This window comes from Stappia sp. ABD4_338 (genome assembly GCF_056312175.1).
This window is the reverse complement of the sequence record NZ_CM149982.1, coordinates 2,658,414-2,772,631: the sequence shown is the minus strand read 5'-3', so window position 1 is coordinate 2,772,631 and position 114,218 is coordinate 2,658,414. Positions and strand designations below refer to the sequence as shown.

Annotated in this window: 97 protein-coding genes and 3 tRNA genes (2 of these 100 cut by a window edge); 67 read left to right on the top strand and 33 right to left on the bottom strand. The window is 66.4% G+C overall.

Going from position 1 to position 114,218, the window contains the following annotated elements; genetic code table 11:
- Positions 1-6,896 carry the 3' portion of a hypothetical protein gene (locus ACYX4S_RS12535; protein ID WP_476360413.1) on the top strand. 850 nt of this gene lie to the left of the window's left edge, so only the last 6,896 of its 7,746 coding nucleotides appear in the window; its start codon lies beyond the left edge, outside the window; the stop codon is at positions 6,894-6,896.
- Between the two features lie 59 nt (positions 6,897-6,955).
- Here ACYX4S_RS12535 and ACYX4S_RS12530 read toward each other — a convergent pair whose 3' ends face one another.
- The 5 genes from ACYX4S_RS12530 to dctP (ACYX4S_RS12510) form a co-directional block, all read right to left on the bottom strand.
- The gene (locus ACYX4S_RS12530; RefSeq protein ID WP_476360412.1) at positions 6,956-7,849 is read right to left on the bottom strand and encodes a hydroxymethylglutaryl-CoA lyase; all 894 of its coding nucleotides are present in this window, start codon (positions 7,847-7,849) and stop codon (positions 6,956-6,958) included.
- A complete protein-coding gene (locus tag ACYX4S_RS12525) occupies positions 7,846-9,123 on the bottom strand; it encodes a hydroxymethylglutaryl-CoA reductase, degradative (RefSeq protein WP_293718653.1) in 1,278 nt (425 codons plus the stop codon). The genes ACYX4S_RS12530 and ACYX4S_RS12525 overlap by 4 nt, the downstream gene beginning before the upstream one ends.
- Positions 9,124-9,138: 15 nt before the next feature.
- Complete coding sequence (locus tag ACYX4S_RS12520) at positions 9,139-10,452, bottom strand: TRAP transporter large permease (RefSeq protein WP_476360411.1); 1,314 nt, start codon at positions 10,450-10,452, stop codon at positions 9,139-9,141.
- Entirely contained in the window at positions 10,449-10,952 is a 504-nt protein-coding gene (locus ACYX4S_RS12515) for a TRAP transporter small permease subunit (RefSeq protein ID WP_476360410.1), read from the bottom strand. The genes ACYX4S_RS12520 and ACYX4S_RS12515 overlap by 4 nt, the downstream gene beginning before the upstream one ends.
- Positions 10,953-11,034: 82 nt before the next feature.
- Positions 11,035-12,069 (bottom strand): TRAP transporter substrate-binding protein DctP, encoded by a 1,035-nt coding sequence (gene dctP / locus ACYX4S_RS12510; protein WP_476360409.1) that lies wholly within the window; start codon positions 12,067-12,069, stop codon positions 11,035-11,037.
- Positions 12,070-12,219: 150 nt separating this feature from the next.
- On the opposite strand from dctP (ACYX4S_RS12510), the gene ACYX4S_RS12505 reads away from it, so the two are divergent.
- The 9 genes from ACYX4S_RS12505 to cas2e all read left to right on the top strand — a co-directional run bounded on the left by ACYX4S_RS12505 (position 12,220) and on the right by cas2e (position 23,071).
- The gene (locus tag ACYX4S_RS12505; RefSeq protein WP_476360408.1) at positions 12,220-13,590 is read left to right on the top strand and encodes an aminotransferase-like domain-containing protein; all 1,371 of its coding nucleotides are present in this window, start codon (positions 12,220-12,222) and stop codon (positions 13,588-13,590) included.
- A gap of 456 nt (positions 13,591-14,046) precedes the next feature.
- Positions 14,047-16,746 (top strand): CRISPR-associated helicase Cas3', encoded by a 2,700-nt coding sequence (cas3, locus tag ACYX4S_RS12500; RefSeq protein WP_476360407.1) that lies wholly within the window; start codon positions 14,047-14,049, stop codon positions 16,744-16,746.
- 524 nt (positions 16,747-17,270) lie between these two features.
- Positions 17,271-18,914, top strand: coding sequence for a type I-E CRISPR-associated protein Cse1/CasA (casA, locus tag ACYX4S_RS12495; RefSeq protein WP_476360406.1), 1,644 nt, complete (start codon positions 17,271-17,273; stop codon positions 18,912-18,914).
- A gap of 2 nt (positions 18,915-18,916) precedes the next feature.
- Positions 18,917-19,546: a type I-E CRISPR-associated protein Cse2/CasB gene (gene casB / locus ACYX4S_RS12490; protein ID WP_476360405.1), complete on the top strand. Its 630-nt coding sequence runs from the start codon at positions 18,917-18,919 to the stop codon at positions 19,544-19,546.
- Positions 19,543-20,604 (top strand): type I-E CRISPR-associated protein Cas7/Cse4/CasC, encoded by a 1,062-nt coding sequence (cas7e, locus tag ACYX4S_RS12485; RefSeq protein ID WP_476360404.1) that lies wholly within the window; start codon positions 19,543-19,545, stop codon positions 20,602-20,604. The genes casB and cas7e overlap by 4 nt, the downstream gene beginning before the upstream one ends.
- A complete protein-coding gene (gene cas5e, locus ACYX4S_RS12480) occupies positions 20,604-21,356 on the top strand; it encodes a type I-E CRISPR-associated protein Cas5/CasD (RefSeq protein ID WP_476360403.1) in 753 nt (250 codons plus the stop codon). Before cas7e ends, cas5e begins: the two co-directional genes overlap by 1 nt.
- On the top strand, positions 21,353-22,093 hold the full coding sequence (cas6e, locus tag ACYX4S_RS12475) for a type I-E CRISPR-associated protein Cas6/Cse3/CasE (protein WP_476360402.1): 741 nt from the start codon (positions 21,353-21,355) through the stop codon (positions 22,091-22,093). The genes cas5e and cas6e overlap by 4 nt, the downstream gene beginning before the upstream one ends.
- Position 22,094: 1 nt before the next feature.
- The gene (cas1e, locus tag ACYX4S_RS12470) at positions 22,095-22,793 is read left to right on the top strand and encodes a type I-E CRISPR-associated endonuclease Cas1e (RefSeq protein ID WP_476360401.1); all 699 of its coding nucleotides are present in this window, start codon (positions 22,095-22,097) and stop codon (positions 22,791-22,793) included.
- Positions 22,790-23,071 carry a type I-E CRISPR-associated endoribonuclease Cas2e gene (gene cas2e / locus ACYX4S_RS12465; protein WP_476360400.1) on the top strand — a complete coding sequence of 94 codons (282 nt, stop codon included), beginning with the start codon at positions 22,790-22,792 and terminating at the stop codon, positions 23,069-23,071. The genes cas1e and cas2e overlap by 4 nt, the downstream gene beginning before the upstream one ends.
- 320 nt (positions 23,072-23,391) lie before the next feature.
- Here cas2e and ACYX4S_RS12460 read toward each other — a convergent pair whose 3' ends face one another.
- From ACYX4S_RS12460 to ACYX4S_RS12410, 11 genes are all read right to left on the bottom strand, one after another.
- A complete protein-coding gene (locus tag ACYX4S_RS12460; RefSeq protein ID WP_293718663.1) occupies positions 23,392-23,898 on the bottom strand; it encodes an L-2-amino-thiazoline-4-carboxylic acid hydrolase in 507 nt (168 codons plus the stop codon).
- Between the two features lie 82 nt (positions 23,899-23,980).
- Complete coding sequence (locus tag ACYX4S_RS12455) at positions 23,981-24,691, bottom strand: ABC transporter ATP-binding protein (RefSeq protein WP_293718665.1); 711 nt, start codon at positions 24,689-24,691, stop codon at positions 23,981-23,983.
- Complete coding sequence (locus tag ACYX4S_RS12450; protein ID WP_293718667.1) at positions 24,688-25,443, bottom strand: ABC transporter ATP-binding protein; 756 nt, start codon at positions 25,441-25,443, stop codon at positions 24,688-24,690. Before ACYX4S_RS12450 ends, ACYX4S_RS12455 begins: the two co-directional genes overlap by 4 nt.
- Positions 25,440-26,465, bottom strand: coding sequence for a branched-chain amino acid ABC transporter permease (locus ACYX4S_RS12445; RefSeq protein WP_476360399.1), 1,026 nt, complete (start codon positions 26,463-26,465; stop codon positions 25,440-25,442). The genes ACYX4S_RS12450 and ACYX4S_RS12445 overlap by 4 nt, the downstream gene beginning before the upstream one ends.
- Positions 26,458-27,372, bottom strand: a complete 915-nt coding sequence (locus ACYX4S_RS12440; protein WP_293718670.1) for a branched-chain amino acid ABC transporter permease — start codon at positions 27,370-27,372, stop codon at positions 26,458-26,460. The genes ACYX4S_RS12445 and ACYX4S_RS12440 overlap by 8 nt, the downstream gene beginning before the upstream one ends.
- A 97-nt stretch (positions 27,373-27,469) precedes the next feature.
- Entirely contained in the window at positions 27,470-28,594 is a 1,125-nt protein-coding gene (locus tag ACYX4S_RS12435; RefSeq protein ID WP_476360398.1) for an ABC transporter substrate-binding protein, read from the bottom strand.
- Positions 28,595-28,683: 89 nt separating this feature from the next.
- A complete protein-coding gene (locus tag ACYX4S_RS12430; protein ID WP_293718674.1) occupies positions 28,684-29,205 on the bottom strand; it encodes an L-2-amino-thiazoline-4-carboxylic acid hydrolase in 522 nt (173 codons plus the stop codon).
- A gap of 36 nt (positions 29,206-29,241) precedes the next feature.
- Positions 29,242-30,543 carry an NAD(P)/FAD-dependent oxidoreductase gene (locus ACYX4S_RS12425; RefSeq protein WP_476360397.1) on the bottom strand — a complete coding sequence of 434 codons (1,302 nt, stop codon included), beginning with the start codon at positions 30,541-30,543 and terminating at the stop codon, positions 29,242-29,244.
- Between the two features lie 45 nt (positions 30,544-30,588).
- Positions 30,589-31,065 carry an Lrp/AsnC family transcriptional regulator gene (locus tag ACYX4S_RS12420; RefSeq protein WP_476362865.1) on the bottom strand — a complete coding sequence of 159 codons (477 nt, stop codon included), beginning with the start codon at positions 31,063-31,065 and terminating at the stop codon, positions 30,589-30,591.
- Between the two features lie 353 nt (positions 31,066-31,418).
- A complete protein-coding gene (locus tag ACYX4S_RS12415; RefSeq protein ID WP_476360396.1) occupies positions 31,419-31,859 on the bottom strand; it encodes a hypothetical protein in 441 nt (146 codons plus the stop codon).
- A 91-nt stretch (positions 31,860-31,950) separates the two neighbouring features.
- Positions 31,951-32,976: a helix-turn-helix domain-containing protein gene (locus ACYX4S_RS12410; protein WP_422068201.1), complete on the bottom strand. Its 1,026-nt coding sequence runs from the start codon at positions 32,974-32,976 to the stop codon at positions 31,951-31,953.
- 143 nt (positions 32,977-33,119) lie between these two features.
- Here ACYX4S_RS12410 and ACYX4S_RS12405 point away from each other — a divergent pair, with 143 nt between their 5' ends.
- The 10 genes from ACYX4S_RS12405 to ACYX4S_RS12360 all read left to right on the top strand — a co-directional run bounded on the left by ACYX4S_RS12405 (position 33,120) and on the right by ACYX4S_RS12360 (position 44,120).
- Positions 33,120-35,300, top strand: coding sequence for a TonB-dependent siderophore receptor (locus tag ACYX4S_RS12405; protein ID WP_476360395.1), 2,181 nt, complete (start codon positions 33,120-33,122; stop codon positions 35,298-35,300).
- A 130-nt stretch (positions 35,301-35,430) separates the two neighbouring features.
- A complete protein-coding gene (locus ACYX4S_RS12400; RefSeq protein ID WP_293718683.1) occupies positions 35,431-35,724 on the top strand; it encodes a DUF2218 domain-containing protein in 294 nt (97 codons plus the stop codon).
- Positions 35,721-36,728: an alpha/beta hydrolase gene (locus ACYX4S_RS12395; RefSeq protein ID WP_476360394.1), complete on the top strand. Its 1,008-nt coding sequence runs from the start codon at positions 35,721-35,723 to the stop codon at positions 36,726-36,728. Before ACYX4S_RS12400 ends, ACYX4S_RS12395 begins: the two co-directional genes overlap by 4 nt.
- Positions 36,729-36,756: 28 nt before the next feature.
- The gene (locus ACYX4S_RS12390) at positions 36,757-37,704 is read left to right on the top strand and encodes a siderophore ABC transporter substrate-binding protein (protein ID WP_476360393.1); all 948 of its coding nucleotides are present in this window, start codon (positions 36,757-36,759) and stop codon (positions 37,702-37,704) included.
- 59 nt (positions 37,705-37,763) lie between these two features.
- On the top strand, positions 37,764-38,750 hold the full coding sequence (locus ACYX4S_RS12385) for an ABC transporter permease (RefSeq protein WP_476360392.1): 987 nt from the start codon (positions 37,764-37,766) through the stop codon (positions 38,748-38,750).
- 37 nt (positions 38,751-38,787) lie between these two features.
- The gene (locus tag ACYX4S_RS12380) at positions 38,788-39,741 is read left to right on the top strand and encodes an iron chelate uptake ABC transporter family permease subunit (protein WP_476360391.1); all 954 of its coding nucleotides are present in this window, start codon (positions 38,788-38,790) and stop codon (positions 39,739-39,741) included.
- The gene (locus ACYX4S_RS12375) at positions 39,738-40,514 is read left to right on the top strand and encodes an iron ABC transporter ATP-binding protein (protein WP_476360390.1); all 777 of its coding nucleotides are present in this window, start codon (positions 39,738-39,740) and stop codon (positions 40,512-40,514) included. Before ACYX4S_RS12380 ends, ACYX4S_RS12375 begins: the two co-directional genes overlap by 4 nt.
- Positions 40,515-40,762: 248 nt before the next feature.
- Positions 40,763-41,941, top strand: a complete 1,179-nt coding sequence (locus ACYX4S_RS12370) for an acyl-CoA dehydrogenase family protein (RefSeq protein ID WP_476360389.1) — start codon at positions 40,763-40,765, stop codon at positions 41,939-41,941.
- Between the two features lie 23 nt (positions 41,942-41,964).
- Entirely contained in the window at positions 41,965-43,293 is a 1,329-nt protein-coding gene (locus ACYX4S_RS12365) for an MmgE/PrpD family protein (RefSeq protein WP_476360388.1), read from the top strand.
- The gene (locus tag ACYX4S_RS12360) at positions 43,290-44,120 is read left to right on the top strand and encodes an HTD2 family dehydratase (RefSeq protein ID WP_476360387.1); all 831 of its coding nucleotides are present in this window, start codon (positions 43,290-43,292) and stop codon (positions 44,118-44,120) included. The genes ACYX4S_RS12365 and ACYX4S_RS12360 overlap by 4 nt, the downstream gene beginning before the upstream one ends.
- Before the next feature lie 38 nt (positions 44,121-44,158).
- On the opposite strand, the gene ACYX4S_RS12355 is transcribed toward ACYX4S_RS12360, so the two are convergent.
- The gene (locus ACYX4S_RS12355; RefSeq protein WP_422068209.1) at positions 44,159-45,097 is read right to left on the bottom strand and encodes a LysR family transcriptional regulator; all 939 of its coding nucleotides are present in this window, start codon (positions 45,095-45,097) and stop codon (positions 44,159-44,161) included.
- Between the two features lie 29 nt (positions 45,098-45,126).
- Positions 45,127-46,251, bottom strand: coding sequence for a zinc-dependent alcohol dehydrogenase family protein (locus ACYX4S_RS12350; RefSeq protein WP_422068210.1), 1,125 nt, complete (start codon positions 46,249-46,251; stop codon positions 45,127-45,129).
- Positions 46,252-46,462: 211 nt separating this feature from the next.
- On the opposite strand from ACYX4S_RS12350, the gene ACYX4S_RS12345 reads away from it, so the two are divergent.
- The 8 genes from ACYX4S_RS12345 (at position 46,463) to ACYX4S_RS12310 (ending at position 54,423) form a co-directional block, all read left to right on the top strand.
- Positions 46,463-47,425 (top strand): cyclase family protein, encoded by a 963-nt coding sequence (locus ACYX4S_RS12345; protein ID WP_476360386.1) that lies wholly within the window; start codon positions 46,463-46,465, stop codon positions 47,423-47,425.
- Positions 47,426-47,496: 71 nt separating this feature from the next.
- On the top strand, positions 47,497-48,786 hold the full coding sequence (locus ACYX4S_RS12340; protein ID WP_476360385.1) for an ABC transporter substrate-binding protein: 1,290 nt from the start codon (positions 47,497-47,499) through the stop codon (positions 48,784-48,786).
- 126 nt (positions 48,787-48,912) lie between these two features.
- Positions 48,913-49,818 carry a branched-chain amino acid ABC transporter permease gene (locus tag ACYX4S_RS12335; protein ID WP_476360384.1) on the top strand — a complete coding sequence of 302 codons (906 nt, stop codon included), beginning with the start codon at positions 48,913-48,915 and terminating at the stop codon, positions 49,816-49,818.
- Between the two features lie 9 nt (positions 49,819-49,827).
- On the top strand, positions 49,828-50,781 hold the full coding sequence (locus ACYX4S_RS12330) for a branched-chain amino acid ABC transporter permease (protein WP_293718709.1): 954 nt from the start codon (positions 49,828-49,830) through the stop codon (positions 50,779-50,781).
- Positions 50,778-51,527 (top strand): ABC transporter ATP-binding protein, encoded by a 750-nt coding sequence (locus tag ACYX4S_RS12325; RefSeq protein WP_476360383.1) that lies wholly within the window; start codon positions 50,778-50,780, stop codon positions 51,525-51,527. The genes ACYX4S_RS12330 and ACYX4S_RS12325 overlap by 4 nt, the downstream gene beginning before the upstream one ends.
- Positions 51,527-52,201, top strand: coding sequence for an ABC transporter ATP-binding protein (locus tag ACYX4S_RS12320; protein ID WP_476360382.1), 675 nt, complete (start codon positions 51,527-51,529; stop codon positions 52,199-52,201). The genes ACYX4S_RS12325 and ACYX4S_RS12320 overlap by 1 nt, the downstream gene beginning before the upstream one ends.
- A gap of 4 nt (positions 52,202-52,205) precedes the next feature.
- Positions 52,206-53,663 carry an aldehyde dehydrogenase family protein gene (locus ACYX4S_RS12315; RefSeq protein WP_476360381.1) on the top strand — a complete coding sequence of 486 codons (1,458 nt, stop codon included), beginning with the start codon at positions 52,206-52,208 and terminating at the stop codon, positions 53,661-53,663.
- A gap of 10 nt (positions 53,664-53,673) precedes the next feature.
- On the top strand, positions 53,674-54,423 hold the full coding sequence (locus tag ACYX4S_RS12310) for an SDR family oxidoreductase (protein WP_476360380.1): 750 nt from the start codon (positions 53,674-53,676) through the stop codon (positions 54,421-54,423).
- 71 nt (positions 54,424-54,494) lie between these two features.
- Here ACYX4S_RS12310 and ACYX4S_RS12305 read toward each other — a convergent pair whose 3' ends face one another.
- On the bottom strand, positions 54,495-55,334 hold the full coding sequence (locus tag ACYX4S_RS12305) for an HpcH/HpaI aldolase/citrate lyase family protein (protein WP_422068214.1): 840 nt from the start codon (positions 55,332-55,334) through the stop codon (positions 54,495-54,497).
- Between the two features lie 255 nt (positions 55,335-55,589).
- Here ACYX4S_RS12305 and ACYX4S_RS12300 point away from each other — a divergent pair, with 255 nt between their 5' ends.
- The 16 genes from ACYX4S_RS12300 to ACYX4S_RS12225 all read left to right on the top strand — a co-directional run bounded on the left by ACYX4S_RS12300 (position 55,590) and on the right by ACYX4S_RS12225 (position 72,252).
- The gene (locus ACYX4S_RS12300; RefSeq protein WP_476360379.1) at positions 55,590-56,738 is read left to right on the top strand and encodes a CaiB/BaiF CoA transferase family protein; all 1,149 of its coding nucleotides are present in this window, start codon (positions 55,590-55,592) and stop codon (positions 56,736-56,738) included.
- 23 nt (positions 56,739-56,761) lie between these two features.
- Positions 56,762-57,490, top strand: coding sequence for a class I SAM-dependent methyltransferase (locus tag ACYX4S_RS12295; protein ID WP_476360378.1), 729 nt, complete (start codon positions 56,762-56,764; stop codon positions 57,488-57,490).
- A gap of 126 nt (positions 57,491-57,616) precedes the next feature.
- Positions 57,617-58,060, top strand: coding sequence for a DUF2948 family protein (locus ACYX4S_RS12290; protein WP_293718724.1), 444 nt, complete (start codon positions 57,617-57,619; stop codon positions 58,058-58,060).
- Between the two features lie 51 nt (positions 58,061-58,111).
- Positions 58,112-59,407 (top strand): histidinol dehydrogenase, encoded by a 1,296-nt coding sequence (hisD, locus tag ACYX4S_RS12285; protein WP_476360377.1) that lies wholly within the window; start codon positions 58,112-58,114, stop codon positions 59,405-59,407.
- Positions 59,408-59,515: 108 nt separating this feature from the next.
- Entirely contained in the window at positions 59,516-60,013 is a 498-nt protein-coding gene (locus ACYX4S_RS12280) for a UPF0262 family protein (RefSeq protein ID WP_293718727.1), read from the top strand.
- An 8-nt stretch (positions 60,014-60,021) separates the two neighbouring features.
- Positions 60,022-60,471 carry an arsenate-mycothiol transferase ArsC gene (locus ACYX4S_RS12275; RefSeq protein WP_293718729.1) on the top strand — a complete coding sequence of 150 codons (450 nt, stop codon included), beginning with the start codon at positions 60,022-60,024 and terminating at the stop codon, positions 60,469-60,471.
- Between the two features lie 125 nt (positions 60,472-60,596).
- Complete coding sequence (infA, locus tag ACYX4S_RS12270) at positions 60,597-60,815, top strand: translation initiation factor IF-1 (protein ID WP_013653834.1); 219 nt, start codon at positions 60,597-60,599, stop codon at positions 60,813-60,815.
- 55 nt (positions 60,816-60,870) lie between these two features.
- Positions 60,871-61,530, top strand: coding sequence for a Maf family nucleotide pyrophosphatase (locus ACYX4S_RS12265; RefSeq protein ID WP_476360376.1), 660 nt, complete (start codon positions 60,871-60,873; stop codon positions 61,528-61,530).
- A 129-nt stretch (positions 61,531-61,659) separates the two neighbouring features.
- Positions 61,660-62,466 carry an SDR family NAD(P)-dependent oxidoreductase gene (locus tag ACYX4S_RS12260; protein ID WP_476360375.1) on the top strand — a complete coding sequence of 269 codons (807 nt, stop codon included), beginning with the start codon at positions 61,660-61,662 and terminating at the stop codon, positions 62,464-62,466.
- Positions 62,467-62,513: 47 nt separating this feature from the next.
- Positions 62,514-62,750: a DNA gyrase inhibitor YacG gene (gene yacG / locus ACYX4S_RS12255; protein ID WP_476360374.1), complete on the top strand. Its 237-nt coding sequence runs from the start codon at positions 62,514-62,516 to the stop codon at positions 62,748-62,750.
- A 114-nt stretch (positions 62,751-62,864) separates the two neighbouring features.
- Positions 62,865-63,701: a FecR family protein gene (locus tag ACYX4S_RS12250; protein ID WP_476360373.1), complete on the top strand. Its 837-nt coding sequence runs from the start codon at positions 62,865-62,867 to the stop codon at positions 63,699-63,701.
- A gap of 204 nt (positions 63,702-63,905) precedes the next feature.
- Positions 63,906-65,528 carry a bifunctional metallophosphatase/5'-nucleotidase gene (locus ACYX4S_RS12245; RefSeq protein WP_476362864.1) on the top strand — a complete coding sequence of 541 codons (1,623 nt, stop codon included), beginning with the start codon at positions 63,906-63,908 and terminating at the stop codon, positions 65,526-65,528.
- Between the two features lie 233 nt (positions 65,529-65,761).
- Entirely contained in the window at positions 65,762-67,159 is a 1,398-nt protein-coding gene (locus tag ACYX4S_RS12240) for a tetratricopeptide repeat protein (RefSeq protein ID WP_476360372.1), read from the top strand.
- Between the two features lie 63 nt (positions 67,160-67,222).
- A complete protein-coding gene (locus ACYX4S_RS12235; protein WP_476360371.1) occupies positions 67,223-70,018 on the top strand; it encodes a FecR family protein in 2,796 nt (931 codons plus the stop codon).
- A gap of 142 nt (positions 70,019-70,160) precedes the next feature.
- Positions 70,161-70,236: transfer RNA gene (locus ACYX4S_RS12230), tRNA-Phe, on the top strand.
- 150 nt (positions 70,237-70,386) lie between these two features.
- The gene (locus tag ACYX4S_RS12225) at positions 70,387-72,252 is read left to right on the top strand and encodes a glucosamine inositolphosphorylceramide transferase family protein (RefSeq protein WP_476360370.1); all 1,866 of its coding nucleotides are present in this window, start codon (positions 70,387-70,389) and stop codon (positions 72,250-72,252) included.
- Here the strand turns inward: ACYX4S_RS12225 and ACYX4S_RS12220 are convergent.
- Both ACYX4S_RS12220 and ACYX4S_RS12215 read right to left on the bottom strand, forming a co-directional pair.
- Positions 72,143-73,228: a glycosyltransferase family A protein gene (locus ACYX4S_RS12220; protein ID WP_476360369.1), complete on the bottom strand. Its 1,086-nt coding sequence runs from the start codon at positions 73,226-73,228 to the stop codon at positions 72,143-72,145. The genes ACYX4S_RS12225 and ACYX4S_RS12220 overlap by 110 nt on opposite strands.
- A gap of 69 nt (positions 73,229-73,297) precedes the next feature.
- Positions 73,298-73,873, bottom strand: coding sequence for a DUF2585 family protein (locus tag ACYX4S_RS12215; RefSeq protein ID WP_476360368.1), 576 nt, complete (start codon positions 73,871-73,873; stop codon positions 73,298-73,300).
- A 202-nt stretch (positions 73,874-74,075) separates the two neighbouring features.
- Between ACYX4S_RS12215 and ACYX4S_RS12210 the strand changes: the two genes are divergently transcribed.
- The 8 genes from ACYX4S_RS12210 (at position 74,076) to ACYX4S_RS12175 (ending at position 81,194) form a co-directional block, all read left to right on the top strand.
- Positions 74,076-75,704, top strand: coding sequence for a peptide chain release factor 3 (locus ACYX4S_RS12210; protein WP_476360367.1), 1,629 nt, complete (start codon positions 74,076-74,078; stop codon positions 75,702-75,704).
- A gap of 191 nt (positions 75,705-75,895) precedes the next feature.
- A complete protein-coding gene (locus tag ACYX4S_RS12205) occupies positions 75,896-76,405 on the top strand; it encodes an NUDIX hydrolase (RefSeq protein ID WP_476360366.1) in 510 nt (169 codons plus the stop codon).
- A gap of 65 nt (positions 76,406-76,470) precedes the next feature.
- A complete protein-coding gene (locus ACYX4S_RS12200) occupies positions 76,471-77,958 on the top strand; it encodes an inorganic phosphate transporter (RefSeq protein ID WP_476360365.1) in 1,488 nt (495 codons plus the stop codon).
- Positions 77,959-78,007: 49 nt separating this feature from the next.
- A complete protein-coding gene (locus ACYX4S_RS12195) occupies positions 78,008-79,402 on the top strand; it encodes a DUF2157 domain-containing protein (RefSeq protein ID WP_476360364.1) in 1,395 nt (464 codons plus the stop codon).
- Entirely contained in the window at positions 79,402-79,959 is a 558-nt protein-coding gene (locus tag ACYX4S_RS12190) for a GDYXXLXY domain-containing protein (RefSeq protein WP_476360363.1), read from the top strand. The genes ACYX4S_RS12195 and ACYX4S_RS12190 overlap by 1 nt, the downstream gene beginning before the upstream one ends.
- A gap of 115 nt (positions 79,960-80,074) precedes the next feature.
- A complete protein-coding gene (locus ACYX4S_RS12185; protein WP_293722549.1) occupies positions 80,075-80,515 on the top strand; it encodes an RrF2 family transcriptional regulator in 441 nt (146 codons plus the stop codon).
- Complete coding sequence (locus ACYX4S_RS12180) at positions 80,512-80,964, top strand: group III truncated hemoglobin (RefSeq protein ID WP_476360362.1); 453 nt, start codon at positions 80,512-80,514, stop codon at positions 80,962-80,964. Before ACYX4S_RS12185 ends, ACYX4S_RS12180 begins: the two co-directional genes overlap by 4 nt.
- Positions 80,961-81,194, top strand: coding sequence for a hypothetical protein (locus ACYX4S_RS12175; RefSeq protein WP_476360361.1), 234 nt, complete (start codon positions 80,961-80,963; stop codon positions 81,192-81,194). Before ACYX4S_RS12180 ends, ACYX4S_RS12175 begins: the two co-directional genes overlap by 4 nt.
- A gap of 117 nt (positions 81,195-81,311) precedes the next feature.
- Here ACYX4S_RS12175 and ACYX4S_RS12170 read toward each other — a convergent pair whose 3' ends face one another.
- Positions 81,312-83,129, bottom strand: coding sequence for an ABC-F family ATP-binding cassette domain-containing protein (locus ACYX4S_RS12170; RefSeq protein WP_476360360.1), 1,818 nt, complete (start codon positions 83,127-83,129; stop codon positions 81,312-81,314).
- 137 nt (positions 83,130-83,266) lie between these two features.
- Positions 83,267-84,001, bottom strand: coding sequence for a FadR/GntR family transcriptional regulator (locus ACYX4S_RS12165; RefSeq protein WP_476360359.1), 735 nt, complete (start codon positions 83,999-84,001; stop codon positions 83,267-83,269).
- Between the two features lie 203 nt (positions 84,002-84,204).
- Here ACYX4S_RS12165 and ACYX4S_RS12160 point away from each other — a divergent pair, with 203 nt between their 5' ends.
- Entirely contained in the window at positions 84,205-84,933 is a 729-nt protein-coding gene (locus ACYX4S_RS12160; RefSeq protein WP_476360358.1) for a L,D-transpeptidase, read from the top strand.
- Between the two features lie 72 nt (positions 84,934-85,005).
- Here ACYX4S_RS12160 and ACYX4S_RS12155 read toward each other — a convergent pair whose 3' ends face one another.
- Entirely contained in the window at positions 85,006-85,716 is a 711-nt protein-coding gene (locus tag ACYX4S_RS12155) for a GntR family transcriptional regulator (RefSeq protein ID WP_476362863.1), read from the bottom strand.
- A 215-nt stretch (positions 85,717-85,931) separates the two neighbouring features.
- Between ACYX4S_RS12155 and dctP (ACYX4S_RS12150) the strand changes: the two genes are divergently transcribed.
- The 5 genes from dctP (ACYX4S_RS12150) to ACYX4S_RS12130 all read left to right on the top strand — a co-directional run bounded on the left by dctP (ACYX4S_RS12150) (position 85,932) and on the right by ACYX4S_RS12130 (position 91,785).
- Positions 85,932-86,936 carry a TRAP transporter substrate-binding protein DctP gene (gene dctP / locus ACYX4S_RS12150; RefSeq protein WP_476360357.1) on the top strand — a complete coding sequence of 335 codons (1,005 nt, stop codon included), beginning with the start codon at positions 85,932-85,934 and terminating at the stop codon, positions 86,934-86,936.
- A 148-nt stretch (positions 86,937-87,084) separates the two neighbouring features.
- Complete coding sequence (locus ACYX4S_RS12145; RefSeq protein ID WP_293722536.1) at positions 87,085-87,570, top strand: TRAP transporter small permease subunit; 486 nt, start codon at positions 87,085-87,087, stop codon at positions 87,568-87,570.
- Positions 87,567-88,883: a TRAP transporter large permease gene (locus tag ACYX4S_RS12140; protein WP_293722533.1), complete on the top strand. Its 1,317-nt coding sequence runs from the start codon at positions 87,567-87,569 to the stop codon at positions 88,881-88,883. The genes ACYX4S_RS12145 and ACYX4S_RS12140 overlap by 4 nt, the downstream gene beginning before the upstream one ends.
- Entirely contained in the window at positions 88,880-90,271 is a 1,392-nt protein-coding gene (locus ACYX4S_RS12135) for a malonyl-CoA decarboxylase (protein WP_476360356.1), read from the top strand. Before ACYX4S_RS12140 ends, ACYX4S_RS12135 begins: the two co-directional genes overlap by 4 nt.
- Positions 90,268-91,785, top strand: a complete 1,518-nt coding sequence (locus ACYX4S_RS12130; RefSeq protein ID WP_476360355.1) for a malonate--CoA ligase — start codon at positions 90,268-90,270, stop codon at positions 91,783-91,785. Before ACYX4S_RS12135 ends, ACYX4S_RS12130 begins: the two co-directional genes overlap by 4 nt.
- A gap of 99 nt (positions 91,786-91,884) precedes the next feature.
- Here the strand turns inward: ACYX4S_RS12130 and ACYX4S_RS12125 are convergent, their stop codons facing one another.
- Together ACYX4S_RS12125 and ACYX4S_RS12120 are read right to left on the bottom strand one after the other, a co-directional pair.
- Positions 91,885-92,475, bottom strand: a complete 591-nt coding sequence (locus ACYX4S_RS12125) for a rhodanese-like domain-containing protein (protein ID WP_476360354.1) — start codon at positions 92,473-92,475, stop codon at positions 91,885-91,887.
- A 126-nt stretch (positions 92,476-92,601) separates the two neighbouring features.
- Positions 92,602-94,383 (bottom strand): methyl-accepting chemotaxis protein, encoded by a 1,782-nt coding sequence (locus ACYX4S_RS12120; protein WP_476360353.1) that lies wholly within the window; start codon positions 94,381-94,383, stop codon positions 92,602-92,604.
- Between the two features lie 313 nt (positions 94,384-94,696).
- On the opposite strand from ACYX4S_RS12120, the gene ACYX4S_RS12115 reads away from it, so the two are divergent.
- Positions 94,697-96,181: a helicase HerA domain-containing protein gene (locus tag ACYX4S_RS12115; protein ID WP_422068246.1), complete on the top strand. Its 1,485-nt coding sequence runs from the start codon at positions 94,697-94,699 to the stop codon at positions 96,179-96,181.
- Positions 96,182-96,191: 10 nt separating this feature from the next.
- Here the strand turns inward: ACYX4S_RS12115 and ACYX4S_RS12110 are convergent, their stop codons facing one another.
- Positions 96,192-96,392: a hypothetical protein gene (locus tag ACYX4S_RS12110; protein ID WP_476360352.1), complete on the bottom strand. Its 201-nt coding sequence runs from the start codon at positions 96,390-96,392 to the stop codon at positions 96,192-96,194.
- Positions 96,389-96,925, bottom strand: coding sequence for an Lrp/AsnC family transcriptional regulator (locus ACYX4S_RS12105; RefSeq protein WP_422068247.1), 537 nt, complete (start codon positions 96,923-96,925; stop codon positions 96,389-96,391). The genes ACYX4S_RS12110 and ACYX4S_RS12105 overlap by 4 nt, the downstream gene beginning before the upstream one ends.
- A gap of 215 nt (positions 96,926-97,140) precedes the next feature.
- Between ACYX4S_RS12105 and ACYX4S_RS12100 the strand changes: the two genes are divergently transcribed.
- The 3 genes from ACYX4S_RS12100 to ACYX4S_RS12090 all read left to right on the top strand — a co-directional run bounded on the left by ACYX4S_RS12100 (position 97,141) and on the right by ACYX4S_RS12090 (position 100,056).
- Positions 97,141-98,424 carry an APC family permease gene (locus tag ACYX4S_RS12100; RefSeq protein ID WP_476360351.1) on the top strand — a complete coding sequence of 428 codons (1,284 nt, stop codon included), beginning with the start codon at positions 97,141-97,143 and terminating at the stop codon, positions 98,422-98,424.
- Positions 98,425-98,527: 103 nt separating this feature from the next.
- Complete coding sequence (locus ACYX4S_RS12095; RefSeq protein ID WP_476360350.1) at positions 98,528-99,655, top strand: calcium:cation antiporter; 1,128 nt, start codon at positions 98,528-98,530, stop codon at positions 99,653-99,655.
- 68 nt (positions 99,656-99,723) lie between these two features.
- Positions 99,724-100,056: an ArsR/SmtB family transcription factor gene (locus ACYX4S_RS12090; protein WP_293722509.1), complete on the top strand. Its 333-nt coding sequence runs from the start codon at positions 99,724-99,726 to the stop codon at positions 100,054-100,056.
- 281 nt (positions 100,057-100,337) lie between these two features.
- Here the strand turns inward: ACYX4S_RS12090 and ACYX4S_RS12085 are convergent.
- Positions 100,338-100,414 (bottom strand) — tRNA-Pro (locus tag ACYX4S_RS12085).
- Between the two features lie 207 nt (positions 100,415-100,621).
- Between ACYX4S_RS12085 and ACYX4S_RS12080 the strand changes: the two genes are divergently transcribed.
- The 4 genes from ACYX4S_RS12080 (at position 100,622) to ACYX4S_RS12065 (ending at position 107,014) form a co-directional block, all read left to right on the top strand.
- Positions 100,622-100,696, top strand: a tRNA-Gln gene (locus ACYX4S_RS12080).
- A 386-nt stretch (positions 100,697-101,082) separates the two neighbouring features.
- Positions 101,083-102,456, top strand: a complete 1,374-nt coding sequence (locus ACYX4S_RS12075) for a protoglobin domain-containing protein (RefSeq protein ID WP_476360349.1) — start codon at positions 101,083-101,085, stop codon at positions 102,454-102,456.
- A 746-nt stretch (positions 102,457-103,202) separates the two neighbouring features.
- A complete protein-coding gene (locus ACYX4S_RS12070; protein WP_476360348.1) occupies positions 103,203-105,284 on the top strand; it encodes a BTAD domain-containing putative transcriptional regulator in 2,082 nt (693 codons plus the stop codon).
- 260 nt (positions 105,285-105,544) lie between these two features.
- Positions 105,545-107,014, top strand: a complete 1,470-nt coding sequence (locus ACYX4S_RS12065) for a sigma-54-dependent transcriptional regulator (RefSeq protein ID WP_476360347.1) — start codon at positions 105,545-105,547, stop codon at positions 107,012-107,014.
- Between the two features lie 35 nt (positions 107,015-107,049).
- Here the strand turns inward: ACYX4S_RS12065 and ACYX4S_RS12060 are convergent, their stop codons facing one another.
- Complete coding sequence (locus tag ACYX4S_RS12060) at positions 107,050-109,611, bottom strand: cation:proton antiporter (RefSeq protein ID WP_476360346.1); 2,562 nt, start codon at positions 109,609-109,611, stop codon at positions 107,050-107,052.
- A gap of 65 nt (positions 109,612-109,676) precedes the next feature.
- Positions 109,677-110,597, bottom strand: a complete 921-nt coding sequence (locus tag ACYX4S_RS12055) for a DMT family transporter (RefSeq protein WP_476360345.1) — start codon at positions 110,595-110,597, stop codon at positions 109,677-109,679.
- Positions 110,598-110,933: 336 nt separating this feature from the next.
- Here ACYX4S_RS12055 and ACYX4S_RS12050 point away from each other — a divergent pair, with 336 nt between their 5' ends.
- Positions 110,934-113,108, top strand: coding sequence for a malate synthase G (locus ACYX4S_RS12050; protein WP_476360344.1), 2,175 nt, complete (start codon positions 110,934-110,936; stop codon positions 113,106-113,108).
- 79 nt (positions 113,109-113,187) lie between these two features.
- Here the strand turns inward: ACYX4S_RS12050 and ACYX4S_RS12045 are convergent, their stop codons facing one another.
- Both ACYX4S_RS12045 and ACYX4S_RS12040 read right to left on the bottom strand, forming a co-directional pair.
- Positions 113,188-113,550, bottom strand: coding sequence for a PilZ domain-containing protein (locus ACYX4S_RS12045; RefSeq protein WP_476360343.1), 363 nt, complete (start codon positions 113,548-113,550; stop codon positions 113,188-113,190).
- A 231-nt stretch (positions 113,551-113,781) separates the two neighbouring features.
- On the bottom strand, positions 113,782-114,218 hold the end of the coding sequence (locus ACYX4S_RS12040; RefSeq protein WP_476360342.1) for an ATP-binding protein. Its footprint extends 1,000 nt past the window's final position; 437 of the gene's 1,437 nt are visible here — the last part of the coding sequence; its start codon lies off the right edge, out of view — the gene reads right to left on this strand; it ends in the stop codon at positions 113,782-113,784.

The following is a 114,218-nucleotide window of genomic DNA, read 5'->3' as shown; positions in this document are numbered from 1 at the left end:
GCGGGCATGGCGGTGTCGCATCGGTCACGAACTCGGGATCCATCAAGACCGACGAGATCAAGGTGACCGCGATTCTCGCGCAGACGTCGGGAGGAAACGGTGGAACCGGTGGCAGCGGTATCGGCGGTGTCGGTGGAAACGGCGGCGATGGCGGCACCGTCAACGTCACCAACAGCGGCACGATCCTGACCACGAAGATGCTCTCCGATGGCATCTTCGCACAATCCATCGCCGGGCAGGGCGGCGCAGGCGGGGAGAGCGCGGCGGGCGGCAGCGGCGGTTCGGGGGGAGACGTTACCGTCACCAACTCCGGGACGATCACCACGCAGGGCTACTTCTCCACCGCGATCTACGGGATCAGCGTGGCCGGCGGTGGCCAGGACGGCGGCGCGAGCGAGGGCGAGATCGCGGTCGGCGGCGACGGCGGGGCCGGCGGTCGGGGTGGCAAGGTCACCGTCGACATGGATGGCACGGCGCTGGGCGCGGGCGAATACAGTGTTCACACACAGGGCGCCTTCTCGAACGGCATTCATCTGATTTCGGTCGGCGGCGGTGGTGGACGTGGTGGTAACGCGGTGGCGACGGGAACCTTCTCGGCGGTCGCCATCGGTGGCAAGGGCGGTGCCGCTGGCGACGGCGGCGGCGTCACGGTGCATCTGAACAAGGCAGCCAGCATCCTGACCGAAGGCGATCTGGCCAATGCGATCATCGTGCAGTCGATCGGTGGCGGTGGCGGGTCGGGTGGCAGCGCCCACGCGCAGGCCTATTTTTCGTCGGTTGCGATAGGCGGTTCTGGCGGTGCCGGTGGCGACGGCGGCACCCTCGATGTCAGGCTCGGCGACCAGGCCAGCATCGCCACACGCGGCCACCATGCTTCGGCGATCATCGCCCAGTCGATTGGCGGCGGCGGTGGATCGGGCGGTCAGGCGCATGCCTCTTCTTCGGCGCCGATCCTGGCGACCTCCGTTTCCATGGGGGGCAATGGAGCGTCCGGTGGCGACGGCGGCGAAATCACCATCAACCTTGGAGCGGGCTCGTCGATCTCGACGGGAACCGAGAACTCCGCCAGCGCCCATCTTGTCGACGGCGCCGGCACGCACTCGGTCGGTGTTCTGGCCCAGTCGGTCGGCGGTGGCGGCGGCAACGGCGGATCGGCGGGCTCCTCATCCGTCTCGTATGGGGGCGGCGTGTCGTTCTCCGCATCGGTCGCCATCGGCGGCAAGGGCGGGACGGGCGGCGACGGCGGCAAGATCAACGGCACCGCCGACGGCAGTGTGACCACCTACGATGCCAACTCGGACGCCATCGTCCTGCAGTCCGTGGGCGGTGGCGGCGGCAATGGTGGCGGGGCACATGCGTTTTCCCTGAGCGTTGGCAACGAGATCGACAGCATTTCGGCAAGTGTTGCCATCGGCGGGCATGGCGGACACGGTGGCGATGGCGAGACCGTAACGCTGGGCAGCGCCGGAGCGATCCGCACCGAGGGGGACAACTCCGACGGCATCGTCCTGCAGTCGATCGGTGGCGGCGGCGGCAACGGCGGGTCCGCGCTCGCCTTCTCCGCCGGCGTCAGCATTGGTCCGACGCTCAACGCCTCCGTTGCCGTTGGCGGAGGCGGGGGAACGGGTGGTGTCGGCCGGGCGGTGACCTTCAACGGGTCGGGCAGTGTGACGACGCAGGGCCGGAACGCACTTGGGGTCGTGGCCCAGTCGATCGGTGGCGGCGGTGGCAATGGCGGGTCCGCCACGACCGTGAGCGTGTCTGCCTCGACGCAGCAGTCCATCACGCTTGGAGCCTCGGTCGGCGGCGGTGGCGGCAGTGGCGGTCACGGGGAAGCCGTGACGATCAAGGGTGTCGGGAAAATCTCGACCTCCGGCGAGAATTCCATCGGCGTGTTGGCGCAGTCGGTCGGCGGTGGCGGAGGCAATGGCGGCAATGCGTCGGCCGTGACCCTGTCGGCCTCCGCGGAAGGATCGTTCTCCGCGCCGGTCGCCGTGGGGAGCAGCGGTGGTGACGGCGGCAATGGCGGCACGGTCTCCCTGACCACCAAGGGCGGCAGCGTGACCACGGCGGGCGCGAATTCCGCCGGCATGCTGATCCAGTCCATTGGCGGCGGCGGTGGCAACGCCGGCACGGCAATGAGCGTGAATGCCAGCATCACGACCGGGCCGAACGCCAAGAGCATCACGACGCCGGTTTCCGTTGGCGGCAGCGGAGGTCCGGGCGGAACGGCGGGAAAGATCGATATCTCCTCCGCGACGGTGATTGCGACCAGTGGCGACACGTCGTCCGGCCTGATCGCCCAGTCGATAGCGGGCGGCGGCGGCAATGGTGGTGCGGCCATCACCGCCAACGTAACGATTTCGGATGAGGCGCGCGGGTCCCTTGGCGGCGGCGCGGCCATCGGCGGCGGCGGCGGGACCGGACACAAGGGCGGCACGATCGATCTCACCAGCTCCGGCGCGATCTCCACCGAGGGGGATATTTCGCACGCCATACTCGTCCAGTCCCTTGGCGGCGGTGGCGGCAATGGCGGTTCGGCGTCCACGCTCACCTTCACGCTTTCGGCGCCGGCTGACCTGGAAAAGAAGAACAACGCCGTCAATCTCGAAACGGCGATTGGCGGCAGTGCCGGCAGCGGAAATCACGGCGGCATCGTTTCCGCCACCAACACGGCGGTCATCGGCACGCTCGGCAACCATTCGGCCGGCATGCTGGTCCAGTCCGTTGGTGGCGGCGGTGGTGCGGGCGGAAACGTTGCCTCCCTCTCCGGCGCGGCCGGGAAGTCCGTGACCAGCGTGGGCGTGGACATCGGCGGCAAGGGTGGGGCCGGCGGCGACGGTGGCGATATCACCGCGAAGAACACCGGCACGATTGCAACGCTTGGAAACAACTCGGTCGGCGTGCTGCTGCAGTCGATTGGTGGCGGTGGCGGCTACGGCGGAAACTCGGCTCGTCTTGCGGCTGGAGCCGGTGCCAAGGTCAAGAACCTCAATGCCGTTGTCGGCGGCACAGGAGGGTCGGGCGGCGATGGCGGCAGCTCCGACAAGGCGAAGCAGTCTTTCACGAATTCCGGCGTGATCGTGACACAGGGCCATCGCTCCGCGGCGGTCGTGGTGCAATCCCTGGGCGGCGGCGGCGGTGCCGGCGGTGATGTTCTCACCCGGACGGCAAGCCTCGGGGCAAAGAACACCGATCACGGCAAGCGTTCCGTCACCAGCGGAACGACAACCCTGTCCATGGGCGGCGCGGGCGGCAACGGTGGCAACGGGTTGGCCGTTTCCATTGCCAACGATGGCACGGCTTCAACCTTCGGTGCGAATGCGCATGGTCTCGTCGGCCAGTCGATTGGCGGTGGCGGCGGCATGCACGGTCTTGTCGATACCTTTGACCTGAAGGACGGGACCGGAGGCGGGTCTTCCTCGTCCACGGCGCCGGACGTCAAGGCGGTGATCACGCGGGCTGTCGAGCGAAAGATCTTCGGTGGCGCGGAAGCGGGGACACAAGGCAACGGCGGTACCGTCGACATTCGTGGCGCGGCCGGCAGCGTTGTTTCGACCGCTGGTGCCGCATCCCATGCTGTTCTGGCGCAATCGATCGGCGGCGGCGGTGGCGACATCGGCCATGTGGAGGCCTTGAGCCTTCAGGCCGGGGAGAGTGCGCCGGGAACCGAAAGCGCGGGGACCGACAGCTCGACCTATGACTTCACCGTGCAACTCGGTTCCGGTGATCACACGCTGACCAGCCAGTCCGGAAAGAGCTCCGTGACACTTGCCGGTGGCGCAAGTGTCGTGACCTCCGGAGCCGGATCGCGTGGCGTACTTTCCCAGTCGGTCTCGGGTGGTGGCGGAACCTTCGCGACCGTTCTCGACAGCACGCACGTTGCCGGAGAGGTCTCGACCGCGACCTTCAACGTCACGCTCGGCGGAGAGCAGGGGCACAGCGGGCATCCGGCGCAGGGCGGCGAGGCCGGCGCAACGCTGCAGACCACGGACGGCCATGCCGCCCGTGTCGCGACGGGTGGCGACCTTTCGCATGGTGTGGTGGCGCAATCGGTCGCCTCCGGCGGTGGCAGCGCCGGTGTGATCGTTTCCGACGCGCTTTCGGTCGATCACCAGGACATCACCGCCACGCTTGGCGGAACGGGTGCTGCCGAGGGAGCGGGCGGCAAGGCGAGCGTTTCCGCAACAGGCACCATCATGACAGGCGGGGCAGGCTCTTTCGGCATCCTTGCACAGTCCGTGGGCAGCGGCGGTGGCGAATTTGTCGCCGACCTGGCCCGGAGCGACAGCGCGACGCTCCACCTCGATTTCGGAACGAGGACCGCCGGCTACGCGGACGCGGGGGAAGCCCGCGCGGATCTGACCGGAACGGTCTCGACGTCCGGGGACCTGTCCCACGCCATCGTCGTGCAGTCGGTTGGCGGTGGGGGGGGCATCGCGGGAATCCTCGCCGACGGCATCGGGTCCGTCGATCTGCACTCGACATTCGGCAAGACCGTGTCCGCGGGTGGCAACGGTGGCGCGGCGACGGTCGCGTTGACCGGCGGAAAAGTCTCCACCATCGGCGATTTTGCATATGGCGTTCTGGCGCAGTCGATTGGCGGCGGTGGCGGGCTGCTCTCCCTCGATACTGGCGGGGGGGCGGTCACGCTCGACCTGAACCTGCAGGCAAGCGGGAGCGGTGCCGGCGGTGACGTGTCCGTTACGCTGGATTCCGCCAGCACGATCAGCACGACCGGTCATCATGCACATGGCATCTTCGCCCAGTCCGCGGGTAATGGCGGCGGACTGGTAACGGTCAACGGCAAGGTGTCCGGAACGCCAACATCGCATGTCGGTGCATCCGGGGCAGGCGGAACGGTAACGGTCACCTCGCACGGCGACATCAGCACGTTCGGTGACTACTCGGACGGTATCTTTGCCTATTCGGCGAGCGGCGCGGCGCTCGTTCTGGAAAGCGCCGACGGCGTGCGGGAGATTGCCGGTTACGAGACAGGCACGCAGTCCGGCCAGGTGAGCGTTACCCAAAGCGGCACGGTCTCGGTGTCCGGTGCCCATGCATCGGGCATCCACGCGCTGGCACGCCGTTCCGACGGACTGGGCATTGCTCTCGATATCTCGGGCAAGGTGATCGCCTCGGGCGAAGACGGTGCCGGCATCCGCGCGATCAATGGCATCGCGGTAACTTCGGGCGGCTCCAGGGTCTCGACGAAGGTCGATATCCGAAAGGGGGCGTTCGTGTTTGCGCGCGATGAGGACACGGCGACCAGCGCCATCGTGATCGGAGACGAACGCTCGGCGTTCGAGCTCAACATCGAGGGCACCGTCGCGGCGGTCGGAGCCGATGGCTCCAAGATAGCGACCTACGGCGGCAAGCAGCGTGCCGTCAGCGCCAGCGGCCGCGGGGCCATCGTGGTCGGGGAGAGCGGTGGCGTCGAAGGCACGATCGAGGTGGCCCGTGGCACCGTCGCCGTGCTCAACAGGGGCGTGATCGACGGGTCGGTGATCAATGCGGGTCTATACACCACGGAAAAGGGCAGTCGCCACTTCCTGGAGATCGACCTTGTGGCAGGCACCTCCGCCTATATTTCCGCGCTGGCCGTGACCCGCAACGGCGGCACGCTCAATCCCTATCTCTCGTCCTTCGGAAAGCTGGCGAACTCCGTCGAGATCGTCGACAGCCTCGGCGCGAGTGCCTTCGAGGGACATGTGGCCGACACGCCGGTGCTCAGCTTCCAGACCTCGTCCGACATGCTGAGCGTCAAGGTCACGGACGTTGATGCAAGCTTCGCGGACGCCGGGCTTTCCGGCAACGCCGCCTCGGTGGCCCGGGCCGTGGATCCGCTCGTTGCGCGCTGGATGGACGGTGAGGCGGTTTCCGCCGGTGACGAACGGCTTTACGAGTTCCTGCTCGGTGCGGCCAATACAACGACGCTCTCGGCCCTTTCGCGGACGCTCACGGATCACCTTGACGCCTCGCAGGACTATGATCTGGCGGTGACCCAGCATACCGCTGCCATCTCGCACATCGACAACCTGCACAGTTGCGGCACCCAGTACGGGCCCTGGGCGGCCCTGCGCGAGGATGAATGCACCTGGGGGAAGGCGACGCAGAGCTTCACCGACAATTTCGCGGCCAACACCACGGTGCGTCTGTCGGGCTTCTCGTTCGGCCGGCAGGCGGCGATTGCGGAGAACTGGCGCCTCGGGCTCGGTGCCGGGTTCAATGTCAGCAACAGCAGCGGCGCGGGTGTTTCAAGCGATGGCTACGGGATTCACGCGGGCGGTGTGCTGAAGTACACGCAGGGACCGTGGCTCGCGACCGCCGCGCTGTCTGGCTCCTATTCCTGGGGCGACAGCAAGCGCTACGTGCCGGTCTCGGGCGATATCGCGCGGGCAAGGCTTCGCGCGGCGGGCATTTCGGGTCGTGTGCGGCTGGCGCATGAACTGGACTTCGGCCGTGTCTTCGCGATCCCCACGCTGGATCTCGACATGTCCTGGATCCACGATTTCGGTTACACGGAGCGGGATGCGGGAAGCCTCGGGCTGGCGCTTGACGCGCACGACATGTTCATCGCCGACCTGCATCCGCAGTTGCGTATCGGAACGGATCTGCGCTTCGACGATGATCTCGTGGTGCGCCCCTATCTCGAAGCCGGCGTTGCCTTCGCGCTCGACAACGAACACAGGATGACCCAGTCCTTCGCAAGCGGAGCTCTGGCGGGGGCGAAGCTGTCGTTGACCTCGGAGCGCGAGAAGGTGCGCGGAACCGTCGCGGCGGGCTTCAGCGTGCTTCAGGGCGAGCGTTTCGAGGCGAAGCTGCACTACAGCGGCAGCTTCGGCGAGGAAAGCCGGTCCCATTCCGCAAGCCTCAAGGTCGGCCTGCACTTCTGAGCGGTTTGCGGGCGGCGCGCCGGGAGGAAGCGCGCCGCGCCGGACGCCGTTGGGCGGGCTCAGGCGCCGCGACGGGCCTTGTAGACGCGGCTAACCGGCGCGATACCAAGGCCGCTTTCGCAATAGGCGACCGCGTCGAGCAGCTTCTCCATTGAGAGGCCTGTTTCGTAGCCTTCTCCCTCGAGCATGTAGAGCACGTCCTCGGTGGCGACATTGCCGGTTGCACCCGGTGCAAAGGGGCAGCCGCCAAGGCCGCCGGCAGCGGCGTCAACCGTGCGAATGCCCATCCGCACCGCTTCCAGAACGTTGGCGACGCCCAGCCCGTAGGTGTCGTGAAAATGGGCCGCCACGTCCTCCAGGGGCACATGGTTCGCGACCGCCTCGATGACGGCGGCGATCCGGCGCGGCGTTGCCCTGCCGAGGGTTTCGCCGAGCGCGATCTCGCCGCAGCCCATGTCCCTGAGGGCCCTGGCCACGGGGGCGACCGCCTCGGGAGGCACCTCACCGGTGTAGGGGCAGTCGGTGATCGTTGAAATGTATCCGCGCACGAAGACGCCTGCCGCCCGTGCCGCGCTGACGAATGGCGCGAAGCGCTCGAGCGAGGCGTCGACGGTCCGGCCGATGTTCTTGAGCGCGAAGGCATCGCTTGCAGCGGTGAAGACGGCAATTGCACGTGCGCCGTTTTCCAGGGCCTGATCGAGCCCGCGCCGGTTGGCGACGAGCACCATGTCGCCGGCCCGCTCACGCGAGCCGGTGGCCGCCATCACGTCCGCCGTGTCGGCCATGCGCGGCACACGGTCGGGGGCGACGAAGGCACCGACCTCGATACGCCTTGTACCTGCCTCGCGCAGCCGTTCCACGAGCCCGATGCGTGCGCTCGTCGCGATCGGCTTCGGCCAGGCCTGGAGGCCGTCCCTTGGGCCGACCTCCACGATTTCGACGTGCTGGCTCACTTGCCGCCCCGGAGGCGGGCAAGGATCTCTTCGGCCAGGTCCTGGCGAACCTTGCCGAGCGCCTTGAGCTCGCTCGCGACCTGGTCGATTTCCGCGCCGACCGCGCCGATTGCAAGTGCGACGTTCTGGGCATGAAGCGCCATATGGCCTTTCTGGATGCCGGTCGTGGCGAGGGCGCGCATGGCTCCGAAGTTCTGCGCCAGACCGACCGAGACGATGATGCGGGCGAGTTCGTCCGCCGTCTTCACGCCGAGCACCGCGAGGTTTGCCTGGGCGGTCGGATGGACCTTGGTGGCGCCGCCGATGAGGCCGACCGCCATCGGCATCTCGAGAATGCCGACCAGATTGCCGTCCGCGTCCGCCTCCCAGCGCGACATGGAACGGTAGTGGCCGTCCTTCGCCGCGAAGGCGTGCGCACCGGCCTCGATGGCGCGGGTGTCGTTGCCGGTGGCGAGAACCACGGCGCTGACACCGTTCATGATGCCCTTGTTGTGCGTCGCCGCGCGATAGGGATCCGCATCGGCGAAATGGTAGGCCGAGAGCATGTCGTCGCGGACCTGCTCGCCGCCGATCTGGTCGAGCGGCCAGACGGCGCGGGCACGCACCACGCGGCGGTCGGCGAGGTTGGTCAGGATGCGCAGAAGGCTGCGCGCGCCGGTCCACTCGACGAGCTTCGGTGCCAGCGCCTCGGCCATGCTGTTGACGGCGTTCGCCCCCATCGCGTCGCGCGTGTCGACGATGATGTGGACGATGGTCATCGGGCCTTCGTCGGTTTCGAGCACGCGGATGTCGAGATCGCGGAAACCGCCGCCGAACTTCAGGAGCAGCGGATCCGTCTCGTCGCAGATGGCGCGGATCTCGTCCATGCGCTCATAGACCTTGAGGCGGACGTTCTCCGGGTCGCTGGCGCCGAGAAGCTGGATCTGGGCCGCCATGACCGGGCCGCTGCTGGAGGTGCGGAAGCCGCCGGTCGGGCGGCAGCGCTTCGCGGAGTTGCAGACGGCGGCGACGACGGAGGACTCCTCGGTCGCCATGGGAACGACCATCTCGCGGCCGTCGACGATCATGTTGGTGGCGATGCCCACCGGGATCGCCATGGAAGTGATCGCGTTCTCGACCAGCCGGTCGGCGAGCTCGATCTGCCCCTCGGCCGCGGCGGAAAGGCTGGCGATGGCCTCGTTTCCGAGGTTCGCCTGTTGCGCCACGGCCTGAAGGCGGGCCTCCGGCGTCATCTTGTGAAGGCCTTCAATACGAGACGATCGGACGTCGCTCATCGTGTGTCCTGCTTCTTACTTGATCATGGAATGGGGGAGCCACAGCACGAGCTCCGGGAAGATCGCGCAGATCAGGATCCCGAGTGCCTGGAGGAGCATGAAGGGGATGATCGCGCGGTAGACGGTGCCCATGCCGATTCCGGCGGGCAGCACGCCCTTCATGTAGAAGAGCGTGTATCCGAAGGGCGGTGAGATGTAGGCCATCTGTGCCGAGACGAGGAACAGGATGCCGAACCACAGCCGGTCGAAATCGAGATAGTCGATCACCGGCAGGAACACCGGCACGCAGAGCAAAATGATGCCGATCTCGTCCAGGAACATGCCGAGGAAGAACAGCATGGCCAGCATGACGGCCAGCACGACCCAGCGGTTGGCCTCGAGATTCTGGATGAAGCCGAGCAGGAAATCCGCGCCGCCGGTGCCGGTGAAGATGGCGACGAAGGCACGCGCGCCGATGGTGATCCAGAGGATCATCGTCGTCACCTTGACCACGTCGAGGCCGACGCCGTGGATCAGCTCCCGGTCGAGGCGGCGTTCGATGAGCGCCGAAACGAAGGCCAGTGCCACGCCGACGGCCGCGGCCTCGGTCGGGGTGGCGATACCCATGTAGATGGTTCCGAGCACGCCGACGATGATGAGCATGGGCAGAACCAGCGACTTGAGCGCGGCGATGCGCATGCCCCAGGTGATGTCCTCGATTTCCTCCGGGCGCGGCGCCATGGACGGGTTCAGTGTCGCACGCACGACGATGTAGCCGATGTAGAGCGAGGCGAGCAGGAGCCCGGGAACGACACCGGCGATGAACATCTGTCCGATGGAGGCCTGTGCCGTCACCGCATAGACGATGGTGATCACCGACGGCGGGATCAGGATGCCGAGCGTGCCGCCGGCGCAGATCGTACCGATGGCGAGCTCCGGGTGGTAGTTGCGCTTCAGCATGGAGGGAAGCGCGAGCATTCCCATGGCCGCGACGGCCGCGCCCACGATGCCCGTCATCGCGGCGATGATGGTGCAGATGGCGATGGTGCCGACCGCAAGGCCGCCGGGAAGCCTCCGCGACCAGAGCTCCATCGCCTTGTAGAGGCTTTCGATCACGCCCGAGCGTTGCAGGATGCTCGCCATCATCACGTAGAGCGGGATCGCGAGAAGCGATTCCGAGTGCATCGTGTCGAACAGGTTGAGCACGGTGACGGCGAGTGCCGCCTGTCCCCACAGCGTGATGGTGAAGAGCAGCGCGAGCGCGCCGAGGGTGAAGGCGAGCGGAACACCCGTCAGCAGAAGGCCGACGAGGCTTGCGAACATGATCGCGAGAACGAGCTCCGAGCTCATGGGCGAGCCTCCTCGTCAGTCGGTCCGGTGAGGGTGGAGATCGCCTCGACGAGGGCCTGGGCGAAGAGCATGGCGAAGGCGAACGGCACGACGAACTTCATCCACCAGATCGGAGGGTTCCAGGCGGAGAAGCTGGTCTCCCCCAACTCGTAGGCATTGATCGCCAGCGGCCAGCTCACCTTTGCCAGGATGGCGGCGAAGATCGCCACGACGGCATAGGAGAAGATCTGCAGGACCTTGCGTGGCGTGCCCTTGACCCGTTCGCTGAGGATGTCGACGGAGACATGCCCGTGCATATGCAACAGGTAGGGGCCGGCCAGCATGAAATGGGGGCCGAACACGAGCGTGCTTGCCTCCATGGCCCAGACCGTGGGCGCGTCGAAGGCGTAGCGCGCCACGACCTCGTAGAGCAGCATCGGCACCACGGCGAAGATGATCGCGGCGGCGAAGACGAAAAGGATCCGGTTGAGGCCGGTGACAAGGGCGCAGAGTGCTTTCATGGGGCTGCCGATTGGTCGCGAGGCGCGGCGAAAACGGACGGGCGGTGCCGGATGGCACCGCCCGTCGCATGTCGTTTGCGGATCAAAGGAGCGCGAGCGACTTCATGAAGGCGGTCTGGCTCTCGACGATCCTGGTCGCGAGCGGATCGCCCTTGGTCGCCTTGGACCAGGATTCGACCGCCTTGGCGCGGGCCTCGGCCACATCGCCCTGGTCCAGATGAATCACCTCGACGCCCTGCTCGCGGTACTTGTCGAGCACCTTGGTGTTCTCGACGAGAATGCGCTGGCGGAGCGAGCCGGAGATCTCACGGGCCGCGACGGCGAGCGCCGCCTTGAAGCCGTCGGGCAGCGCCGCGTAGGCCGCGTTGTTGGCCACGTAGCTGGTCGCGGTGGTCGGCTGGTGCACGCCCGGCAGGATGATGAACTTCGCCACTTCCGCGAGACCGGCCTCGTAGTTGGCCGTCAGGTCGCCACGGTCGGCGAAGTCGATCAGGCCCTTCTCGAGGCCCGAGTAGACCTCGGCGGTGGCCAGCGGCGTCACGGCGACGCCGAGGTCGCCCATGACGGCGGAGGCGAGGCCCACGAAGCGGCCCTTCTTGCCGGCCATGTCGGCGATCGTCTCGATCCGGACGGTCGAGTGCATCGGCTCCTCGCCATAGACGGTCGGTGCGATGTAGGTGAGGCCGGCCTTGCCATAGGCCTCGCGGGCCATGTCGAGACCGCCGAGTTCGTAGAACCATGCCTCGTACTGGTCCGCCTCGGGGAAGCCGAAGGGAATGGTCGAGGTGAAGGCGAACGCGGGAATCTTGCCCGCCTCGTAGCCGTCGAAGGTCTTCATCATCTCGAAGGCGCCGGCACGCACCGCGTCGAACGCCTGGTTCGCGGGCACGAGCTGTCCGGCGGAGAACAGCTTGATCTCGAAGCGGCCGTCGGTCAGTTCGCCGACGCGCTTGACGAAGGCCTTCTCGAACTCGAACGGCGTGGTGCCGCCGTCCCAGAGCGCCTGCATGCGCCACTGGACGTTTTCCTGGGCGCGCGCGACGGCGGGCATGGCAAGCGTGGCAGCGCCACCAACGGCCGAGGCCGTCAGAAGGCGGCGGCGGGTCAATTCGGTCATGGGCATCCTCCCGGGGATTGTATGTTTGTAGACCAGCCCGAATTGTCATAAAACGTACTGGGACAATCAAGGGACAGTTTGGCGCGATTTGGCGATGACTGTCCCATTTATTTGGCTGGGACAGTCATCGTCAAGACTGCCGAGGTGCGCATGTCGAGAGTCGACAAAATCGTCCAGAATGTCAGCGGGTTGCTGTCGGCGGGCGCCTACAAGGCCGGCGAGCGCCTGCCGTCCGTGCGCCAGGCCGCGCGCGAACATGGCGTGTCGAAGAACACCATGGCGGACGCCTATGACCGTCTGGTGGCGCAGGGGCTGCTCGAGGCACGCGCCGGCTCCGGCTACTACGTGGCTCAGTTCCAGATCGTGCGTCCCGCGCCCCAGGCGCCGCATGTGGCGGCGGCGGTGGACATCGTTTCCCTGCTGCGTGAACAGCTCGACCAGCACTACGAGGTGCGACCCGGAGACGGTCGCCCGCCCGCCTTCTGGACGGAAGGGTCCGAGCTTAAGCGGTTCTTTTCCGGCTTCAAGACGGCCGAACCGGCCTCCGTCGATTTCGGTTACGGCAGTTCCTGGGGCTATGCGCCACTGCGCGAGCGGTTGCGGATGCTGCTGCTTGAGCGCTCCATCTCCGTGCCGCCGGACGGTCTGCTGCTCACCCATGGCGTCAACCACGGGCTGGACCTGATCATCCGCCACCTGATCGAGCCCGGCGACACCGTGTTCGTGGATGATCCCGGCTACTATCCGCTGTTCGGCAAGCTGACCCTGGCCAAGGCGCATATGGTGGGCATCCGGCGCGGCCCGGACGGGCCGGATCTTGAGGATCTCGCGGCCAAGCTTGCCGTGCATCGCCCCAAGGTCTTCTTCACCCAGTCCCATGCGCACAACCCGACGGGCGGCACGCTGTCGCCGGCGGTGGCCTTTGGCCTCATGCAGCTTGCCGAGCGGTCCGGCTTCCTGATCGTGGAAAACGACGCGCTCGCGGACATCGTTCCCGCGACCCTTCCAAGGCTCGCCGCGCTCGACCAGCTCAACCGCGTTCTCTACGTGGGAACCTTCTCCAAGACGCTCTCGGCAAGCCTTCGCTGCGGTTTCGTCGCCGGTCATCCCTCCATCGTGGGGGCGCTGAGCAATCTCAAGATGCTGACGATGGTGGCGACCTCGGACTACGTGGAGCGTTTCGTCTTCAACCTCATCCAGGGCGGGCAGTACCTGCGCCATCTGCGGCGGCTCAAGGCGCGGGTGGAGGAGGCGCACAAGGCGTCCGGCGCGCAACTGGAGGCGGCCGGCCTCAAGGTCCGCCAGAGCGTGACGCCGGGCTTCTACCTCTGGGCTGAGTTCCCCGGTGACGTGGACGAACTGGAACTGTGCCGAAGGGCGGCGGAGCGCAGCATCTTTCTTGCGCCCGGCAGCGTGTTCTCCCCCGACCGGGGCGTGCGGGGGCCGGCGACCATCCGCGTCAACGTCGCCTATGGCACCAACCCGGCCTTCATCGACTTCCTGCGCGAGCAGATCCGCTGAGGAGGGGTGGGGAGGCCACCCAAAACGCCTCCTGTCATCCGCTTCAAAACGGCACAAAAAGCTGGTAGACTTTTCGTGCTTGAAAAGTTCTTTGAAAATCAGTGGCTTTCAGGAAGGGCGTTCCCCGCACACGCGGGGATGAACCGGTGTCGAGCCTGATCCGTCATTCGCCGGCAGTGCGTTCCCCGCACACGCGGGGATGAACCGCCAAGCTAAGGGCCGAAACAGACGCGCAAAAGGCGTTCCCCGCACACGCGGGGATGAACCGCTCGCCTCGATGCGCGGCGGCGGCGGCGACGAGCGTTCCCCGCACACGCGGGGATGAACCGGAAAAGTTCGGTATGCCGCCGGGTACTATGGCGCGTTCCCCGCACACGCGGGGATCGGAGCGCTTCCCTTTTTGCCACCTGGCCTGCACACTCCCCGGGTGCGGATGTGCAGGCGGGGCGGGGAAGCTTGGGCGAGACGGAGACACATGCGGTCCGGCACGCGCTGTTCTGGGCCAAGACAGGCGCGGACGACGCCCCCTGGCGGTACAAGCCCGTTGCCCATCACGGTCTGGACGTTGCCGCCTGTGTCGAGGCGTATCTTCGGCACAATCCGGCTCGCCTGTCGCGGGAAGTCAGCCTGTCCGGCCTGTCGGGGCGCGCGCATGTGGCGACATGCGCGTTTCTGGCCGCCTTGCACGATCTGGGTAAGTTCTCGAACTCCTTTCAGGCCCTTGCACCGGAGGTCTGGCCGGTCGCCGCGCTTGGGCCGGTGCCCGCCGCGCTGCCGGGGCGGGTGTCCCACTGGCAGGCGAGTGCGGTTCTTCTCAACGCCGGCCCGGTGCATCGTGCCCTCGCGCCCGTTCTTGGGCCTTTCGGGCCGGACCGGCAGATCATCGCCGCCGTGGCCGGCCACCACGGCGTCGCGCCGGACATGGATCATCTCGATCGGTGCGACGCGCAACAGGCGGAGCGGGATCCGCTGATCGGCAGGGCGTGCGTGGCGGCGGCGGTGGCCTTCTGCGAGGATCTCGTGCGGCTGTTTCCGGACCTTCGCGACATCGGCGACCCGCATGACACGGCCGGCTTCTCTTTTTCCCTGAACGGCCTCGTCACCCTGGCCGACTGGGTCGGCTCGGATGTCGCCTGTTTTCCCTTCGAGGATCCGGACCTTCCGCTTGCCGAATACTGGTCGCTCGCCCGGCAGCGGGCGGAAACGGCGCTTGCGGACAAGGGGCTCCTGCCGGCGCGCGTGGTGTCCTCTCCCGTCCTTGCGCGGTTTTCCGCCCATACGCTCGCGCCGCGCCCCATGCAGGCGCGGGCGCGGGACCTGTCGCTTCCCATGGAACCACAGATCATCGTGATCGAGGACGGCACGGGCTCGGGCAAGACCGAGGCGGCCCTGTTGCTCGCCGCGCGGATGATGGCGGCCGGGCTCGGCGAGGGGCTGTTCATCGCGCTGCCCACCATGGCGACCGCCAACGCGATGCACACGCGCCTGGAAACCGCCCTTGCCGGCCTGTTCGAGGGGCCGGCCTCCCTCGTTCTTGCTCATGGAAAGGCCGGGCTTGCCACCCGGCTCGACCGGCTGGCGGCGGGCGACGGGCCGGACGCGCGCGACTCGGCGGTGCGCACCTGGTTCAACGCCTGGATCGCCGACAATCGCAAGAAGGCCTTCTTCGCCTCGGCCGGGGCGGGGACCATCGACCAGGCATTCCTCTCCATCCTGCGCCGCAAGCATCTGACCATGCGCCAATATGCGCTCGCCGGGCGGGTGCTCGTCGTCGACGAGGCCCACGCCTGCGACGCCTACATGGGCGAGGAACTCGAAGTGCTGGTGGAGATGCACGCGCGCCTCGGGGGCTCGGTCATCGTTCTCTCGGCAACGCTCGGACATCGCGCGCGGGCGGGCCTCGTCGCGGCCTTCGCCCATGGCCGGGGCGTCCACCCGAACGATCTGCCCGACCTGCGCCGACGCGTGTGCTCGCCGGCCTATCCGCTGCTGACGCACTGGAGCGCGACGACGGACGTGGAGGAGTGCCCCGTCGAAAGCGATCCCGCGCTGGCGCGCCGCATTGCCATCCGGCGCGTCGAAAGCCGGGAGCAGGTCGTCCGGCTCGCATTGGAGGCGGCCGGGCAGGGCGCGTGCATTGCAATCATCTGCAATGCGGTCGATCCCGCCGTCGAGATGTGGCATGCGCTTGTCGAAGGCGGGCAGGACCGGGAGCGCTGCCATCTCTTCCATGCCCGCTTTACCGTGGCGGACCGTGGCGCGATCGAGGCACGTGTCCTGCGCCTGTTCGGTCGCGACAGCGATCCGGCGACCCGGTCGGGGCGGATCCTCGTGGCCACGCAGGTGGTCGAGCAGTCCCTGGACGTGGATTTCGACGTGATCTTCTCCGACCTCGCACCGGTGGACATGGTGATCCAGCGCGCCGGCCGCCTGTGGCGGCATCACCGCGAGGCACGTCCCGTCGCCGCGCCGGTGCTGCACCTTCTCGCTCCCGACCCGCACGGCATCGGCGATGCCAGGTGGCTGGAACCCGTTCTGGGTGCGGGGGCATTCGTCTACAGGGTGCCCGGCGTGATGTGGCGCAGCGCGCGGGATCTTTTCGCGAAAGGCGCGCTGGAAACGCCCGGCGACCTGCGCTCCCTGGTCGAGGCCGCCTATGATCCCGCCTTTGAAGGTCTTCCCACATGTCTTTATGGCGGTCACATGGAGTCGCTCGGTTGTGAGAGTAGCGCGGAATATATGGCCAAGCGAAACGCCATCCACCCGGACGATGGCTATGCCGCGCTTGCGGAGCTTTCCGCCGACGAGGACATCGGGACGCGTCTCGGCGAGCCTTCGCTGACCTTTCGCCTTGCCCGGCGCGAGGGCGGCGTGCTGGTCCCCCTGTGCCAAACGCCCGGCGCCGAGGATTTGCTGAACTGGAGCCTGAGCGAGATGTCGGTGCGTGAAGGCTGGTTGCGGCGTGCCGGCGGGGGAGCGCTTCCCGGGCCCCTGGATCCGGTCGCGGTCGAAAACGTGCGTGCCAACTGGCCGGAATGGGAGCAGACCATGCCGCTCTACGAGGTCGATGCCGACGGGCACCTCCTCACCGCCGACGCGGAAAGTCTTCGCTACGACGCCTCATACGGGCTCGGAAGTGGTGCGGTGTCTGTGTGATGAATGGTGCTGGACAGGCGGTACCTGTCCCGGTACCACGAGACATCCTGCAAACGCGGGAATGACCCGGCACGCCGCGTTGGGATGCAGCGCCGGGAAGAATGTTCCCCGCACACGCGGGGATTTCATTAAGTGGCAAGGCATCTTGTGGCAGGAGAAGTCTGTTCCTGGTGTTTAACGATGTAAGAAACAATGAGTAGGTGAGGAAATTAAGGCACGGCGCGTAGGTCATGACCAGGATAATCCTTGACACGCCGGCGTGTCTGGGTAAAAAAAGACCTCCGGGCGAGATTCGCCCGGAGGTCTCAATGAGCGCGATAGCAGTCAGAGGTGTGGTGACCGAACTGCTTCGCTATCAAGGAACACGCGAGGTGAGCCCACATGGGCATCAGACCTGACTGTGCGCGGCCTTCTATGCCGCGCTGAATACCCTTTTGTATGCAATATGTCCAGCGCGCGTGTGCGCGCTGGACACTGTTGGGGGTTCATGCGTGTCTGTTTCAAGGAAAGTTTTTAATCTCAACATGGTGAGGGATCCGGTCTTTCCGGTGCTCACCCTGTCCGGCGCGCGGCGCTGGGAGTGCCTTTCAGGCCTGCTTGCCGAGGAAGAGGATTATCCCGTCGCCTTCGACTGGCCGCGCGGCGACCTCAACGTCGCGAGCGCGGAGCTTGCCATCGGCCTTCTGACGCTCCTTCACAAGCCGGCCGGCGAAGACGACTGGCGCGCCCTGTGGGAGGGGCGCGGCGAGGGGGATCTGGCGGCCGGCATCGAGCGTCTTGCGCCGTTCTTCAATCTCCTTGGCGATGAAGCGGGCGAGGGGCCGCGCTTCTGTCAGGACCTGGACGAGCTTGCGGGAACGCCGAACCCGGTCGAGGCGCTGTTCATCGACACGCCCGGCGCCAACGGCCAGAAGAAGAACTCCGACCTTCTGACCCATCGCAACCGCTTTCCCGCGCTGGGGCTCGAGGCGGCTGCCATGGCGCTATACGCGTTGCAGCAGTTCGCGCCCTCGGGTGGCGCCGGCAACCGCACATCCATGCGTGGCGGCGGCCCGATGACCACGCTCGTCGTGCCGAATGCCGGCGGCGGTGAACCGGTCCCGCCGCTGAAGCGGCTGCTCCTGCTCAATCTTCCGCTGACCTTCGGCGGGCGCGATGGCGCTCTGCCGGCGGACGAGATGCACCGGGCCTTGCCCTGGTTGCGACCGACGATCACCTCGAAGGGCAAGCCGCCGCGCACGATCGCCCAGGCGGACCCGGCGGTGCATCCCGTGCAGGCGTTCTTCGGGATGCCGCGCCGCATTCGTCTCGTTGCCGAGGGAGAGGGCGTGTGTCCGCTCACCGGGCGGGAAGGTCCGCTGGTGACCGGCTTCGTGCAAAACCCGTGGGGCATGAACTATTCGGACTGGACCCATCCGCTCACCCCCTACCGTCAGACCAGGAGCGATCCGCCCTACACGGTGAAGCCGAAAGCCGGGCGACTGGGGTTTCGCGATTGGGTCGGCGTGACGGTCGGCCTGCAGCGCAAGGAGCTTGCGGCGCGCCCGGCGGAAGTCGTGGACCGGGTCGGCGCGCGGCTGCGCGCGCTTCGCCGGCGCGGCATCGGCGTCAGCCTGCTTGCGGCCGGCTGGGCCATGAACAACATGGAAGCCGAGCGCTATCTGGAGGCCGCCGAACCGCTTCATATCTCCCTCGACGGCGATGAAGAAGCGGTCGCGGCCCTGTCCCGCAGCGCGCGCGATCTTGCAGAGGCGGCGGAGGATGGGCTGCGCCTCCTGCGCGGTGCTCTCAACGAGGCGCTGTTCGGCGGACAGGCCAAATCCACCGACAGCGGTCTGTTCGAGGAAGCGGGGAACAGCTTCTACGAGCGTGCCGAGGACACCTTCCACGATCTTCTGGCGCAAGTTGCCGCGCGCGGCGCGGAGGCCGACGACGACGCGCTTGCCCGCCAGTGGCTCGCCACGGTGCGCGGCCTGTGCCTGTCGATCTTCGACGAGCATGCGACCCTGCGCCTCGTTGGCGGTGACATGCGCGAGGCCGAGCGGATCACCAACGCCTATGGCCGTCTGTTCTCCGGTCTCTCGGAGCGTTCGAAAATCGCGCAGGCCCTGCGCATCGTCGCAAGGCCGCGTTCCGCGGATGCCGCGACCCCAATGGAAGGAGCGTGATCATGGCAATGCCCACGCCACGGGACGGGGCGGGCAAGGCCCCCCGCCGTCACGACGAGACTGTCACGGCGTTGATTTCCGTCTGGCGGCGGCTCTATCCCAACCCGGAGACCCACCAGCGTGGCGACGCCGGCGCGCGCGCCGCCCTTCGGCGGGCGCCCTCTCCGGATGCCGTGCTGCTGGAGCCGGCCTTTCACGCGCTGCTTCTTGCGATGAAGGAAGGAGGCTTTGACTTCCGTTCCTTCGATAACGACCGCTACCGGCGTCTGGCGCTTGTGTCGGCACTTCTGGCGGAGCGCCGGGACGGGAGCTCGGGACCGAAACGCCTGCTGCAGGTGCTGGGCGGGTTCGACGCCGACCAGCGTTCGCTCTCCGTCCTGCGCTTCCAGTCGCTGATGGCCGCGCTCGATCGCGGCCTCGATGAGGAGGCCATGACCGCACTCCGCCGCGCGTTGAAGGTTGCCGGCGAGGCCACGTTCAACATCCAGGCTTTCGCTGGCGACCTGCTGGGCTGGAGCGAACGCACGCGGATCAAATGGACCTTCGACTACTTCGGCCGGCCGCATGTGGCCGAACCGTCCGGCCTTGATCCCGTCCCGACCCACATGTCCGCCGAGGAGACCGCGCGATGAGCCGCTTCCTGCAATTGCATCTTCTGACCGAGTATCCGATTTCCAATCCCAACCGTGACGATCTCGGGCGTCCCAAGACGGCGCGCATCGGTGGCGAACTGCGCCAGCGCATTTCCAGCCAGGCGCTCAAGCGCGCAATCCGCACGCATGATGCCTTCGCCACCGCGCTCGAGGGGCACACTGGCCAGCGCACCCAGCGCATGGGCGAGCAGATCATCGAGCATCTGATGAAGAAGGCCGTCGACGAGGCAAAGGCGATCGAGGCGGCCAAGGCCATCGTGCCCGTCTTCGGCAAGCTGGAGTCCAACCGCAAGCCCGAGGCCGCCCGAACCGCGCAGCTCGCCTTCGTGTCGCCCGACGAGAGGGCCGCCGCTTTCGATCTGGCGGAACGTTTCGTGGCCGGTGAGGAACTGCCCAAGGACAAGGACCTCGCCCGCCTCGTCCTTCGTCCGGCGGACGGAGCGGTGGACATCGCCATGTTCGGCCGGATGCTGGCGGACAACGCCGACCTGAACCGCGATGCCGCCGTGCAGGTTGCCCATGCCTTCACCGTCAACCGCGTCGTGATCGAGGATGACTTCTACACCGCCGTCGACGATCTCAAGCAGAAGGCGGAAGACGCGGGAGCGGGCTTTGTCGGCGAGGCGGGCTTCGGCGCCGGCCTCTACTACCTCTATGTCTGCGTCAATCGTCCGCTGCTGGTGGAGAACCTCGATGGCGACCGCTCGCTCGCCGCGCGGGGCATCGAGGCTTTCGTGCGCGCGGCGGCCATGGCCGTGCCGGGCGGCAAGATCAATTCCTTCGCAAACCATGCCCGCGCGAAATTCATTCTCGCCGAACGCGGTGACGTACAGCCCGTCAATCTGGCCGGTGCCTTCACCGTTCCCGTGCGGGGGCCCGATCTTCTCGCCGAGGCGGTCGCGAAGCTGGAAGGGGAGCGTGACGGGTTCGCGCGGAGCTATGGCCTTCGCGCCGACGGCGAGATGCGGTTGCATGTCGGGGACGCGGAGGCCGCGACGATCGACCAGCTTGCGGGGTTCGCGGCGGAGGGGCTGTGATGGCCGAATGGCTCGTCATCGCGCTTGAGGCGCCGTTCGCGAGTTTCGCCGATCAGCCGGGCAACACCACGCGCAAGACCGGCGACATGCCGACGCGCTCGTCGCTCATCGGTCTTGCCGGGGCGGCACTTGGTGTCCGCCGCGAGGATGCGTCCGGGCAGGCGGCGCTCTCGGCCGGGCTGGTGACGGCCTCGGCCCTGATCGAACCGGGAAATCTCCTTGCGGACTTTCACACCTACGAGTCGCTGCACCAGGCGGCGAAGGGCGTGGCGACACGTGCGGAGGCGCTGCGCCGCAAGGAGCATCTCAACACGTCGATCACGCGCCGGGACTATCGCACGGATGCCCTGTGGCAGGCCGCGTTCAGGTTGAGCGAAACGCCGGGCGAGTTGACGCTCGAGACCCTGGCCGACGCCTTTCGCAAGCCGGTCTTCGTCCTGTCCGTCGGGCGACGGTCCTGCACGCCAAGTCATCCGCTCTGCCCGAAAGTCGTCTCGAGTGACGATGTGCGGGAGGCCTTTGCGGCACATGCACGCGCGCTGGACGACGCCCGCACCGCGATGCGCAAGCGTCGGCTCGGGCCGGCTCGCCTTCATGCGCTGGAAGACCCGGTGGATGCGCCGGGCGCCAATCGCGTTTCGGCTCACTGGCGACGGGACCAGCCGCGCGACCGCTCGAGCCGCTGGACGTTTTCCGACCGGCGCGAATGGCGGATCCCGGGCGGGGTGGCGGAAGAGGAGAGCGGCGCATGAGCACCTTGTGGTTCACCCGCGCGACCCTGAAACGGGGATCCCCGGACGTCGCGCCGCTCCTGGGCACATTGCTTGGCGAGCGGGACGGCGGTTCGCTTCTCGACACGAGCCACCGCCTGCTGTGGACCCTGCTGCCCGAGGCAGTGCAGCGGGCAGGGGAGACCGGGAGCGGGCGCGCGGCCTTTTTGTGGCGGCGCGCCGACGACAGCGCGGACGGGTCCGTCTGGTATGTGCTTGGCCCCGAGCCCCGGTCCGACTGCGCGTTCTTCCATGTGGAGAGCAAACCCTGGGAGCCGGCGTTTGCGCCCGGAGACCGTCTTGCCTTCGACATGGTCGTCAATGCCACGGTGGAACGCATGGAGGATCCGTTGCGCGGCCGCGACGGGCGCCGGCGGGTGGACGTGGTCATGGATGCGATGCGCGCCCGGGAGCGGGAGGGTGTGGAGGTGCCGCGTGCGCGCCTGCGCCGCGATTGCGGCCAGGATGCCCTGTCCGGCTGGCTTGCGCGCCAGGGCGAGCGCAACGGCTTTCATGCCCTGGAAACCGAGCTTGCGGACTACCGCACCGTTCCGCTTCAGCGCGGTCGGGGCCGAACGCGCGCGCAACTGGGCATCAGTCACCTGAAGGGCCTTGTCGAGGTGACGGACCCCGAAGCCTTTGCCGCGCGGCTTGCGTCCGGCTTCGGACGGGCCAAGGCATTCGGCTGCGGGCTGATGCTCGTCAGGCGGGCACGCTGAAATGGGCGAGGCGGGTGTTCGCCTGTATTCCACCGGACAGCCGGGCGGTGCGCGGGCCGACCGGCTCTTGTGGCAATGCCGGATGGCGCTCGATCCCGACGCGCGGCTCGCCGTCGTGCGCCACATGTTTCAACTCCGCTTTGGCGAAACAGCGCCCGAACGTCGCTCCGTCGACCAGTTGCGCGGCATCGAGGGCGCGCGCGTGCGCGAGATCTACAAGGTGCTTGCGCGGCAGTTCGGCGTTGCCTGGAAACGACGCGCCTATGATCCCGGCAACTTCGATCTGTCGGATGTTCCCAACCGGTGCCTTTCGGCGGCGACATCCTGTCTTTACGGCCTGACCGAGGCAGCGGTCCTGGCAGCGGGCTATGCGCCCGCGGTGGGCTTCCTCCACACCGGAAAGCCGCTGTCCTTCGTTTATGACATCGCGGACCTGTTCAAGTTCGAGACCGTGGTGCCGGAAGCCTTCCGCATCGCGGGCCAGCACGCGAAAGGCAAGCTGGACAAGCCGGTGGACATGGCCGTGCGCCATGCCTGCCGGGACGCCTTTCGCAAGACGGGGCTGCTGTCGCGCCTCATTCCGGCGATCGAGGACGTGCTGCTCGCCGGTGGCCTGCCGCGACCCGAGGCGCCGGCCGATGCGGTCGGGCCAGCGTTCGAGGATCCCGCGCCGTCGGGCGAGGAAGGGCAACGCGGATGATGGTCGTGGTGACGAGCAACGTGCCACCACGGCTGCGGGGCCGGCTCGCGGTCTGGCTTCTCGAGGTGCGCGCCGGTGTCTATGTCGGCAATTACTCCGCCCGCACACGGGAGATGATCCGCGAGCAGGTCGCCGGGATGATCGGCGAGGGGGATGCCGTCATCGCCTGGGCGAGCCCCAATGACGCCGGTTTCGACTTCGAGACCTTCGGGGAAAACCGGCGCGCGCCGGTGGATTTCGAAGGGCTCAAACTGGTTGCCTTCCACCCTCTGGAGTGAGGCTGCATATTTTCGACGCAAGGCCGGAAAGGAGGCGAATTTCCCGGTGGAGTTTTTGGTGGAAAGAATGTTCAATTCAAACAGGTGCTTCCAGGAAGAGCGTTCCCCGCACACGCGGGGATGAACCGCAGGGACAGGCCTTGGCGACCCCCGGAAAATCGCGTTCCCCGCACACGCGGGGATGAACCGCCGGTCTGCACCCACCGGGCCGAACGCGAGGTGTGTTCCCCGCACACGCGGGGAAGATCAACGAAAACCGGCGCGGCGGTTTCGCGTCGCGCCGGTCTCCCAGGTTTGTGTCGGTCAGGCGGATGTGAAGGTCACGTCTCGTCCGCGCTGTCCTTCAGCCGGTAGCGGAAGTCGCAGTGGCTGGCGCCCTTCATGATGGTCTGGGTGCGGGTCAGTTCCATCTTCGGATTGTAGCCGATGCAGAAGTCGCCATCGCGGTTGCACGAGAGCAGGTGCCCGATGTCGCCGAGACCCATGTCCTTGTAGATCTCCGAGTAGCGGCAGCGGGTGATGTTGAACTCCAGCCGGTCCGGGCTCTCCTCGATCACGTCCATCTCCAGCGCGCCGTCCATCTTCCACAGCGGCAGCAGGTCGGCGAAATCCTTGAGGTCCGGCTCGTGGTCCTCCTTGGCGCGGAATTCCTTGCCCTGGGCAATGGCCGAGTTCGACACCGCCTCGCCGATCACGGCTTCCGCCTCCGTGCGCCCGTGGCGCTCCACGAGCACGTCGAACACGCACTTGAGGATCTGCGCCTCGATGCGGCGCTTCTCGAGCATCGGCAGCGGTGCGGGGGTGGAGGGGGACGCGGTCTGTGTCATGATATTCCTGTCCTTCTCGCATCTGGGCGCCGCTGGACGCGGGCACCTGGCGCGTTTCGGGTGGCGGGGCGGCACCGGCGCGTCACGCGCCGGCGACATGACCTCCCAGATAGGCATCGGCGACCCGGCTGTCATTGGCCAGTTCGCTGGCGGTGCCTTCCATCAGGATGCGCCCGCCCTCGATGACCGCGGCGCGGTCGGCGATCCGCAGCGCCGCCTTGGCGTTCTGCTCCACGATCAGGATCGCGTAGCCTTCCGAGCGGATCTTCTCCACAAGGTCGAAGATGAAGCGCACGAGCAGCGGGGCAAGACCCAGCGACGGCTCGTCGAGCAGCAGCACCTTGGGCTTGCGCATCAGCGCGCGCCCGATGCACAGCATCTGCTGCTCGCCGCCGGAAAGCGAGCCCGCGCCCTGGCGCAGCCGCTCCTTGAGCTTGGGGAACAGCGTCAGCACGTGGTCGAGTTCCGCCGTGCCGAGCGGCCCGCCGCCGATGGTCAGGTTCTCCAGCACGCTCATGTTGGAGAAGATCTGCCGACCCTCGGGAGCCTGCAGGATGCCCTTGTCGACGATCTGATGGCTCTTCAGCCCGACGATGTTCCGCCCCTCGTAGCGGATCTCGCCGCCCGTCGGCTGGTAGATGCCGGAGATGCAGCGCATCAGGCTGGTCTTGCCGACGCCGTTGGCTCCCAGGATCGCCAGGATCCCCTTGTCGGGAAGCGAGAGGGTGATGTCGTGCAGGATGTCCTGGACGCCAATCCTGAGCGACAGGTTTTCGATATCGAGAACGTTCACGCGTCCACTCCCAGATAGGCTTCGAGAACCTCCGGCGTTTGGCGCACCACGGCCGGCTCCGCGTCGGCGATCTTGCTGCCCGAGGCCAGCACGACGATGCGTTCGCAGATGCTCATGACGAGGCCCATGTCGTGTTCGACGAGCATGACCGTCAGCCCTTCCGAGTGGAGCGTGCGGATGAAGTCCGCAAGCTCCGCCGTCTCGCTGTCGTTGAGGCCCGCCGCCGGTTCGTCGAGGATCAGCAGGTCCGGCTTCATGGCGAGCGCCCGGGCGATCTCCAGATACTTGCGCTTGCCGTAGGCGAGGTTGGCGGCCAGTTCGTTGGCCTGTTCGGTCAGGCCGACCTTTTCCAGCGCCTCCCAGCTTCGCTCGGAGATGTCCTTCGCCCGCGACGAGCCGGACAGGATGGCCTGCAGCGGTCCCTGTCCGATGGCGCCCACCGCGCCGACCGACACGTTGTCGAAGACCGTCATGTTGGGAAACACGCGCAGGTTCTGGAACGTGCGCGAGATGCCCAGATGCGCGATCGCCGAGGGCTTCAGGCCGCTGATCTGCTTGCCGCGATAGCGGATCTCGCCGGAGGAGACCGGCGTGAAGCCGGAGATCAGGTTGAAGAGCGTGGTCTTTCCCGCACCGTTGGGGCCGATGAGGCCGACGAGTTCTCCCTCGCCGACATGCGTGGTCACCTCGTTGACGGCCATCAGGCCGCCGAAGCGCCGGGACACGTTCTCGATCTCAAGCATGGCGCTCATTTCCAGCCCACCTTCTGCTTGTCCGGAGCGTTCTGCCAGGCGCCGTTCATCTGGCGGCGGATGAAGTTGAGCGCGGGCACCTCGCCGAACAGCCCCTTGGGCAGGAACAGGATCGAGCAGAACAGGACGACGCCGACGATGATGTTGCGGATGTCGCCGACCGAGCGCAGTGCCTCGGGCAGCAGGATCAGCAGCAACGCGCCGATGATGGCTCCGGGGATGGACCCGAGACCGCCGACCACGACCATGGCCAGGATGAGGATGGATTCGGCGAAATCGAAGTCCACGGGCGAGATGTAGCCGGTCGTGTAGGCCCACAGCGCGCCGGCGATGCCCGCGAAGAACGAGGAGATCATGAAGGCTTCCACCTTCAGCCGCACCGTGTCGATGCCCATGGCATCGGCGCACTGGTCGTCCTCGCGCAGGCTGCGCAGCGCGTTGCCGTAGTAGGAATGGCTGAGCCGGTGGATCATCCAGATCGACACCGCGACGATGGTCGCGACGACGAAATAGGTGCCCGTCTCGCTCTCGATCTCGAAGCCGAACAGGTCGATGCCCGAGAACAGGATGACGCCGTTCGGTCCCTTGGTGACGTCGACCCAGTTCTGCAGCACCAGATAGATCATCTGGCCGATGCCGAGCGTCGCGACGGCGAAGTAGATGCTCACCAGACGCATGGTCGGCAGCGCGACCACGAAGGCGACGGCGGCCGCGCCAAGTCCGGCCAGCGGCAGGCCGATGGTGAAGCCGATGCCGTAGTCAGCGCCCGCGAGCGCGGCGATATAGGCGCCGATGCCGTAGAAGGCGGCATGGCCCAGATGCAGCAGGCCGGCGATGCCCGTCACGAGCTGCAGCGAGACCGCCAGCAGCGAGAAGATTAGGGCAAGTGTCGCGATCTGGTAGAGATAGCCCTGGCCGAGAGCGGCGAGCACGGCTGGGATCGCGGCGAAGACGACGGCGAGGATGGCGAGCTTCAGGAGTGCCGAGCGGACCCTGCCGGAACGGTTAGCGGTATCAGACACGCTCCCTCCTTGCCCCGAAGAGGCCCTGCGGGAAGAAGATCAGGGTGACGATGAGGAACAGGTAGGCGACCATGTCCGCCCAGACGGAGGAGACGAAGGTCGTCGACATGCTCTCGGCCACGCCGAGGATGAGAGCCGAGATCACCGCGCCCGGGATCGAGCTCAGCCCGCCCATGACCATGGCGACGAAGGCCTTGATGCCGGGGATGAAGCCCATGGCCGGGAACACGGCGCCGTAGTAGAGCCCGACCAGGATGCCCGCCAGCGCGCCCATCATCGAACCGATGAGGAAGGTGACGACGATCGTGCGGTCGGTATTGATGCCCACGTATTTCGCGCCCAGCGGGTTGTTGGACACGGCGCGGATCGACAGGCCGATGGCGGAGTAGCGCAGCAGGTACTGCAATCCGCCCAGCATCAGGACCGACACGACGAAGATGATGATGTCGCCGTTGACGATGGTGATCGGGCCGAGCTCGATCGGCTTGTTGATGAGGTAGGCGATGTCGATGGTCTGGAACTCGGAGCCGAAAAGCAGCTCCATCGCCTCGCGGGCGATGATCGACATGGCCAGCGAGGACATCAGCGTCGCCTCGCGCATGGCGCGGGACTTGAGCGATGCCTCGTCGGAGAATCTTCGAAATGGCCGGAACGCGAGCCGCTCCAGCCCGAAGCCGGCGATCGCGCCGGCTGCAAGGACGATGAACACGACGATGAGGAACGGCGGGCCGAAGGCCGCGATCGCCATGATGCCGGCGAAGGCGCCGATCGTGTAGACCTCGCCATGGGCGAAGTTGACGACGTTCAGCACGCCGAAGATGAGCGTGAAACCGATGGCCATCAGGGCATAGACCATGCCCAGGGATATGCCGATCGTCAGCTGCTGGAGATAGTAGGGGTCGAGCACGTTGATCTGTCCTGGCAGTCAGGGGCGCGGATGGGGCCGCAAGGCGTCAGGGAACGGATCCCGGCGGCCCGCGAGAGGTCGCCGGGATCCCTTGGCATTATTCGACCGGGACGAAGGTGCCGTCCTTGACGGTGGCCTTGGTGAGCTGCTTCAGCGCTTCGCCATTCTCGTCGAAGGAGGTGACACCCGTCACGCCCGGGAAGTCCTTGGTGGCGGCGAGCGCATCGCGCACGCTCTCGCGGGTGGCGTCGGGACCGGCGGCCGCGACGGCCGCGAGCATGATGTTGACCGCGTCATAGGCCTGGGCCGGGAACTGGCCGGGCTCGGCTCCGTCGCGGGCGGCCTTCCACTCCTCGACGAAGGTCTTCACGTTCTCGGCGTCGGAGTTCGGCAGGAAGGTCGCCGTGAGGAACAGGCCCTCGGCGGCCGGACCGGCAAGCTCGACGAGCTTCTGGTTGTAGGCGGCCGACGTCGAGTGGACGGGGATGTCCACGCCGAGCTGCTGCATCTGCTTCATGAACTGCGCGCCGTCCTCATAGAAGAAGCCGGTGTAGATCGCGTCGGGTTCCGCGCGCTCGATCTTGGTGATGAGCGAGCGGAAGTCGGGCAGGCCGCGGTTGAAGAACTCGGTGAAGACCACCTCGCCGCCATTGGCCTCGACCTTCTCGGCGAAGTCCTTGACCACCGACTGGCCCCAGTCGGTCTGCTCGGCGATCACGGCGATCTTCTTGTAGCCCTTGTCGTTCATCCAGTCGGCGTTGAAGACGCCTTCCTGGGCCTGGGTGGTGATGTTGCGGAACTGCCACTCGGAGATCTTGGCGTAGTCCGGGTGCGAGGCGGTCTGGCTGAGCTGCGCCATGCCGGCCTTCTTGTAGACCTGCGCGGCGGCCATCGAAACGGTCGAGGTGAAGTCGCCGAGCACGGCCACGATGCGGTCGTCGTCGACGAACTTGCGGGCGATCGCGATGCCTTCCTTGGCGTCGGAGCGCGAGTCCTCGAAGATGATCTCGACCGGCACGGACAGCTTGCCGGAGGCATTGAAATCCTTCAGCGCGATTTCGGCGGCGGTCTTGAAGTCCTGGCCGTACTGGGCGGTGTTGCCCGTCAGCGGAAGCTGGTAGCCGAGGTAGACGGCATCCTGCGCGCTTGCCGTGACGGGAAGGGCGGCGATGCCGGCGGCGGCGGCAACAAGGCCGAGCCAGGTTCTGCGTGTCATGCTCATGGAACGATCTCCTTGTGATGGCGGGAAGGGGCGCCTTCCCGCTTGATCCGTAAGTGTCGGCCGGGCTGCGCCGGCAGCCGGCCCGGGTGTCAGTCGGCGGCCTGGCCGGGCTCGACCCTCAGCAGGCAGCAGCCCGTCTTGCCCTTGGTCCAGGTCTCGCCCTTGAAGGTGAAGCCGGCCTCGGTGAACAGCCCGCCGTCGATGGCGCCGGCGGCCTTGCACAGGTGCTCCAGGTCCTCGTCGTTCCGCCCGTCGGCGGCCCAGGTGTCCTTCAGCGGACAGCGATGGAACTGGATCTCCATGCTTTCATCGTCACATTTGCGGATCTCGGGTGCAAACATCTGCGGCGCGCAGGGAATGCCGCCGATGAAAGCCTCCTTCAGTCCGGGCAGGTTGTCCGGGCCGAGATGCGCGAACTTGCCGCCCATGTCCTTGCCCAGCCTGCGGGTGGACTCTCCGATCAGTTCGACGGCGCGTTCCGCGCCAAAGGCCTCGCGCAGCACGTCGAACATGTGCGCATAGGCACGTGCCCGCATCGCGTAGGCGCCCTTCAGCATCTCGAGGGTGATCTCGGGCTCGTCCGCGGGTGTCTTCGTGGTGTCCTGGGTCATGGCTTGAGTCCTTTCCGGATCCTTGGCTTGATGGGGTCAGTCACGCGTGTCGCGCCAGCGGTAGTAGGGCAGGAACACCGGCAGGGCGAGCCGGGTCACAAGATCGTGCATGGGGATGGGCTTCGGCTCGGAAAGCGGCAGCGCGAGCTCCTCGAGAGGCCTGCCGGCGATGGCTCCGGCCAACTCGCGTCCAAGCGAGATCGAGAGCGCCACGCCGCGTCCGTTGCAGCCGGCCCAGCACCAGAAGTCCGGCCCGAGCCGGGTGATGAAGGGGAAGCGGTCCTCGGTCATGCCGATGAACCCGTTCCACACATAGTCGAATGTCGGCGTGCCGAGGGCGGGGAAGGCCTCCGCAAGGCGCTTGCCGACCAGGGCCTTCAGCCGTTCCGGGCCGTTCACGGGGACGGCGAGCGCGCCGCCCGCGACGAGCCGGTTGCGCTTGTCATAGCGGAAGAAGCGCAGGTCGCCGTGGGTGTCGGACACGGCCTGCCGGCCCGGCACGATCGTTTCGCGCTGGGTATCGGTAAGCGGGGCCGTGGCCATCTGCCATGACAGCACCGGAACAAGGGAACGCGCCACGGTCGGTGCCAGCTTGCGCTCGTGAAAGCCCGTGTAGGCATTGGTGGCGAGCATCACCGAGCGCGCGACGAGAACCGCGCCGGACGCGGTGACGAGATGCCACTTGCCGTCCTTGCGTTCGACGGAGGCGACGGGGCTGTTCTCATGGATCGTCACGCCACGGGCCTCGCAGGCCCCGGCGAGGCCGCGCGCGAGCGCCAGCGGATTGATATGGCCGCCGGTCGCATTGTACATGCCGCCGAACCATTGTTCGGATCCAAGCAGCCGCGCGGCTTCCTCGCGGTCGACGAGCCGGGCCGGAGCGCCGCGTTTCGACCAGGCCTCGACACGCTTTTCCGACAGCGCCATGCGGCTTGCGCGATGGGCGGGCTGGAACCAGCCGGTCTGTTCGCCCTCGCAGTCGATGTCTTCCGCCCGTGCCGTATCGAACAGATAGGCGGCGCTGTCGCGGATGAGACCGACAAAGCGCTCGCCCACATCGCCGAAGCGGGCTTCGATGGCGTCGGGCTCCACCGCTGTCATGGTCGGGATCACCTGGCCGTTGTTGCGCCCCGATCCCCCGAAGCCGACGGCCGCCCCCTCGAGCACCGTCACCTGGATGCCCTCGCGGGCAAGGTGAAGCGCGGTGGACAGGCCCGAGAAACCGCCGCCGATCACCGCGACGTCGGTCTCCGCCTGTCCGGCCAGCGCGGCGGCGGGCTTGCGGTCAGGGGCGGTGGCCGCCCACAGCGAGGAGGAGATCTGGTTGGCGAAGGTCATGCAGGGTGTCCGGTAAGACGGGTGAATGGGGCGACGGGAGCGGTCTTAGGGAGCGCTCTGGAGCGGTACGGTTTCCAGGGGCAGCTTCGCGCTGCGCTTGATCTGTTCCATGGAGAAGCAGGAGGTGACATCGTTCAGTTCGATGAGGTTGATGAACTTCTTGTAGAAGGCGTCGTAGGAGGCGTTGTTTCTGGTGACGACCTTGAGGATGTAGTCGTATTCACCCGCCAGCCGGTTGACTTCGACGATCTCGGGAAACAGGGTCACGACATCGTTGAATTTCTCGAGCCATGCCGTGTTGTGCTGGTTGGTTCGTACCATCACAAACACCGTGAGATCGAGGCCGATCTTGCTTTGATTCAAGAGTGTTACGCGGCCATCGATATACCCCTCGCGCTCCATTTTCTGCAGCCGGCGCCAGCAGGGGGTCGAGGAGAGCCCGACCCGTTCCGAAATCTGGGCTACTGATAGGCTAGCATCATCCTGTATGACAGAAAGTATTTTTCTATCGAACTCGTCAATTTGCATCTTTCATACCTCTGGAAGCGTTTTTATGGGTATGTTCATTCTATAGCAGGTTGCTATCTTGGGCCGAAGGAGAATGTGCCTTCTAACCGTCGGAGCCAGTCGGAAGGCCCTTGCGTGCCGTGTGTTGCGGTCTTTTTGCCGGATTTGTGGGCATGGCACGGATTTGATCAGATTGTGAAAAACTGCAGTCGGCCGCAAGGGAGCGCGCGCGAGGTCGCGACGAGCAGCGCCGCTGCCGGACACGAGAACGGGTGGCCGGCCTGAATCAATGGCAATGAGATGTCGCGGGCGTGGGGGAGGGGGCGCGAGGGCGCGCGACGGAGGCTTCCTCCGCCGCGCCGTGAGGGTCAGTCGTAGTCCATCTCGATCAGGCGCCCGTCGCGGGCGAACTCGGCTTCGAACAGGCGTCCGTCGGCGCTGCGGCCCTCGATCTCGATGTGATCGCGATCGTCCAACTCGACCTTGTGAAACATGGCGTCCGCGGGATAGCTGGCGTTGTCGCGCACCGCGGCCGGAATGAGGCTCTCGACGGCGGATGGGGAAAAGCCCTGCCGGTCGCGCGCCTCGATCTCCTCGACGCTGCCGTCCCCTTCCAGCTCGACTTCCACGCGCGCGCCACCGGGCAGGCGGCCGTCGATGGTCGTGCCGTGATGGCGTTCCCGCTTGGGGTGGATCGAGGTGTCACTCAGCCCGAGCGTCCTGATGACGCTGTCCGTTGTGGCATCTTGTGCGAAGGCCGGCTGAACGAGCGCGAGCGTGGCGAGAAGGGCAAGCGGAAGGTGTCGCATGGGCATCTCCATCGTGCGGGTGGCGGGGCGATTTGCCCGCTTGCCGCATATGGGGTGCCTTGTGCGATTTGCACGCGGGTCGCGAAAAGGGCTACCCGCGTGCGCTGCGCCTGGCATCGCGCGGCGACAGGCCGAAGGCGCGCTTGAAGGCGGTGGCGAAATTGGCCGGGCTCGAGTAGCCCGCGCGGTGGGCTGCCTCCGCGACGCTGACGCCCTCGCGCTCCAGAAGATGGCGCGCGCGCAACAGGCTGGCGCGGCGTATGTGATCCGAGACCGACACGCCGTGCCCGAGCCGGAACAGCCGCTGCAGGCTCGACACGCTCATGCCGCACTGGCGCGCGATCCGCTCGACCGTCGGTGCCTCTCCCGCACTTGCCGCGATCGTGTCCTCGACAAGCTGCAGCCGGCGCTGGTCCGAGGGCGAGAGCGTGGGGTGTGCATGACTGCCCCCGCGCTCGCCGAGAGCGGAAAAGGCCTCGCCGAGCAGGTCGAGGGCCCGGCTTTCCAGATAGAGGTGCTCGGGGTAGCAGGGGCTGCGTGGGGAGTGGAGCATCTGTTCGGCGATGGCCACGAAGGCGGGACTCGCGACCCACTCGAAGCGGGCGAGATGCGTGGCGCAGAACTCGGCCACCACATTGCGCTCCAGCGAGCCGTCGAAGCCGCAATCGGCAACCCATTCGGGCGAGCAGGTGACGACCACCTTGCGCATTCGCTCGCCCTTGCGCGCCCGGCGCACGAAGCGGTCGGCCCTTGCACGTGAAACCATGACACCGCGCACCGGGCCGTCCTGCTTGCGGCCGACCTCGAGCGGCACACCGCCGATGCTCGCGTCCACGTCCCCTTCCAGGAAAACCATGACGGTGAGGCCCGCCGGCTGTTCGATCGCGGTGGTCAGGTCCTGAAGCGTCGTCGTGTCCGAGGTATGCACGCTCAGGCCCGGGCGCAGCCGCACCATGCGATGGTCGCCGCGCAGCACCGCCTTGCGCGCGAAAGCCAGTGGTCGCACCACCTTGAAGTCCGGGCCGGTCAGCACCGACTGCGCCTTCAGGTCCGCCGCGAGGATGTCCTCGCCCTTGAAATCGACGCTGCCTTCCACCCGTTGCGGGCCTCCGTTCATGAGCCGTGTGCGGCGCAAACGTGTTTGACGCCTGCGCAAAGAAACGGCTCTGGCACAAACCTTTCCGTTCTCCTAACAAACATGACTATATCCATCAAGTTTTCGCGTGGCGGCCCGGCTGCCGCGCGCACAAGGGGCTCAAGATGTCACACACCGCGTACCGTTCCCGCCCGTCCGGCGCCACCCTGGCCCGACTGGCGGGTCTCCTTCTCGCCTCGGCCGTGCCGGCTGTGTGGGGCGTGTCGCTGGCCAGGGCGCAGGACGGGGACACGGTGCTTCTGGATCGCATCACGCTCGAGGGCGCGAGCTATGAGACGGATGATTCCGACAGCTACACCTCGGGGCTGGTGAGTGTCGGCGAGAAGGACGTTCTCTCGGTGCGCGAGATCCCGCAGTCCACGTCGGTTCTGACCCGCGAGCACATCGAGGACGGCGGCTACACTTCGCTCGACACCGCCCTGCGCGACACGCCGGGCATCGTCGTTCTCAACAATGACAATGGTCGCTCTAGCCTGTTCTCGCGCGGCTTCGAGTTCGATTCCCTTTACTTCAACGGTCTGTCCGCGCCCCTTTCGAGCGTCTATGGCACACAGCCCGATCTCGCGATCGTGGATCACATCGAGATCCTGCGCGGGCCGTCCGGCCTGTTCGGGGGCAACGGAGAACCGGCCGGCGCCATCAACATGCGCCTGAAGCAGGCCAAGCGCGATTTCGAGGCGCGCTTCGAGGGTGCCTTCGGGTCATGGGCCCACAAGCGCGGCGAGGTCGATATCACCGGACCGCTCAATGAATCGGGCTCCGTGCGCGGTCGTTTCGTCGGTGTCCTGCAGGACGAGGACGGCTTCGTCGACGAGACGAAGAACGGCGTCGGCGTTGCCTACGGCACGATCCAGGCGGACATCGGCACCAACACCACGGCGACGCTTTCGATCAATCATCAGGCCCGCGACATCAATCCCTTCAACGGTCTTCCGACCCTGCAGGACGGAACGCTGCTCGATCTCCCCCGCTCCACCTTCACCGGGCAGGACTGGAACGACTTCAACAACAGCGTCACGGACTACATCGCGGAGCTGGAGCACAAGTTCGAGGACGGCGGTCACGCAAAGCTCTCCGCCCGCTACCAGCACACGGATGTCGACTTCCTCTATGCATGGGCCAACGGCTATGCGGCACCGAACGGCGACATCATCTCCGGTGGTGGCGACACGGACGACACGCGCTGGCTCGCCCGCGACTACAGCTATGATTCCGTCGCCGTCGATGCCCACGTGAGCAAGCCGTTCGAGCTTTTCGGCCAGGAGCACAACGTCATCGTCGGCGCCGACTACCAGAGCTTCGACAGCACCCTGCGCCAGGGAGCCGACACGATCACCGGCGACCAGAACATCTACAACTGGAATTCGGGTCTTGCCCGCCCGGTGGTGAACTACACCACCCAGACCGGCATCAAGACCGACAAGTTCGGCCTCTACGGCCAGCTTCGCGTCAAGCCGTTCGAGCGCCTGACCCTCATCGGCGGCGGTCGGCTGAGCTGGTACGACGCGACGACCACGAACCTGTTGAGCGGCGCCGTCACCAACCGGCAGACCATCAACGCCAAGGTCACGCCCTATGCGGGCGCCGTGTTCGACCTGACGGAGTGGCTGTCCGCCTACTCCAGCTACACGGAGATCTTTCAGCCGCAGACCGAGACCGACATCTCCGGAACGGTGCTCGATCCGCGCGAGGGGCGTCAGGTCGAGGCCGGTCTGAAGGCGGAGTTCTTCGACGGAAACGTCAACGCGTCCATGGCCTATTTCAACCTGCGCGACGTCAACCGCGCGGTGGCGGATCCGGGCAATCCCGGCGTTTCCATCGCCCAGGGCGAAGTCGAGGTGCAGGGCTTCGAGATCGAGGCCTCCGGAACGGTGCTCCCGGGCTGGGAGATCTCCGGCGGATACACCTTCACCGACAGCCAGTATCTGAACGGCGGTTCGGCGGGGCAGGTGTTCAGCACCTACACGCCCAAGCACATGCTTCAGCTTTGGACCAAATACACCTTCGACGAACGCTTCGACCGGCTGAACGGCCTGTTCGTCGGTGGTGGGCTGACAGCCTTCAGCTCCTTCTCCAGCGTGTCGCGGGGGATCACCATCGAGGCGCCGGGCTATATCACCGCCGACCTCATGGCGGGCTACAAGCTCAACGACAACCTGACGGCCACGCTGAACATCAACAACGTCTTCGACAAGAAGTACTACTCCCGTGTCGGCGGCAACTCGGTGTTCAACTTCTACGGCGAGCCGCGCTCCGCGCAGTTCCGCCTGTCCGCCAAGTTCTGACACGAGACCCCAGGGAGGGGAGGCTGTCGGGCCTTCCCTCCCGTCCTGATTGCCATGACGCAACGCGGATGTCGCAAGGGGCTGGAACCGGTCCGAAGCTGTCCGCCCACGGAACGCGCAGGAACCCAGAATGCCCGCCTTGCACACCACCGTTTCCACCGGCAATGCCTCCCGCTACCTGCAGCAGCTCTGCAAGCATTTCGCGCACAAGGTGCCCGTCACCTATGACGAGCGCGAAGCGGAGGTCGCCTTTCCCTTCGGCGAGTGCCGCATGTGGGCAAACGAGACGGACCTGCGTATCGAATGCGCGTCCGACAGCGAGGAAACGCTGAAGCGCACGCACTTTGTCGTTCACGACCATCTGGAGCGTTTCGCCTGGCGCGAGAAACCCGAGATCGTCTGGCAGGAGCTTTCCCGCGAATGACCCTTCGTACGTGTCTTCTCGGCATCGCCGCCGCCGTCGGCGTTCTGGCGGCGCCGGCCTGTGCCGCTCCCGAGGCCGCATCCGCGCGAACCGCGTCCTCGGGCGCGGTCCGGCCTGTCGTTGTCCCCGGTGCGCGCGAGATCCCCTTCGTGTCCTCCGTGACCGGCACGCCGATGCGCCTGCTGGTCTGGCAACCGCCTCGTCCCGCGCCGCCGCAGGGGTATCCCCTGCTTCTCGCCTTCGACGGCGACGACACGTTCGCCCTTCTGGTCGACACGTATCGTTCCATTGGCGGTGCCTCCTTGCGCGCTGGTGCCGCACCGCTTGCCATTGCCGCCATTGCCTATGGCGAAGGCGCGGGTGGTGAGCGGGACCGCATCCGCGACATGACACCGGCAATCGTCGCCAGCGACATGCCGGATCGGCCGAACGGAAAACCCTGGCCAGAAACCGGGGGAGGCGACCGCTTTCTCGAGATGGTGGAGCGGGAGGTGAAACCGCTGCTTGCTTCTGCTCTCCCTCTCGATCCCGGTCGCCAGACGCTGTTCGGGCACTCGCTCGGCGGGCTGATGGTCCTGCATCGCCTTTCGACGAAGCCCGACGCCTTCGACTGTTACGCGGCCAGCAGCGCCTCGCTGTGGGCCGGAGGCGGGCGCATGGTGACGGCGCTCGCCGATTTCCTCGACAAGTCCGCGCCGATGGACCCCCGTCCGCGTCTCATCCTGTCCGTCGGGGACGCCGAGGAGGATCTCGGGCCTTGGGACGCCGGCGTTCCGGGAATGGACATCGAGGCCCGCAGACGCTGGATCAAGGGCAATGCCATGGTGAGCCGTGCCCGCGATCTTGCCGCAATCGTGCGGGAAAAGGGCTCAGCAAAGCTCGACTTCGTCTTTCGCGAATATCCCGGGCGCAGCCATCAGCCAGCCAAGATCATCGCGTCCCTCGATGCCGTCGGGGAGGCCGTTTCCTGTGGTGCGCCCTCCCGCCCGGCGCCGTCACGCTGACCTTTTTCCTCCACCGCCGGAGATGCTCATGTCGAAGATTTCAAACCGCCTTCTGCGCCGTCTTGCCCTTGCCGCCCTGTCCGGCGTGCTGCTTGCCGGAACGGCGAGCCTTGCGCCGTCCGCTCACGCGGAAACGGTCGAGATTCGCGATGCACGCGGTCCCGTTACGGTTCCCGCCAGGCGGGAACGCATTGTCGTCTACGATCTTGCGGCCCTCGACACGCTCGACGCCCTTGGCGTGACACCGGCCGGCGTCCCGGAGGGAGTAAAACCCGCCTATCTCGAAGGGTACAACGATGCCGGTATCGCCAAGGTCGGAACGCTGTTCGAGCCGGATCTCGAGGCCCTGCTGGTCGAGGCGCCGGACGTCGTGGTGATCGGCGGACGCTCGGCCGCAAAACGGGATGAACTCGCCGCGATCGCGCCGACCGTCGACATGACCGTCGACACCTCCGACTTCCTTCCAAGCGCGGAGGCGCGCATCCGGGCGCTCGCCACCCTGGTCGGAAAGCAGGACCTTGCCGAGGCGAAGCTGGCGGAGATCGAGGAAGCCACGCGAAAGCTGCAGGCAAGGGCCGCCGATACGGGCACCGCGCTGGTGATCCTGACGACGGGAGGGCGCATGAGCGCCTACGGTCCCGGGTCGCGCTTCGGCATCCTGCACACCGCCTTCGGTTTCGCGCCGGCGGTCTCCGACCTGGACGTGGCCACCCATGGCCAGGCGGTCTCCTACGAGTTCCTGCTCAAGACCGATCCCGACTGGCTTTTCGTGATTGATCGCGACGCGGCGATCGGTCAGAAGGGCGAGGCGGCCGCCGCGATGCTCGACAACGAGATCGTCCGCCGCACCAGCGCGTGGAAGAACGGACGCGTCGTCTATCTCGATCCCGGCATCTGGTACCTGAGCGGTGGTGGTCTGACCTCGCTCAAGGCCATGGTCGACGAGGTTTCCGCCGCGCTCGCCACCGAAAACTGATCCCGGGAACCCGGGCCCGAAACAGGAAGGTTGTGCGGTCCCCGGGGACCGCCCACTCCATGCCAGACGTCGAACGACTGCCCTCCCGTCACATCGGAACCGGTGCGCTGGTGCTGGCGCTGCTCGCGCTGGCCAGCCTTTTCGTGGGCGTCGTGGACGTGAACCCGGCCAGACTGCTCGACGCGGCAACCCGCGACGAGGCACTGGCGGCGCTGGTCGAGACCCGTATTCCCAGAACGCTGGCGCTGCTTCTCTGCGGCGCGAGCCTCGCGGTCGCCGGCGTCATCATGCAGATCCTCGCCCGCAACCGTTTCGTCGAACCCTCCACGGCCGGCACCATCGAGGCCGCAGGCCTTGGAATGCTGGTCATGCTGTTGCTTTTCCCCGGTGCGCCGGTGGTGGTGAAGTCACTCGTCGCGGCCCTTTTCGCCCTCGCCGGAACGGGGCTCTTCCTGCGCCTTCTGCGGCACGTGCCACCGCATTCACCGCTTCTCGTTCCGCTGACCGGGATCATGCTGGGGGCGGTGCTTGGCTCCACGACCGCGTGGCTGGCCTACCGTTTCGACATGATGCAGGCGCTGGGCGCCTGGCGGAACGGCGACTTTTCCCTCGTGATCGCAGGGCGTTACGAACTCCTGTGGATCGCCGGGGTTCTGGGCGGACTTGCCTATTTCGCGGCCGACCGCTTCACCATCGCCGGCCTTGGCGAGGACATGAGCCGCAATCTCGGCCTCGACCACAAAAGCACGGTGGCGCTTGGCCTGACCATCGTGGCGCTGGTGTCCGCACTGGTGGTGAGCACGGTCGGCTCCATCCCCTTTCTCGGGCTTGTGGTGCCCAATCTCGTTGCCCGCATGCTGGGCGACAACCTGCGCCGGACGCTGCCCGTCATCGCGATGACGGGAGCGGGGCTCGTTCTGGCCTGTGATATCGTCGGGCGGATCGTCGTCGCGCCCTACGAGATCCCCGTCGGCACGGTCTTCGGTGTCGTGGGCAGCGGGCTGTTCCTGTTTCTCCTGCTGAGGCGGACGTCCGATGCGGCATGAGGCGGCTCTTTCGCGGTCCTGGCGGCCAGGCCCGCACATGGTTCTCCTCCTGCTCGCCCTGGCGACACTGGCGGTCGCGGTCGCTTTCCTGACCGTGGGGCTGCGCGGCCCCGTCGATCTCGTGCTGATGCTGCGCGGGCGCAGGCTCGCCGCGATCTGCGTGGTCGCGGTGGCGACCGCGGTCTCGACCGTGATCTTCCAGACGATTGCCGGGAACCGTCTGCTGACCCCGTCGATCATGGGATTCGACGCGCTCTATGCCCTTGTGCAGACCGCTCTGGTCTTCGTCTTCGGCAGCCTGTGGCTGCTGGATGTGAACCCGCGCCTGCTGTTCTTCCTCGAGGCGGGCATGATGGTCGCCTTCGCGCTGGCGCTCTATCGCTGGCTGTTCCTGGGGCGTGGCCGCAGCCTGCACCTCATGCTGCTGGTTGGAGTGGTTCTCGGGCTGCTGTTTCGAAGCATCACCAACCTGCTTCAACGCATGATCGATCCGAACGAGTTCGTCGTGCTGCAGGAGCGCCTTTTCGCCAGTTTCAATGGGGTTGCCCCCGATCTTCTGGCGATTTCCGCCGCCGTTCTGGCCGTCGTGCTCGTGGTGGTCTGGCGAATGCGCGACACGCTCGACGTGCTTCTTCTGGGGCGTGACCAGGCCATCGGGCTGGGCGTCGATCACCGCCGGACGGTCTCGCTGGTGCTGCTGCTCGTCGCGTTGCAGGTGGCGGTCGCGACCGCGCTTGTCGGCCCGCTCAATGGGTTCGAGCCGATCAGCTTCTTCGGTCTTCTGGTCGCGACGCTCGCCCATGCGGTCCTGCCGGGCTTCCGGCATCGCCATCTTCTGCCCGCGGCGGCGATGCTCGGGATCCTGGTTCTCGCCGGCGGCCAGCTTCTGCTCGAGCAGCTTCTGGGGCTGGGTTCGACGGTCGGGATCGTCACCGAGTTCGCCGGCGGAATTGTCTTCATTATCATGCTGTTGAAAGGTATCGCGCGATGATCGGGGTCGAGGCGGTCAGCAAGGGATACGGCGGAAATCTCGTCGTCGATGACGTGAGCCTGACGATCCCGAGGGGCCGGCTTACCGGCATCATCGGGCCGAACGGCGCCGGAAAATCGACATTGCTCGGCATCATGGCGCGCCTGCTCGAGGCCGACCGCGGACACGTAACCGTTGACGGGCTGGACGTGCGGGATACCCCCGGCCGCGACCTGGCCAGGCGGCTTTCGGTTCTCAAGCAGGACAACGCGATTTCAGCGCGTCTGACGGTGCGCGACCTCGTCGGCTTCGGACGTTTTCCCCATGGGCGCGGGCGGTTGGGCGAGGAGGATCACGCCCATGTGGATCGTGCGCTCGCCTACCTGGAACTCGAGGACCTGTCGGGCCGCTTTCTGGACGAGCTGTCCGGGGGACAACGCCAGCGCGCCCATGTGGCGATGGTGCTGTGCCAGGACACCGACTACATGCTGTTCGACGAGCCGCTCGCAAGCCTCGATATCCGCCATGCCGTTGCGATGATGGACCTTTTGCGCCGCGCCGCGCGCGATTTCGACAAGGCGGTCGTCGTGGTGCTTCATGATCTCAACATCGCGGCGAACTTCTCCGACGAGGTGATTGCGATGAAGGACGGGCGGGTCGCGGCACAAGGTCCCGTCGACGAGGCCATGACGGCGACGCGGCTGAGCGCGATCTACGGTTTGCCGGTGGAGGTGCACGCCATCGCGGGCCAGCGTGTCATCACATATGCGTCGCCCGTGAAGTCCGCCGGGTGACCGACCGAAAGGGCAATCCCGAAAAACAACGGGCGGAATTTTTCGAAGAATTGAGTCGATTTCTTGCGAAATTGACGCCTCCCGACGCCGTCTTCGCCGGGAGCGGGCTGTCACGAGGCTAGCGGGTTATCGCTATGGCCTTCCGTTTCGGCTATAGGTCCACGCAATGGCGACGAGAGGCAAAAGGCATTTCCCGTTCCGGGCCGGACCTGCGATCCTCGCGACCGAAATACAGACCGGGGAGTCACATGGAGTCGTTCGATCCGACCGCTGAGTATTCTGAAATCCGCGATGGCGTCGCGCGGGTCTGCGCGGAGTATCCTGGCGCCTACTGGCGCGATCTCGATCGCCGCCGCGCCTACCCGAAGGAATTCGTCGACGCGCTCATCCGCGAGGGCTATCTCGCCGCGATGATCCCGGAGGAATATGGCGGCTCGGGCCTGAACCTCTCGGCCGCCGCCGTTATCCTCGAGGAAATCCACCGCAACGGCTGCAACGCCGCTGCCTGTCACGCCCAGATGTACACCATGGGCACGGTGCTGCGGCACGGCAACGCCGAGCAGAAGGCGATGTATCTGCCGGGCATCGCCGACGGGTCGCTGCGCCTGCAGGCCTTCGGCGTCACGGAGCCGACGAGCGGCACCGACACGCTGTCGCTGCGCACCACGGCGCGCCGTGACGGCGACGACTACATCGTCAACGGGCAGAAGATCTGGATCTCGCGCGCCGAGCATTCGGACCTCATGGTGCTGCTGGCGCGGACCACGCCGCGAGAGCAGGCGAAATCGCGCACCGACGGCCTGTCGGTGTTCCTCGTCGACCTGCGCGAGCTCAAGGGCAACGGCGTCGAGATCCGTCCGATCCGCACGATGATCAACCACGCGACGACCGAGATATTCTTCGACAATGCCCGCATTCCGGCCTCCAGCCTGATCGGTGAGGAGGGCAAGGGCTTCCGCTACATCCTGTCGGGAATGAACTCCGAGCGCATCCTGATCGCCGCCGAGTGCATCGGTGACGCGAAGTGGTTCATCGAGACGGGCTCGGCCTATGCGAAGGAGCGTCAGGTCTTCGGCACGCCCATCGGGCGCAACCAGGGCATCCAGTTCCCTCTGGCGCGCTCCTACGCGCACATGCTTGCCGCCGAGGCGATCGTCTATCGGGCGGCCGCCATGTATGACGCCGGGCACAACCCGGGCGTGGAGGCCAACGCCGCCAAGATGCTCGCCGCCGATGCAAGCTGGGAGGCGGCGGAAGCATGTCTGCAGACCCACGGCGGCTTCGGCTTCGCGGAGGAATACGACGTGGAGCGGAAGTTCCGCGAGGCGCGCCTCTATCAGGTCGCCCCGATTTCCACCAACCTGATCCTGTGCTTCATCGCCGAGCAGGTTCTGGGGCTGCCGAAGTCCTACGGCCCGAACGCCTGACCGGGGACGAGAAGGGGAAAACCATGTCTCTGATCGGGGATGTCCTCGACCTTGCCGCCCTGCCGGACGATGCGCTGCCCGGGTCCGCGCTGGCGTTCGCCAGGCTGTCGCTGCTCGACTGGCTTGCCTGCGGGCGGGCGGGCGTCCGCGAACCGCTTGCCGGGAAGATGCGCGAGCTTGCCGCGCTGGAAGGGGGGAGAGGCGTTGCCTCGCTCTTCGGCGGCGGCCGCGCGCCGGCTCGCATGGCCGCCCTCGTCAATGGCGCGACCAGTCACGCGCTCGACTATGACGACACCCACTTCGCCCATGTGGGGCATCCTTCCGTTGCGATCTTCCCCGCCGCCCTTGCGGTCGCGGAGGAGCGCGGGTCGGACGTCGGGGCGGTGGTCCGGGCCTTCCTCGTCGGCGCGGAAGCCTCCGTCCGCATCGGCATCGCGCTGGGGGCGGCCCATTACAATCGCGGATTCCACCAGACCGCGACGGCCGGAGCCTTCGGCGCGACGGTCGCCGCCGGAAGGCTGATGGGGCTGACCCGCGATCAGATGCGCGTCGCCCTGGGGCTCTGCGCCACGCGCGCCTCGGGCCTCAAGAGCCAGTTCGGCACCATGGGCAAGCCCTACAATGCCGGCATCGCCGCCTCGAACGGGGTGGAATGCGCGACGCTGGCGGCACTTGGCTTCACCTCCTGCGACGACGGGCTGCTCGACCGGCAGGGCTTCCTGCCCACGCATTCCGATGCGATTGACGAGGCCGCCACCTTCCGCGACCCGCCGCCGGAGACCTTTCTGTTCGAAGCCGTCAAATACAAGCTGCACGCCTGCTGCCACGGCACGCATGCCATGATCGAGGCGCTGCTCGAGGCAAGGCGCGAACGGGGCACCGCCGCCGAGGAGGTCGCCTCGCTCCAGGTGTTCACGAACCCGCGCTGGCTTTCGGTCTGTGACATCAAGCGCCCGCGCACCGGACTCGAAGTGAAGTTCAGCTACGCCTGGCTTGCCGGCATGGCACTGTCCGGCATCGATACGGCACGTGACGCGACCTATACGGACCGGCTCGCCGGCGATGCATGGCTTGCCGACTTCGCCACGCGCGTCACCGTGACGGGGGAGGAAGGCCTCAGCGACATGCAGGCGCGCTGTTCGTTGACACTCAGGAACAACGAGACGCTGACGGTGACGCACGATCTGGCCGACCCGATCCGCCCCGAGGTTCTGGAACAGGGCCTGCTCCGCAAGGCGGAAGCCCTGCTTGGCGCGGCGGAGACGGCGGGTCTCCGGGCAATCGCGCTCGAGGACGCGCCTGAAACGGCGACGGGCCTGGGACGAACCATTCGCGGGGGAGACGACACATGAGTGACGCGGACGACTATTCGGGGTGGATCGGCCATCGTATCTCGCGCAGCGAGATCGTCACGGACCGCATGGTCGAGCATTTCCGGCTGACGCTGACGGGCACGCGGGGACCGCTCGACGTGCCGGCCGGCTTCCACTGGTGTCTCGCCCCGGACGCGGTGGAGCCCGCGGACTTCGGCCGTGACGGTCATCCCCGCACCGGGATCTTCCTTCCGGCGCTGCCGTTGCCCCGGCGCATGTGGGCCGGTGGCGAAGTGGTCTGGTCCGGGGAAATCGGCCCCGGCGATACCGTTGAGCGCATATCGACGATCCGCGATGTGACCTTCAAGCAGGGCCGCAGCGGACCGCTCGGCTTCGTGACGGTCGATCACGAGTATCTGGTTGGCGGCGAGGTGCGGATCCGCGATCGGCAGGACATCGTCTACCGGGAAGATCCGAAGCCGGGCGTGCAGCCCGCGCCGAAGGCGGGCGAGCCCTGGGAACCGGTGCAAAGCTGGAAAATCACGCCAACCTCGACACTGCTCTTCCGCTATTCCGCGCTGACCTTCAACGGCCACCGCATTCACTACGATTATCCCTATGCCACCGGTGTCGAGGGATATGACGGGCTCGTCGTGCATGGTCCGCTCCAGTCGACCTGGATGCAGAACCTTGCCGCCGATCTTCTCGGGCGCCTGCCCGCATCCTTCGCCTATCGCGGCCTGTCGCCGCTGACCTGCGACCGTCCGGTGATGGTCGAGGCGCGCGAGACGGACGAGGGCATCGAACTGCGGGTGCGTCGCGGCGAGGACGGCGTCGTGACCATGCAAGGTCTTGCACGGGTATGACGCTGGCGCGGGCCTGACGCCCGCATGTGGGGACACGCTCAGGCGTCGACCAGTTGCCCTTCCCAGATGCCCCGGCGCACGAGATCGCGCGCGACTTCGAGCGTGATCTGCTCCACCGCGCGGCAGGCGCGACTTTGCGAACGCGTGGGCTTGGACACGAGATAGACCGGGCGCGGGATCACCGGCGCCACGATGGGGGCCTTCAGCAATTCTCCCCGGGCGACGAAGTCGTGCACGGCGGCGGGCGCGAAGATCGTATGGCCCGATCCGCGCGCGGCGAGCTCCTTGATCTGCGTCATCGCGTCCATCTCGATCACCACGTTGAGCGCGATGCCGTTGGCCGCCGCGTGACGCTCGATGGTCTTGCGCAGCCCGTGCGAGGGGCCGGGCAGGATCATCTCCAGGTCGGACAGCGCGCGCATGGGGACGGGCGTTCCCGGTGGCGTGTCGAGGGGCCAGGTGTCGGGGGCGGAGAAGAAGAAGAGCTGCTCGTCGAGCACGTGGATGACGCGGAAATGCTCGACCTTCTCCAGATCGTAGAGAAAGCCCATGTCGACCGTCTCGTCCTCGATCCAGCCCTTGATGTAGCCACTCATCGCCTCGATGGCGCGCAACCGCACGTCCGGAAGCTCGACGCGCACCGTCTCTGCAAGCGGCACCGACATGACCATGGAAATCGACGGCGGGAGGCCGAAGCCGACCTTGCCCCGGGTGGACCCGCTGAGGTCGTGCATCTCGGCGACCAGCCGGTCCATGCTGGCGCAGATCTCGCGCGCATGCGCGACGAGGAGCTGGCCCTCATGGGTCAGCACCGTGCCGCGCGGCGACCGCTCCACCAGCCTGACGCCGAGTTCATGCTCCATGCGCTGCACGTACTGGGACAGCGAGGGTTGCGCGACGCCGATCTCCGCGGCCGCCGCCGAGAGCGACGGCGCCTCGGAGATGGCGATGAAGTAGCGCAGGTGTCTGATGTCCATGAGACCGGGTATCGCTTCCCTTGGGGATGTCAGTCGAACTCGATGATCTGGCGGATCGCCGTCCCGTCGTGAAGCTGGTCCATCGCGAGGTTGATATCGTCGAGCTTCAGCCGGTGGCTGAGCATCTTTTCCACCGGCAGAAGCCCGCGCGCGTGCAGGGCGAACATGCGGGGCAGGTCGCGCTGGGGCACGCAGGAGCCGATGTAGCTGCCCTTGAGCGAGCGTTCCTCGGCGACGAGCTTCAGCGCGTTGAGCGACATGCGCGCGTCCGGATGCGGCAGGCCCGCCGTGACCGTGGTTCCGCCGCGCCGGGTGATGTCGTAGGCGGTCTCCAGGGCACGCACCGAACCGGCCAACTCGAAGGCGTAGTCGACGCCGCCACCGGTGAGATCGCGCACCGCCTCGACCGTTTTCTCGTCCGCCGTGACCACATCCGTCGCCCCCATCCGCCGTGCCGTCTCGAGCTTGGAGGCGAAGGGATCGATGGCGACGATCTGCCCGGCGCCCGAGGCGGCCGCGCCAAGGATCGCGGAAAGGCCCACGCCGCCGAGACCGACCACCGCGACCTTGGAGCCCGGCTTGATATGGGCGGTGTTGAAGACCGCGCCGGCGCCGGTGAGCATGGCGCAGGAGAACAGCGCCGACAGGTGAGGGGCCACATCCGCCTCGACCTTGACCAGCGACTGGCGCGACAGCACCGCGTGGCAGGCGAAGGCGGAGACGCCGACGTGGTGGTTCACCGGCGTTCCGTCCATGGAAAGTCGCCGGGCGCCGGTCATCAGCTCGCCGACGCCGTGGTGGCGGGCGGCGCGCTCGCAAAGGGCCGGCCTGCCTTCCGCGCAAGGGGTGCAGCGCCCGCAGCCGGGCGCGAAGATGCACACCACATGGTCGCCCGGCGCAAGGTCGTCGACACCGGCGCCGACCTCTTCCACGAAGCCGGACGCCTCGTGGCCGAGCACCATGGGCAGCGGGCGTGGACGCGTGCCGTTGATGACCGAAAGGTCCGAATGGCAGACGCCCGCCGCGGCGATCCGGATCAGGACCTCGCCGCGCCCCGGGCCCTCGAGGTCGAGCTCACGCACCGTGAGCGGGCGCTCGGCCGCGAAATTCTCGGTGACTCCGCCTCGCTCCAGAACGGCTGCCGTGATCTTCATGTGGTCCTCCCGATACTGTCCTTGTCCGCGTGCTTCGGCGCGTTGCCGAGGCACGATCCTCCCGGACACTAAAGACGCATAGCCGAAATCGGTCTATCATTCCGTGTCAGTTATAGGATTAGGCTATGACCGGGTGCTTCGCAAATTATTGGTAGCCCTCATGGGGAGAACCTAGGCTTCCCGATATCCAAGACGCTCTGGGAGGAAGCAGATGGGTATCACGACAAAAAGCGCATGTCTTGCAGCCGGGCTTCTCGTCGCGGCGGGATCCGCGGCGTTTGCCGAGGGATCGCACGACTGGACGACATCGAAGTGGGGCAAGGACGACCAGATCGGTGCCGCCAACCTGATGACGCCGGAGAGCGTCAAGGCGGCCTCGCAACTGGTCACGACCGGCAAGGTCTACAGCCTCGGGATGATCGTCGGCAGCGACACGCCGGCCTTTCCGCCGCGCAGCCTGTCGGTGACGGTTCTCCAGCCGAACCAGATTTCCAACAGCGGCATGGGCAAGAACGCCTTCACCTACAATGACGACATCTTCATGGGCTGGCTGGGCATCGGTCCGCAGATCGACGGCCTGGGTCATGCCGGCGTCGACCACGTCTACTACAACGGACACAAGGACAGCGATTTCGCCAAGGCCGCCGGTCTGACGGAACTCGGCCTGCACAACCTGCCGGGTCTCGTGGGCCGTGGCGTGCTGCTCGACATGGCGAAGTTCTACGGCGTCGACATGGTGGAGGAAGGCACGGCCTATACCGCCGACGACGTGAAGGCGGCCGCGAAGCAGCAGGGAGTCGAGCTGCGCGAGGGCGATATCGTCCTGTTCAATTCCAACTGGATGAACCTGCTCGACGGCGAGAACCCCGATCCGAAGCGCTTCGGCGCCGCCGAGCCCGGGCTCGGTGTAAGCGGCGCGGAGTATCTGGCGGAACTGGGCGTCATGGCGGTCGGCGCCGACACCTGGGGCATGGAGGTCGTGCCGGCCGAGGTGGAGGGCGACGCGTTCCGCGCCCACCAGATCCTGCAGCCCGAGAACGGCATCTACATCCTTGAAAACATGGACACGCGCAAACTCGCGAAGGACGAGGCGCACGAGTTCCTGTTCGTGCTGGGTCAGGCCCGGCTGAAGGGGGCCGTGCAGATGATCATCAATCCGATCGCGATCCGCTGACGGGAAGATCCGCAGCGAAACGGGAGATGGCGGGCGGCAGGTGTCGCCCGCCCACTTTTGGGAGGAAACCAATGAAGAAGCTACTGCTTGCAACGGCGGCGATGATCGCCGCCCCGCTCGCGGCCCTTGCCGCCGAGAAGCCGGCCGAACTCAAGGTCGGCGTCACCACGTTCCTGACCGGCCCGGCCTCGGTCTTCGGCGTCCCCGGGCGCGACGCGGCCGAGATCCTCGTCGAGAAGATCAACGCCGAGGGTGGCATCGCCGGCGTTCCGGTGAAGCTCTCCTTCATCGACGAGGGCGCGGGCGCCGAGGCGCTGACCTCCGAGTACCGCCGCCAGGTGGAGAGCGAGGGCGCCCACGCCATGCTCGCCTCGATCTCCTCTGGCAACTGCCAGACGATCGCCCCGCTTGCCGAGGATCTGAAGGTCCTCAACATCATGTGGGATTGCGGCACGCAGAAGATCTTCGAGGAAGGGAAGTACAACTACGTCTTCCGCACGCAGGCCAACGCCACGCCGGAAATGCTGGCGACCGTGGTCTATCTTCTCAAGACCCATCCGGACTTCAAGACCATCGCCGTCGTCAACCAGGACTACGCCTGGGGCCGCGACAGCTGGCAGATCTTCTCCACCGCGCTGAAGGCCATGAAGCCGGACGTCGAGGTGGTCGGCGAGTTCTTCCCCAAGTTCGGCGCGCCGGACTTCTCCACCGAGATCTCGCGCCTGCAGGCGATGCAGCCGGACGTCATCCTGTCCACCTCCTGGGGCGGTGATCTGGACACCTTCATCCAGCAGGCGGCGCAGCGCGGCCTGATGAACACCTCGACCTTCGTCATTCCGCTGGCCGAAAGCTCACTCGAGCGCCTGGGCTCCACGCTCCCCGCCGGCCATATCGTCGGCGCGCGCGGCGACCACTACTTCCTGCATCCGGATCGCCGTGACGATGCGGACTTCAAGGAGTTCATGGCCGCCTTCGAGGAAAAGACCGGCTCCCACGCGATCTATCCGGTCTTCCACATGAGCCAGGCGATCGCCGCGCTCAAGGCCGCCTACGAGAAGGCCGCCGAGGCCAAGGGCGGCGAATGGCCGAGCGAGGACGAGGTCATCGCCGCGCTCGAGGGCCTGACGTTCCAGGGTCTGGGCCGCGAGGTCACCATCCGTGAGGATCACCAGGGCATCGAGGCGCAGCTTCTGGGCACCAGCGTCCAGAGCGGCGAATATCCCTTCGCCACGCTCGAGAACATCATGATCTTCGACGGCGCCGACCTGACCGCTCCGGTCGGCGAGGAGTCCGTGGAGTGGGTGAGCAAGCTCGGTCCCGACTTCGTCGAGAGCGTCAAGGTCGACACCTACGAAAAGTAAGCGTCCGTCAACGAGACGCATCGCGGCGGGGCCCGTGCCCCGCCGCGTCCGCCGCAGGCCCGCATGCCACCGCGCACAACAGCCGGCCCGCGACAGCGATGCCATCACCGCGCGCAACGGAACCCCATGAACCTGACCCTGTTCCTACTGGCCCTGTTCGACGGAGTAGCCTACGCGGCGCTCGTCTTCATCGTCGCCGTCGGTCTCACCCTCATCTTCGGCGTCATGCGCATTCTCAACGTGGCGCATGGCTCGCTCTACGCCGTCGGCGCCTATCTCACCGTGTCGCTCACCGGCTGGGTGCTGGCGATGGGTGCCGCCCCGGTGCTCGCCTTTCCGCTGATGCTGGTCTCCGCCGTGCTCGTCGGCGTGCTGGTCGGCGGACCGATCGAATGGCTGCTGCTGCGCCGGATCTACAACAAGCCTGAGGTGCTCCAACTCCTGGTCACCTTCGCGGTGTTCATGATCCTGGAGGACGTGCAGCGGCTCGTGTGGGGCACCCAGCCCTATTTCCAGGCCGCAGTGCTGCAGGAACTGGGCCGCGTGACCGTTTTCGGCGTCACCTACATGGCCTATCAGCTCATCCTTCTGCCGGTGATCGCGCTGGTGCTGCTGTTCGGCCTGCGCTTCTTCCTGCGCCACACGGTGATCGGCAAGCTCATTCTCGCCACCACCGAGGACCGCGAGGCGGCCCAGTCCATCGGCATCGACGCGGACAAGGTGTTCCTGCTCACCTTCATCGTCGGCGCGACGCTCGCCGGTCTCGGTGGCGCGCTCGCCTCGCCGACGACCTCGATCCTGCCCGGCATGGGCGCGGACATGATCGTGCTGTCCTTCGCGGTGGTGGCCACCGCCGGCCTCGGCCAGATCGAGGGCGCCGCCTTCACCGCGCTGCTGATCGGCCTGGGCCGCTCCTTCGCGGTCTACGTGTGGCCGGAAACGGCGGTGCTCGTTCCCTATCTCATCATGCTGCTCGTTCTGCTGGTGCGCCCCGAGGGGCTCTTCGGCAGCCCGTCGGCGCGCAAGATCTGAGGCGGGCCCATGCTGTTTCGTGTCCTGATTCCGCTTCTCGCCGTTGCCGCCGTGGCGATCGTGCCCTTCGCGGCGCCCTCGCTGCAGCTCCTGGTGAACCTTGCGCTTGCCAAGGGGCTGGCCGTCGTCGGCGTGACCGTGCTCCTGCGCGCCGGCCAGGTCTCCTTCGGCCATGCGCTCTACTTCGCCATCGCCGCCTATGGCGCGGCCTTCCTGTCGTCGTTCATGAACGGCGCCGACCTGATCCTCGTCATCCTGGCGGCGGTCGCCTCCGCCGCCCTGTCGGGACTTCTCGTCGGCCTCTTCGTGGTGCGCTACCGGGGCATCTTCTTCGGAATGCTGAACCTGGCGTTCTCGATGATCTTCTGGTCGATCCTGGAAAAGTTCTACCACTACACCGGCGGCGCGGACGGCATCCGCCTGCCGCGCCCGACCGTCCTCGGCATGGCGCTGGAACGCGGTCCCTTCGAACTGCTGCTGTTCTACCTGTCGCTGGCGCTTGCGCTGCTGCTCGGCTGGTTCACCGTGCGCTGGTTCTCCTCGCCGGTCGGACAGCTCTTCCAGACGGTGAAGACCAACGAGACCCGTCTCCAGTATCTGGGTGTGTCGCCGCAGCGCACGCTGCTTGTCGGCTATGTGCTCTCCGCCGTCCTGTGCGGCACCGGCGGCGTGCTCATGGGCATCGCCCAGGGCGTGGTGACGCCGGAGTTCGCCTGGTGGATCCGCTCAGGCGAGATGGTCTTCATCGCCGTGCTCGGCGGCGCCGGTTCGGTGCCGGGCGCCTTCATCGGCGCGCTGATCTACGAGGTGGTGCGCACCTATGCCAGCGCCTTCGCCGGTGACGTGTGGCAGATGCTGCTCGGCGGCTTCCTGCTCGTCATCATCCTGTTCGCCCCCGGCGGTGTCATCGGCATCTACGACCGCCTGACCGGGCGCGCCGGCGCCCAAGGGAGGTCCGAATGACCGCGCCCCTTCTCGAGGCTCACGACCTCCAGATCCGCTTCGGCGGCGTGATCGCCGCCGACGGCGTGTCGCTCAAGATCGAACGCGGCCGCAATCTCGCGATCATCGGTCCCAACGGGGCCGGGAAGACCACCTTCCTCAACATCTGCACCGGCTGGATCAAGCCGAGCCGGGGCAAGGTGATGTTCGAGGGCAAGGACATCACGCCGCTGCAGCCGCGCAGGATCGTGAAGCTGGGCGTCGCGCGGGCCTTCCAGATCCCGCAGCTCTTCACCGAGCACACGGCGCTGGAAAACCTGCTGATCTCGGTCGCCGCGCGCGACGGACTGAAGAACCCGCTGCAGAACCTGCACGACGTGCCCGAGCGCGAGGAGATGATGCATCTGCTCGACATGGTGGGCTGCGCGGACGTGGCCGACCGGCACGTGGTGGAACTCTCCGAGGGCCAGCGCAAGCTGATCGACATCGCCGTCGCGCTGGCGCTCAAACCCCGCCTGCTGCTGATGGACGAGCCGACGTCGGGCGTCGCCTCCTCGGAGAAGTTCGCCGTCATGGACATTCTCGTGAAGGCGCTCGCCGAGGCGGAGGTGACGGCCGTCTTCGTCGAGCACGACATGGGCATCGTCTCGCGTTACGCGGACGAAGTGGCCGTATGGGCGGCCGGAAACGTGCAGATGCGCGGCTCGCCGGCGGAAATCCTGAAACATCCGGACGTGATCCGCGACGTGATCGGGGAGGCGGTGTGATGCTGGAACTCAAGAACGTCGACGCGCGCATCGGCATCATCCCGATCCTGCGCGGCATCAACCTGACCATCGAGGCGGGCGAGACGGTCGCCCTCATCGGCCGCAACGGCGCGGGCAAGACCACGCTGCTGCGCTCGATCATGGGCTTCACCACCGTCACAGGCTCCATGAGCTTCGCGGGCACGGAGATGACCTCGCTCATTCCGGCCAGGCGCCCGGGGCTCGGCATCGGCTACGCGCCGGAGGACAGGCGGCTGTTCTCCCCCTTCACGGTGGAGGAGAACATCCTGCTGCCGGCGCAGGTGGCGCGTCTCGACGCCGCCGAGACCAAACGCCGTATCGACCGGGTCTACGACATCCTGCCCGAACTCAGGGAGATGGCGGGACGCCCGGCCGGCAACGTGTCCGGCGGGCAGGGCAAGATGGTGGCGCTCGGCCGCGCGCTCATGCTCGGCACGAAGCTCGTGATGCTCGACGAACCCTTCCAGGGTCTGGCGCCCGCGCTGGCGCTTCGCTACGCCGACGCGCTCAAGGCCCTGCGCGATGCCGACCTCACGGTCGCGCTCGTGATCACCGAATCCAACCCCTCCCTGCTGCGCGGCTTTGCCGGTCGCACGCTCGTGATCGAGCGTGGCGAGGTCAGCGAGGGTGTCCTGGAGCACGAAAGGACCTGATCCGATGGACAATCTGAAAGACTTGCTGCCCGATCCCCTGAACCTGATCGGTGGCAGATGGATCCCTGCGGCCTCGGCCAGGGAAATGGAGGTCCGCTCGCCGGTCGATGGCGCGGTGTTCGCGGCGATCGCGGACTCCGGTCCCGAGGACGTGGACGCGGCAGTTCGCGCCGCCCGCGCGGCGTTTGACGGGGGCGACTGGTCGAAGCTGACGGCGGCCGAACGCGGCCGGCTCATGCTGAAGCTGTCGGCCCGCATCGCAGACGAGGCGGAAGCGCTGGCGCGCCTCGAGACGCGCGACAACGGCAAGCCGCTGAAGCAGGCGCGCGCCGACATGCTGGTCACCGCCCGCTACTTCGAGTTCTACGGCGGCGCGGCCGACAAGGTGCACGGCGAGGTGATCCCCTTCCTCGCCGGCTACAATGTCGAGATGCACCGCGAGCCGCACGGCGTGACCGGGCACATCATTCCGTGGAACTACCCCGCGCAGATGTTCGCCCGCTCGCTGGCGCCGGCGCTCGCCATGGGCAACGCGACCGTGCTGAAGCCGGCGGAGGATGCGTGCCTCACCGCGCTGAGGATCGCCGAGCTTGCGCGCGAGGTCGGCTTCCCCGCCGGGGCGATCAATGTGGTGACCGGCCGGGGCGAGGTCGCCGGCAAGGCCCTTTCCGAGCATCCGGGCGTCGACTTCCTGTCGTTCACCGGCTCGCCGGAGGTGGGCGTCATGATCCAGGTCGCAGCGGCGAAAAACTTCATCGGCTGCACGCTGGAGCTTGGCGGCAAGTCGCCGCAGATCGTTTTCGCCGATGCCGATCTCGAGGCGGCCTATCCGGTGATCGTCAACGCGATCATCCAGAACGGAGGGCAGACCTGCTCCGCCGGGTCGCGCATCCTGATCGAACGCCCGATCTACGATCAGGTGATGGCCGAACTGGCCCGCCGCTTCGGCGAGATCGCCTGTTCCGACAGCTCCGACGAGAACGCGGTTCTCGGTCCGCTCATCTCTGCAAGACAGAAGCAGCGGGTCGAACGCTACATCGAGGAGGCGGACGCGCCCCTGGTGGCGCGTGGCACCATCGCCGGCAACGCGCCGGAGGGTGGCTACTATGTGCCCGCCGCCCTGTTCGGCCCGTGCGACCCGACGTCCCGCATCGCGCAGGAAGAAGTCTTCGGTCCGGTGCTCTGCGCCATTCCCTTCGACGACGAGGCGGAGGCGATCCGCATCGCCAACGACACCGAATACGGGCTCGTGACCGGTTTGTGGACCCGTGACGGCAGCCGCCAGCAGCGGGTGTCCAAGGCCATGCGGTGCGGTCAGGTCTTCATCAACGGCTATGGCGCCGGCGGCGGCGTGGAGCTGCCCTTCGGCGGCGTTCGCAAGTCCGGTCACGGCCGCGAGAAGGGGTTCGAGGCCCTGCACGAGTTCTCGCGCATCAAGACCATCGTCAACAACCACGGGTGAGGAACATCCAATGAGACTTTCCGGCAAGACAACGCTCGTCACGGGCGCGGCATCCGGCTTCGGCAAGGGCATCGCCGAAGCCTTCATTCGCGAGGGCGCGAAGGTCGCCGTCGTCGATCTCAACGGCGAGGGGGCGAAGGCCGTTGCCGCCGAACTGGGCGAGGGGGCGATTGCGATCACCTGCGACGTGTCGAAGGCCGACGACGTGCAGGCGGCCGTCGACGAGACCCTCAAGGCCTTCGGCTCGCTCGACATCGTGGTCAACAACGCGGGCTGGACCAACCCCAACAAGCCGCTGATGGAGACCGACGAGGCGACCTTCCGCAAGATCTACGACATCAACGTCCTGTCGATCTTCCACATGACCAAGACCTGCGTGCCGGTATGGGAGAAGCAGGGCGGCGGCGTCATGATCAACGTCGGCTCGACGGCGGGCATCCGGCCGCGCCCCGGTCTTACCTGGTACAACTCGTCCAAGGGCGCGGTGAACCTGATGACCCGCAGCCTGGCGGTGGAGCTGGCGCCGAGCAGGATCCGCGTCAACGGCATCGCGCCCGTGATGGGGGCGACCGGGCTGCTTGAACAGTTCATGGGCGTGCCCGACACGCCGGAGAACCGCGAGCGCTTCATCGCCACGATCCCCATGGGACGCCTCTCCGAGCCGCGCGACATCGCCAATGCGGCGCTCTACCTCGCCTCCGACGAAGCCGACTTCATCACCGGTGTCATCCTGGAGGTGGATGGCGGCCGCACCATCTGACGCCCCGGGGTTCTTGCCCCAAACTGGGGCCGGCTCCTTCCCCTCGGGGCCGGCCCCGCTTTTTCTCCGAGTCAGCCCTTCCCGGCGGCGCGGTCCAGGATCTGACGTGCGCGCAGGACGACCGGAAGGTCCACCATGGCGCCGTCCACCGCAACCGCACGCGTGCCGTCCCCGGCCGCCTCCACCACGCGGGTGGCCCAGGCGATCTCCTCCTCCGCTGGAAGGAATCCGGCGCGGGCGGGGGCGATCTGGGCGGGATGGATCAGCAGCTTGCCGCCGAACCCGAGGGTGCGCGCATGATGGCAGTCGTCGGTGATCAGGCCCGCGTCGCGGATGTCGGCCGTCACCCCGTCGATAGGTGCGCCCTGTCCGGCGAGCCTTGCGGCGAGCGCCAGTTCGAAACGCGCGTGGGAGAGCGGGCCGCGCTCATGGGCAATGCCGATGTCGGCCGCGAAGTCGATGGAACCGAAGGCGAGACGATGGCTCGCGCGGGCGATCTCGCGGGCATTGGCGAGGCCCGCGGCGCTCTCCACAAGCGCCACGACGGGCAGGCCGGTGCGGGCACCGGCGTCGCGGACGGCCTCCGCCGTTTCCGCCTTGGGCAGGACGATACCGGAAAGCGGGAGGGTCGCGCAGGCGGCCAGGTCGTCGCCATGCCACCGGGTATCGGCCGCGTTGACACGCACCAGCACGGGCACGGGAGCGTCAAGGCCGGCGAGCGCCTCGCCGAGCGCCGTCGCGAGACCCGCCCGCGCGTCCGGCTTGTCCTCTGGCGGCACCGCGTCCTCCAGGTCGACGAACACCGCGTCGGCTCCCGCCGCGAGGGCCTTGGCGAAGCGTTCGGGACGGTTGCCCGGCACGAAGAGGGGGAGGGCGATCCGCGTCAGCGGATTGTCGGCATGTGCGGTCATGGCGGTTCCTGCAAGTGTGTGGGAAGGGCGGCAAGACTGCGCGCTTGCGGTTTCGAAAGGAAATAGCGGGATGTGCGCGGACACATAGTCTGGAGCAATAGGTCCGGGGACGCGTGAACGCGAGGGGAGAGGGTTCAATTCGTCGCAGTTGCGCAAGGCATAGCCTGAGACAATAACGGCGGCGCAAGCCCTTTATTACTCCGCCCCGGGTCCCTCGGGCATACTCGCGCCAAAAGAAAGGGAGATGCCTTCATCATGGCTTCCGATTTGTCCGGTTTGTTCGTTGTGTCCGTGGAGCAGGCGGTTGCCGCTCCCTATCTGTCGGGACGTCTTGCGGAGGCCGGTGCCCGCGTCATCAAGGTCGAACGGCCGGAAGGCGACTTCGCGCGCCAGTACGACCACCTCGTTCACGGCGAAAGCGCCTATTTCGTCTGGCTGAACCGGGGCAAGGAATCCGTCTGCCTCGATCTTCGCCAGGAGGACGACAAGGCGCTGCTCGAGGAGATGATCTCCCGTGCCGACGTCTTCATCCAGAATCTGGCGCCGGGCGCGATCTCGCGGCTCGGTTTCGCGCCGGAGCGCCTGCGCGAGGCCAATCCGCGCCTGATCACCGTGTCGATCTCCGGCTATGGCGAGGACGGCCCCTATCGCGACCTCAAGGCCTATGACCTGCTGGTGCAGGCGGAAAGCGGCCTCTCGTCCATCACCGGCAACCAGGAGGGGCCGGCACGCGTTGGCGTGTCCGTGTGCGACATCTCCGCCGGCATGACCGCGCATCAGGCCGTGCTGCAGGCGCTCTTCGCGCGTGAACGCAGCGGCGAGGGGCGCCACATCACCGTGTCGCTCTATCACGCGCTCGCCGACTGGATGAACGTGCCGTATCTCCAGTTCGCCTATGGCGGCAAGACGCCGGCGCGTTCGGGCCTCAACCATCCGACCATCGCCCCCTATGGCGCCTATGCCGGGAGCGACGGCAAGGAAGTGCTGTTTTCCATCCAGAACGAACGCGAGTGGGCGATCCTGTGCCGCGACGTGCTGGGGCGCGAGGAGGTGGCGCGCGATCCGCGCTTCGACAGCAACTCCAACCGCGTCGCCAATCGCGCGGCGCTGGACGACATCATCGCGTCCGTCTTCGGCACGATCCCGCGCGACGAGATCGCGGAGAGACTGGAGGCCGCGCGCATCGCCTATGGGCGCGTGTCGACCATGGACGATCTGGTCGCCCATCCCCAGAACCGCTATGTGGAGGCCGACACGCCGACAGGGCCGGTGCGCCTGCTCGCGCCCGGCGCCCTGGTCGACGGACACTCGCCCGCGTTCGGCCCCGTGCCGGCGCTTGGCGCGGACACGGACCGGGTGCGCGACGAGTTCGCCCCCGCCGGCGTCGGGCGGGCACGGTCGTGAACACGGGAAACGGAAGCGCAGCCATGACCACCACCCTTTCGCGTGCCGGAGACACCCCGCCGCCGCCCGTTCCGCAGACGAACGAGCGTCTGCTCGACCTGCTTGCGCGCGCCGGCGCGCGCGACGTTCTCGACATCGGCTGCGGCCATGGCGCGCTGTCTCGGCTTCTTGCCGCCAACGGCTACCGGGTGACCGGCATCGATCCCGACTGGACGGCGGTCGAGACGGCACGCGCCAAGGTGGCCGGGGCCCGGTTCGAAGTGGCGACGGCGGAAAACCTTCCCTTCGCCGAGGACGGTTTCGACGCGGCGGTCTTTCTCAACGCGTTGCATCATGTTCCAGGCGCGGCGATGGCAAGGGCCCTCGACGAGGCGCTTCGGGTCCTGCGGCCCGGCGGCACGCTGGTCGTGGTGGAACCGCTCGCGCGCGGGTCCTTCTTCGAGGTCATGCGGCCGGTGGAGGACGAGACCGCGATCCGCGCCGAGGCGATGACGGCGCTTGATGAGCGCATCGCGAAGCGGGACTGCGAGCTTCGCCAGAAGGTCGTCTACGACCGGGCGACGACCTTCGGGACGCTCGATGACTTCATCGCCTATCTGGTCGCCGTCGATCCGGCACGGCGCGAGGTCGCCGACGCGCGTCGTGCGGAGCTTCAGTCCCTGTTCGAACGCCACGCGGTCAAGGCGGTGGACGGGCACCTTCTGGTGCAGCCATTGATGCTTGCGGAGCTCGGCGCGCCGCCGCGCGGGTGAGTTCCCGGTTGCTTTGAGGCGCGAAATCATTACCTAAGGCGGGCGGGGGCATGCTCCGGCCCGTCCGGCCGGTCTGCGTCCCCCTGTCAATGTTACCAGCCAGACCGCACCGGGACGCGCAGATCAATGGATCAGCTCAAACTTGCCGCGCTTGATGCCGAGGACCTTCAGGTTCTCTCGGCGCATGTTCAGGATGCCGTGCTCAAGGTGGGCGACATTCGCTTCTTCGCCGCCGACGGGCATCTCGTTCTGACGATGAACCGCTTCGTCTGGGACAAGGCGCAGGGAAAACCGCGCCGGGGCGAGCAGCTCGAGCGCCGCAGGGCCGCGCTGTCCTTTGCCCGCGTGAGCGATCTCAAGGCGCTGAACATCCGCCAGGACGAGAAGGACGCGATCCTGTCCCTGCTCGCCATTTCGTTCGAGCCGGGCGAGGAGCCCTCGGGCCGTGTCGAACTGGTGTTCGCCGGCGGGGCCAGCCTGTCGTTTTCCGTCGAATGCATCGAGGCGCAGCTCGCCGACCTCGGTTCCGCCTGGGCGACGGACCACCGGCCGCAGCACGCGCTCGACTGATCCTTCCGGGACCCGCTCCCGCCGTTTCATGCAAGTTTCGGAGTGATTGCCTTGGTGCTTCGACTGTCCACGAAGGATGCGGACTTCAGCGCCGCCTTCGCCGATCTTCTCGCCAGCAAGCGTGAAGCCTCCGCCGATGTGGACGCGACCGTGCGCGACATCCTCGACGACGTGCGCGAAAACGGCGACGCGGCGCTCCTGGCCTACACAGCGCGCTTCGACAGGCTGGAGGCGGACAGCATCCAGGCGCTCGCGGTCACCGAGGCGGAGATCGACGCGGCCCTGGCCGGCATCGAGCCGCGGACGCTCGAGGCCCTGACGCTGGCCCGCGACCGTATCGCCTCCCATCATGCCCGGCAGATGCCGAAGGACGACCGTTACACCGATCCGCTCGGCGTCGAACTCGGCTCGCGCTGGACCGCCATCGAGGCGGTGGGCCTCTATGTGCCCGGCGGTACCGCAAGCTACCCCTCTTCGGTGCTGATGAACGCGGTGCCCGCACGGGTCGCCGGCGTGGACCGCATGGTGATGTGCGTGCCAAGCCCCGACGGCGTGCTCAATCCGCTGGTGCTGGCCGCCGCCCGCCTTGCCGGCGTCACCGAGATCTACCGGATCGGCGGCGCGCAGGCGATCGCCGCCCTTGCCTATGGAACGGACACGATTTCGCCGGTCTCCAAGATCGTGGGCCCGGGCAACGCCTTCGTGGCGGCCGCCAAGCGCCGGGTGTTCGGCACCGTCGGCATCGACATGGTGGCGGGCCCGTCCGAAATCCTCGTGGTGGCCGACGGCGAGAACGATCCCGACTGGATCGCGGCGGATCTCCTGTCCCAGGCCGAACACGACACCAGCGCCCAGTCGATCCTGATCACCGAGGATGCCGGTTTCGCGGACCGGGTGGCGGAGGCCGTTGAACGCCAGCTTGCGCTCCTTCCACGTGGAGAGGTTGCCGGCGCGAGCTGGCGCGACTTCGGCGCCATCATCATGCTCGACCGCCTGGACGAGGCGCCGGCCCTGGTGGATGCCATCGCGCCCGAACACCTGGAACTTGCCGTCGCCGACCCGGACGCGCTTTTCGCGCGCATTCGAAACGCGGGCGCGGTCTTCCTGGGCCGTCACACGCCCGAGGCCATCGGTGACTATGTGGGCGGGTCCAATCACGTGCTGCCCACGGCACGCTCGGCGCGCTTTTCCTCCGGGCTTTCGGTTCTCGACTTCGTCAAGCGGACCTCGATCCTGCGCTGCAACGCGGACAACCTGCGTGACCTCGGACCCGCCGCCATCCGGCTCGCGGAGGAGGAGGGACTGGGCGCTCACGCGCGCTCGGTGGCCATCCGCCTGAACCTTTGACGCCGCTGCGACGCGCGACGCACTTGTCCCGTGCCGCCGGCTCGCGCTAGGTGTTGGGACGGGTCGCCGCCCGATCGGGGCGGTGCTGGCGGAGATGGCGGAACGGGCATGGACGCAACACGCGATAGCACCCAGGTCTCATCGGCGCGTCTGGTCGGCGTCGAACTGGACGAGGCCTCGATTTCCCGCTCGACGCCCGACATCGAGCACGAGCGCGCGGTCGCCATCTACGATCTCATCGAGGACAACGTGTTCGAGCCCGCCGGCGCGCCGGAAGGGCCCTACAGGCTTCGCCTGTCGCTGGTCGAGAAGCGTCTCGTGTTCGCCGTGTCCAGCGACGCGGGTGAGGAACTCGTCACGCATATCCTGTCCCTGACACCGCTCAGGAAGGTGGTGAAGGACTATTTTCTCATCTGCGAGAGCTACTTCGAGGCGATCAAGTCGGCCACGCCGAGCCAGATCGAGGCCATCGACATGGGCCGGCGCGGCGTTCACAACGACGGCTCGCGCATTCTCATGGAGCGCCTCGAGGGCAAGATCCGCGTGGACATGACCACGGCGCGCCGCCTGTTCACCCTCGTCTGCGCCCTGCACTGGAAAGGCTAGGGCGGCGGATGGGTCCGGGGACGGCGCCGGGAGCCGTGCTCTTTGCCTGCGGCATGAACGCGGTGCGTTCGCCGATGGCGGCGGCGATGCTGGCCAAGCTGTTTCCGGGCCGCGTCTACGTCAAGTCCTGCGGCGCGCGCGCCGGCGAGCCCGATCCCTTCGTCGAGGCCGTCATGGCCGAGATCGGCTGCGACCTCTCCGCCCACAAGCCCAAGAGCTTCGAGGATCTGGACGAGTCCGGCTTCGATCTCGTCATCACGCTGGCGCCGGAGGCGCACCACAAGGCGCTTGAGATGACACGCACCGAGGCCGTCGACGTCGAATACTGGCCGACGCCCGATCCGACGCTGACGACCGGCTCGCGCGCCCAGATCCTCGACGGGTACAGGGGCGTTCGCGACATGCTGCTGGCGCGCATCAAGAAGCGCTTCGGCTGGACGCCGGTTCCCGGCGGGTGAGGGCGCGAAAAGCCCCGCGCCGGCCGCACGGGAGCCCCCTTGAAAGCGCGTGAAACTGCCTGTTCCCTTTCGTCGTGCGATCCGTTAGGTTCCCGGCCACATCAGAATGCTAATCAGGAATCCATATGGCCAAGGAAGAAGTCCTCGAATTTCCGGGCGTGGTGACGGAATTGCTGCCCAACGCGACGTTCCGCGTGAAGCTCGAGAATGATCACGAGATCATTGCCCATACCGCAGGGCGCATGCGCAAGAACCGTATTCGCGTGCTTGCCGGCGACCGCGTGCTTGTCGAGATGACCCCTTACGACCTGACCAAGGGTCGCATTACCTACCGTTTCAAGTGACAAGGGCTGCCGCAGAACAGGCGGCAGCAAAGCCTTCGCGAGAGGTCGCGTCCCGATGACCGCTGCTGACCCCGCTCGATCGTCCCCCCGGATGCCGCTGGTCCTTGCCTCCGCCTCGCCGCGGCGGCTTGCACTGTTGCAGCAGATCGGCGTCGACCCGGATACGCTGCTGCCCGCCGACATCGACGAGACGCCGCGTCGGGGCGAGACCCCGCGCGCGCTCGCCCAGCGGCTTGCCCGCACCAAGACGGAAGTGGCGCGCAGGGCCGCCGACAGGGTGGAAGAGAACGTGGACGGGCTGGTGCTCGCCGCCGACACGGTGGTGGCCGTCGGTCGCCGCATTCTGCCCAAGGCGGAAACCTTCGAGGAAGCCGAGGCCTGCCTGCAGCTTCTTTCGGGGCGCGGGCACCGGGTCTACACGGCGGTCTGCGTCAGCGCGCCGAGGGACGTGATCCGCCAGCGGCTGGTCGAAACCCGCGTGCGTTTCAAGCGCCTGTCGCGTGCCGAGATCGCCGCCTATCTGGAAAGCGGCGAGTGGCGGGGCAAGGCCGGCGGATACGCCATCCAGGGTCTTGCGGCCGCCTTCGTGGTCAAGCTGACCGGCTCCTACGCCAATGTGGTCGGGCTGCCGCTCCACGAGACGGCGAACCTTCTTGCCGGGCTGAAGTATCCGCTTCTCGACGCGTGGCGTGACCCGGCCAGCATTCGCCCCTGAACCGGAGCGTTGCGGCCGGGCCGGCACCGGATCTCCTTTTCCCCCTTTCTGTCGTCGCTTCGGGCTGGCATGATCGCCCCGGCCACAACCTGTGGTCGGGAGAATCTTGCAAGCATCGGGAGGATGTTCATGGGAGGACGGCTTGATGGCCGCGCCGCGCTGGTGATTGGTGCGGGGTCCAGCGGACCGGGCTGGGGAAACGGCAAGGCGACGGCAGTGCTTATGGCGCGCGAGGGCGCGCGTGTCGCCTGTGCCGATATCAATGCGGAGGCCGCCGAGGAGACGCGGGCGCTGATCGAGAGCGAGGGCGGGGAGGCAATCGCGCTGACCTGCAATGCCGCGCGGTCAGATGACGTGGCCGCCACGGTGGCTGCGACGGTGGCCGCCTTCGGACGGCTCGATATTCTCGACAATAATGTCGGCATCGCCGTGACCGGCGCCGTGGTCGATCTCGCGGAGGACGAGTGGGACCGGGCCATGGCGGTCAACGTCAAGAGCATGTACCTGGGCATGAAACACGCCATTCCGGCCATGCTCGAGACCGGCGGCGGGGCGATCGTGAACATCTCCTCCGTTGCCTCCATCCGCCACATCGGCGTGTCCTATGCCGTCTACAACGCCTCGAAGGCGGCGGTGAACCAGTTGACGAGCGCGACGGCCATCGACTACGCGGGGCAGGGCATCCGCGTGAACGCGGTGCTGCCGGGGCTGATGAAGACCCCGATGGTCGAGACCTCGACGGGCCTTGCCTCCGCCTACTCGGACGGCGATATCGAGGAGATGTGGCGCAAGCGCGACTCGCAGGTGCCCATGGGGCACATGGGCGAGGCCTGGGACGTGGCCCATGCGGCGCTGTTTCTCGTCACCGACGAGGCGCGCTATATCACCGGGCACTCGCTCGTCGTCGATGGCGGGCTTTCACTGAAGATCGCCTGACGCCGGCCCGCGGGGCCGGTGGGGCAGGCACAGCCGGACAGGAACGGATGGCCGACAAAGATACCCCCGCCAGCCCCGCGCGCACGGTGCGTCCCTGCCCGGAATGCGGCAAGCCCTCGAGCGAGGTGTCCTATCCCTTCTGCTCGAAGCGCTGCGCGGACGTGGACCTCAACCGCTGGCTCTCGGGCAGCTACAGCGTGCCGGTCGTGGAGCTCGAGCCGGAGGATCTGGCCGAGCTCGAGGCCCGGCAGCAGCGCGAGGAGGACGAACGCGGCGGCCGCTGACGCGTGCGGCTTGCGTCCTGCATGTGACGCCCGTCACCGTGTTCGTGGCGTCGCGGCCGTAAGGTTGACGCAAGGTCGGGCATAGGGTCCCGGTCCCGGCTCGGAGGAATGCCCATGCGTAGCAAGCTTCTTGTCCTGGCGGCGATGATCGCCGCGCTCGCTCCCGCCAAGCATGCATTCGCCCAGGAACGGGCCGGGGTCGCGAGTGCGGTCACCCAGACCGCGCGCGGGCAGGTCGGCGGCGGGTCCATGCGCACGATCCGCATCGGCAAGTCCGTGTTCAGCGGCGAGCGGATCACCACCGACGCTCGCGGTCGCGTTCAGGTCCTCCTGGCCGACGGCTCCAACTTCGTCGTCGGGCCGAACTCCAGCCTCGTGATCGATGAGTTCGTCTACCGGCCCGAGCAGGGTGCGGGAAAGATCGTGGCCACCTTCGGGCGCGGTGTCGCCCGCTATGTGGGCGGCAGGATCTCCAAGAACCGTGGCGGCGTCACCATCCGCACGCGGCAGGGCACCATCGGCGTGCGCGGCGGCATGGCCAACCTGGTCCAGCGCGGCGACGACACGGTGTTTTCCTTCCTCTTCGGCAAGGACCTGACCTTCACGGGGCGCAACGGCCGCGAGATGCGGGTCTACCGGTCCGGCTTCTCGGTCTTCGCCTCGGGCGGTCAGGGGCGGGTCGGACGCACTCCCGCCAATCTGCAGAATCTCGTCACGCGGCAGCTGACGGGAACCGGCGGAGCGGGGCCGCGCCCGAACGCGGAGCAATTGCGCCGCTTCGGGTTCGCGAATTCGGCCCTGCCGCCGGCGCCGGGGTCGCCGATCCCGCCGCCCGTCATCACCTCGCGCGGGGTGCCGGTGCCCGGCAACAGACTCGACCGCAACTTCGCGAACGGCTCGCGGATCGGTTATCCCCCGACGCCGGGCTGTGTCAGTTCGCCTTATTGCTGAGGCACGGCCCCTCCCGCCCGACCGCACACGCGAAAGTGCCTGCGGATGACGCCGAACGGCTGTTGCGGGCCGGGACCCAAGCTGGCAAGCTCACCGCGCGGCAGTCCCTTTGCCAGGGCGCGCCGCCCGTCCGGCAGGGGGCCGGACGCGGCTATCGCGTGCCCCCGGGATGCGGGCGCGGGCTCCAGGAGACTGCTTGACATGATGCGACGGGGATTATTCACGGGGATCGCGGCCGCCGGCCTTTTCGCTGGCCTGGGGATCGGCGCGGCACAGGCGGATTTCGCGCTCACGATCCTGCACGTCAACGACCTGCATTCGCGGCTCGAGCCGATCAACAAGTATGATTCCACCTGCGGCAAGGACGACGACGCCGAGGGCAAGTGCTTCGGCGGCATCGCGCGCATCAAGGCCAAGGTAGACGAGCGTCGCGCGGCACTTTCCCAGGCCGGCCGCAACGTGCTGATGCTGGATGCCGGCGACCAGTTCCAAGGCTCGCTTTTCTACACCACATACAAGGGCGCGGCGGCGGCCGAGTTCATGAACGCCATCGGTTTCGACGCCATGGCGGTGGGCAACCACGAGTTCGACGACGGCCCCGAGGGGCTGGCCGCCTTCCTGGAGAAGGTCGACATGCCGGTCCTGTCCGGCAATGTCGACGTGGAGAACGAACCGACCCTGAAGGGCAAGGTTCCCGGTACGCTCGTGCTCGAGGTGGGCGGCGAGAAGGTCGGCATCGTCTCCGTCTTGGCCGAGGACACCTCCGAAACCTCGTCGCCCGGTGCAAACGTCCACTTCCTGCGCGCCGAGACCTACCTCAAGGGGGCGGTCGAGGGGCTGGAGGCGGCCGGCGTCGACAAGATCGTGGCGCTGACCCACATGGGCCTGCCGCGCGACATGCAGATCGCGGCGCGCGTCCCCGGCATCGACGTGATCGTCGGCGGTCATTCCCACACGCTGCTGTCCAACACCGAGAAGGGGGCCGCCGGTCCCTATCCCGTGTTGGTGCAGAACCCGGCCGGCCGGCAGGTGCCCATCGTCCAGGCCTATGCCTACGGCAAGTATCTGGGCGAGGTGGAGATCGTCTTCGACGACGCGGGCAACGTGACCTCCGCCACCGGCAATCCGATCCTGCTCGACGCCTCGGTCGCCGCCGACAAGGACATCGCGGCGCGTCTCGACGAACTGGCGAAGCCGCTTGAGGAAGTGCGCGCCAAGGTCGTCGGCCGCACCAACGGCGAGATCGACGGCTCGCGCGAGACCTGCCGTGCGCAGGAGTGCACGATGGGCGATCTCGTGGCCGATGCCATGCTGGAGCGGGTGCGCGACCAGGGCGTGCAGATCGCCATCCAGAACGGTGGCGGCCTGCGGGCGTCGATCGATTCCGGCGAGATCACCATGGAAGAGGTCCTCACGGTGCTGCCGTTCCAGAACACGCTCGCCACCTTCCAGCTCAAGGGCTCCGACGTGATCGCCGCGCTCGAGAACGGCCTGTCGCAGGTGGAAGACGGCGCCGGACGCTTTCCGCAGGTCGCGGGGATCCGCATGACCTGGACGCGGGCGAAGAAGGCCGGCGAGGGGCGTGTCGTCAGCGTCGAGGTCGAGGGGGAGAACGGCTGGGAGCCGCTCGATCCCGACAAGCTTTATGGCGTGGTTTCAAACAACTACATGCGCGGCGGCGGTGACGGCTACAAGGTCTTCGCCGAGGCTGCGCAGAATGCCTACGACTACGGTCCGGGGCTGGAAGAGGTGCTGGCCGATCACATCGCCGCGATGCCCGACGGCTACACGCCCGAAACCGACGGGCGCATCCGCGAGCTGCGCTGACGCGCGGTTGACGTTGTGTTTGCAACTGGATGGCGGCGGGTCTCTCGCCGTTTTCCGGTTGTGTCGTGGCGGCAACAGGTGCTTGCAAACACGTGACAAGCTCGTGGCAGGCCGGGACTCGGCCCGCCCCCTTCGCGTAAATTCCCGGCAGGGAGTCCGGTGGCGGACCCTTGCGCGTTTTCACGGGAATTGAGCTGTTGGGGGATGGTGTGAACCTTGCGGAACCTGCCAAGGTGAACGTCCGGTGTCTGGTGGTTGCGGCTCTTCTGGGCTGTGCGACCGCCGGGAGCGCCCTTGCCCAGCCCGCCGACGGCGTGACCGTGCCCGGCGACGTCACGCCCGCCTCCGCGCCCGCCGTATCCGCCATGAGCGCTCCGGAGCTGCGCGCGCGTCAGTCCGAACTTCTCGGCGTGATGCTGCGCGATCCCTCCAATCTCGACGTTGCCTTCGAATACGCCACTGTTTCCGCGGCCATGGGCGATTACGAGGCCGCGATCGGCACCTTCGAGCGGATGCTGATCTACGCGCCGGGCCTGCCGCGCATCCAGCTTGAACTCGGCGTCCTCTATTTCCGTCTCGGGTCCTACGAGGCGGCGCGCTCCTACTTCGAGGCGGCCCTGGCCGCGCCAGACGTGCCGGCGGAGGTGGAGACGCGGGTGCACACGTTCCTTGTGGCGATCGACGAGGCGGAGGAACCGCACAAGATCACGGCGACGTTCATGACGGGCCTCCGCTGGCAGTCCAACGCCAACGCGGGGCCGGGTGCCCGCGAGGTGACGCTCAACGGACTGACGTTCCTGCTCGACGACACCGCCATCGGCAAGCCGGACTGGAATGCGTTCCTCGCCGGAAATGTTCACTGGGCCTACGATCTCGGCAATCAGGGCGACCTGCTGGAAGCGGACCTGCTGCTTTATGCGGGGCGCTATTTCAACGAGACCCGGCTCAACACGTCGATCGCGGAGCTGACCTTCGGTCCCTCCTTCAATCTCGCCCGTTTCGACATCGACAACGCGCGGCTCGGCGTCTACGGCATCGCCTCCGGCATCCGGCTGAGCGAAGCCAATTATTCCGGCGCGCTGGGCTTTGGCAGCCGGTTCGCCGTGCAGCCGGATCCGCTGTCCTCCGTTTCCGGCAAGCTCGAGTACAGGCGACGCTGGTACCGTGACACGGGGCAATATCCCACGGTCACCAACCGGGACGGCTACCAGATCAGCGGCCAGACCACCTACACCCGCCGTTTCGACGAGCGCTGGTCGGCGCGCGGCTTCGTGCTGGGAGACTACGAGGATACCGCCGCGCGTTTCGAGCAGAGCTGGGAACTCGGCGGTGGCATCGGCGTCACCTATCGCTTTTTTTCCCCGATCGCGAAGCTGCGTGACAAGGGCCCCTGGGCGCTTGACCTGGAAAGCGGCTACCTGCGTCGCGAGTTCGCCAGTCCCGATCCGGCGGTGAGTGCGACCATGGCCCAGCGCGACAACGAGTTCTGGGTGCGCGGTGGCCTCACCGTGCCCGTGCGCGAGGATGTGGCGCTTGGCCTGACCACCGAGTTCCGCCGTCTGCAGTCGAATTACGAGACGCGCGACTACGCCAACACCTCCGTGATGATGAGCGTGGTCAAGGCGTTCTAGCGTTGCCGCACCGTCCGGGCGAACCGGGAAGCGGATTTTGAAAATGAAGCCGAGGAAGTCGAGATGAACCGCTATGCGCCGCTTGCGCTGACCGTGCTTGGCGTTCTGCCCCTTCTGGCGGGCGGACAGCAGGCGCTGGCGCGCAGCGATATCGGCGTTGCCGCCGCAGTGAACCAGCAGGCCGAACGCACGCCCCCGGGCGCGGCCCCGCGCACGGTGGTGCTGGGTGACACGCTCATCTTCAAGGAGCGCATCCGGACCCAGGGCGAGGGGCTGGTGCAGATCCTGCTGCGGGATGGCTCGACCTTCACTGTCGGAGCGAACTCCGATCTCGTAATCGACGAATTCGTCTACGATCCGCAGGCGGGATCGGGCAAGCTGGTCGCCTCCTTCGGCAAGGGTGTCGCGCGTTTCGTCGGCGGCAAGCTGAGCAAGAAGCCGGGCGGTGTGACTGTGAAAACCCCGGTGGGCACCATCGGCATTCGTGGCGGCATCGCCAACATCGAGGTCGGCGGCGGTACGGGCCAGTTCTCGCTTCTGTTCGGGGACGAACTGTCCTTCCTGGGGCCCAATGGCGTCACGCGCCGCATTTTCGAGCGCGGCTATACACTGTCCGTCAATCCGGGCGCCGGCGGCTCGCGGATCCGTCCGACGACGTCGGGGGACATTTCCAGCGTTCAGAGACAATTGTCCGGGGCGCCCGGCCAGAGCGGCGGCTCGAACAATCCGCCAAGTGACCGGCAGGTCGGAAATTCACCCGTGGGGAGCGTGAACTCCAGACGTGGCGTCTCGAATGCCAGGCCGCAGCCGAAGCCGAAAGTGGTCGCGGCGTCCAACCTGCGTGACGGTGACCGTATCCTCGGCGACATCGCGCGTGACACGAACCGTCCGACGGGGGACGCGGGAAGCACCCTTTCGGTCCGGGTGCTGAGCAGCGGCGAGAGCTACGAACCGGCCGGCACGGGCGCGACGGTAACGACACCGGGCGCCCAGGACCTGCTCGGCGGAACGCCGGAGACGGATCGCTCGGTCGTGTTTACCGTCGATGCCGGGCGCACGCAGATGACCGGAACGATCGACGGCGAGACGGTCACCATGCCGCTTCCCTCGGGGGGGGAGGCGGTTTTCCGTGCCGTCACCTCGACCGGGCGAACCGTTACCGGGTCCGTCTTCCGAAACGGCGATCACTTCGTGGCCTTCACCTATTTCGAGGAGATTTCCACCTCGGTCCTGGCGCTGGATCATCCGGTGTTCGGTTTCGGAGGCGTGCCGACGGATCTCGCGTCCTTCGAGGCGGCCAACGACTATGCGCAGGTGCGCAGCTATACGCTGACCAGCAATCCGATGCACAGCTTCCGCACCGGCTCCACGCACGCGCTGTATTTCCTCAATCCGCTTGCCGCCGACAAGCTGGGCACGGCCTTTCTCGACAACGTCAAGACCAGTGACCTGCTGGTCATCGGCACGGATGCCTTCGAAAACGAGGATCCGCGCTATCTGGTCGCCGCGATGAACATCCAGGGCGAGGGCACCGACCAGAAGTCGGCGGTCTCCCTGTCCACCGGGCGGATCGAGGGCGACCTGGTCGGCGGCTACGTGCTGACAGGCAGCCGGCGAGGAGGCTTTCGTGCCGATTCCGCCGATGCCGGCGTGCTCTACGACGGGCCGGTGACGTCCCTCGCGGACCCGAACGGAGCCCATTTCTTCGGCGACAATGCCGATAATTTCGTGATTGGCGCGAACTTCGGCGGCCTTGGCGATGATGTGGGAGCCGACACCTCGGTGCTCGGCACGTCTCCCTATGCCGACGCAAGCGAGACCTATTCCGGATATGTGCATGTGGCCGACCTGCAGAGCACCTCGCCGGCGGGCGAGTTCGTGCGCACGGACCGCTCCCTGTCCGGCTATGCCTCCGGCATGGTCGAATCGACCGCGACCGGCGGGACGCCCGTTCCCATGTGGTCCAACACGCCCGGCGACCTGCGGCTCTCCTTCAATGCGGCGGATGCCTCCGCCGGCGCGATGCTGACGCTGAACGACAACACCGGTCTCAGCCCCCACCTGCAGTCGCTGACCATCGGTTTCGGCAACAATCTCAACGAGAGCGGCGCGGACGGGTCGTCCGCCTTCGTCGACAACGACCGCTACGCCCTGTCGCAGAATTTCGCGGCGACGGCGGCGGAGATCGCCGGTGTCGGCGAGGTCGGACATGCGCCCTCGGGCGAGCCGCGCAGCTACATGATGCCCTCGACACTGGTCGACGGCGGGGACGATGCGCTGTTCCACACCGCCACGCGCTGCACCTGCGCCTTCCTGGAATGGGGCTACTGGGGCACCAGCTTCGAGGCCGACAGTTCGGTGGCCGGCGTGGGCGCGACGAAGGATTTCGTGCATCTGGGCACATGGGCTGCCGGCGACACGCCGACCTTCGGCCAGTTGCCGCTCGCGGGCTCGGCGACCTACACCGGTCACGCGGTGGGGACGGTCGCGTCGGGCTCGCCTTCCAGCCCCTCGCAGTATCTGGCGGCCGGCGACTTCTCGATGACATACGGGTTCGCCTCGCGCACGGGCACGGCGTCGATCACCGGCTTCGACGGTCGCGATTTCAGCGGAACCGTTGCCCAGCCGGGAGGCGTTTCGGCCAGTGCGACCAACCGGTTTACGGGCTCGCTCGGTCAGGTCGGGGTGCCGACGGGCACCGGCGCGAGCGGAACGCTGAACGGATCCTTCGTGCGTGGCCCGCAAGGCCCGGTGCAGGGCGTGATCGGCGGTTTCGGGCTCTCCGATCCGACCAACAACTGGTCCGCGACAGGCGTCGTCGTTGGGCAGGGCGTGTCGGGCGTGGCGCTTGGCGAATGAGGCTGAGCACGGTTTGCGGCGGGGTGTCCAACCCCTTGCGCGAGCTTGTGCAAAACTTTGCCGTCACCGCTGGACAGGCAGAATTTCAGCCTCTATAAGACCGGCACTTCCGGGCGACACGCGACAGATCGCGCCGCCCCGGGCCCAGGTAGCTCAGTTGGTAGAGCAGCGGATTGAAAATCCGCGTGTCGGTGGTTCGATTCCGCCCCTGGGCACCACCTTTCCCCTTGAAAATCAAATCTTGCCATGCTGTCAGCGACTTGTCGTCGCGCGTGTTCTTGCGCTTGCAGGCGACGGGCTTGCGTGGAAGAAAGCGCGGGGATCGGCCGCCCGGGTGTGAGGCGGCCCTTGCGGGGGCAGAGCGACACATGGGAACGGGAGCGACCTTGGAAACGGCACCGGCCGGGCAGGGCGCAGCCGCGGAGGCATCGGGTGCGCTCACGGTCGTGACGGGCGCCGATGCGCGCTTCGCACGCACGCTACATCGTTTTCTGGCCAGTCTTGAACGTCACCGGGGCGATGCGGTCGCCCGTGTTCTCGTCGTCGATCTCGGGCTTGCGCCTGGTGACCGCGAGCGCATCGCGCGCCGTTTTCCCTTCGCCGCGATCGTGCCCTTTCCTTTTCACGCCCATCCTCCGCATGTGGCCGTTTCAAGCGGCACCTTCGCCTGGAAACCGCTCGCCATCCTGGAGGCCGCGCGCCGTTTCGGCGGCAAGGTGTTCTGGTTCGACAGCGCGACGTTGCTGCACGCCGGCCTCGACGAACCGCTTTCCACTCTCGGGCGAACCGGCCTCTATACCCTGAAGGGCCAGTCGAATCTCGCCCAAAGGTGCGAGCCGCGAGTGCTCGGGCATCTCGGTGTCGAGCCCGCGTTCCTCGATCGGCAAATTCGTCTCGGCGGGCTCTTGGGCTTCGACTGGGACCATCCGGGCGCGCGGGAGGTTCTTGAGGACTGGGCCCGTCTCGCCCTGGACGAGGAGGCGTTTCGCCCGGCCTCGGCCACCCACAATGCGGATCAGAGCGTGCTCACCGTCCTGCTGCTGCGGGCGGAGGCCGCCGGGAAGGTGGAACTCGGCGACGAGGACGTGGACATTTCCTCCCCCCGGCCCATCCGCTGGGCCTCGACGCGCAACAAGATCGACGCGCGCCGCCCGGCCTGGACCGACCCGCTGCAGGGCCTCTGGTATCGGGCCTACAAGGCTGGCGACCGGCTCAATCTTCGCTGGCAGGACTTTTATCGCCGCCGGATTCTGGGGCTGCACCGGTTTCCCAAGGAGCATTTCCAGGTCTTCCTGATGCGGACGGGCATGAGTGCCCCCGTTGCGGTTCCGGCGCCGACCTTCAGCTATTACGCCGACCCGTTCCTGCGACGCGTCGAGGGGCGCCTGTGGCTGTTCGTCGAGGAGTTCGAGTACCTGGAGCAGCGCGGCCGACTGGTGGCGATCGAGCTTGGCGAGGACCTGAGGCCGTGCGGGCCGGTCGTGCCGGTGCTGCCGATCCGCGAGCACGCATCATTTCCCTATGTCTTTGCGGCGGACGGCGCGCTCCTGATGCTGCCCGAGACCTGCGCGGTGGGCGCGCTCGACCTCTACGTCTGCGAGCGGTTTCCCGACCGCTGGCGCCGGGTGCGGCGCCTGGAGCACGACGTGGACGCGGTGGACGCGCTGGCCTGGCCGGATGGGCAGGGCTGGCGACTGGTGTCCTGCGAGCGTGCCGGCGGGTCCGAGGAGGCGAGAACGCTGGCCGTGTATCGCATGGCGGGGCTTCCGGACGGGGATCTGAAGCCGGATCCGGTGAACGGGACCGGAGTGTTCGCCGACGGACGGCACGGCTACGGGCGTGGCGCGGGCGATCCGCTGGCCGAGGCCGACGGAACCGTCCTGCGTCCCATGCAGGCGAACCGGACATACTATGGCGAGGCCGTCGAAATCCGCCGCACGGGCGAGGACTCCGGCGGCGCCCATGTCGAGGAGGCGGTTGGCGACGACCACCCGCTGGCGCGTTTCGCGCGGCTGACCTCGCCGCATCACATCTCGCTGTCGGGCGATGTCGTGGCCTTCGACCTGCGCACGCGGCTCGGCTTCGTTTCAGGCGTTCCGTGGCTTGGCCGACGACTGAATGCACTCAATCCGGCCGCGAAGCGCTTCCTTGCGCGCGATCCGCGGGTGCTGGCCGAGCTTGAGCGGATCCTGCCGGAGGTGACGCGTCGGCTGCACCCGCTTCACGGCTGCTGACGGCTGCCTTTCCGAGCGCGTGGCCGCCCACCGTCCAGCGGTCTGCCATGTGACGGATGACGATGGTGTTGTTGCGGGTCTCCGGCGTCCCGCCGCCACGGTTGACGAGACCCAGGCTGGAGGCCCGGTAGAGCCCCTTGCGGGTCCACTGCTGGAAGCCGGCACGTTTCGACGGAACCACGAACTTGCGTGCCGCGCAGAAGCCCGAGATCCACACGTCGTCGACATAGAACGCCTCGGGAGGCGCGTCGCGATGGGCAAGCATCGCGTCCATTTCGGGGAAGAAGCGCGGACGAACGAGATACCCGGAGAACCCTTGCAGGATATCGATCTCGAAGGGCTTGCGCAGGCGGCGCGCCCGCACGGGCGCCGGAGGCTGCATGTGGAGATTGCTTCCGATCGTCGTCGGGCGGTCGGTGAAATCCGCCGGAACCACCCAGCCCGACAGGCCGCAGGCCGCATCCGGGTCGCCGTCGCCCGCCGCGCTCAGCGTCTCCACGAAGCCCGGCGGATAGATGCGGTCGTCATCGACCACGATGATCGCCTGACCGTCGCTGGCGCCGCTCAGCGTGGGGAAGAGCTTTGTCGCCGGGCCGACGTCCTCGCAGCGCACGATCCTGACCATCTCCAGCGCCTCGAGCCAGTCCGGCACGTCGTAGGCGCAATTCTCCCGTCGCGAATGGCGGGGGATGTTGAGGTGGATGCGCGCGGGCGGGAGCGTCTGGTCGAGCAGGCTCTTCAGCGTCATGCCGATAAGCCCGATGCGGCTTGGAATGGTCGTCAGCGTCACGATGGCGTCGGAACGCCGGCGCGCCATGGCCTTGCGGTCGAGGTCGGCGAGATCCGCGCGCGCGAGGCGCGCCGTCCGGATCAGGTCCGCGACCAGCGTCTCGCCCTCGAAGAAGTCGTGGGCGGCGATCGCGGTGGCGAGACCGCCTCCGACGGCTGCGAGCGAGAGCGGTAGAACGAGGGACATGTGCGGGCCGGAGCGGTTGAAGACGGGCGGACAGTCGCTTCGGCGTCCGGGCCTGTCAAGACGGCGGGATCAAAGGCCTGCGGCAGCCTGCCATTCGCGGATCGTATCGAGCGGCCAGACCAGCATCACCACGTTGAGGGTGAGATTGTCGCGGATGACGAGCGCGGCGACGACTTCCATCGCGAGCGCCAGAACCACCGTCAGCCACACCGGCAGGCGCAGGGCGAGCCAGAAGCCGAGCAGCATCCAGAGAATGTCGAAGACGGAGTTCAGAACGCTGTCGCCGGTGTAGCCGGCGGCGATCGTCGCTTCGCGGTAGCGGTCGATGATCCAGGGGCTGTTCTCGACGATTTCCCATGCGGCCTCGACCACAAGGGCCGCGACGGCGCGCCAGCCGAGCGACAGGCGCGGGGCGGCAAGATGCAGCACCCAGTAGAAGATCATGCCGTGGATGATGTGCGAGAAGGTGTACCAGTCCGCGATGTGCTGGGAGTTGTCCGAGGAGGTGACGTCCCAGGTCCAAAGCTTCACCTCTCCGCAAGTGCAGATGGGAACCCGCCCCATGGCAAGCAGCACGATCGCCGTCGCGACAAGAAGAACGAGGCCGGTGGCGACCGGCAGGAAACGGCGGGAGATGAGCGGCATGCGGGATCCGTGCACAAGGAGGGGGGCGACGACAAAGCCATAGCCGTCGCGCCGCGCCACGGCAATGCGCGGCGCCGTATCCGGCACTGGCGTTTTTTGCCGGACTCCACTAGAGGTCTCGGCAAGATGGCGGCGGCGTGACCGCGCCGCGCCTGAAGATCCGAAGACCACGCTTGGCCGGAGAACCGGCCTGGGAGACGGCATGAGCCTCACCGATACGCAGACCGCGACGGGCGCCGCGCAGGCGCCCTACATGACGCGGCGCACCTTCGCCATCATCTCGCATCCGGATGCGGGCAAGACCACGCTGACGGAGAAGCTGCTTTTCTCCGGCGGCGCCATCCGGGCGGCCGGTCAGGTGCGCGCGCGCGGCGAGCGGCGCCGGGCACGTTCCGACTGGATGAAGATCGAGCAGGAGCGCGGCATCTCGGTGTCCTCGTCGGTCATGACCTTCGAGCGTGACGGCATCACCTTCAACCTGCTCGACACACCGGGCCACGAGGACTTTTCCGAGGACACCTACCGCACGCTGACGGCTGTGGACGCCGCGATCATGGTGATCGACGCCGCAAAGGGCATCGAGACCCAGACGCGCAAGCTGTTCGAGGTCTGCCGGTTGCGCGACATTCCCATCATCACCTTCGTCAACAAGATCGACCGTGAGGGGCGTCACCCGCTCGAAGCTCTCGACGAGATCCAGGAAGCGCTGGCGCTTGACGTCACCCCGATGACCTGGCCGGTGGGCATGGGCTCGGACTTCTTCGGCGTCTACGACTGGCGCAAGAAGCGTTACCTGACGTCCAGCGAGGGGCGGGGCCAGCGCTTCGACATCATGCACGAGGTGTCGGGTCTCGATGATCCGCTGCTGACCGACACCGTTTTCGCCAACGTGATGGGCGAGCTCGAGGAGAACGTCGAACTGGGCGCGGAAGCCTATCCCGCGTTTGATCGCGAGGCGTTCCTCGAGGGGCATCTCACGCCGGTCTTCTTCGGATCGGCGCTGCGCGACTACGGCGTCGAGGAGATCATCGAGTTCATCGCCGAGTTCGGTCCGCCGCCCCATGCACAGCCGGCGACATCGCGCGTCATCCGTCCCGAGGAGCCGAAGGTCACCGGCTTCGTGTTCAAGGTCCAGGCCAACATGGACCCGAAGCATCGTGACCGCATCGCCTTCGTGCGCCTGTGCTCGGGCGTCTTCAAGCGCGGCATGAAGCTGAAGCACGTGCGCGCGGGTAAGACGATTGCCGTGTCCGCGCCGATCTTCTTCTTCGCCGAGGAGCGCGAGCTTGCCGAGACGGCCTATCCGGGCGACGTCATCGGCGTGCCCAACCACGGCCAGCTCCGCGTCGGCGACACGCTGAGCGAGGGGGAGGAGATCCACGTTACGGGTCTGCCGGCCTTCGCCCCGGAAGTCCTGCGCCGCGTGCGCCTCAGTGACACGATGCGCGTGAAGCAGATGCGCCAGGGGCTTCAGGATCTCGCCGAGGAGGGGCTTGTGCAGATCTTCAAGCCCTCCATCGGTTCCAACTGGATCGTCGGCGTTGTCGGCATCCTGCAGCTCGATGTGGTGATCGACCGTCTCGCGACGGAATACGGCACGGAGATCGGCTTCGACCCGGTTCCCTACAACACCGCGCGCTGGGTGGAATGCGACGACGAGCTGGCGCTCAAGAAGTTCCTTGATACGAATCGTTCCCACCTGGCGCATGATCGCGACGATCGGCCCGTGTATCTGTTCAAGAATGCGTGGGAGGTCTCCTACATCGGCGAGAAACACCCGGACATCCGTTTCCGCGAGACGCGGGAAATCGTCCATTCGCCAGATGCTTGACCTGGAAACCTGACCTTGGGGCAGGGTCTGGCGGGCAACTGGGCCGACACTGCCGAAAAGCGAAATGAGTGCGCTTTTTTCTTGCGAAAGCGTACGAAGCAGCCTATCTACTCATGGTGTGCTGGCATGTGTGCCGGCAAAAGTGATTCTGTCTTTCTTTTCGAAAGCCTAGCTCTGAAAGGCCTCCAGAAATGGCCCTGGCCGACGTGACCCTTCCCAAGCTGCCGACCCGTTTCGACCGGGTGCTGGAGAAGGTGCGTCTGCTGCTCGGCGGCAAGCCCGAGGCCGTTCAGGTGGCGGCTCTCCCCTGGCGGAGAAACGCGGAAGGGCGCGTCGAGATCCTCATGGCGACGAGCCGCGACACCGGGCGTTGGGTCCTGCCCAAGGGCTGGCCGCACAAGAAGCTCTCGCTGGCGGGATCCGCCGCGCAGGAGGCCTGGGAAGAAACCGGGTTCACCGGCGCCGTGGGCGAACGCGCTCTCGGAAGCTTCCGCTACCTCAAGGGGCTCGACAGTGGCTTCCAGCGCCGGGTGCGGGTGCATGTCTTTCCGCTTCGCGTCGAGGCGCAGGAGGACAACTGGCCGGAGCAGGGGCAGCGTTCGCTGCGCTGGTTCGAGCCGGACGAGGCCGCCCGTCTCGTCCATGAGCCGGAACTTTCTGCTCTTCTTCGTAACAAGACTGTCTTCGACCGTCTGGCATGATGGATTCTCGTGACCGGGTACGGGATCCGGTCGAGCGATCCGGAAAACGCCAGCCGGAGCCGAAGATGACGGGTTCCACGTCGGGGCGTAGTGCGCTCGACAAGGATCTGGACAAGATCACCTATGCGGAGGAGGCGACCGTCTTCTTCGCAAGGTCGCGCATCGCGATTGCCTGCGGTGCGGCGTTCCTGCTTGCAGTCTTCCTGATTTCGGCCGTCGTCCTGCAGAGCCATCCCCAATGGCTGTTGCTGACCGCCGCGCTGGCGCTCGGCGGCTACATGGCGCTGAACATCGGCGCCAATGACGTGGCCAACAACATGGGGCCGGCGGTGGGGGCCCGCGCGCTCACCATGGGCGCGGCCCTGCTGATCGCGGCAGTCTTCGAGGGCGCGGGAGCGCTGCTCGTCGGCGACCGGGTCGTGGACACGATCTCCACCGGGCTCCTGAACTCCGATGTATTCCAGAACGCCGGCGATTTCACGCTCGCCATGCTGGCCGCCCTTGTCGCGGCAGCGGTGTGGGTCAACATCGCCACGCTGATCGGCGCGCCCGTCTCCACCACTCATGCGGTGGTGGGAGGTGTCCTGGGCGCGGGGATCGGGGCCGTCGGCCTTGGCGCGCTCTCCGGGCCGACGCTGTTGCTCGTCGCCATGTCATGGCTTGTCACGCCGCTTGCCGGAGCGCTCGTCGCGGCGGCGATGCTGGCGGTCATTCACCGGGGCATCGTGCAGCGCGAGGACAGGGTCGCGGCGGCACGGACCTGGGTGCCGGTGATCTTTGCCGCGATGGCTGGAACGTTCACCCTTTACATGCTTGTCGTCGTTCCGCCGCGCAGCGGCGGTGTCTCCGCCGCCGTCATGGGGGCGGCCGTCGCGATCGCGGGTCTGGGCGCCTATCTGCTGGCGCGTTCGGTGCTGGACCGCCTGACGGTGGCGAAGGGGGATGAACTGCCGACCCTTCGCCAGCTCTTCCGCGTGCCGCTTGCCGCCGCCGCCGCGCTGCTTTCCTTTGCCCATGGCGCGAACGACGTCGCCAATGCGGTCGGTCCGGTCGCGGCGATCTTCGCCGTGGTGGAGTCCACGCCGGGAGCCGAGCATCTCGAGTTCGGCATGTCCGTGCTTGCGATCGCCGCGCTGGGCATCTGCCTCGGCGTGCTGCTGTTCGGTCCGCGTCTGGTGCGCATGGTCGGCGAGCGCATTACCCGGCTCAACGCGGTGCGCGGCTTCTGCGTCGTGCTCGCGACCGCCACGGTGGTGCTGATGGCCAGCGCCTTCGGGCTTCCCGTCTCCTCGACGCATATCGCGGTTGGCGCGGTGTTCGGCGTCGGGTTCTATCGCGAATGGGTTTCCAACAAGGGGCGTGGTTCCCGCGCCAGGTCCTCCGACCAGCAAACGGACGCCGACGGCATGGATCGTGCGCCCGACCTGCATCGGCGTCACCTCGTGCGCCGCGCCCACCTGCTGACGATCGTCATGGCCTGGGTCGTCACCGTTCCCGCCAGCGCGGTCATCGCCATGGTTGCGCGCTATTGTCTTCAGATGATAGTCGGCTGAACCGTCGCAATTTTGACGCGATGGCATCCGATCAGTCCCTCTGGTCGGAATGGTCCGGGGAGCACGCGTCATTTCCAGGTATCGAACTCGCCTTCTTGCAGATCTCGAACGCTGGCAGGCCCGCGGCTGGGTGAATGCCGAGGGGGCCGGGCATATCCGCAAGGATGTGGCCGAGGCATCTGGAGGCGCAAGCCGGATTCCGGGCCTTCTCGCGTCCATCGGCGTCATCTGTCTCGCACTCGCGGTTGCCGCCTTCGTCGCGGCGAACTGGGAGGCGATTCCCCGCGTGGCGAAGCTTTCCGGCATTCTGGCCCTGCTCGCGGGTACCCATGTGCTTGCCGGTGTCGCGGCGAGCCGGGGGCGGCGCCTCGTCGCCGATCTTCTCACCATGTTTGCCACGCTGGTCTTCATGTCGGGCCTGGCGCTGGTCGGACAGATGTATCACCTGCCCCAGGACTGGCCCGCCGGCGCGATGCTGGTGACGGTCGGCAGTCTAGCCGCCGCCTGGCTCTGCGGATCCCGCGCGAGTCTCGTTGTTGCCGCGCTGGCGTCGATGTCCTGGGTCGTGGCGCACGGTGAAGGTGCGGACCCGACGCCGGTCACGGCGACGATCGTGGTGGCGCTGCTGCTGGCGACGGCCCTGCACGCGGTCCGCTATCCGTCTGCGGCCGGCCGATGGGCCGTGCTTCTTCAGGCCTGCGTCTCCTACGGCTGGCTTCTGATTGGCGACGCATCGGACCCTGTCCTCGCGGAGGAGACGCTGGCGGCCGTGGTCTTCTATTTCGGCGGCGCGGTTTTCGCCGCGTCGCTTGTTCTGTGGGGCTGGGCCGGAGCGGGTATGCCCCGGGCCTCCCGGACTTCGTCAGCCGGTGACCGGCATCTGCTGTATTCCGCCGATCTCGCCGGGGCCGCGGCATCGCTTGGCGTCTTCATGATTGCCGTTCTCGCGCTGACCGCCGTCACCCTCGGCGTTCCGCAGGACATGCCTCCGCTGGCGGTGCTGGCGTCCTTCCTGTCGCCGCTGGTCTGGGTGCTGCTTCTCGCCTCGCTTGTGCCGACCGGTCTTCTGCTCTGGTCCCGTGGGAACGCACACGCGCCGCTGGCGGTGATTTGCATCGCGTTTTCCGGGCTGGTCCTGGCCGTCGTCGTTCTGGCCCTGCCGCACCGGGAGATCCTGCAGACGGTCCTGGCGCTCGTGCTGATGCTCGGCATCAGCATCGCGGGCACTGCGATGTCGTCGCGCATGTGGATCGCCACCGGCAATCTGTCGCTTGCGGCCGGGCTGCTCTATGTCTTCTGGCGCGCCGTCGGTTCGCTGCTCGGGCAGTCGATCTTCTTCATGATCGCCGGTGTCGTGCTTGTCGTCACCGCTCTTCTGGTGTCGCGGCGCATGAGCCGGAGAAAGGCCGTGCCTGAAGATACGGCCGGGGAGGGAGGCGAATGATGGCCCGCGCACGCCGCATCACGGCCCGGCCGCTCGTCCTCTGGGGCCTCGCGGCATTCATCCAGATTGGGCTGATCCTGACGACGCTCGGCGAACGCCTGATCGTGCATGCGACCGGTAACGAGGTGACGCTCGCGCTGCGTCCGGTCGACCCGCGTGACCTGCTGCGCGGCGATTATGTGATCCTCAACCCGCAGATCGGGCGTGTGGCCCTCGACCTTGCAAGGGACACCGGCGAGTTTCGTGCCGGCGACGAGGTGTGGACGGTGGTCGAGGCCGACGAGGATGGCGTCTCACGCGCCGTCGAGATCCTGCGAAGCCCGCCGCAGGACGGCCGCCGGGTCTTTGCCGGGCATGTCAGGTCGGTGTGGCAGGACGTCGTCAACATCGACTACGGCCTGACCGCCTTCTATGTGCCGGAGGGACGGGGACGCGAGATCGAGCGCCTGCCGGGCGACACGCTGCGCCTTGTGGTCGCCCTTACCGCGGACGGGAAGTCGGCGCCGCTCCGGCTGGTCGCCGACGGCAAGACCCTTCTGAGCGAGAGCGCGTTCTGACGGCAGCTCGTGATCCGTTGGGTCACCCGTAAAATATGCATCCGTAATACCTCTTTGTTGCGATCGTGATGTAAAAGAGGTATCTCATATGCATGATTAAGCAGGAGATGCCCGGATGCGCCTGACCCTTCACACCGATTATGCCCTGCGCATGATGATGCAGCTGGCCCTTGCCGGCGAAGGGCTGGTGACGATCGCCGATGTGGCCGCGCGCTACGACATCTCGCGAAACCATCTGATGAAGGTTGCCGGAACGCTGGCCCAGGCCGGTTTCGTGGAGAGCCAGCGTGGCCGCCTCGGCGGATTGCGTCTGGCCCGCCCGGCGGGCCGTATCAGCGTCGGTGCCATCGTGCGTGAACTCGAGCAGCGCACGGCGCTCGTCGAGTGCTTTCCTGGCGGCAACGGCATGTGCAGGATCGCGCCCGCCTGCAGGTTGAAGCGGGCATTGGCGAAGGCGCGGGAAGCCTTCTTCTCGGTTCTCGACGACTACACACTCGAGGATCTCGTCGGCGGAAATGCTGGCCTTCGGGATCTTCTGACGGGAGAGGCGGCATGAGCGACATTCGCGTGCGCAGCGCAAACGACAGGCGGCGGGACATGCGACTGGCCGCCGGACGTCTCGGGGTCGACGAAGCCTATATCTCGACACTCGTCGAGACCTTCTACGACCGCGTGCGGTCGGATCCCGAACTCGGGCCGATCTTCGCGCGTGCCATCCCCGGCGACTGGGGGCCGCATCTTGCGAAGATGAAGGACTTCTGGGCTTCGGTCGCGCTCGGCGACACCCGCTATGACGGCCGCCCGGTGCCCGCGCACCAGAAGCTGTCCGATCTCAAGCCGCCGCATTTCGCGGTCTGGCTGGCGCTGTTTCACCAGACGTTGCGTGACACCGCGCCCTCGCCGGAAGCCGTGGACTTTTTCATGGAGAAGGCCCGGCGCATCGCCCAGAGCCTGGAATTCGCCATCTCGGGCGTGCCGCCCATACTGAAGGAGAGACGGACATGACCTTCGCAGCATTCGCCGTGCTTGTCGCGGAAGCCGGGGCGTTTCTGTTCTTCACCGCCTACCTGGGTGTCCTGACGCTTGGAAGCCGCGACGATGACGAGGCGCCGCGCGCACCCGTTCTCGACGCGACCGGCCGCTCGCTCTTCACCGCCGCGCGAAGCGCTTTCGCGACCGGCATCCTGGCCGTCGTGGCCCTCACCGTCTGGACAGTCGCAGGGAGCCTGGCATGACCCGTACATCCCCGACATGGAACACGCTCTGGCCCTGGCTCCTGCTGTGGGGCGCCGCGCCAATGCCGCTCTACATCTGGCTCGCCGTGGGGCTCATTCTTTGAGGTGTGACCGCCGTCAGCCGGCCGCATCCTCTTCCGCCAGCATTTCCAGCTCCAGCCAGGTGTCCTCGGCGTCCGAGAGCTTCGACTGGAGGTCGGTGAGCTTCGCCATCAAGGTGTCGAACCGCCTGGGCTCGCGGGCGTAGAGGTCCGGATCTTCCAGCTCGCCCTGAAGCTTCGCGATCTCGCGATTGAGCTTCTCGATCTCGCCGGGAAGCGTCTTGAGCTGGTGCTGCTGGGAGAAGGTAAGCTTCGACTTCTTCTTCGGACGCTCGGATGTCGTCTCGGCCTTGGCCGTCGCAGATTTCGGCGCAGGCGCGGCCTGCGCCTTCCGCGCCGTGACACCGGCGCCGCGCTGGGCAAGCATGTCCGAGTATCCGCCGGCATATTCGCGCCACAGGCCGTCACCTTCCGCGAAGATCACCGACGTCGCGACACGGTCGAGAAAGTCGCGGTCGTGGCTGACGAGCAGCACGGTGCCCGGATAGTCGGCCAGCATTTCCTGCAAGAGGTCCAGCGTCTCCAGGTCGAGATCGTTGGTTGGCTCGTCGAGCACCAGAAGGTTCGAGGAGCGCGCCAGCGCGCGGGCGAGCATGAGACGTCCGCGCTCACCGCCCGACAGGGCGGAGACCGGCGTGCGGGCCTGTTCGGGCGAGAACAGGAAATCCTTCATGTAGGAGATCACGTGTCGCGGCCCGTCGGGCAGCATCACGGTGTCGCCGCCGGAACCGGTAAGGACCTCGGAAACCGTGTCATCGTCCTTCAGCGAGGCGCGGCCCTGGTCCATCGTCACCATGGTCAGCGACGTGCCGATGGTCACCGATCCGGTGTCCGGCTCGAGCTCTCCCGTCAGCATCTTCAGAAGCGTGGTCTTGCCGGCGCCGTTGGCGCCGACGAGTCCCACTCGGTCACCGCGCAGGATTCTGGTCGAGAAGTCGCGCACGATGGGACCGTTGCCGAAATCCTTGGAGATTCCGAAGGCCTCGATGACACGCTTGCCCGAGACCTCCGTCTCGCCGACGGAGAGCTTCACGGTGCCCTGCGGCCCGCGATGATTCTTCTTCTGGGCGCGCAGGTCGGCGAGTTCGCGCACGCGGCGCATGTTGCGCTTGCGCCGTGCCGTCACGCCGTAGGTCATCCAGTGTTCCTCGCGCTTGATTTTCTGCGCGAGCTTCTGCTGGTCGCGTTCCTCCTGCTCGAAGACCTCGTCCCGCCAGGCCTCGAAATGGGCGAAGCCCCTGTCGAGGCGGCGCGCGATGCCGCGATCGATCCACACGGTCGCGCGGGTCAGGTCGGAGAGAAAACGGCGGTCGTGGCTGATGAGCACCAGCGCCGACTTCATCGAGGCAAGCTCTCCCTCAAGCCACTCGATGGCGGGAAGGTCGAGGTGGTTCGTCGGCTCGTCGAGCAGCAGGATGTCCGGCTCGGGGGCGAGCGTCCGGGCAAGGGCGGCGCGACGCTTCTCGCCACCCGAGAGGGCGGCCGGGCTCTCGTTTCCGGTAAGACCCAGCACCTCGAGCAGATACTGGACGCGATAAGGCTCATCGCCGGGCGCGAGGCCGGCGCTTGCATAGTCCAGAACGGTCTCGTGGGCGGAGAGGTCCGGTTCCTGCGGCAGGTAGCGGATGGTCCGGCCGGGCTGCACGAAACGCTCGCCGCTGTCGGCCTCGATCATCCCGGCGGCGATCTTGAGCAGGGTCGACTTGCCGCAGCCGTTGCGTCCCACAAGGCCGATCCGGTCGCCTTCTCCCACCTGCAGCTCGGCGGAGGTCAGCAGCGGCGTGCCTCCGAAGGTGAGTGCGATGTCGCGAAGGTGAAGCAGGGGAGGGGCCATGTAGTCTCGCGTTGCAGGCTGTGGAACAGGTGATGTCGCGCTGGCGGACGAGCGTCCGCGTCGCGGCATTGGTAAGAGAGGACGAGGCGGGGCACAAGATGGTGAGGTGAGAGCCGGAGGCCGGTGCGCCGACGGCCTCAGCCCGTGCGAAGGGCCCCTGCACGTACCAGCATCGCGCGGGTCAGGCCGATGAGCTCCGCCATGGCCGCGCGGGCGCCCTCCGCGTCGCGGCGTTCGATGGCCTCCAGCACGTGTGCGTGCTGGGAGATGGCGATCGGGTCGGTCACGCGGGGATCGGAAGTGATGACGATCGAGGCGCGCAATGCGTTCTCGATGCAGGCACCGAGACCGGAGATGAGCGCATTGCCGCTGCTGGCAAGGATCAGGCGATGAAAGCGCACGTCTGCGTCAAGGGTTTCGGGCGTCCGGGCGCCGTCGGCGATCCCCATGGCGTGAAGTGCCTCACGCATCTCGGAAACGGTCTGCGCGTCGGCGTGGCGCGCGGCAAGGGCTGCGGCTTCCGGCTCGACCAGTTCGCGAACCCGGACGAGTTCGCCCAGGATGATGTGCTGCGGCACCACCTTGCGCCGCCAGGTGAGCATGTCGCTGTCGAGGAAGTTCCAGTCGACCGACGGGCGAACCCGCGTGCCGTGCTTGGGACGGGACGAGATCAGGCCCTTTCCGACGAGAATCTGCAGCGCCTCGCGCAGGCAGGTCCGGCTGACCCCGAGTTCGCCGAGCAGGTCGGCCTCGGTGGGAAGCGTGTGGTCGGCAGGGTAGGTGCCGTCGAGGATACGCAGCGCGATCGTTTCGGCCACCGCCGCCTTCAGCGTTGTCCGGCGGCCGTCCATGTCGTCTTCGAGTACGGTCATTTCACCCAGGATGGGTCCCCGCTGGTCGGATGGCGTGATCCAGGGGGCCTAAGGAGCGCGCCGATGCGAAATGTAGGCTTCTTGGACGGTTTGTCACGGCCAAACAATCTCGGCAAGCGTTGCGCGCCTGCACTCGCTTCGTCCCGCATGATGCGATAGAAGAACCGCGTGTGTCGAGGCGGCACCTTCTGGAGCGAGAATTCATGGCGTCGAACGAGGACGATCTTGCAGGAGCCGGCGTGCTGAGCCGGCGGGCCTTTGTGGTCGGATTGCCGCTTGTCGTGGCCGCCTGCCAGTCGACGGGCGTCTCCACGAACACGGCCGCGAGCCTGACCGGGGCGAGCCATCCGCCGCTTCCCGGCGACGATTTCGACTATGCGGCGGCCTATGCGGCGCGCACGGACTACGATTTCAAGGTCCCGGCCATTCCCTACAAGAACTTCGACCGCAAGTACTGGCGCCAGGTCGTCGACTACGACGGCGGGCAGCCTTCGGGAACCGTGGTTGTCGATCCCTATTCCAAGTTCCTGTATCTGGTCCTTCCGGGCGGCAAGGCGCTGCGCTACGGCATCGGCGTCGGCAAGGCCGGTTTTGCCTGGTCGGGCGATGCCAAGATCCGGGTCAAGCGCGTGTGGCCGCTCTGGCGCCCTCCACGGGAGATGATCGCGCGCAACCCGCACCTGGAGAAATACTGGAAGGACGGCTATCCGCGCGGCCCCAAGAACCCGCTCGGCGCGCGAGCGCTGGACCTCTGGCAGGGCAACGTCGACACGCTGTATCGCATCCACGGCACCAAGCAGCCCTCGAGCATCGGGCGCAGCGTGTCGTCCGGCTGCATCCGCATGTGGAACCAGGACGTGATGGACCTGTTCGAGCGCGTGCCGACCCACACAAAGGTCGTGGTGCTGTCGAAGGCGCAGAAGACGTCCTGATCTGGAGGCCGGTTTGCGGTCGCGTTTCTGAAGCCGGGCAGGGCGACCTGTCCGGCTTTTTCGCATCCGCGATCAGGTGGTGGGGCGGCTCTTTCCCGCAGCGGCGAGCGAGGCCACGAAATCGTTGAACCGCTCGCCCTGGATAAGCACATGCGCGCGCAACGCGGCGTCGGTCGCCGCCGTGTCGCCGGCAATGATTGCGTCTACGATGGCCTGGTGCTCCGAAAACGAGTTGCGCACCCGGTTTCCGACACGAAGCTGAAGCCGCCGGTAGGGCTTGAGCCGGTTCTGCAGCGCGCGGGCCTGCTCGGCCAGAAACGCGTTGCCGCTCATCCGGTAGATCGTGTGGTGGAACGTCTCGTTCGCCATGAAGTATTCGTTCTGGTCGCCGGAACGGGCGGCGTCCTCGCAGGCGCCATGCACGGCCTGCAGCTCCCTGTGGTCGTCACCCGTCATGCGGCGCGCGGCCAGACGGCCGCACATGGCCTCGAGCTCGGCCATCACCTCGAACATTTCGATCAGAGCCGGAATGCCGATCTCGCGCACGAAGGCGCCACGACGCGGACGGATCTCGACAAGACCGGAGGCGGCGAGTTCGATCAGTGCCTCGCGAATGGGAGTGCGCGAAACGCCGAAGCGGCGCGCCAGGGAAACCTCGTCAAGACGCGTTCCCGGAGGATACGCACCAAAGGCGATATCGTCCTCAAGCGCCTCGCGCAGGGCACGGGCTGCCCGCAGTGCCGGCCGGGAAGGGGCGGTGACGTCGTCCATGGCCACGAACATATGCAATAAGATTGCTCTTGTATACAAAATGCGTTGACTTGGATGCGCACCGCGTGATTGCCTTGACGCACGACGGAGGGGAAACCTGCATCCGAAGCAGGCCTGCGTTCGAACCAGAGGGGATCGGCCTGGAGGAGGCCGTTCCGTTTCGCGCCGGCGGAGGAGCCGGCCAGGCCGGAGGCGCGATGCCGCCGGTTGTCGAAAGGGAGGACGACATGCTCAAGACTGTGACGCGGCTGGCGCTCGGGGTAACCACGGCGCTGGCGCTTTCAATTCCGGCTGCCGGTGCGGCTGACGTGAAACTCAAGGCCTCGCACCAGTGGCCCGGCGGCAAGGGCGACGTGCGCGACGAGATGGTGCAGATCCTGGCGCGCGAGGTGGCCAAGGCGGACGTTGGCGTCGAGATCGTGATCTATCCGGGGCAGTCCCTGTTCAAGGCGCGCGAGCAGTGGGGCGCCATGACCAAGGGCCAGCTCGACATCTCCGCCTTTCCGCTGGACTATGCCTCGGGGCGCCATCCGCAGTTTTCGGCGACACTGATGCCGGGGCTCGTGCGCAACCACGACCGCGCCGCCCGCCTGAACACCTCGCCGTTCATGGACGACATCAAGAAGATCGTGAATGACGCGGGTGTGGTGGTGATCGCGGATGCGTGGCTCGCCGGTGGGTTCGCGTCCAAGAAGCAGTGCATCACGTCGCCCGAGTCGATGCAGGGCCAGGTGACGCGCGCGGCCGGTCCGGCGTTCGAGCAGATGCTCGTGGGGGCTGGTGCGTCGATTTCCTCGATGCCGTCCTCGGAGATCTACACCGCCCTGCAGACCGGTGTTCTCGACGCGGCCAACACCTCATCCGGCTCGTTCGTCTCCTATCGCATCTACGAACAGACCACCTGCCTGACGGCTCCGGGCGCCAATGCCCTGTGGTTCATGTATGAGCCGATCCTCATGTCCAAGCGCAGCTGGGACAAGCTGTCCAAGGAGCAGCAGGACGCGCTGATGGCCGCGGGCAAGGTGGCCGAGGACTATTTCGCGGCCGAGGCGAAGGGGCTCGACGCGAAGATGATCAAGGCCTTCAAGGACGCGGGCGTGGAAGTGGTCGAGATGTCGGCCGACAACTACGACGCCTGGCTCGCGATCGCCAAGGAGACCTCCTACAAGAACTTCGCCGACAACGTTCCCGGCGGCGAGGAACTGATCGCCAAGGCGCTCGCGGTCGACTGATCGCGGCGGGTTCGCCTTGTGCCCGTCGGCTGGCGCCGACGGGTCTTTCCCTCCGGGGCCGGTCTGACCGGTCCCGGCCTTTCTCTCGGCACGTACGCCGGCCTCGTGCCGATGCGCGCGGGCCCGACCGTAGCCGAAGGCCGTCCCGATGACCTTCTATGTCACTGCAATCACGGCGCTTTCGCGCGCGCTTGGCGCTGCCGCGATGCTGCTCACCGCCTCCGCCGCGCTCGTGGTCACCCACATGGTGATCGTGCGCTATTTCCTTAACGGCTCCACCATCTGGCAGACCGAATACGTGATCTACGCCCTGGTCGCCGCCACCTTCCTCGGTTCGCCCTACGTGCTGCTGCACAAGGGGCACGTGAACGTCGACGTGGTGCAGACGAGCCTTCCGCTCCCCGCACGCAAGGCCATGCAGATCCTGTCCGGCCTCTTCGGCATCGCCTTTTGCGCCCTGCTTGCCTGGTCCGGCTGGATCTACCTGCACGAGGCATGGGCCTACGGCTGGCGGACGGACACGGTCTGGGCGATCCCGTTGTGGATCCCGCTGTTTCCCCTGCCGCTCGGCATCGGCGTTCTGGTGCTGCAGTACATCGCTGAAATCATGAAGATCTGCGGAGTGGCCGAATGACACCGATGCTTTGGGCCGGGGCCGTTCTCGCCGTCCTGCTCTGTCTTCTCGCGCTCGGCGTGCCGATCGCCTTCGCGCTGGGCTTCGTCTCCATCGCGGCCCTCATTCTCGCCGATGGCTGGGGCAGTCTCAGCATTCTCGGGGAGACCTTCTTCGGCGGCCTGGCCTCCTTCGGCCTCGTCTCCATCCCCATGTTCATCCTCATGGGAGCGGCCGTGGCGTCCTCGCCCGCCGGCAAGGATCTCTACGAGGCCCTCGACCGCTGGCTGAACCGGGTGCCCGGCGGCCTCGTGCTGTCGAACCTTGGCGCCTGCTCGATCTTCGCCGCCCTGTCCGGGTCCTCGCCCGCCACCTGTGCCGCGATCGGCAAGATGGGCATCCCGGAGATGACCAAGCGCGGCTATCCCAACGAGATCGCGGCGGGCTCCATCGCCGCCGGCGGCACGCTCGGCATTCTCATTCCGCCTTCGATCACGCTGATCGTCTACGGCATCGCCACCGAAACCTCGATCGGGCGTCTCTTCCTCGCCGGTCTCGTGCCGGGCTTCATGCTCACCGCGCTGTTCATGATCTGGACGATCTACGACTGTCGCCGGCGCGGCGTCGGGCTGGACATGGTGACGCGACGCTTTTCCTTCGCGGAGCGTTTCGAGGTCCTGCCGCGTGTGCTGCCGTTCCTGGCGATCATCGTCGCGATCCTCTTTGTGCTCTATGGCGGTGTGGCGACGCCCTCGGAAGCGGCGGGCGTGGGCGCGCTGCTCTGCCTCGTGCTGGTGGCGGTGATCTACAAGCTGTTCAAGCCCTCGCTTTACACCGGGCTTTTCCGCGACACGCTGAAGGAAAGCGTCATGATCATGATGATCATCGGCGCTTCGGAGCTGTTCTCCTTCGCCCTGTCGTCGCTGTTCATCACCCAGACCATCGCCGCCTGGATCGCCGATCTGGACGTGAACCGCTGGGTGCTGATGGCGATCATCAACGTGTTCCTGCTGTTCGCGGGGTTCTTCCTGCCGCCGGTGGCGGTGATCCTGATGACGGCGCCGATCCTGCTGCCGATCATCATCCAGGCGGGCTTCGATCCCTACTGGTTCGCGATCGTGCTGACCATCAACATGGAAATCGGGCTCATCACGCCACCCGTGGGCCTCAATCTCTATGTTATCAACGGTATTGCACCAAATATCTCTCTGGGCGAGGTTCTGCGCGGCTCCATCCCCTATGTGGGCTGCATGGTGCTGGGCATCGTTCTGTTGTGCTTCATTCCGCAGATCGCCCTTCTGCTTCCCGACCTCGTGATGGGACCCGGTCAATGAACTCCACGAGCTTCTTCAACGACCTGCTCTCCTCGATCGCCGAGCAGGGCCGCCAGCTTCTCGATCTGCGCCGTGAGCGCAGCCCGAGCGGCCGGGGTCTCGGCGATCTGTGCGAAGCGCTCCTGTCCGGACGCGGAGAGGCGTCCGGCGTGGCGCTCGCGCGCGACATCCTGACAAGCTATGCCGCGCTCGACGCGACGGAGCGCAAGAGCTTCTTTCTCGAACTGCATGCCCGCTTCGGGGCCGACGGGGAGCGCGTGTCGGCAGCGGCCCGCGAGGTGCTGCAGGCGCCCGGGGACCCCGCGCGCCTGCGGGTGCTGCACGCGGCCTCCGAACCGCGCCGACAGGAACTCATCCGGCGGCTGAACCTTGCTCCCGGAGGGACCACGGCGCTGGTGAAGATGCGCAAGGACCTGCTGGGCCTCCTGCGCGACGCGCCTGAGCTGAAGGACATCGACGTCGATTTCGAGCACCTGTTCTCGTCCTGGTTCAACAGGGGCTTTCTGGTGATGCAGCGCATCGACTGGTCGACCCCGGCGGCGGTGCTGGAGCGCATCATCCGCTATGAGGCGGTGCACGAGATCCACGGCTGGGAGGACCTGCGGCGTCGGATCGCGCTGCCCGACCGCAGGCTCTATGCCTTTTTCCATCCGGCACTTGTCGACGATCCGCTGATTTTCGTCGAGGTGGCGCTGCTGCGCGCGATCCCCGACGCGATCCCCCCCATCCTCGCCGAGGACCGGGACGAGGTGCCCGCCGGCGAGGCGACGACCGCCGTCTTCTATTCCATTTCCAATTGCCAGGAAGGGCTGCGCGGCATCTCCTTCGGGAACTTCCTGATCAAGCAGGTGGTGGAGGAACTGCGGCGCGACCTTCCCGGTCTCAAGACCTTCGTGACGCTGTCGCCGGTGCCGGGCTTCCGCGCATGGCTGACACGTTCGGCCGAGGCCGGCGAGGGAAGCGTCGTGAAGAGCCTTCCGGCGGAGTTCCGCGCAAGCCTCGCCGCAAGCGACACGACCGATGCGGTCAACGCGATCCTTGATGACGCGGAACAGACGGAGGGCCTGCGCGAGCCGCTTCGCGCGCTGTGCGCCCATTATCTCGTTCGCGAGAAAAGCCGGGGCACCCGGCCGCTCGATCCCGTCGCTCGGTTCCATCTGGGCAATGGCGCGCGGCTGGAGCGCGTGCACTGGAACGCCGATCCGTCCGCCAACGGACGCCGTCAGTCCTTCGGGCTGATGGTCAACTATCTTTACGATCTCGGCGAGATCGAAAAGAACCACGAAGCCTTTGCCGCAACGGGTCTCGTCGCGGCGTCGAGCAGTGTCTCCCGACTGCTCAAGGCCGTGCCAGAACAGAAGAAACAGACACCGGACCCTGTCGAATGACGCAAGTGAACCATCTTTTCTCCGAGATCCGCGCCGCCATCAGTGACGGAAGCGCCCCTTTCATCGAGACGCCGGACGGCGCCACGCTGACCTATGACGGACTGGTCGAGCGGTCGGCCGCCTATGCCAACGCTCTGGTGGCCCTCGGCGTCACGCCGGGCGACCGCGTGGCGGTGCAGGTCGAGAAGAGCGCGGACGCGCTCATGCTCTATCTCGGTACGGTTCGCGCGGGCGGCGTCTTCCTGCCGCTGAACACCGCCTATACGCCCGCCGAGGTGGAGTATTTCGTCGGCGACGCCAAGCCCGCCGTCGTCGTCTGCGACCCCGCGCGCCGCGATGCCATTGCTCCGATCGCAGAAAAGACCGGTGCCCGGCTCGAGACGCTGGATGGTGCCGGCAAGGGATCGCTCAGCGCGGCTGCCGACGCGTCCGCGACCTCCTTCGAGGACGTGGCGCGCGGGGCCGATGATCTGGCCGCGATCCTCTACACTTCCGGCACCACCGGCCGGTCCAAGGGCGCCATGCTCAGTCATGAGAATCTGGCCTCCAACGCCCGGGTGCTGATGCGCGAATGGCGCTTTACCTCGGACGACGTGCTTCTGCACGCGCTGCCGATCTTCCACACCCACGGTCTGTTCGTCGCGACCAACGTGACGCTTCTGGCCGGCGGCTCGCTGCTGTTCCTGCCGAAGTTCGACCTCGACGAGATCCTGCGGCTGATGCCCAGGGCGACCACCATGATGGGAGTCCCGACCTTCTATGCCCGCCTGCTTGGAAGCGACGCGTTCACGCGTGAGCTCGCCTCGCACATGCGTCTTTTCGTGTCGGGCTCCGCGCCGCTTTCGGCCGAGGTGCACAAGGCGTTCAGCGCCCGCACCGGCCATGCCATCCTCGAGCGCTACGGCATGACCGAGACCAACATGAACACGTCCAACCCCTATGACGGCGACCGCCGTCCGGGCACCGTCGGCTTCCCGCTGCCGGGCGTGGATCTGCGCATCGCCGATCCCGAGACCGGCAAGGCCCTGCCCCAGGGCGAGGTCGGCGTGATCGAGGTCAAGGGCGCGAACGTGTTCAAGGGATACTGGCAGATGCCGGAGAAGACGGCGTCCGAGTTCCGTGCAGACGGTTTCTTCATCACCGGCGACATGGGCCGGATCGACGAGCGCGGCTATGTGTCCATCGTCGGCCGGTCGAAGGACCTCATCATTTCCGGTGGCTTCAACGTCTATCCGGCCGAGGTGGAAGCCGTCATCGACGAGATCGAGGGCGTCGCCGAAAGCGCGGTCATCGGCGTTCCCCATGCGGATTTCGGCGAAGGGGTCGTGGCTGTCGTCGCGCCGCACAAGGGAGCGAAGATCGACGCGGACGCGGTGATCACTCCGCTTGCCGACAAGCTCGCAAAGTTCAAGCAGCCCAAGAAGGTCTATGTGCTGGACGAACTGCCGCGCAACACCATGGGCAAGATCCAGAAGAACGTCCTGCGCGATCAGTTCAAGGACACCTTCGCCTGATCCCGCGTTGAAAGCCGCAATCCGGAAACCGCGACGGGCGGAACGGCAGTGCCGTTCCGCCCGTCTTTGATTCATCCGTCTCGTCTATGGGGCCACACCCTAGAACATGCCTTCGGCCGTCGTCAGGCCAAGCACCATCCAGTCCTGCATGCCGCCGCGATAGTAGTGGATCTTCTCGGCCGGATAGCCCTCGCGCACCATGGCCTTGATCGCGGTGGGGCTTTGCGGACAGGCGGGGCCGTTGCAGAAGGCGAAGACCTCCAGTGCAGAAGCGCAATCCCACTTTCCCTGTTCGCCGGTGCAGCCCAGTTCGTCGAGGCGCATGGAGACCTCGGTGTAGGGAATGTGGATCGAGCCCGGGATCGTTGCCTTCACGCGCCACTCCGTCGTGCGCATGTCCACGACCCGCGCATTCGGATCCTGCAGGGCCGCCAGCACTTCAAGCTCGCCGGCGGGCCGGACACCCGGGACCGGCACCAGCGGCTGCAGAACGCCGCCGATGAGCTGTGTCTCGTTGCGCGACCGGGTGATTTCGACCGGCCCGTCCTCGGTTTCGACGGTCATAGACGTTACGCCGGGACTGATCTGGAGGTCGTCCTCGGCAAGGGCGGGGGCTGCCTGCAGGGCGCAACCGAGCATCGCCGCCAGGCACAGGCGGCGGGAAAGGCGCGAAGGAAACCGTGTCATCATGTCATCCTCCCGAACGGGCCGCCTGGAGTTTGCGGCCTCTTTCTGACGAATGCATGATTTCGAATATGAGGACGAAGCGCAAGCGGGAAGACGCTCGCGGCGGTTGCGCCCCGCGTGGCCTGTCGCTCAGGCCGACGCCTTGCGCGCGAGGACCGGGGGAGGTGTTTCCCTTGCAAGCTCCGCCTCGAAAACGGCCGACAGTTCGTCAAGCGCCTGGATCACTGTCCGGCTGGCGCGATCAAGCTCGTGCAAGTGCCGTGATGTCGCCTCGTTGTCGCCCTTGGCATGGGCTTCGAGCGCCGCCTTGGCGGCCGCATGAACCAGCTTGTGTGGGGCATTGATCGCGGTGTAGGCGGGGTGTCGTCGCACGGCCTCGTTGTCGATGCTTTCGTACCAGCGCCCGAAGCGGCACATGTGATGGTCGGGAACCTCGCCGGTGGACCAGTTGTCGTGCCCGATGATGGTGTCCACCACGCGTTTCTTGAACAGGACGTGGTCGATTTTGGCCATCTCACACATGGATCGGCTGGAGGACGCGTCGAACCAGTTGCCCGCGGACGCGGCGAAACGGTCGTTGCTCGCCTGCAGCGTCTCGCTCATGGACACCAGTTCGCGATCGTTTTCCGCCGCCAGATCCGCCACGCCGTTGATGCTCTCGGCGATCTCCTGGCTGGAATCCTTCTGCTGCTGAAGGATTTGCGAGATTTCCTTCATCCGCTCGGAAACGTCGCCGATCTGGGACGTGATCTCGTTCATGCGCTCATGGGCGTCCGAGATCGTCTTCTGCCCGCGCTCGATGGCGTCGTTCGAACTGGCGATGGCCTGCTGCGTCGTGGTCATGCCGCTGCGAAGGGTCGCGATGCGGTCGGTTATGTCCTCCGTGGCCCTCGCCGCCTGGGTGGCCAGGCTCTTGACCTCCTGCGCGACAACCGCGAAGCCCTTGCCGGCATCACCCGCGCGCGCCGCCTCGATGGTGGCATTGAGCGCGAGCAGGTTGGTCTGGCTGGCGATGTTCTCGATCACGGACAGGAAGTCTTCGATCTGCTCGGAGGCACGCTGGAGTTCGGCGAGATTGGCCGCGCTTTCCCGGGAGGTGGCCGAGATGTCGCTCATGCATCCGGAGACCTCCTGCATTGCGCTCAGGCCTTCAAGAACGGCGGAGTTCGTCGCATCCGCCTTCGCGGCCGCGCCGTCGCTGTTGGAGGCGATCTGCTCGACCGAGGTGACCAGTTCGGTCGCTGCCGCGGAGATGGCCTGGCCGCTTTCACGGGCGCGTTTCGTATTGCGCGAGAAGGACGCCATGCCGATGGCCAGATCGTTCACGTCCGTGATCGTTCCGGCGAGATTGCGCAGGGAGACCAGCTCGGTGTCGGCGCGATGCTCCTCCGCGCGCTGTGCGAGAACGCCCTTCTCATAGGCGTCATACGACAGGATCATGTCGATGAAGATCCGGCCGACCAGCATCTGGACGGCCTGGGCAAGGCGCCCCGGCTGAAGCGGATAGGCACGTGCGAGAGCCGGAATTCCGTCCACCAGAAGGCGTCCATAGGCGGCGAGATACCACTTGGGCTCAAGGCCCGTGCGCACATGGGCCGCGCCAATCCGTTCCGAGCGCTCGACGATGGAGGGGCCGAGCGGGTGCGTGAAGATATGGCCCCAGTGAGAGGTCTGCGCCTTCTTCAGGTTGGCGACGCCCTTCTCGGACGAGCCGAGCATTCCGGCAAGCTCCGGCGTCTTCGCGATTGCCTCGTAGAAGGAATCGAGAATGCCGGGCATTGCGGGCTCGAGTTTTTCCCACGAGGCCCGGACGTCGCCCGTCTCGTGCGCATCGATGCCCAGGAAACCCGCTATTGCCTTGGCAAGGTCGAGGCCGGTCTGTCGATCTGTGGGCTGAGAGGGAGCGGTCATGAATAACACCTTGTGGATGTCGGGTTTTTCGTGACTTACAGGGCCTGCGGTAAACACGTAGCTAATGCCGTTGGGGCAGCTTGCAGGAGTTTTCGTTCGCCGGCGAATCGACGATACTTGGCGCCTTGTCACAAGTCCTGTCCGGCCAGGGGGCCGGCGAACCGTGCGCGACGTGTCGCGGGCGCCTGCGGTTTATTCCGAGGTGGGGGTGTGGCACTCATGGGCACATGGTGGCCCGGCGCCGTTGCAGGCGCGCGACCGGATTGGCCCTCCGGGCGGCGGCAAGGCGTATCAAGCGGATGACAGTTCACGGATGACAGTCAGTATCGACATGGGCGAAGTGATGGGGGGCGGCGTGTCCGGGCCCTGCGGCTTCGATCTGGAAGAACTTCTGGCGACTCGTCTGCTGGTGCAGGGGAACTCGGGGTCCGGCAAGTCGCATCTTCTGCGCCGTCTGCTCGAACAAAGCGCGGCCTGGGTGCAGCAGGTCATCGTCGATCCGGAAGGGGATTTCGTCACGCTGTCGGACCGGTTCGGCCATGTGGTGGTCGATGCGGCGGCGAGCGAACGGGATCTCGCGGTCATTGCCGCGCGTGTGCGTGCGCATCGTGTCTCCGTTGTGCTCAACCTGGAAGGGCTGGAGCCTGACCGGCAGATGAAGGCGGCGGCGGTCTTTCTCAATGCGCTCTTCGAGGCCGACCGTGACCACTGGTATCCGGTTCTGGTGGTGGTGGACGAGGCGCAGCTCTTCGCGCCGGCCGCCTCGGGAGACACGGGCGAGGATGCGCGCCGGGTCTCCCTCGGGGCCATGACCAATCTGATGTGCCGTGGCCGCAAGCGTGGGCTCGCGGGCGTCATCGCGACACAGCGTCTGGCCAAGCTGGCCAAGAACGTGGCGGCCGAGGCGTCCAATTTCCTGATGGGGCGCACGTTTCTCGATATCGACATGGCCCGTGCCGCCGACCTGCTCGGCATGGAGAAGCGTCAGGCCGAGTCCTTTCGCAACCTTGATCGCGGACACTTCGTGGCTCTCGGCCCGGCCGTCTCACGCCGGCCGCTGCAGGTGCGTATCGGGTCGGTCGAAACGGTCGGGCGGGGTGGTGGGCCGAAGCTGACGCCACTTCCGCAATCGCGCCCGGAGGATCTTCAGGACCTGCTATTCCAGCCGGCTTCGCAGGGCGAACGGACCGAGGCGGAGCGTCCGCCCGTGCAGGAGAGCGTTCCGGCGTCGGAGGTGCTTGAACGGCTGACCCGTCAGGCTTCGGCACGCGACGCACTCGAGTTTGCGCCTATCGAGAACGACGAGGCCCGCGAGAAGGCGATCGATGCCATCATCGGCGAGTTGCTCGAGGATCCGGAAGCCGCCTTCCAGCCGGTCGCCGCGCTTTATCAGGATTTTCAGGTGCGCTGCCGCATCGCAAGGCTGTCGGGCCGGCCGCTGGACCTTGCAAGCTTTCGCCAGCGCGTCGCACTGGCGCGGGCCGGAGTCTCCGACACGGATGTCGATCCCGAGATCTGGGCGACCGCCGAAGCCGTGGCCGCGAGTCTGCCGGAGGAGATGCGCGGCGTCTATCTGCTGATCGCCCGTGCGGCCTTGCAGGGGGAGCCGTGTCCTTCGGATCAGGAGATCGCCACGGCCTATGGTACCCGCTCGCCCGGCCGGGCACGTTGGCTTCTGACCCACATGGAAGAGCAGGGGTTCCTGGTCTGTGCCAATGACCTGCGGGGAAACAGGATCGTCACGCTGACGGACCTGGACCGCCAGACAGCGGCGCCGGCGGCGCGGGCCCTGCTTTAGGCTCCCGACCTTACTGGACGGACCGTGGCGGTCGGCGCGGAATGGCCCTGGTCGGGATCGAGGCAACGATCTCGAGGGATGCTGTCATGCCGTTTTCCTGCATGTAGTCGCCGATCAGGCTCAGGGCCTCGTCCACGTTGCCCTCGAAGATGCATCGGTTGATTTCGGTCGAGATCAGCACAAACGTATTTGCGCGCGTCTTGGTGTTCACGACATCTCCTCCTGCAGCCGCGGCTCCGCTTTTTCCAGGACATCCGGTGCGGGGATGCGTTGTGCCGTGCCGGGGGCGCCGTCCGTCCTGTGACGCCACTGGCGCAAAACCATTGCCGTGGACAGCGCCTGCACTTCCGGATGCCGGGCGAGGCGGTCGCGCAACTCCTCCAGCGTTCCGTCCGAGGCGCAACTCACAAGCAGCGTCATGTCCGTCTCTCCCGCGATGGACCATGCTCCAAGCACCTCCGGCCACGCCTCGATCGTCTCATAGACGGTCTTGCAGAACGGGCGTTTCAGCTTGAGGTGGAAGAAGGCGGTCGCCGCGGGCTGGGTCGGGCCGCTGGGGCCCGTATCGGCGAGCTTGATCGTGAAGGTCTCGATCACGCCGCGATCCACCAGCCGGTCGACACGGTTCTTCACGGTCATGCGCGAGACGCCAAGGATTGCAGCCAGTTCGGTGTAGGAACGGCGGGAGTCTTCCTCCAGCAGGCGGATCAGCTTGCGGTCCATCGGCGACAAGGCGATATCCATCGGTCCACCTTTCCCGCGCATGTGCGAGAGTTGATATATATTTGCAACTGATGCGAGAAATTTCTCGCATTTCGCAAATCTTTTGTCAAATCGCAAGGTACTCTCTCGCGCTTTGCCCAGCTATCCAAGGCGGTATCGGTGCCATGCCGGCCGGGGCTTTCGCAGGAGCAAAGGCAGGGGCATGCGGCAGACGTCCGGGAAGGCGGGAGAAGTCTATGTCGGGCTTGCGAAAGCCTTTGACGATTGCGCGCGGGATCGCGCTCATGCTCAACATCGTGATCGGGGCCGGCATACTGGCGCTCCCTGGCCTCGCGGTGAAGCAGGTGGGGGATCACGCCTTTCTCGCGTGGATCCTTTGCGCGCTGGCCTCGCTTCCGCTCCTGGGTGTCTTCATCGTGATGGGGCGGCGCTATCCGGACGCCGGCGGTATCGCCCATTACGCGATGATCGGCTTTGGCCGACGCGGGTACACCGTTGCCTCGTTCCTGCTTCTGGGCGCGGTGCTGTTCGGCCTGCCGTCCATTGCGCTCACCGGCGGTCACTATCTTTCCGGGGTTACCGGCCTGCCTCCCTTTGCAAGCGGTCTTCTCCTGCTCGCGCTTGCCACGGCAATGCACATGGCGCCGAGCGCACTGGTGTCGCGCGTCAACGCCCTCATGGCTGTGGTCATCACGGTGGCGATCGTCCTGCTGGCGCTGGCCGGCGCGCTTCTGGCCAATTCGGGCGACGAGGCGGCGCGCGTGTCTTCTCTGCTGCCCGAGACACTGGAACCGGCACGGGTGGTCTTGCCTTTCATGATGCTGTTCTTCGCCTTCACGGGCTGGGAAATGGCGGCAAACACGGCGGAGGAGTTCAGCAACCCGCGCCGGGACTTTCCGATTGCGATGCTGGCCTCGTTCGCGCTCACCGTCTCGATCTATCTCGTGATCGCCTTCGCGACCCAGCGCCTCGGCCTCGATGCGGGCTTCGAGACCGCGTTCGTCGATATTGCGCGCGTGAGCCTGGGCGCCTCGGGCGGCATGGCGGTTGCCTGGCTGGCGGGTGCCATCATCCTGGCGAACCTTGCCGGCGCGATCTGGGCCGTGTCGCGAATGCTCTATTCCCTGAGCCGCGAGGGCATTCTGCCGGCGTTTGTCCGCACGACGCGCGGGGGGAGCCCCTGGCTTGCCGTTGGAATGACGTCGCTCGCCCTTGCAAGTGTCTTGTGTGCCAGCGGAGCCGGTCTGTTCCACCTCGACTGGATGCTCGCCCTGGCGGGACAGAACTTCCTCATCCTCTACGGGATTGCAGCGCTGTCCTTCCTTCGCATTGCCCGCAATGCGGCCGAGGTCCTGCTGGCGGTGCTCGCGGGAGCGCTCGCCGTCTATCTCGTCGTCGCTCACGGACTGGCACCGGCCTACCCGTTGGCGCTCGTGGTCGTCGCCCTGCTGGTTGCCGGCGCATGTCGTCCGGCCCCGGCCCGGTCGGCGCCACCGGAGGAGGTGCGCGGACCCGCCTGAGCGGTGGCCCTGCGACGATGAGGCAGGGAAATGCAAGGTCTTTACGGTTTCGACATGTCGTCCGGTTACCGATTGCCCAGGTTCAATTGACGGGGTGGGGCAAATGACGAAGCACGACAAGGCTGTGCCGGATGACGGGAGCGGGCAGGGCGGTTCCCATGCCGCCCCCTGGCGGCAGATCCTTCCCATTCTGGCCGCGGGTGTCCTCGTAGGCCTTGAAGTATCCCATGTGCTCGATGGCGGCTCGCTGCTCTTCTTCTTCCTTGCAGCACCCGTGCTGGTCTTCACCGTCTTTTCCGCCGTTCACTTCGCCGAGGTGGTTTCGTTGCGGATCGGCCAGCCGTTCGGCTCGATCCTGCTGGCGGCGGCCGTTACGGTGATCGAGGTGGCGCTGGTGGTGTCCATGCTGCTCAATCCCTCCCATGGTGACACGACAATCGCCCGTGACACGGTCTTCGCGACGCTGATGGTGGTTCTCAACGGTGTCGTCGGCCTGAGCCTTCTGATTGGCGGCATACGGCACCGCGAGCAGCTCTTTCACAGCCAGGGCGCGGTTGCCGCGTTCAGTGTGCTGGGCGCGCTTGCCATCCTGACGCTTATTCTTCCGAACTTTACCGTCGCCGTCGAAGGGCCTTTCTATTCGCCCGCGCAGCTCGTGTTCGTTTCCATCGTTTCGCTGGCGCTCTATGCGGTCTTCATCTTTGCGCAGACCGTGCGCCACAAGAGCGACTACGTGGATGTCGCGGCGCTCGGGGAGGACCATCCGATCCCGACCGGCCGCGAAACCGCCTTTTCACTGCTGTTTCTGGCTTTGTCGCTCATCGCCGTGATCCTGCTCGCCGAGGCACTTGCCCCCACGGTGGAGCGCGGTGTGGCGGCGGCCGGGCTGGCGGATGCCTTCGTCGGTGTCATCATTGCTGCGGTCGTGCTCCTGCCCGAGGGACTGACGGCACTGAAGGCGGCGGCGCAAAACCGCCTTCAGACGAGCCTGAACGTCTCGACCGGCTCGGCGCTCGCCAGCATCGGTCTCTCCATTCCCACCATCGCGGCAGTGTCCATGGCGATGGGCAAGGACCTGACCCTTGGTCTTCACACGGAACACTCGGTGCTTCTTGCCCTGACGCTCTTCGTGGGAACCCTGACGCTGGCGACGGGCCGCACCACGATCGTCCAGGGGGCGGTGCACCTGGTCATCTTCGGCTGCTTCTTGATGATTGCCGCCGTTCCCTGAACGGGGCATCAAAAAGGGCTTGGCAAACACCGATGGACAGGTCTCCATGTATCTGGAAAGGTAGATACATGGACAAGGCTTCCGCTCTCTCCGCCCTTGCGGCGCTCGGCCAGGAAACGCGACTGGATATCTTTCGTCTGCTGGTGCAGGCCGGCCAGGCCGGGGTGCCGGCGGGGGAGATCGCCCAGAAGGTCGGGGCGGTGCAGAACACCGCGTCGGCCCATCTCAAGGCGCTGTCTCAGGCGGGGCTGGTCTTGACCGAGCGGGAAGGGCGTATCGTGCGCTACCGCGCGGACATTGACGGGTTTCGGGATCTTCTCGCGTTTCTGATGGAGGACTGCTGCGCGGGAAACCCGGACATCTGCCGTCCGTTGATCGACGCGGTGACCTGTTCCGGGTGAGACGGTGGGCGCCTCTTTCCGGGTTGATGGCCCGATCCTGAAAACTCGTGTGTGAGGATCTGCGTCCCGATCCGCACCATTTCAACGTGGAGGCTTTTGGTTCAAAGCTTCTATTGTTGGAGTTATCTGGGAGCGGGCGAGATTGCCATTCGTCCTTGCGTGCAAAAGCTTCCCGATATCAGGGCAAGCGCAACACGAGCTTTGAATGCGATGATGCCGAGTAAAGTGAACAGTCGGGCGATCCGACCGCCTTATCATTGTTGTTGAAAATTTTGGGAAAATGGTCGGAGTGGCAGGATTCGAACCTGCGACCCCCTCGTCCCGAACGAGGTGCGCTACCAGGCTGCGCTACACTCCGACTTCCTGGTCGACGGGGCGGCGCAGAGCCGTCAAACCGTCTGTGAGGCGGGTTATTATCACCAAGGTTCGGGGACTGCAACCCCGCTTGGAACCTGTTTTCCGACTGGGCTGTGGATGATCGCTCCGGAGTTGTTTCATTCCCTTCCGACAGCCGTTTCCCATGGTCTTGCACGCCTCGCCGACGATGGCTATACAGACGCTCTCTTGGGGCGTCGCCAAGTGGTAAGGCAGCGGCTTTTGGTGCCGCCATTCGCAGGTTCGAATCCTGCCGCCCCAGCCATCCTCCCGGTATTGGCCCGTACGAATACTTCCGCCGATGGTACCTGGCGACTCCGCGAAGTGTTCATGCGTGGCCGAATCATACCGGAAGGCGCCGCTTTCCCGCTGAAAGGGCGCGTTGAGACCCCTCTGAAATATATGTAGGTAATGATACTTATGACGCAGCGTAAGTATTGCTATTTTTGTTTTTGTGGAAGGATATTTGCGTAAGTGTGTGTTTTAAAAGGCGTAATTAAGATATGTTTGGAGTCTTCGAGATAACCAATCATGCATAAATAGGTGCTCGATTCGGTTTTTATGTAACGAGGGTGGCCGTGAGGGGCGAAGTTAGCAAATTTTAAAGAGCGCCAGGGTGAAGGTCATGGTGATCTTACCTAGGGGTATGAAATGGCTGGCATCAATAAAGACACCACGCAGAGACGCATTGAATTTGCGCGGATTGACGACTCAACCCGGACGATGTTGCGCCAGCTCTGGCCTGTCGTGGAGCCCTGTCTGGACGGTGTCCTGAAGCGCTTCTACGAGCATGTGGTGACGGAGCCTTCGTTGAAGGCGCTTCTTGGGAACCGCCAGTCATCGCTCGAGAACGCCCAGAAGGTGCATTGGAAGCGCCTGTTCACGGCAACCTTCGACGACGACTACGTACAGAGCATCGATCGCATCGGGCGTGCGCACAGCCGCATCGGGCTGGAGCCGCGCTGGTATATCGCAGGATACCAGTTCGTGCTCAACGAACTGGTGAGCGTGGTAATGAAGAAGTTCCGCCTGTCTCCGGCGCGGGCAACCAGTGCGATCCATGCCCTCAACCGCGCGGTCATGCTGGACCTCGATTTCGCCATCTCGACCTACCAGCAGATTCTGATGGAGGAGCAGGAGGCGCGGACGAAGGCTCTCAGCGACGCGATCGAACGCTTCCAGGGCAGGATGGGGACGAGCCTGCAGTCTGTTGGCGCTGCCGCCGAGAAAGTCGGCTCCGGCGCCGGAGCGCTGTCGTCCGTGGCCAGTTCCGCGGCGCGTGAAGCGGTATCCGCGGCCGCGGCTTCCGAACAGACGTCCGGTAACGTGCAAAGTGTGGCATCCGCCGCCGAGGAGTTGGCGAGTTCGATCCTCGAGATCGGCCGGCAGGTCTCCGGAGCATCGAACGTGACACGCCGGGCGAATGGAATCACCGAGACCGCTTCGTCCGAGGTCGGAATGCTGTCGGTTTCCGCACAGAAGATCGGTGACGTCATCGGCCTCATTCAGGCCATCGCGGAACAGACAAACCTTCTCGCGTTGAACGCGACCATCGAGGCGGCCCGCGCCGGAGAGGCTGGGCGCGGCTTTGCGATCGTGGCGCAGGAGGTCAAGCAGCTCGCGGGCCAGACGTCCAAGGCGACGGAGGACATCGCAAGCCAGGTTGCCGAGGTGCAGGCCGCGACGACACGTGCCGTGAGCGCGATCGGCTCGATTTCCTCGACGGTGGGAGAGATCGACAGTCTGACGGCGGCGATCGCCGCCGCCATCGAGGAACAGGGCGCTGCGACGCGGGAGATTTCCCAGAGCGTCCAGCACGCGGCCGAAGGCACCTCGACGCTCACGCGCAATGTGGCCGGGGTGACGGAATCCATCGAGAAGACCGAGAGCGCGGCAACGGATTTTCTTGCCGTGTCGAGCGACCTCCAGAAGCAGTCTGGCGATATCGCCGAGCAGATTCGGGAGTTTTTCGAGGATATCCGCCGCAGCACCTCGGGTGCGGCTGGCAGCAAGCACGCTGCCTGACCGACGGACTTCAAGGCTGAAAAAAAGACCACCCGCCCGGTTGCCCGGACGGGTGGTCGACCCCTCTGAAAACGTTCGCATTCTACCTTCTGAAGTATCCCCCTCCGGTTTTCCCGGATCCCTGCATTTCCCTCGTGTCGTCTCTGGCTCCGGTTCCCGTTGCCCTCCGGTCCCGTACCAACTGCCTCGTGCCGCCGCCTTCCGGTGCCGGAAAAATGGGCCGGGGTAGCAATCCCCGGCCCAGTTGGGTCACGTGCGATCCGAGGCCGGAAAGCCTTGCACGGCTCGCAGTGCATCGGATGGCGGTCTTCGCGAGCACTGCGGAAGACGTTCAACCGATGGCACCCCTGAACACGGGCCGCATGCACGGCCCGCGTGTTTCCTCACCCGGCCCCGATGCGGCCGGCCGGCAATCTGCTGGTGGTGCTTGGCGAATCCCCCGATCAAGCCATTGTCGGGTTCCCTGCGACGGAAACCGACATGAGGAATAGTCTTGCCGTCCCCTGCAAGAACCTCTTGTGAACGCGATGCAACACCATTTAGCGTTATCTTTGCGTGATTTTGTCGCACGGCTTGCAGGGAGGAGCAGGGCGAGAAGAAGTGACCGGTTCGGGAGGCAGGGACCGGATGCTTGTGCGTCGCCTGGCCCGTGGGCCGGATAACCGTGACTGCATCCTGATGGGGGGGCCGGCTTGGAGGGCAAAGCGGGGGCAGCTTCCAGACGCGGGACAGGCCGCGAGAACGGTTTGGCGCACGGACCGACGCTTGATGTCGCTGTCCTGGGAACGCCGGCTTTCGCTGTTGCCGGAATGCCTGTCCAGTTTCGCTCGCGCAAGGCGGAGGGGCTTCTCGCACGTCTGTGTCTTGCCAGCGACGGGCGCCTTTCGCGTGAAGCGGCGGCCAATCTTTTCTGGGAAGACAGCTCGGAGCACCACGCCCGCTCGTCGTTGCGCCAGACCTTGCTCATCCTGCGCCGCAATCTCGAGCCCCTCGGGTTCGACGGGCTGACCAGCGACAAGCAGGTGATCTCCATCGACCTGACCAGGGTAAGGCTCGATCTCGACGATCTTCTGGCGGGTACCGGTCCGTTGCCGTTGCGATTGCTGCATGAACGGCGTCTGTCCGAGCGGCTCTTCGAGGGCGGGGAACTTCTGTCGGAGCCGTTCACTGATTGGCTGCGAGAGCGGCGCCAGCAGTTCCATGACGAACTGCGGGCAATGCTGGAGCCGTTGCTCGTGGATCCCCGGGCCGACTTCGAGCAGATCGAGGAAGCGGCCATCGCACTCCTCAACCTGGATCCGACCCATGAGCCGGCCTGCCGGGCCTTCATTCGTGCGCGCGCATCCCGCGGCGACTACGCCTCGGCGCTCAGGGCCTACGAGGATCTTTGGAACGTGCTCGATGACGAGTTCGACACCCAGCCCTCGAGTGAGACGCAGGAACTGATCGTTGAGATCAAGCTCGGCAAGTTTCCCGAGCGGCAGGATATTGCGGAGCCGGCTGAGGTAGGCGCCGCGCATGGAGGTATGGAGGAGCGTTCCAGAGCATTTCCGGTTCAATTTCCGGGCCTTGCCGGAGGGCCTGTTCCGGAACTGGGGCCAAGGGTCGCGGTTGTCGTTTCGCCGGTTGTCCAGGACGCGCGGAACGGACAGGACGCCGCCTGGCTGACGCGGGTCTTTTGCCAGGATCTCATTGCGCGTCTGGTGCGATTTCGGGAATGGACGGTGCTGGAGGAACTGGGGGAGGGGCTCGACCGGTCGGGGCTGCCTGTGTACCGCATCGCCGTTTCTGCCATGCGTGAGGGCGGGCGGCTGTTTTATACCGTGACGGTCAAGAGCCATCGCAGCGGACATTACGTGTGGGGCAGCAATCGTGAACTGCCGGTCGACGGCGGTCTCGCGGCCCAGGCGGAGGTCGTGTCCGAGTTCGCACTCGTGACCCATGCCCGGATTTCCATGGAACAAACGGTTTCCCTCGGTGCCCAGGAGGTGCCGTTGCGTGCCCATGACCGGCTTGTGCGGGCCCGCCAGCTGATGCAGACGCGCCGCATTTCGGATTCCCTCCGGGCGGAGGAAATGCTGTCGGGCCTGATCCAGGAATACCCTCGTTTTGGCGCGGCCTATGCGTGTCTTGCTCATGTCCTCAACAGCAGGCCGCTGGTTTTTCCCGGAACGCGCCACACCCGGCGCTCGCTTGAACGTGCGACTGCCCTGGCCGGCACCGCGATCGGCCTCGATCCGCTCGATTCCCGCGCATTGGTCACCTTCGCCTGGAGCGCTGCGCATCAGAACCGGCATGACCTGGCCGAACAGACCTACCGCCGGGCGCTCGATCTCAACCCGTGCGATCCGTGGACGGTGCTGAGCTGCGCTCACGGGCTCGCCGGATATGGCGCGTTCGACGAGGTGGCGGTGATCGCGCGACGGATGGGCGAGGCCGGAGTTGTCACGGGCCCCGCGCTCTGGTGCCTGCATGCGGGAACCATGGTGCTCGGCGGAGACCATGAGGCGGGGCTCGCAAGTGCGCAGAAGATCGGAGCCGACTGCCTGGCCGGTGAACTCTGGCGGGTTCTGGCCCTTGTGGGTCTGGAAAGGGAAGCCGACGCGCGCACCGACGCAACCAGGCTGCAGAAGCGTGTTGCAGAAAGATGGGTGCAGCCACGGACCCCGACGCCCGGTGACATCGGACGCTGGCTCGTGAGCTGTATTCCGGCGGGTATCCTGCTGGTGCGGGAGCGGATCACACGGCATCTGCTTTCCGCCGGCATCGTCTTGCCGGACGATCTTGTGCCGGGTCGCGAGGTGGATCCCTGGCGCGTGGCCCCATGAACGGGCGGGCCATACCCTGGCTCATGCGTATCGCAAGGCCGTCCCTGTGGCATGTTCCGCCACGCGTCCACCTGATCCGTGCAGGGGGCTGGAGCGTATCCGACTTGGTCAAACTGCCACGTGGTGGAACAGGGCCGGATGGCGTAGGCTGAGGAAGGCTCAGGCGGCTGGCAAGCCGCTGCAAGAACCGACAACCCCGGGGCAAGCTGCAAGCTGACCGTTGCAGGCACCCGGGGGCGACAGGGGTGGACAGAACGCGCATGACGGAGAAAAGACCGACGGTCTTGCTCGTCGAGGACACCTATGCCCTCGCGGAGACCTATCGCGCCTATCTCGATCCTCAGGATCTCGATGTGCATCTGGCCGCAAACTGCGCCGAGGCGCTGGAGGCCGTCGAACGCCTTTCGCCATCCGTGATCGTGATCGATGTGAACCTTCCCGACGGCAGCGGGCTTGACCTCATGCGCAGGATCAAGGGACGCCCGGCGCCGTGCGAGGTCGTTCTGGTGACGGGCATGGCCTCGGTGAACATGGCCGTCGAAGCCATGCGCGAAGGGGCCTACGACTTCATCATGAAGCCCTTCACGGCCGAGCGCCTGCGCGTCACCCTGCGCAATGCGCTGGAGCGCTTGCGCCTTGCAAGCCGTATCGAGGAGCTTGCGGCCGAGGCGGAAACGCTTCCGGACGGAGAGGGCGTTGCCGGCATGATCGGCAGGTCCCGGTCCATGAGGACGGTCTATCACATTCTCGCCAATGCCGCCCCGACGAATGCCACGGTCTTCATCACCGGTGAAAGCGGCACCGGCAAGGAACTGTGCGCCGCCGCCGTCCATGCGCTGAGCAAGCGTGCGTCGGGTCCGCTCATCACGATCAACTGTGCCGCGATCCCCAAGGGAATGCTGGAAAGCGAGATCTTCGGCCATGCCAGGGGGGCGTTTACGGGGGCGCTGTCGGACCGTCAGGGAGCGATGCTTTCCGCCGACGGGGGGACGCTGTTTCTGGATGAGATCTGCGAGATGGAGCTCGAGCTTCAGTCGAAGATGCTGCGGGTTCTCCAGGAAAAGGCGGTCCAAAGGGTTGGCGAGGATACGGTGCGCCCGGTGGATGTGCGCATCGTCTGCGCGACCAACCGCGATCCTCAGGCCGAGGTGGCGGCCGGTCGGTTCCGGGAGGACCTCTACTATCGTTTGCATGTGGTGCCGGTGGAGCTTCCTCCGTTGCGCGAGCGTGACGACGATGTGCTTCTGATCGCGCGCCATTTCCTGCAGACGTTTGCCGCCGAGGATGGCAAGCGGTTCCGGGAGCTGAGCCGTGACTGCGAGGCGGCATTGCTGGAGTACGACTGGCCGGGCAATATCCGCGAACTTCAAAACACAATTCGACGCGCTGTCGTGCTCAACGACGGGGAAGTGATCGAACGGCAGATGCTGCCGTTGCCGCGCCCCTCCGTTGCGCCGGAAGGTGTTTCAGGGGTGGCGGCACCTTCTGCGACGAAGCGCGATGGTCTCGATTCCGGGCCGGAGCGGCCCGGGGGCGGCGCGAGAGACGAGGGCGGGCGTGAGATCGTCCCGCTGGAGACGGTGATCCGGGAGACGATCGAGAATGCCGTCAGGGACTGCGGCGGCAATATTCCCCGCGCCGCCCAGGCGCTTCAGGTGAGTCCCTCCACCATCTATCGAAGGATGCAGGTCTGGAGCCTTGAGCCGGCGGAACCACAGGAGCGTTCCTGAGGCGGCGCGTTGACGGGGGCTACTGCTCTCTCAGGTCAGGTCTCGCGCTTTGTTGCCGGTGTTTCGTTATCCGAAGGTGCTGGTTCGTCGTCTTCGGGGGCGGTGGCGTTCATCCGCGTGCGCTCGCGTGCCATGCGGTCCATCTCTTCACGTAACGCAGGGTCTTCCTCCAGCAGGCTGTGGAAGTCGCTGCGGGCGAGCATCAGCAGATGGCAATAGCCGAGCGCGCGCACGTCCGCCGTGCGGGGCGCGCCGGTCAGCAGAGCGATTTCTCCAAAGACGTCACCGCGCCCCAGGCGGATGTGCCGCCCGCCGGCGGCGACCTCCACCGCGCCGGTTGAGATGAAGAACGCGCTGTCACCTCGTTCGCCCTTGCGGATGATGGTCTCGCCCGGAACGGCGAAACGCGGACGCATGAGCTGCGAGATGGCCTTCAGCCTCTCCGCGGGCAGGTCCCGGAAGAGCGGCAGTTTCGCCACCAGGTCGTCGGTGTTCATGCCCAGGTCCAGCGGGGGACGGTCATCGGCCCGACCCCGTCCTTCGCGCACGTATTGCGCAAGATTGGAATAGAGTTCGTTGCCGATCAGGTTCTGCGCCAGAAGAGACCGGTAGCCGTCCTCCTCGATACGCAGGCCGACTTTCAGCAGGAAGCGCTGGTCAAGCTGGTCGGCATAGTCGGGATACTGAAGCCTCAGGGCCTCGAGGGCCGTCACGGTCGCCTCCCGGCGATGGAGCAGGATCTCGGTCAGCAGTTCCGCGACCCTGTGACCGAGCAACGGCTCGACCTTCTCGGTGGCGAAGTTCAGGAGTTCGTCGAGAACGATACGCGCCAGAAGCAGGATCTCGTAGCGGTCGGCAAGAAGGCGCGCCAGCCAGCGGTCATGCTTCAGGTGTCGTTGGCACCACTGCGCGATGCGCATCGTCGGGGCGTAGGCGAGGCTTGCCCTGACCGCGCGATTGTATTCGATGCGCCCGCCCGCCCGCGCGGCGTCGCCCATCCGTCCGGTTCTTGCAAGCAGCACTTCCGCCGTGTGGATCGAGACCGTGCGCTCTCGCAGGTGCCTCAGAATGATCTCGCGTTCCTGGTTGGTGATGACGATGAGGGCGAGTGTGATGCGATCGCGGTCCAGGATCTCGGCGCCGTCGCCCGCGCCCTCGCTTTCGGCGGCGAGACGCTCCCGGTAGGGCCGGTCGACATTGTCCGCGATCTCGCTCTTCATGCCGTAGCCCTCGGCGGCATTTGAAATGCCCTCGCGCACCCGCGACAGGGCAAGCGCCAGGACCTGCGAGCGCATCGCCTTGTCGAGAGGCGAGAGCTGATCGAGCCCGAAGACCTTGATGAGCGGCTTCAGGGTGGTGCCGTAGACGAGCAGGGTGAACAGCACGAAGCCGGTCGCAAGCACGGCGACGAAGCGTTGCACCTGCGGATCGATGGCGGCGTTCTCCGTCACGCCGAGGGCCAGCGTGAGTGTGATCGCGCCACGCATCCCGCCCCAGAGCATGACGGTCTTGAAAGGTGTGCTGACGGGCTGGGAAATGCGCATCAGGCTCATGAGCGGCAGCAGGCCGAACAGCACGACGCCACGCGCGACGAGGGCCGAGACGACGACGATGGCAAGCAGGCCCAGATCCGTCCAGCCGACTTCGACCAGCAGCTTGGGGATGAGGATCGATGCCAGCATGAAGATGAGGGACGAGGCCCAGAAGGCGATCTGGTCCCAGACGTCGTTCAGATAGGTCCAGCCGTCCGGCGTGACGCGCGAGGGGCCGACCAGGTTGATGACGATGCCGGCGGTGACGACGGCAACGACCCCGGAAACGCCGGCCATGTGCTCGGCGAAGACATAGACCAGATAGGGCAGCGCGAAGCTCAGCGTCACCTGCGCGAGGCGGAACTCGCGTACCAGCGGAAGCAGGCGGACAAGGATCTGTCCGCCCGCATAGCCAAGCGCGATGCCTCCGGCAAAACTCCAGGCAAAGAGCCGCGCGGCATCGCTTGCGGTCGGCTTCTGGTCCCACAGGAGCGCATCGAGCAGCAGCACGAAGAGGGCGATCGCGGCCGCGTCGTTCAGCAGGCTCTCGCCCTCGACGAGACGCGCGAGGCGCGCGGGGGCCCCGATGTCCCGGAAGATCGCGACGACGGCGACCGGATCGGTCGTGGCGACGATCGAGCCGAGCAGCAGGCAGGCAATGAGCGAGAGACCGGCGAAGGGAGCGAGCGCAAGGCCGATGAAGAGCGTTGCGACGAGAACCGCCACGACCGCCATGGTGAAGACCACGGCCCCGTCCTCGGCCATGCGCCTGACGTCCAGTGTCAATGTCGTCTGGAACAGCAGGATCGGCAGAAAAAGATTGAGAATGCCGCTGGAGTCGAGCGGCAGGTTGACGAAGACATTCGCGATCTCGTTGAAGGCGTCGGTCTGTGTGGTGTGAAACAGCCAGGTCGCGGCGGAGCCGATGGCAACGCCCACCACGGCCAGAAGGACCGAGGGCGCAAGGCCCATGCGGCGTGCAAGCGGCTGGATGAGGGAGATGATGACGAGAAGGCCGGCGATCGCCCCGATCAGCAGCGGTGACTGCATCGCGGCGCTATCCATCGGACCTTTTCCCCGTGTTCGGACCGACCATCACCCTGGATTCCCCCTCGTATCCGTTTGCCGTGTCAGCCCCTTTTCGCGTTCGACCGTTCCGACAGGGCGATGCCCAGCAGGACCAGTGTCAGCGCGATGGCATGATAACCGTGAAACGGTTCGCCAAGCAGCATCACGGCGAGCAAAGACGAGAATATCGGCACAAGATTGATGAAAACACCAGCGCGCCCCGGTCCGATCAGTTCCACGCCCCGCATGAAGAAGATCTGGGACAGGCAGGACGGGAACAGCGCGATATAGGCCACGATCAGCCACCCCTTTGCCGTGGGCATCTGCAGCGTTCCCTGGGCAATCTCGAGAACGAAGAGAGGCAGGGAGGAAACAGCCGCGACGACCGACAGAACGGTGAAGAACACGAGGCCGGAAACGGCCGGGCGCTTGCGCAACAAAACCGCGTAAAGGGCGTAGAGCACACAGGCGATGATCATGAGGCCGTCGCCGGGGTTCACCTCGAACTCCGCAAGTCGTGCGAAATCTCCCTGGGAAGCGATGAAAGCCACGCCCGACATGGTCACCAGTGCTCCCACGATCTGCAGCATGCGAACCGGCGCACGCAGGATCACGAAGGCGCCGAACAGCACGAACATGGGCATCGCTCCCTGGATGATGCCCAGGTTGACGGCGGTTGTCTCATGCGCGGCGATATAGAAAAGCGAGTTGAAGGCGGTGAAACCGCAGATGCCCATGACGACGATCATGGGCAGGTGCTTCTTCAGGAGCGGCCATTCCGCCACGGTCTGGCGCCCGTAGAGCGCAATCATCAGCGCCGAGACCGCGATCCAGCGCAGGAACACCACCGCAAGCGGCGACACTTCGCCGATCGCCAGCCGGCCCGCGATTGCGTTGCCGCTCCAGAAGAGTGTCGTGAGCGACAGCAGGAGAAGCGGGCGCGAGTAGAAACTGGTCAGGGAGAGGGTTCCGGTGCGGGCCATGGGGGCTCTTGCGGTTCGAGAAGACAGTTGCCGAATATGTCCGGGCACGAAATGTACATCCCGGTTCGGCTCGGTCGCTGGCAGGCGGGAAGGTGGCGGCGACGCGGTGAGGCGCTATCCTATGTCCAATCGGCGGGCCGGATGCAAGGGAAGCAACTTCGGAGGATGATTGTTTCCATGGTGGATCAAGTCCTTCCCATTTGTGAATAATTGACCGGGAAGACGTGTTTTCCGAATATGGCGCCAACTTGAATGCCCCGTGCGGCTTGCCGGCGGGGAGAGTGCCGCAGCGCCTGGCCGCAGAGCCGGGCAAGAGCCCAGGGAGCAAGCGGGATCATGGAACGTATCGATCTTGCCGGACTGAAGGTTGACGGGGAACTCGCCGCGTTCGTGGCCGAGGAGGCCCTGCCGGGAACCGGAGTGACGCCGGAGCGCTTCTGGGAGGGACTGGCCGCGATCCTGCGCGATCTCGCGCCACGCAATCGCGAATTGCTCGCCCGCCGCGATGATCTTCAGGCCCGTATCGACGACTGGCACCGGGCCAACCCGGGGCCGATCGATCTCGGCACCTACAAGGCGTTCCTCAAGGAGATCGGGTATCTGGTCGAGGAAGGCGGCGCCTTCACCGTGACGACCGGCAATGTCGATCCCGAGATCGGCGAACTCGCGGGCCCCCAGCTCGTGGTTCCGATCACCAACGCCCGCTACGCTCTCAACGCGGCCAACGCCCGGTGGGGGTCGCTCTATGACGCGCTCTATGGCACCGACGCAATGGGCAGCACGCCGAAGCCGGGCGGCTACGACGCCACGCGCGGAGCGGAGGTCGTGGCCTTCGCACGCAAGCTTCTCGACGAGCGCGTGCCCCTCGACGGGTCCTGGAGCGATGCGGCCGGACTTGCCGTGTGTGATGGCGCGCTGGTCGTCGCGTCCACGGCCGGCGGCGAGATGGGACTTGCCGACGGCGGGCAGTTTGTGGGCTTTAGGGGAAGCGCGGAGGAGCCGGCGGCGGTCCTGCTTCGCCGCAACGGGCTGCACATCGAGATCGTCGTCGATCGCGAGAACCCGATCGGCAAGACCGATCCGGCCGGTATCGCCGACGTGGTTTTGGAGTCGGCCGTCTCGACGATCATGGATTGCGAGGACTCCGTCGCAGCCGTCGATGCCGAGGACAAGGTCGTCGCCTATCGCAACTGGCTTGGTCTCCTGAAGGGGGACCTCGCGGCCCGCTTCGAAAAGGGTGGCAGGACGGTTGAGCGCCGCATGGAAGGCGATCGCACCTACATTGCCGCACAGGGCGGTGAACTCGTCCTGCATGGCCGGTCATTGATGCTGGTGCGCAACGTCGGCCACCTGATGACCACGCCCGCGATCCTCGATGCCGACGGCAACGAGATTCCCGAAGGCATCCTCGACGCGATGGTGACCGCGGCAATCGCCATGCACGACATCGGCACCGGCGGACCGGGCGGTGGCGGTCGGCGCGGCAATTCGCGCGCCGGGTCGTTCTACATCGTCAAGCCGAAGATGCACGGGCCGGACGAAGTCGCCTTCGCCAACGAACTCTTTGCACGCGTCGAGACGGCGCTGGGCATGTCCGCCAACACGCTGAAGATGGGCATCATGGATGAGGAGCGCCGCACCACGGTGAACCTCAAGGAGTGCATCCGCGCGGCATCCGAGCGCGTGTGTTTCATCAACACCGGCTTCCTCGACCGGACCGGCGACGAGATGCACACGTCCATGGAAGCGGGCCCGATGATCCGCAAGGGCGACATGAAGTCGGCCGCCTGGATCCAGGCCTACGAAAACTGGAACGTCGATATCGGGCTCGAGTGCGGTCTGCCCGGTCACGCCCAGATCGGCAAGGGCATGTGGGCCATGCCCGACCTGATGCAGGCGATGCTCGAGCAGAAGATCGGCCACCCCAGGGCCGGTGCGAACACCGCTTGGGTGCCGTCGCCGACCGCCGCCACGCTTCACGCCCTGCATTACCATGTGGTGGACGTCGTCGCGCGTCAGCAGGAGCTGCGTTCGCGTGGACGTGCAAAGCTCGACGACATTCTCTCGATACCCGTTGCCGAGCGCCCCAACTGGTCGGCGGAGGAAATCCAGGCCGAACTCGACAACAACGCCCAGGGCATCCTGGGGTATGTGGTGCGCTGGGTCGATCAGGGAGTTGGCTGCTCGAAAGTGCCGGACATCAACAATGTCGGCCTGATGGAAGACCGGGCAACGCTGCGCATCTCCTCGCAGCACATCGCCAATTGGCTGCGTCATGGTGTCTGCAGCGAGGCGCAGGTGATGGAAACGATGAAGCGCATGGCGGCGGTCGTGGATGGCCAGAATGCCGGCGATCCGCTCTATCGGCCGATGGCGGCCGACTTCGATGCGTCCATCGCGTTCCAGGCCGCCTGCGATCTGGTGTTCAAGGGGACGGTCCAGCCTTCGGGCTACACCGAGCCGATCCTCCATGCCCGTCGTCTGGAAGTGAAGGCAGCCGCTCGCGGCTGACGACGGCACGGGACGTGGAAAATGAAAGGGGCGTGCCGCTGCACGCTCCTTTTTCGTTGTCAGCGCGGCATGCGGTGCCTCAGCTTCGGTCGGGAGAATAGGGCTTTGCGTAGCGGGTTGCGTCGCCGTTTCCAGCGGCATCCGTCAGTGCATCCGCAAGGCGCTTCTTTTCATCGTCGCTGTAGAGAAAACGCCAGCCCGACTTGTCTCCGCGTAGCCAGCGTCGCTCGGCGCGGATCTCGAGCCCGTAGGCGGGAAAGGCGATGCGCGCATTGATCGCGAACTGCGGAAGGCCGGGGGTCAGCATGCTGCAACCCGTCAGGCTGAGATCTAGCAACTGACCGGGCAGGGGGCCGCGAATGGTGATGACCGAAACGTCGAGCTCCCCCTCGGCCCGGGGCGCGCGTCTGCGCTCGCGAGGATCCTGTCCGGGGCGCTTCACCGTGCGTGATCGCTTCGCAGGCAGGCCGTTCTCACCCTCGGGGTTTCCGCGCCCTTGCCCGTTTTGCCCAGATAGATGCCCACCCATGCTGTCCCCCGCCTCACGCCCGGGACCATCCGGAACGCCAACCCGGCGCAATTGTTGATCGTGCACCTCCGAGAATCAAGAAAACAGAGAGGCATGGAGCAAGGCTCTTCCTTGGAGAGCAATGCTCCTGCCGCATTGAACGGTTTAACGTGCTGCCGGCAGTGTGATCCGCGCCCTCAGGCCGCCATCGACACGATTTTCCAGCTCCAGGGTGCCGCCATGTGCGTGGATGATCGAGCGGGCGATGGAGAGCCCGAGCCCGATGCCGCCGGTCACCTCGGAGCGTGATTCCTCAAGCCGCACGAAGGGCTCGAAGACGTCCCGGAGCTTGTCGTCGGGAATGCCCGGTCCCCGGTCCTCGACGAGGATCTGAAGCGTGTCGCCTTCCTGGCGAAGTGAAAGCTCGGCGGCTCCCGCATAGCGAACCGCGTTGTCGACGAGGTTGCGTACCGCCCGCTTCACGCTGAGCGGGCGGAAGGTCGTCACCAGCCTGTGCCCGAAGGGGGCGAAGGAGACGTCCTGACCGATGTCGCGATAGTCCTCGGTAATGGAATCGAGGAACTCTCCCAGGTCGACCCTCG

Bases quoted from the DNA above. Each gene is read 5' to 3' on its own strand.
- ACYX4S_RS12235 (WP_476360371.1), top strand. From the start codon at position 67,223: ATGAACCGCTATGCGCCGCTTGCGCTGACCGTGCTTGGCGTTCTGCCC.
- ACYX4S_RS12125 (WP_476360354.1), bottom strand. From the start codon at position 92,475: ATGATGACACGGTTTCCTTCGCGCCTTTCCCGCCGCCTGTGCCTGGCG.
- dctP (WP_476360357.1), top strand. From the start codon at position 85,932: ATGCTCAAGACTGTGACGCGGCTGGCGCTCGGGGTAACCACGGCGCTG.
- ACYX4S_RS12325 (WP_476360383.1), top strand. From the start codon at position 50,778: ATGACCGCGCCCCTTCTCGAGGCTCACGACCTCCAGATCCGCTTCGGC.
- ACYX4S_RS12265 (WP_476360376.1), top strand. From the start codon at position 60,871: ATGACCGCTGCTGACCCCGCTCGATCGTCCCCCCGGATGCCGCTGGTC.
- ACYX4S_RS12275 (WP_293718729.1), top strand. From the start codon at position 60,022: ATGGGTCCGGGGACGGCGCCGGGAGCCGTGCTCTTTGCCTGCGGCATG.
- ACYX4S_RS12425 (WP_476360397.1), bottom strand. From the start codon at position 30,543: ATGACCTTCGCCAACCAGATCTCCTCCTCGCTGTGGGCGGCCACCGCC.
- ACYX4S_RS12375 (WP_476360390.1), top strand. From the start codon at position 39,738: ATGATCGGGGTCGAGGCGGTCAGCAAGGGATACGGCGGAAATCTCGTC.
- cas5e (WP_476360403.1), top strand. From the start codon at position 20,604: ATGGCCGAATGGCTCGTCATCGCGCTTGAGGCGCCGTTCGCGAGTTTC.
- ACYX4S_RS12380 (WP_476360391.1), top strand. From the start codon at position 38,788: ATGGTTCTCCTCCTGCTCGCCCTGGCGACACTGGCGGTCGCGGTCGCT.
- ACYX4S_RS12145 (WP_293722536.1), top strand. From the start codon at position 87,085: ATGACCTTCTATGTCACTGCAATCACGGCGCTTTCGCGCGCGCTTGGC.
- ACYX4S_RS12305 (WP_422068214.1), bottom strand. From the start codon at position 55,334: ATGACCGCACATGCCGACAATCCGCTGACGCGGATCGCCCTCCCCCTC.
- ACYX4S_RS12135 (WP_476360356.1), top strand. From the start codon at position 88,880: ATGAACTCCACGAGCTTCTTCAACGACCTGCTCTCCTCGATCGCCGAG.
- ACYX4S_RS12430 (WP_293718674.1), bottom strand. From the start codon at position 29,205: ATGACCCAGGACACCACGAAGACACCCGCGGACGAGCCCGAGATCACC.
- ACYX4S_RS12345 (WP_476360386.1), top strand. From the start codon at position 46,463: ATGGGTATCACGACAAAAAGCGCATGTCTTGCAGCCGGGCTTCTCGTC.
- ACYX4S_RS12095 (WP_476360350.1), top strand. From the start codon at position 98,528: ATGACGAAGCACGACAAGGCTGTGCCGGATGACGGGAGCGGGCAGGGC.
- ACYX4S_RS12100 (WP_476360351.1), top strand. From the start codon at position 97,141: ATGTCGGGCTTGCGAAAGCCTTTGACGATTGCGCGCGGGATCGCGCTC.
- ACYX4S_RS12385 (WP_476360392.1), top strand. From the start codon at position 37,764: ATGCCAGACGTCGAACGACTGCCCTCCCGTCACATCGGAACCGGTGCG.
- ACYX4S_RS12115 (WP_422068246.1), top strand. From the start codon at position 94,697: ATGACAGTCAGTATCGACATGGGCGAAGTGATGGGGGGCGGCGTGTCC.
- ACYX4S_RS12185 (WP_293722549.1), top strand. From the start codon at position 80,075: ATGCGCCTGACCCTTCACACCGATTATGCCCTGCGCATGATGATGCAG.
- ACYX4S_RS12320 (WP_476360382.1), top strand. From the start codon at position 51,527: ATGCTGGAACTCAAGAACGTCGACGCGCGCATCGGCATCATCCCGATC.
- ACYX4S_RS12300 (WP_476360379.1), top strand. From the start codon at position 55,590: ATGGCTTCCGATTTGTCCGGTTTGTTCGTTGTGTCCGTGGAGCAGGCG.
- ACYX4S_RS12075 (WP_476360349.1), top strand. From the start codon at position 101,083: ATGGCTGGCATCAATAAAGACACCACGCAGAGACGCATTGAATTTGCG.
- casB (WP_476360405.1), top strand. From the start codon at position 18,917: ATGGCAATGCCCACGCCACGGGACGGGGCGGGCAAGGCCCCCCGCCGT.
- ACYX4S_RS12405 (WP_476360395.1), top strand. From the start codon at position 33,120: ATGTCACACACCGCGTACCGTTCCCGCCCGTCCGGCGCCACCCTGGCC.
- ACYX4S_RS12170 (WP_476360360.1), bottom strand. From the start codon at position 83,129: ATGGCCCCTCCCCTGCTTCACCTTCGCGACATCGCACTCACCTTCGGA.
- ACYX4S_RS12175 (WP_476360361.1), top strand. From the start codon at position 80,961: ATGACCTTCGCAGCATTCGCCGTGCTTGTCGCGGAAGCCGGGGCGTTT.
- ACYX4S_RS12220 (WP_476360369.1), bottom strand. From the start codon at position 73,228: ATGTCCCTCGTTCTACCGCTCTCGCTCGCAGCCGTCGGAGGCGGTCTC.
- ACYX4S_RS12215 (WP_476360368.1), bottom strand. From the start codon at position 73,873: ATGCCGCTCATCTCCCGCCGTTTCCTGCCGGTCGCCACCGGCCTCGTT.
- ACYX4S_RS12160 (WP_476360358.1), top strand. From the start codon at position 84,205: ATGGCGTCGAACGAGGACGATCTTGCAGGAGCCGGCGTGCTGAGCCGG.
- ACYX4S_RS12415 (WP_476360396.1), bottom strand. From the start codon at position 31,859: ATGCGACACCTTCCGCTTGCCCTTCTCGCCACGCTCGCGCTCGTTCAG.
- ACYX4S_RS12060 (WP_476360346.1), bottom strand. From the start codon at position 109,611: ATGGATAGCGCCGCGATGCAGTCACCGCTGCTGATCGGGGCGATCGCC.
- ACYX4S_RS12370 (WP_476360389.1), top strand. From the start codon at position 40,763: ATGGAGTCGTTCGATCCGACCGCTGAGTATTCTGAAATCCGCGATGGC.
- ACYX4S_RS12120 (WP_476360353.1), bottom strand. From the start codon at position 94,383: ATGACCGCTCCCTCTCAGCCCACAGATCGACAGACCGGCCTCGACCTT.
- dctP (WP_476360409.1), bottom strand. From the start codon at position 12,069: ATGACCGAATTGACCCGCCGCCGCCTTCTGACGGCCTCGGCCGTTGGT.
- ACYX4S_RS12515 (WP_476360410.1), bottom strand. From the start codon at position 10,952: ATGAAAGCACTCTGCGCCCTTGTCACCGGCCTCAACCGGATCCTTTTC.
- ACYX4S_RS12155 (WP_476362863.1), bottom strand. From the start codon at position 85,716: ATGTTCGTGGCCATGGACGACGTCACCGCCCCTTCCCGGCCGGCACTG.
- ACYX4S_RS12090 (WP_293722509.1), top strand. From the start codon at position 99,724: ATGGACAAGGCTTCCGCTCTCTCCGCCCTTGCGGCGCTCGGCCAGGAA.
- ACYX4S_RS12105 (WP_422068247.1), bottom strand. From the start codon at position 96,925: ATGGATATCGCCTTGTCGCCGATGGACCGCAAGCTGATCCGCCTGCTG.
- ACYX4S_RS12505 (WP_476360408.1), top strand. From the start codon at position 12,220: ATGTCGAGAGTCGACAAAATCGTCCAGAATGTCAGCGGGTTGCTGTCG.
- ACYX4S_RS12520 (WP_476360411.1), bottom strand. From the start codon at position 10,452: ATGAGCTCGGAGCTCGTTCTCGCGATCATGTTCGCAAGCCTCGTCGGC.
- ACYX4S_RS12360 (WP_476360387.1), top strand. From the start codon at position 43,290: ATGAGTGACGCGGACGACTATTCGGGGTGGATCGGCCATCGTATCTCG.
- ACYX4S_RS12335 (WP_476360384.1), top strand. From the start codon at position 48,913: ATGAACCTGACCCTGTTCCTACTGGCCCTGTTCGACGGAGTAGCCTAC.
- cas1e (WP_476360401.1), top strand. From the start codon at position 22,095: ATGGGCGAGGCGGGTGTTCGCCTGTATTCCACCGGACAGCCGGGCGGT.
- ACYX4S_RS12055 (WP_476360345.1), bottom strand. From the start codon at position 110,597: ATGGCCCGCACCGGAACCCTCTCCCTGACCAGTTTCTACTCGCGCCCG.
- ACYX4S_RS12260 (WP_476360375.1), top strand. From the start codon at position 61,660: ATGGGAGGACGGCTTGATGGCCGCGCCGCGCTGGTGATTGGTGCGGGG.
- yacG (WP_476360374.1), top strand. From the start codon at position 62,514: ATGGCCGACAAAGATACCCCCGCCAGCCCCGCGCGCACGGTGCGTCCC.
- ACYX4S_RS12225 (WP_476360370.1), top strand. From the start codon at position 70,387: ATGGGAACGGGAGCGACCTTGGAAACGGCACCGGCCGGGCAGGGCGCA.
- ACYX4S_RS12460 (WP_293718663.1), bottom strand. From the start codon at position 23,898: ATGACACAGACCGCGTCCCCCTCCACCCCCGCACCGCTGCCGATGCTC.
- ACYX4S_RS12180 (WP_476360362.1), top strand. From the start codon at position 80,512: ATGAGCGACATTCGCGTGCGCAGCGCAAACGACAGGCGGCGGGACATG.
- casA (WP_476360406.1), top strand. From the start codon at position 17,271: ATGGTGAGGGATCCGGTCTTTCCGGTGCTCACCCTGTCCGGCGCGCGG.
- ACYX4S_RS12210 (WP_476360367.1), top strand. From the start codon at position 74,076: ATGAGCCTCACCGATACGCAGACCGCGACGGGCGCCGCGCAGGCGCCC.
- ACYX4S_RS12250 (WP_476360373.1), top strand. From the start codon at position 62,865: ATGCGTAGCAAGCTTCTTGTCCTGGCGGCGATGATCGCCGCGCTCGCT.
- ACYX4S_RS12400 (WP_293718683.1), top strand. From the start codon at position 35,431: ATGCCCGCCTTGCACACCACCGTTTCCACCGGCAATGCCTCCCGCTAC.
- ACYX4S_RS12200 (WP_476360365.1), top strand. From the start codon at position 76,471: ATGACGGGTTCCACGTCGGGGCGTAGTGCGCTCGACAAGGATCTGGAC.
- ACYX4S_RS12130 (WP_476360355.1), top strand. From the start codon at position 90,268: ATGACGCAAGTGAACCATCTTTTCTCCGAGATCCGCGCCGCCATCAGT.
- cas7e (WP_476360404.1), top strand. From the start codon at position 19,543: ATGAGCCGCTTCCTGCAATTGCATCTTCTGACCGAGTATCCGATTTCC.
- ACYX4S_RS12295 (WP_476360378.1), top strand. From the start codon at position 56,762: ATGACCACCACCCTTTCGCGTGCCGGAGACACCCCGCCGCCGCCCGTT.
- cas6e (WP_476360402.1), top strand. From the start codon at position 21,353: ATGAGCACCTTGTGGTTCACCCGCGCGACCCTGAAACGGGGATCCCCG.
- ACYX4S_RS12330 (WP_293718709.1), top strand. From the start codon at position 49,828: ATGCTGTTTCGTGTCCTGATTCCGCTTCTCGCCGTTGCCGCCGTGGCG.
- ACYX4S_RS12350 (WP_422068210.1), bottom strand. From the start codon at position 46,251: ATGAAGATCACGGCAGCCGTTCTGGAGCGAGGCGGAGTCACCGAGAAT.
- cas2e (WP_476360400.1), top strand. From the start codon at position 22,790: ATGATGGTCGTGGTGACGAGCAACGTGCCACCACGGCTGCGGGGCCGG.
- ACYX4S_RS12310 (WP_476360380.1), top strand. From the start codon at position 53,674: ATGAGACTTTCCGGCAAGACAACGCTCGTCACGGGCGCGGCATCCGGC.
- ACYX4S_RS12390 (WP_476360393.1), top strand. From the start codon at position 36,757: ATGTCGAAGATTTCAAACCGCCTTCTGCGCCGTCTTGCCCTTGCCGCC.
- ACYX4S_RS12245 (WP_476362864.1), top strand. From the start codon at position 63,906: ATGCGACGGGGATTATTCACGGGGATCGCGGCCGCCGGCCTTTTCGCT.
- ACYX4S_RS12410 (WP_422068201.1), bottom strand. From the start codon at position 32,976: ATGAACGGAGGCCCGCAACGGGTGGAAGGCAGCGTCGATTTCAAGGGC.
- ACYX4S_RS12290 (WP_293718724.1), top strand. From the start codon at position 57,617: ATGGATCAGCTCAAACTTGCCGCGCTTGATGCCGAGGACCTTCAGGTT.
- ACYX4S_RS12365 (WP_476360388.1), top strand. From the start codon at position 41,965: ATGTCTCTGATCGGGGATGTCCTCGACCTTGCCGCCCTGCCGGACGAT.
- ACYX4S_RS12280 (WP_293718727.1), top strand. From the start codon at position 59,516: ATGGACGCAACACGCGATAGCACCCAGGTCTCATCGGCGCGTCTGGTC.
- ACYX4S_RS12340 (WP_476360385.1), top strand. From the start codon at position 47,497: ATGAAGAAGCTACTGCTTGCAACGGCGGCGATGATCGCCGCCCCGCTC.
- ACYX4S_RS12195 (WP_476360364.1), top strand. From the start codon at position 78,008: ATGGTCCGGGGAGCACGCGTCATTTCCAGGTATCGAACTCGCCTTCTT.
- ACYX4S_RS12435 (WP_476360398.1), bottom strand. From the start codon at position 28,594: ATGAGCATGACACGCAGAACCTGGCTCGGCCTTGTTGCCGCCGCCGCC.
- ACYX4S_RS12165 (WP_476360359.1), bottom strand. From the start codon at position 84,001: ATGACCGTACTCGAAGACGACATGGACGGCCGCCGGACAACGCTGAAG.
- ACYX4S_RS12525 (WP_293718653.1), bottom strand. From the start codon at position 9,123: ATGAGCGACGTCCGATCGTCTCGTATTGAAGGCCTTCACAAGATGACG.
- ACYX4S_RS12395 (WP_476360394.1), top strand. From the start codon at position 35,721: ATGACCCTTCGTACGTGTCTTCTCGGCATCGCCGCCGCCGTCGGCGTT.
- ACYX4S_RS12065 (WP_476360347.1), top strand. From the start codon at position 105,545: ATGACGGAGAAAAGACCGACGGTCTTGCTCGTCGAGGACACCTATGCC.
- ACYX4S_RS12205 (WP_476360366.1), top strand. From the start codon at position 75,896: ATGGCCCTGGCCGACGTGACCCTTCCCAAGCTGCCGACCCGTTTCGAC.
- ACYX4S_RS12450 (WP_293718667.1), bottom strand. From the start codon at position 25,443: ATGAGCGCCATGCTTGAGATCGAGAACGTGTCCCGGCGCTTCGGCGGC.
- infA (WP_013653834.1), top strand. From the start codon at position 60,597: ATGGCCAAGGAAGAAGTCCTCGAATTTCCGGGCGTGGTGACGGAATTG.
- ACYX4S_RS12050 (WP_476360344.1), top strand. From the start codon at position 110,934: ATGGAACGTATCGATCTTGCCGGACTGAAGGTTGACGGGGAACTCGCC.
- ACYX4S_RS12315 (WP_476360381.1), top strand. From the start codon at position 52,206: ATGGACAATCTGAAAGACTTGCTGCCCGATCCCCTGAACCTGATCGGT.
- ACYX4S_RS12140 (WP_293722533.1), top strand. From the start codon at position 87,567: ATGACACCGATGCTTTGGGCCGGGGCCGTTCTCGCCGTCCTGCTCTGT.
- ACYX4S_RS12355 (WP_422068209.1), bottom strand. From the start codon at position 45,097: ATGGACATCAGACACCTGCGCTACTTCATCGCCATCTCCGAGGCGCCG.
- ACYX4S_RS12190 (WP_476360363.1), top strand. From the start codon at position 79,402: ATGGCCCGCGCACGCCGCATCACGGCCCGGCCGCTCGTCCTCTGGGGC.